General features: G+C 43.3%; 126 protein-coding genes, 1 other RNA gene and 1 other annotated feature (2 of these 128 only partly in view). Of the genes, 23 read left to right on the top strand and 104 right to left on the bottom strand.

Annotated elements, in window-relative coordinates:
- The 3 genes from J7E38_RS02220 to J7E38_RS02210 form a co-directional block, all read right to left on the bottom strand.
- On the bottom strand, positions 1–210 hold the beginning of the coding sequence (locus tag J7E38_RS02220; RefSeq protein ID WP_214708196.1) for a DNA topoisomerase III. The gene continues 1,968 nt to the left of window position 1, outside the view; the window shows 210 of its 2,178 coding nt (coding positions 1–210); its start codon is at positions 208–210; its stop codon lies off the left edge, out of view.
- A 138-nt stretch (positions 211–348) separates the two neighbouring features.
- Positions 349–645: a hypothetical protein gene (locus tag J7E38_RS02215; RefSeq protein WP_214708198.1), complete on the bottom strand. Its 297-nt coding sequence runs from the start codon at positions 643–645 to the stop codon at positions 349–351.
- Positions 646–704: 59 nt separating this feature from the next.
- On the bottom strand, positions 705–1,691 hold the full coding sequence (locus J7E38_RS02210) for an HD-GYP domain-containing protein (RefSeq protein WP_214708200.1): 987 nt from the start codon (positions 1,689–1,691) through the stop codon (positions 705–707).
- A gap of 340 nt (positions 1,692–2,031) precedes the next feature.
- Between J7E38_RS02210 and cspD the strand changes: the two genes are divergently transcribed.
- Positions 2,032–2,232 carry a cold-shock protein CspD gene (gene cspD / locus J7E38_RS02205; protein WP_023627628.1) on the top strand — a complete coding sequence of 67 codons (201 nt, stop codon included), beginning with the start codon at positions 2,032–2,034 and terminating at the stop codon, positions 2,230–2,232.
- 162 nt (positions 2,233–2,394) lie between these two features.
- On the opposite strand, the gene J7E38_RS02200 is transcribed toward cspD, so the two are convergent.
- Positions 2,395–2,568 (bottom strand): zinc-finger domain-containing protein, encoded by a 174-nt coding sequence (locus J7E38_RS02200; RefSeq protein ID WP_214708202.1) that lies wholly within the window; start codon positions 2,566–2,568, stop codon positions 2,395–2,397.
- Positions 2,569–2,583: 15 nt separating this feature from the next.
- Positions 2,584–3,240: a reverse transcriptase-like protein gene (locus tag J7E38_RS02195; RefSeq protein ID WP_215038150.1), complete on the bottom strand. Its 657-nt coding sequence runs from the start codon at positions 3,238–3,240 to the stop codon at positions 2,584–2,586.
- A 186-nt stretch (positions 3,241–3,426) separates the two neighbouring features.
- Between J7E38_RS02195 and J7E38_RS02190 the strand changes: the two genes are divergently transcribed.
- Complete coding sequence (locus tag J7E38_RS02190) at positions 3,427–3,834, top strand: reverse transcriptase-like protein (protein WP_214708206.1); 408 nt, start codon at positions 3,427–3,429, stop codon at positions 3,832–3,834.
- On the top strand, positions 3,835–4,773 hold the full coding sequence (locus J7E38_RS02185; protein ID WP_214708208.1) for a DMT family transporter: 939 nt from the start codon (positions 3,835–3,837) through the stop codon (positions 4,771–4,773). It abuts the gene before it with no gap.
- Positions 4,774–4,958: 185 nt separating this feature from the next.
- Here J7E38_RS02185 and J7E38_RS02180 read toward each other — a convergent pair whose 3' ends face one another.
- Complete coding sequence (locus J7E38_RS02180; protein WP_214708210.1) at positions 4,959–5,240, bottom strand: DUF6123 family protein; 282 nt, start codon at positions 5,238–5,240, stop codon at positions 4,959–4,961.
- Positions 5,241–5,295: 55 nt separating this feature from the next.
- Positions 5,296–5,757 carry a divergent PAP2 family protein gene (locus J7E38_RS02175; RefSeq protein ID WP_215038147.1) on the bottom strand — a complete coding sequence of 154 codons (462 nt, stop codon included), beginning with the start codon at positions 5,755–5,757 and terminating at the stop codon, positions 5,296–5,298.
- Between the two features lie 154 nt (positions 5,758–5,911).
- On the opposite strand from J7E38_RS02175, the gene sspL reads away from it, so the two are divergent.
- Entirely contained in the window at positions 5,912–6,043 is a 132-nt protein-coding gene (gene sspL, locus J7E38_RS02170) for a small, acid-soluble spore protein L (protein WP_023627620.1), read from the top strand.
- A gap of 42 nt (positions 6,044–6,085) precedes the next feature.
- Here sspL and J7E38_RS02165 read toward each other — a convergent pair whose 3' ends face one another.
- From J7E38_RS02165 to J7E38_RS24030, 8 genes are all read right to left on the bottom strand, one after another.
- Entirely contained in the window at positions 6,086–6,952 is an 867-nt protein-coding gene (locus J7E38_RS02165; RefSeq protein ID WP_215038145.1) for a 5'-3' exonuclease H3TH domain-containing protein, read from the bottom strand.
- Between the two features lie 302 nt (positions 6,953–7,254).
- On the bottom strand, positions 7,255–8,091 hold the full coding sequence (locus J7E38_RS02160; RefSeq protein WP_214708216.1) for a sulfurtransferase: 837 nt from the start codon (positions 8,089–8,091) through the stop codon (positions 7,255–7,257).
- 12 nt (positions 8,092–8,103) lie between these two features.
- Positions 8,104–8,283 (bottom strand): hypothetical protein, encoded by a 180-nt coding sequence (locus J7E38_RS02155; RefSeq protein WP_215038079.1) that lies wholly within the window; start codon positions 8,281–8,283, stop codon positions 8,104–8,106.
- An 8-nt stretch (positions 8,284–8,291) separates the two neighbouring features.
- The gene (locus tag J7E38_RS02150; RefSeq protein ID WP_214708218.1) at positions 8,292–11,954 is read right to left on the bottom strand and encodes a dynamin family protein; all 3,663 of its coding nucleotides are present in this window, start codon (positions 11,952–11,954) and stop codon (positions 8,292–8,294) included.
- Between the two features lie 327 nt (positions 11,955–12,281).
- Complete coding sequence (locus J7E38_RS02145; RefSeq protein WP_353049929.1) at positions 12,282–12,851, bottom strand: isoprenylcysteine carboxyl methyltransferase family protein; 570 nt, start codon at positions 12,849–12,851, stop codon at positions 12,282–12,284.
- A gap of 1 nt (position 12,852) precedes the next feature.
- Positions 12,853–13,938, bottom strand: coding sequence for a type III polyketide synthase (locus tag J7E38_RS02140; RefSeq protein WP_214708220.1), 1,086 nt, complete (start codon positions 13,936–13,938; stop codon positions 12,853–12,855).
- Positions 13,939–14,228: 290 nt separating this feature from the next.
- Entirely contained in the window at positions 14,229–15,002 is a 774-nt protein-coding gene (locus J7E38_RS02135; protein WP_214708222.1) for an SDR family NAD(P)-dependent oxidoreductase, read from the bottom strand.
- A 100-nt stretch (positions 15,003–15,102) separates the two neighbouring features.
- On the bottom strand, positions 15,103–15,231 hold the full coding sequence (locus tag J7E38_RS24030) for a hypothetical protein (RefSeq protein WP_285291700.1): 129 nt from the start codon (positions 15,229–15,231) through the stop codon (positions 15,103–15,105).
- A 365-nt stretch (positions 15,232–15,596) separates the two neighbouring features.
- On the opposite strand from J7E38_RS24030, the gene J7E38_RS02130 reads away from it, so the two are divergent.
- The 3 genes from J7E38_RS02130 to J7E38_RS02120 are packed head-to-tail and all read left to right on the top strand — an operon-like array spanning position 15,597 to position 17,905.
- Complete coding sequence (locus J7E38_RS02130; RefSeq protein WP_144479986.1) at positions 15,597–15,746, top strand: cytochrome c oxidase subunit 2A; 150 nt, start codon at positions 15,597–15,599, stop codon at positions 15,744–15,746.
- 27 nt (positions 15,747–15,773) lie between these two features.
- Complete coding sequence (locus J7E38_RS02125; RefSeq protein ID WP_214708224.1) at positions 15,774–16,250, top strand: cytochrome c oxidase subunit II; 477 nt, start codon at positions 15,774–15,776, stop codon at positions 16,248–16,250.
- A complete protein-coding gene (locus J7E38_RS02120) occupies positions 16,250–17,905 on the top strand; it encodes a b(o/a)3-type cytochrome-c oxidase subunit 1 (RefSeq protein WP_214708226.1) in 1,656 nt (551 codons plus the stop codon). The genes J7E38_RS02125 and J7E38_RS02120 overlap by 1 nt, the downstream gene beginning before the upstream one ends.
- 454 nt (positions 17,906–18,359) lie before the next feature.
- Here the strand turns inward: J7E38_RS02120 and asnS are convergent, their stop codons facing one another.
- From asnS to J7E38_RS02095, 5 genes are all read right to left on the bottom strand, one after another.
- Entirely contained in the window at positions 18,360–19,751 is a 1,392-nt protein-coding gene (gene asnS / locus J7E38_RS02115; protein ID WP_214707159.1) for an asparagine--tRNA ligase, read from the bottom strand.
- Between the two features lie 53 nt (positions 19,752–19,804).
- Positions 19,805–20,038, bottom strand: a binding site (T-box leader).
- Between the two features lie 438 nt (positions 20,039–20,476).
- Positions 20,477–21,382 (bottom strand): EamA family transporter, encoded by a 906-nt coding sequence (locus J7E38_RS02110; protein WP_214707160.1) that lies wholly within the window; start codon positions 21,380–21,382, stop codon positions 20,477–20,479.
- 83 nt (positions 21,383–21,465) lie between these two features.
- Complete coding sequence (locus tag J7E38_RS02105) at positions 21,466–22,974, bottom strand: carboxypeptidase M32 (protein WP_214707161.1); 1,509 nt, start codon at positions 22,972–22,974, stop codon at positions 21,466–21,468.
- 267 nt (positions 22,975–23,241) lie between these two features.
- A complete protein-coding gene (locus J7E38_RS02100) occupies positions 23,242–23,475 on the bottom strand; it encodes a DUF2249 domain-containing protein (protein ID WP_214707163.1) in 234 nt (77 codons plus the stop codon).
- A gap of 441 nt (positions 23,476–23,916) precedes the next feature.
- Positions 23,917–26,280: a nitric-oxide reductase large subunit gene (locus J7E38_RS02095; RefSeq protein ID WP_214707165.1), complete on the bottom strand. Its 2,364-nt coding sequence runs from the start codon at positions 26,278–26,280 to the stop codon at positions 23,917–23,919.
- Positions 26,281–26,500: 220 nt separating this feature from the next.
- Between J7E38_RS02095 and J7E38_RS02090 the strand changes: the two genes are divergently transcribed.
- The 5 genes from J7E38_RS02090 to J7E38_RS02070 all read left to right on the top strand — a co-directional run bounded on the left by J7E38_RS02090 (position 26,501) and on the right by J7E38_RS02070 (position 29,321).
- Positions 26,501–27,190 (top strand): Crp/Fnr family transcriptional regulator, encoded by a 690-nt coding sequence (locus tag J7E38_RS02090; RefSeq protein ID WP_214707167.1) that lies wholly within the window; start codon positions 26,501–26,503, stop codon positions 27,188–27,190.
- A 105-nt stretch (positions 27,191–27,295) separates the two neighbouring features.
- Positions 27,296–27,535 (top strand): DUF2249 domain-containing protein, encoded by a 240-nt coding sequence (locus J7E38_RS02085; RefSeq protein ID WP_214707168.1) that lies wholly within the window; start codon positions 27,296–27,298, stop codon positions 27,533–27,535.
- A 1-nt stretch (position 27,536) separates the two neighbouring features.
- Entirely contained in the window at positions 27,537–27,752 is a 216-nt protein-coding gene (locus J7E38_RS02080; RefSeq protein WP_214707169.1) for a DUF2249 domain-containing protein, read from the top strand.
- A 5-nt stretch (positions 27,753–27,757) separates the two neighbouring features.
- Positions 27,758–29,002 carry a hypothetical protein gene (locus J7E38_RS02075; protein ID WP_214707170.1) on the top strand — a complete coding sequence of 415 codons (1,245 nt, stop codon included), beginning with the start codon at positions 27,758–27,760 and terminating at the stop codon, positions 29,000–29,002.
- Positions 29,003–29,015: 13 nt separating this feature from the next.
- Positions 29,016–29,321: a metal-sulfur cluster assembly factor gene (locus J7E38_RS02070; RefSeq protein WP_214707171.1), complete on the top strand. Its 306-nt coding sequence runs from the start codon at positions 29,016–29,018 to the stop codon at positions 29,319–29,321.
- Positions 29,322–29,668: 347 nt separating this feature from the next.
- Here J7E38_RS02070 and J7E38_RS02065 read toward each other — a convergent pair whose 3' ends face one another.
- From J7E38_RS02065 to J7E38_RS02030, 8 genes are all read right to left on the bottom strand, one after another.
- Complete coding sequence (locus J7E38_RS02065; protein ID WP_214707172.1) at positions 29,669–29,836, bottom strand: hypothetical protein; 168 nt, start codon at positions 29,834–29,836, stop codon at positions 29,669–29,671.
- 127 nt (positions 29,837–29,963) lie between these two features.
- Positions 29,964–31,112, bottom strand: a complete 1,149-nt coding sequence (locus J7E38_RS02060; protein WP_214707173.1) for a THUMP domain-containing class I SAM-dependent RNA methyltransferase — start codon at positions 31,110–31,112, stop codon at positions 29,964–29,966.
- A 135-nt stretch (positions 31,113–31,247) separates the two neighbouring features.
- Positions 31,248–31,636, bottom strand: an RNA gene (gene rnpB, locus J7E38_RS02055) — RNase P RNA component class B.
- 83 nt (positions 31,637–31,719) lie between these two features.
- Positions 31,720–32,019 carry a cell division regulator GpsB gene (gene gpsB, locus J7E38_RS02050; RefSeq protein ID WP_144481460.1) on the bottom strand — a complete coding sequence of 100 codons (300 nt, stop codon included), beginning with the start codon at positions 32,017–32,019 and terminating at the stop codon, positions 31,720–31,722.
- A gap of 181 nt (positions 32,020–32,200) precedes the next feature.
- Positions 32,201–32,761 carry an SLOG family protein gene (locus J7E38_RS02045; RefSeq protein ID WP_214707175.1) on the bottom strand — a complete coding sequence of 187 codons (561 nt, stop codon included), beginning with the start codon at positions 32,759–32,761 and terminating at the stop codon, positions 32,201–32,203.
- A gap of 113 nt (positions 32,762–32,874) precedes the next feature.
- Positions 32,875–33,183 carry a CotD family spore coat protein gene (locus J7E38_RS02040; RefSeq protein WP_214707177.1) on the bottom strand — a complete coding sequence of 103 codons (309 nt, stop codon included), beginning with the start codon at positions 33,181–33,183 and terminating at the stop codon, positions 32,875–32,877.
- A gap of 386 nt (positions 33,184–33,569) precedes the next feature.
- On the bottom strand, positions 33,570–34,877 hold the full coding sequence (locus J7E38_RS02035) for a ribonuclease H-like domain-containing protein (protein WP_214707179.1): 1,308 nt from the start codon (positions 34,875–34,877) through the stop codon (positions 33,570–33,572).
- Between the two features lie 14 nt (positions 34,878–34,891).
- Complete coding sequence (locus J7E38_RS02030; RefSeq protein ID WP_214707181.1) at positions 34,892–37,168, bottom strand: DEAD/DEAH box helicase; 2,277 nt, start codon at positions 37,166–37,168, stop codon at positions 34,892–34,894.
- Between the two features lie 194 nt (positions 37,169–37,362).
- Here J7E38_RS02030 and J7E38_RS02025 point away from each other — a divergent pair, with 194 nt between their 5' ends.
- A complete protein-coding gene (locus J7E38_RS02025; RefSeq protein ID WP_214707182.1) occupies positions 37,363–38,055 on the top strand; it encodes a Crp/Fnr family transcriptional regulator in 693 nt (230 codons plus the stop codon).
- Between the two features lie 246 nt (positions 38,056–38,301).
- On the opposite strand, the gene hcp is transcribed toward J7E38_RS02025, so the two are convergent.
- Positions 38,302–39,603, bottom strand: coding sequence for a hydroxylamine reductase (gene hcp, locus J7E38_RS02020; RefSeq protein WP_214707184.1), 1,302 nt, complete (start codon positions 39,601–39,603; stop codon positions 38,302–38,304).
- A 415-nt stretch (positions 39,604–40,018) separates the two neighbouring features.
- Between hcp and J7E38_RS02015 the strand changes: the two genes are divergently transcribed.
- Positions 40,019–40,489 (top strand): Hsp20/alpha crystallin family protein, encoded by a 471-nt coding sequence (locus tag J7E38_RS02015; RefSeq protein ID WP_214707186.1) that lies wholly within the window; start codon positions 40,019–40,021, stop codon positions 40,487–40,489.
- 42 nt (positions 40,490–40,531) lie between these two features.
- Here the strand turns inward: J7E38_RS02015 and J7E38_RS02010 are convergent, their stop codons facing one another.
- A complete protein-coding gene (locus J7E38_RS02010) occupies positions 40,532–41,077 on the bottom strand; it encodes a YppG family protein (protein ID WP_214707188.1) in 546 nt (181 codons plus the stop codon).
- A gap of 191 nt (positions 41,078–41,268) precedes the next feature.
- Here J7E38_RS02010 and J7E38_RS02005 point away from each other — a divergent pair, with 191 nt between their 5' ends.
- The gene (locus tag J7E38_RS02005) at positions 41,269–41,466 is read left to right on the top strand and encodes a YppF family protein (protein WP_214707190.1); all 198 of its coding nucleotides are present in this window, start codon (positions 41,269–41,271) and stop codon (positions 41,464–41,466) included.
- 87 nt (positions 41,467–41,553) lie between these two features.
- On the opposite strand, the gene J7E38_RS02000 is transcribed toward J7E38_RS02005, so the two are convergent.
- The 3 genes from J7E38_RS02000 to J7E38_RS01990 form a co-directional block, all read right to left on the bottom strand.
- Entirely contained in the window at positions 41,554–41,931 is a 378-nt protein-coding gene (locus tag J7E38_RS02000) for a YppE family protein (protein ID WP_214707192.1), read from the bottom strand.
- 177 nt (positions 41,932–42,108) lie between these two features.
- Positions 42,109–42,363, bottom strand: a complete 255-nt coding sequence (locus J7E38_RS01995; RefSeq protein WP_214707194.1) for a hypothetical protein — start codon at positions 42,361–42,363, stop codon at positions 42,109–42,111.
- Between the two features lie 407 nt (positions 42,364–42,770).
- Entirely contained in the window at positions 42,771–43,757 is a 987-nt protein-coding gene (locus J7E38_RS01990; RefSeq protein WP_215038143.1) for a DUF2515 domain-containing protein, read from the bottom strand.
- A 126-nt stretch (positions 43,758–43,883) separates the two neighbouring features.
- On the opposite strand from J7E38_RS01990, the gene recU reads away from it, so the two are divergent.
- Positions 43,884–44,498, top strand: a complete 615-nt coding sequence (gene recU / locus J7E38_RS01985; protein WP_214707377.1) for a Holliday junction resolvase RecU — start codon at positions 43,884–43,886, stop codon at positions 44,496–44,498.
- A 32-nt stretch (positions 44,499–44,530) separates the two neighbouring features.
- Entirely contained in the window at positions 44,531–47,173 is a 2,643-nt protein-coding gene (locus tag J7E38_RS01980) for a penicillin-binding protein 1A (RefSeq protein WP_214707198.1), read from the top strand.
- A gap of 50 nt (positions 47,174–47,223) precedes the next feature.
- On the opposite strand, the gene J7E38_RS01975 is transcribed toward J7E38_RS01980, so the two are convergent.
- The 18 genes from J7E38_RS01975 to J7E38_RS01890 all read right to left on the bottom strand — a co-directional run bounded on the left by J7E38_RS01975 (position 47,224) and on the right by J7E38_RS01890 (position 63,375).
- The gene (locus J7E38_RS01975; RefSeq protein ID WP_214707200.1) at positions 47,224–47,559 is read right to left on the bottom strand and encodes a YpoC family protein; all 336 of its coding nucleotides are present in this window, start codon (positions 47,557–47,559) and stop codon (positions 47,224–47,226) included.
- 37 nt (positions 47,560–47,596) lie between these two features.
- A complete protein-coding gene (gene nth, locus J7E38_RS01970) occupies positions 47,597–48,247 on the bottom strand; it encodes an endonuclease III (protein WP_214707202.1) in 651 nt (216 codons plus the stop codon).
- A 102-nt stretch (positions 48,248–48,349) separates the two neighbouring features.
- A complete protein-coding gene (locus J7E38_RS01965; protein WP_214707204.1) occupies positions 48,350–49,057 on the bottom strand; it encodes a DnaD domain-containing protein in 708 nt (235 codons plus the stop codon).
- A gap of 221 nt (positions 49,058–49,278) precedes the next feature.
- Positions 49,279–50,460, bottom strand: a complete 1,182-nt coding sequence (locus J7E38_RS01960; protein WP_214707378.1) for a pyridoxal phosphate-dependent aminotransferase — start codon at positions 50,458–50,460, stop codon at positions 49,279–49,281.
- Between the two features lie 48 nt (positions 50,461–50,508).
- On the bottom strand, positions 50,509–51,021 hold the full coding sequence (locus tag J7E38_RS01955) for a cell wall elongation regulator TseB-like domain-containing protein (protein WP_214707206.1): 513 nt from the start codon (positions 51,019–51,021) through the stop codon (positions 50,509–50,511).
- Between the two features lie 48 nt (positions 51,022–51,069).
- Positions 51,070–51,240 (bottom strand): YpmA family protein, encoded by a 171-nt coding sequence (locus J7E38_RS01950; protein ID WP_214707208.1) that lies wholly within the window; start codon positions 51,238–51,240, stop codon positions 51,070–51,072.
- 176 nt (positions 51,241–51,416) lie between these two features.
- Positions 51,417–52,247, bottom strand: a complete 831-nt coding sequence (locus J7E38_RS01945) for a ComEC/Rec2 family competence protein (protein ID WP_214707210.1) — start codon at positions 52,245–52,247, stop codon at positions 51,417–51,419.
- Between the two features lie 151 nt (positions 52,248–52,398).
- Positions 52,399–55,191, bottom strand: a complete 2,793-nt coding sequence (dinG, locus tag J7E38_RS01940; RefSeq protein WP_214707212.1) for an ATP-dependent DNA helicase DinG — start codon at positions 55,189–55,191, stop codon at positions 52,399–52,401.
- Between the two features lie 272 nt (positions 55,192–55,463).
- Positions 55,464–55,850, bottom strand: coding sequence for an aspartate 1-decarboxylase (panD, locus tag J7E38_RS01935; protein ID WP_214707214.1), 387 nt, complete (start codon positions 55,848–55,850; stop codon positions 55,464–55,466).
- 22 nt (positions 55,851–55,872) lie between these two features.
- Positions 55,873–56,721: a pantoate--beta-alanine ligase gene (gene panC, locus J7E38_RS01930; protein ID WP_214707216.1), complete on the bottom strand. Its 849-nt coding sequence runs from the start codon at positions 56,719–56,721 to the stop codon at positions 55,873–55,875.
- Positions 56,718–57,554, bottom strand: a complete 837-nt coding sequence (panB, locus tag J7E38_RS01925; RefSeq protein WP_214707218.1) for a 3-methyl-2-oxobutanoate hydroxymethyltransferase — start codon at positions 57,552–57,554, stop codon at positions 56,718–56,720. The genes panC and panB overlap by 4 nt, the downstream gene beginning before the upstream one ends.
- A 239-nt stretch (positions 57,555–57,793) precedes the next feature.
- Positions 57,794–58,789, bottom strand: coding sequence for a biotin--[acetyl-CoA-carboxylase] ligase (locus tag J7E38_RS01920; RefSeq protein WP_214707220.1), 996 nt, complete (start codon positions 58,787–58,789; stop codon positions 57,794–57,796).
- Positions 58,750–59,958, bottom strand: coding sequence for a CCA tRNA nucleotidyltransferase (locus J7E38_RS01915; protein ID WP_353049928.1), 1,209 nt, complete (start codon positions 59,956–59,958; stop codon positions 58,750–58,752). The genes J7E38_RS01920 and J7E38_RS01915 overlap by 40 nt, the downstream gene beginning before the upstream one ends.
- The gene (bshA, locus tag J7E38_RS01910) at positions 59,939–61,093 is read right to left on the bottom strand and encodes an N-acetyl-alpha-D-glucosaminyl L-malate synthase BshA (RefSeq protein WP_214707225.1); all 1,155 of its coding nucleotides are present in this window, start codon (positions 61,091–61,093) and stop codon (positions 59,939–59,941) included. Before bshA ends, J7E38_RS01915 begins: the two co-directional genes overlap by 20 nt.
- Complete coding sequence (bshB1, locus tag J7E38_RS01905) at positions 61,090–61,806, bottom strand: bacillithiol biosynthesis deacetylase BshB1 (protein ID WP_215038137.1); 717 nt, start codon at positions 61,804–61,806, stop codon at positions 61,090–61,092. The genes bshA and bshB1 overlap by 4 nt, the downstream gene beginning before the upstream one ends.
- Positions 61,787–62,218 carry a methylglyoxal synthase gene (mgsA, locus tag J7E38_RS01900; RefSeq protein WP_214707228.1) on the bottom strand — a complete coding sequence of 144 codons (432 nt, stop codon included), beginning with the start codon at positions 62,216–62,218 and terminating at the stop codon, positions 61,787–61,789. Before mgsA ends, bshB1 begins: the two co-directional genes overlap by 20 nt.
- A gap of 10 nt (positions 62,219–62,228) precedes the next feature.
- Positions 62,229–63,029, bottom strand: coding sequence for a 4-hydroxy-tetrahydrodipicolinate reductase (gene dapB, locus J7E38_RS01895; RefSeq protein ID WP_214707230.1), 801 nt, complete (start codon positions 63,027–63,029; stop codon positions 62,229–62,231).
- 16 nt (positions 63,030–63,045) lie between these two features.
- Positions 63,046–63,375: a nucleotide pyrophosphohydrolase gene (locus J7E38_RS01890; protein WP_215038075.1), complete on the bottom strand. Its 330-nt coding sequence runs from the start codon at positions 63,373–63,375 to the stop codon at positions 63,046–63,048.
- A 323-nt stretch (positions 63,376–63,698) separates the two neighbouring features.
- Here J7E38_RS01890 and J7E38_RS01885 point away from each other — a divergent pair, with 323 nt between their 5' ends.
- A complete protein-coding gene (locus J7E38_RS01885) occupies positions 63,699–64,571 on the top strand; it encodes a YitT family protein (protein WP_214707232.1) in 873 nt (290 codons plus the stop codon).
- 186 nt (positions 64,572–64,757) lie between these two features.
- On the opposite strand, the gene J7E38_RS01880 is transcribed toward J7E38_RS01885, so the two are convergent.
- The 32 genes from J7E38_RS01880 to J7E38_RS01725 form a co-directional block, all read right to left on the bottom strand.
- Positions 64,758–65,432: a zinc metallopeptidase gene (locus tag J7E38_RS01880; protein WP_214707233.1), complete on the bottom strand. Its 675-nt coding sequence runs from the start codon at positions 65,430–65,432 to the stop codon at positions 64,758–64,760.
- 61 nt (positions 65,433–65,493) lie between these two features.
- Positions 65,494–66,288 carry a sporulation protein YpjB gene (gene ypjB / locus J7E38_RS01875; protein ID WP_214707234.1) on the bottom strand — a complete coding sequence of 265 codons (795 nt, stop codon included), beginning with the start codon at positions 66,286–66,288 and terminating at the stop codon, positions 65,494–65,496.
- A gap of 69 nt (positions 66,289–66,357) precedes the next feature.
- Positions 66,358–66,960: a lipoprotein heptaprenylglyceryl N-acetyltransferase LhaT gene (gene lhaT / locus J7E38_RS01870; RefSeq protein ID WP_215038135.1), complete on the bottom strand. Its 603-nt coding sequence runs from the start codon at positions 66,958–66,960 to the stop codon at positions 66,358–66,360.
- A gap of 129 nt (positions 66,961–67,089) precedes the next feature.
- Complete coding sequence (locus J7E38_RS01865; protein WP_214707236.1) at positions 67,090–67,848, bottom strand: menaquinol-cytochrome c reductase cytochrome b/c subunit; 759 nt, start codon at positions 67,846–67,848, stop codon at positions 67,090–67,092.
- A gap of 67 nt (positions 67,849–67,915) precedes the next feature.
- On the bottom strand, positions 67,916–68,590 hold the full coding sequence (gene qcrB / locus J7E38_RS01860; protein ID WP_214707237.1) for a menaquinol-cytochrome c reductase cytochrome b subunit: 675 nt from the start codon (positions 68,588–68,590) through the stop codon (positions 67,916–67,918).
- A 3-nt stretch (positions 68,591–68,593) separates the two neighbouring features.
- Positions 68,594–69,100 carry a QcrA and Rieske domain-containing protein gene (locus J7E38_RS01855; protein ID WP_215038073.1) on the bottom strand — a complete coding sequence of 169 codons (507 nt, stop codon included), beginning with the start codon at positions 69,098–69,100 and terminating at the stop codon, positions 68,594–68,596.
- 155 nt (positions 69,101–69,255) lie between these two features.
- A complete protein-coding gene (locus J7E38_RS01850) occupies positions 69,256–69,711 on the bottom strand; it encodes a YpiF family protein (RefSeq protein ID WP_214707238.1) in 456 nt (151 codons plus the stop codon).
- A 640-nt stretch (positions 69,712–70,351) separates the two neighbouring features.
- Positions 70,352–70,906 (bottom strand): ReoY family proteolytic degradation factor, encoded by a 555-nt coding sequence (locus tag J7E38_RS01845; RefSeq protein ID WP_144476816.1) that lies wholly within the window; start codon positions 70,904–70,906, stop codon positions 70,352–70,354.
- Between the two features lie 39 nt (positions 70,907–70,945).
- Positions 70,946–72,208 carry a tetratricopeptide repeat protein gene (locus J7E38_RS01840; RefSeq protein ID WP_214707239.1) on the bottom strand — a complete coding sequence of 421 codons (1,263 nt, stop codon included), beginning with the start codon at positions 72,206–72,208 and terminating at the stop codon, positions 70,946–70,948.
- Between the two features lie 70 nt (positions 72,209–72,278).
- The gene (locus tag J7E38_RS01835; RefSeq protein WP_214707241.1) at positions 72,279–73,184 is read right to left on the bottom strand and encodes a hypothetical protein; all 906 of its coding nucleotides are present in this window, start codon (positions 73,182–73,184) and stop codon (positions 72,279–72,281) included.
- Positions 73,185–73,319: 135 nt separating this feature from the next.
- Positions 73,320–74,612, bottom strand: a complete 1,293-nt coding sequence (gene aroA / locus J7E38_RS01830) for a 3-phosphoshikimate 1-carboxyvinyltransferase (protein WP_214707243.1) — start codon at positions 74,610–74,612, stop codon at positions 73,320–73,322.
- 17 nt (positions 74,613–74,629) lie between these two features.
- Entirely contained in the window at positions 74,630–75,736 is a 1,107-nt protein-coding gene (locus J7E38_RS01825; protein WP_214707245.1) for a prephenate dehydrogenase, read from the bottom strand.
- Positions 75,737–75,749: 13 nt separating this feature from the next.
- The gene (gene hisC / locus J7E38_RS01820; RefSeq protein WP_214707247.1) at positions 75,750–76,853 is read right to left on the bottom strand and encodes a histidinol-phosphate transaminase; all 1,104 of its coding nucleotides are present in this window, start codon (positions 76,851–76,853) and stop codon (positions 75,750–75,752) included.
- A 112-nt stretch (positions 76,854–76,965) separates the two neighbouring features.
- Positions 76,966–77,322, bottom strand: a complete 357-nt coding sequence (gene aroH / locus J7E38_RS01815) for a chorismate mutase (protein ID WP_214707249.1) — start codon at positions 77,320–77,322, stop codon at positions 76,966–76,968.
- Positions 77,315–78,409, bottom strand: coding sequence for a 3-dehydroquinate synthase (aroB, locus tag J7E38_RS01810; RefSeq protein ID WP_214707251.1), 1,095 nt, complete (start codon positions 78,407–78,409; stop codon positions 77,315–77,317). Before aroB ends, aroH begins: the two co-directional genes overlap by 8 nt.
- On the bottom strand, positions 78,410–79,582 hold the full coding sequence (aroC, locus tag J7E38_RS01805) for a chorismate synthase (protein WP_214707254.1): 1,173 nt from the start codon (positions 79,580–79,582) through the stop codon (positions 78,410–78,412). It lies immediately after the preceding gene.
- A 230-nt stretch (positions 79,583–79,812) separates the two neighbouring features.
- Positions 79,813–80,586, bottom strand: a complete 774-nt coding sequence (locus J7E38_RS01800) for a CheR family methyltransferase (RefSeq protein WP_214707256.1) — start codon at positions 80,584–80,586, stop codon at positions 79,813–79,815.
- An 844-nt stretch (positions 80,587–81,430) separates the two neighbouring features.
- On the bottom strand, positions 81,431–81,877 hold the full coding sequence (gene ndk, locus J7E38_RS01795) for a nucleoside-diphosphate kinase (RefSeq protein WP_144476785.1): 447 nt from the start codon (positions 81,875–81,877) through the stop codon (positions 81,431–81,433).
- 91 nt (positions 81,878–81,968) lie between these two features.
- Positions 81,969–82,931 (bottom strand): heptaprenyl diphosphate synthase component II, encoded by a 963-nt coding sequence (hepT, locus tag J7E38_RS01790; RefSeq protein ID WP_214707258.1) that lies wholly within the window; start codon positions 82,929–82,931, stop codon positions 81,969–81,971.
- Between the two features lie 249 nt (positions 82,932–83,180).
- On the bottom strand, positions 83,181–83,882 hold the full coding sequence (locus tag J7E38_RS01785; protein ID WP_214707260.1) for a demethylmenaquinone methyltransferase: 702 nt from the start codon (positions 83,880–83,882) through the stop codon (positions 83,181–83,183).
- Between the two features lie 4 nt (positions 83,883–83,886).
- The gene (locus J7E38_RS01780; RefSeq protein ID WP_214707262.1) at positions 83,887–84,723 is read right to left on the bottom strand and encodes a heptaprenyl diphosphate synthase component 1; all 837 of its coding nucleotides are present in this window, start codon (positions 84,721–84,723) and stop codon (positions 83,887–83,889) included.
- Positions 84,724–85,000: 277 nt separating this feature from the next.
- Positions 85,001–85,234: a trp RNA-binding attenuation protein MtrB gene (gene mtrB / locus J7E38_RS01775; protein ID WP_214707264.1), complete on the bottom strand. Its 234-nt coding sequence runs from the start codon at positions 85,232–85,234 to the stop codon at positions 85,001–85,003.
- 173 nt (positions 85,235–85,407) lie between these two features.
- A complete protein-coding gene (gene folE / locus J7E38_RS01770; protein WP_214707266.1) occupies positions 85,408–85,974 on the bottom strand; it encodes a GTP cyclohydrolase I FolE in 567 nt (188 codons plus the stop codon).
- Between the two features lie 190 nt (positions 85,975–86,164).
- The gene (locus J7E38_RS01765; RefSeq protein WP_023627533.1) at positions 86,165–86,437 is read right to left on the bottom strand and encodes an HU family DNA-binding protein; all 273 of its coding nucleotides are present in this window, start codon (positions 86,435–86,437) and stop codon (positions 86,165–86,167) included.
- A gap of 474 nt (positions 86,438–86,911) precedes the next feature.
- Positions 86,912–88,390, bottom strand: coding sequence for a stage IV sporulation protein A (gene spoIVA / locus J7E38_RS01760; RefSeq protein WP_214707268.1), 1,479 nt, complete (start codon positions 88,388–88,390; stop codon positions 86,912–86,914).
- A gap of 294 nt (positions 88,391–88,684) precedes the next feature.
- Complete coding sequence (locus J7E38_RS01755; protein WP_214707270.1) at positions 88,685–89,395, bottom strand: hypothetical protein; 711 nt, start codon at positions 89,393–89,395, stop codon at positions 88,685–88,687.
- Positions 89,396–89,422: 27 nt separating this feature from the next.
- Positions 89,423–89,623: a DUF2768 domain-containing protein gene (locus tag J7E38_RS01750; RefSeq protein ID WP_214707273.1), complete on the bottom strand. Its 201-nt coding sequence runs from the start codon at positions 89,621–89,623 to the stop codon at positions 89,423–89,425.
- 257 nt (positions 89,624–89,880) lie between these two features.
- Positions 89,881–90,927: an NAD(P)H-dependent glycerol-3-phosphate dehydrogenase gene (locus J7E38_RS01745; RefSeq protein WP_214707275.1), complete on the bottom strand. Its 1,047-nt coding sequence runs from the start codon at positions 90,925–90,927 to the stop codon at positions 89,881–89,883.
- 19 nt (positions 90,928–90,946) lie between these two features.
- Positions 90,947–92,257, bottom strand: a complete 1,311-nt coding sequence (der, locus tag J7E38_RS01740; protein WP_214707277.1) for a ribosome biogenesis GTPase Der — start codon at positions 92,255–92,257, stop codon at positions 90,947–90,949.
- A gap of 216 nt (positions 92,258–92,473) precedes the next feature.
- Positions 92,474–92,659 (bottom strand): capping complex subunit for YIEGIA, encoded by a 186-nt coding sequence (locus J7E38_RS01735; protein WP_144476751.1) that lies wholly within the window; start codon positions 92,657–92,659, stop codon positions 92,474–92,476.
- Positions 92,656–93,549, bottom strand: a complete 894-nt coding sequence (locus J7E38_RS01730) for a YIEGIA family protein (protein WP_214707279.1) — start codon at positions 93,547–93,549, stop codon at positions 92,656–92,658. The genes J7E38_RS01735 and J7E38_RS01730 overlap by 4 nt, the downstream gene beginning before the upstream one ends.
- Entirely contained in the window at positions 93,546–94,157 is a 612-nt protein-coding gene (locus J7E38_RS01725; RefSeq protein ID WP_214707281.1) for a YphA family membrane protein, read from the bottom strand. The genes J7E38_RS01730 and J7E38_RS01725 overlap by 4 nt, the downstream gene beginning before the upstream one ends.
- A gap of 212 nt (positions 94,158–94,369) precedes the next feature.
- On the opposite strand from J7E38_RS01725, the gene J7E38_RS01720 reads away from it, so the two are divergent.
- Positions 94,370–94,513 carry a YpzI family protein gene (locus J7E38_RS01720; RefSeq protein WP_144476742.1) on the top strand — a complete coding sequence of 48 codons (144 nt, stop codon included), beginning with the start codon at positions 94,370–94,372 and terminating at the stop codon, positions 94,511–94,513.
- Between the two features lie 79 nt (positions 94,514–94,592).
- Here the strand turns inward: J7E38_RS01720 and fni are convergent, their stop codons facing one another.
- The 9 genes from fni to prsW form a co-directional block, all read right to left on the bottom strand.
- Positions 94,593–95,651 carry a type 2 isopentenyl-diphosphate Delta-isomerase gene (gene fni / locus J7E38_RS01715; protein WP_214707283.1) on the bottom strand — a complete coding sequence of 353 codons (1,059 nt, stop codon included), beginning with the start codon at positions 95,649–95,651 and terminating at the stop codon, positions 94,593–94,595.
- Between the two features lie 11 nt (positions 95,652–95,662).
- Positions 95,663–96,802: a 30S ribosomal protein S1 gene (gene rpsA / locus J7E38_RS01710; RefSeq protein WP_214707286.1), complete on the bottom strand. Its 1,140-nt coding sequence runs from the start codon at positions 96,800–96,802 to the stop codon at positions 95,663–95,665.
- Between the two features lie 155 nt (positions 96,803–96,957).
- Entirely contained in the window at positions 96,958–97,539 is a 582-nt protein-coding gene (locus J7E38_RS01705) for a lysophospholipid acyltransferase family protein (protein WP_214707288.1), read from the bottom strand.
- Positions 97,540–97,541: 2 nt separating this feature from the next.
- A complete protein-coding gene (gene cmk / locus J7E38_RS01700; protein ID WP_214707290.1) occupies positions 97,542–98,216 on the bottom strand; it encodes a (d)CMP kinase in 675 nt (224 codons plus the stop codon).
- Positions 98,217–98,369: 153 nt separating this feature from the next.
- Positions 98,370–98,552 (bottom strand): YpfB family protein, encoded by a 183-nt coding sequence (locus tag J7E38_RS01695; protein ID WP_214707292.1) that lies wholly within the window; start codon positions 98,550–98,552, stop codon positions 98,370–98,372.
- Between the two features lie 66 nt (positions 98,553–98,618).
- Positions 98,619–99,278: a flagellar brake protein gene (locus J7E38_RS01690; protein WP_214707294.1), complete on the bottom strand. Its 660-nt coding sequence runs from the start codon at positions 99,276–99,278 to the stop codon at positions 98,619–98,621.
- A 148-nt stretch (positions 99,279–99,426) separates the two neighbouring features.
- Positions 99,427–100,776 carry a germination protein YpeB gene (gene ypeB / locus J7E38_RS01685; protein WP_214707296.1) on the bottom strand — a complete coding sequence of 450 codons (1,350 nt, stop codon included), beginning with the start codon at positions 100,774–100,776 and terminating at the stop codon, positions 99,427–99,429.
- A 12-nt stretch (positions 100,777–100,788) separates the two neighbouring features.
- Entirely contained in the window at positions 100,789–101,574 is a 786-nt protein-coding gene (sleB, locus tag J7E38_RS01680) for a spore cortex-lytic enzyme (RefSeq protein ID WP_214707298.1), read from the bottom strand.
- A 116-nt stretch (positions 101,575–101,690) separates the two neighbouring features.
- Positions 101,691–102,362: a glutamic-type intramembrane protease PrsW gene (gene prsW / locus J7E38_RS01675; RefSeq protein ID WP_214707300.1), complete on the bottom strand. Its 672-nt coding sequence runs from the start codon at positions 102,360–102,362 to the stop codon at positions 101,691–101,693.
- A 103-nt stretch (positions 102,363–102,465) separates the two neighbouring features.
- Between prsW and J7E38_RS01670 the strand changes: the two genes are divergently transcribed.
- Positions 102,466–103,437 carry an asparaginase gene (locus J7E38_RS01670; protein ID WP_483297153.1) on the top strand — a complete coding sequence of 324 codons (972 nt, stop codon included), beginning with the start codon at positions 102,466–102,468 and terminating at the stop codon, positions 103,435–103,437.
- A 299-nt stretch (positions 103,438–103,736) separates the two neighbouring features.
- Here the strand turns inward: J7E38_RS01670 and J7E38_RS01665 are convergent, their stop codons facing one another.
- The 7 genes from J7E38_RS01665 to J7E38_RS01635 form a co-directional block, all read right to left on the bottom strand.
- Positions 103,737–104,708, bottom strand: coding sequence for a YpdA family putative bacillithiol disulfide reductase (locus J7E38_RS01665; protein WP_214707304.1), 972 nt, complete (start codon positions 104,706–104,708; stop codon positions 103,737–103,739).
- A 117-nt stretch (positions 104,709–104,825) separates the two neighbouring features.
- Positions 104,826–106,103, bottom strand: a complete 1,278-nt coding sequence (locus J7E38_RS01660; protein WP_214707382.1) for a Glu/Leu/Phe/Val family dehydrogenase — start codon at positions 106,101–106,103, stop codon at positions 104,826–104,828.
- A gap of 232 nt (positions 106,104–106,335) precedes the next feature.
- On the bottom strand, positions 106,336–106,914 hold the full coding sequence (locus J7E38_RS01655; RefSeq protein WP_214707306.1) for a genetic competence negative regulator: 579 nt from the start codon (positions 106,912–106,914) through the stop codon (positions 106,336–106,338).
- A gap of 66 nt (positions 106,915–106,980) precedes the next feature.
- Positions 106,981–107,892 (bottom strand): MerR family transcriptional regulator, encoded by a 912-nt coding sequence (locus tag J7E38_RS01650; protein ID WP_215038071.1) that lies wholly within the window; start codon positions 107,890–107,892, stop codon positions 106,981–106,983.
- Positions 107,893–107,956: 64 nt separating this feature from the next.
- A complete protein-coding gene (locus tag J7E38_RS01645; RefSeq protein ID WP_214707310.1) occupies positions 107,957–108,745 on the bottom strand; it encodes a metallophosphoesterase in 789 nt (262 codons plus the stop codon).
- 18 nt (positions 108,746–108,763) lie between these two features.
- Complete coding sequence (locus J7E38_RS01640; RefSeq protein WP_214707312.1) at positions 108,764–109,156, bottom strand: hypothetical protein; 393 nt, start codon at positions 109,154–109,156, stop codon at positions 108,764–108,766.
- A 59-nt stretch (positions 109,157–109,215) separates the two neighbouring features.
- A complete protein-coding gene (locus tag J7E38_RS01635; RefSeq protein ID WP_214707314.1) occupies positions 109,216–109,848 on the bottom strand; it encodes a CBS domain-containing protein in 633 nt (210 codons plus the stop codon).
- Positions 109,849–109,992: 144 nt separating this feature from the next.
- Here J7E38_RS01635 and J7E38_RS01630 point away from each other — a divergent pair, with 144 nt between their 5' ends.
- The 3 genes from J7E38_RS01630 to J7E38_RS01620 are packed head-to-tail and all read left to right on the top strand — an operon-like array spanning position 109,993 to position 111,076.
- Positions 109,993–110,223 carry a spore coat associated protein CotJA gene (locus J7E38_RS01630; RefSeq protein ID WP_214707316.1) on the top strand — a complete coding sequence of 77 codons (231 nt, stop codon included), beginning with the start codon at positions 109,993–109,995 and terminating at the stop codon, positions 110,221–110,223.
- Entirely contained in the window at positions 110,220–110,480 is a 261-nt protein-coding gene (locus J7E38_RS01625; protein ID WP_214707318.1) for a spore coat protein CotJB, read from the top strand. Before J7E38_RS01630 ends, J7E38_RS01625 begins: the two co-directional genes overlap by 4 nt.
- 26 nt (positions 110,481–110,506) lie before the next feature.
- The gene (locus J7E38_RS01620; protein ID WP_214707320.1) at positions 110,507–111,076 is read left to right on the top strand and encodes a manganese catalase family protein; all 570 of its coding nucleotides are present in this window, start codon (positions 110,507–110,509) and stop codon (positions 111,074–111,076) included.
- A 31-nt stretch (positions 111,077–111,107) separates the two neighbouring features.
- On the opposite strand, the gene J7E38_RS01615 is transcribed toward J7E38_RS01620, so the two are convergent.
- The 5 genes from J7E38_RS01615 to J7E38_RS01595 form a co-directional block, all read right to left on the bottom strand.
- On the bottom strand, positions 111,108–111,566 hold the full coding sequence (locus tag J7E38_RS01615) for a YpbF family protein (protein WP_214707322.1): 459 nt from the start codon (positions 111,564–111,566) through the stop codon (positions 111,108–111,110).
- 129 nt (positions 111,567–111,695) lie between these two features.
- Positions 111,696–112,433 carry a LysM peptidoglycan-binding domain-containing protein gene (locus tag J7E38_RS01610; protein WP_214707324.1) on the bottom strand — a complete coding sequence of 246 codons (738 nt, stop codon included), beginning with the start codon at positions 112,431–112,433 and terminating at the stop codon, positions 111,696–111,698.
- Positions 112,426–113,028 (bottom strand): CPBP family intramembrane glutamic endopeptidase, encoded by a 603-nt coding sequence (locus J7E38_RS01605; protein ID WP_214707326.1) that lies wholly within the window; start codon positions 113,026–113,028, stop codon positions 112,426–112,428. Before J7E38_RS01605 ends, J7E38_RS01610 begins: the two co-directional genes overlap by 8 nt.
- The gene (locus J7E38_RS01600) at positions 113,025–114,527 is read right to left on the bottom strand and encodes a RecQ family ATP-dependent DNA helicase (protein WP_214707328.1); all 1,503 of its coding nucleotides are present in this window, start codon (positions 114,525–114,527) and stop codon (positions 113,025–113,027) included. The genes J7E38_RS01605 and J7E38_RS01600 overlap by 4 nt, the downstream gene beginning before the upstream one ends.
- A protein-coding gene (locus tag J7E38_RS01595) for a YpbB family protein (RefSeq protein WP_214707330.1) crosses the window boundary here: on the bottom strand, positions 114,518–115,343 show its 3' portion. Its footprint extends 278 nt past the window's final position; only the last 826 of its 1,104 coding nucleotides appear in the window; its start codon lies off the right edge, out of view; the stop codon is at positions 114,518–114,520. Before J7E38_RS01595 ends, J7E38_RS01600 begins: the two co-directional genes overlap by 10 nt.

Here is a 115,343-nt window from a genome sequence, read left to right as displayed (position 1 = left end):
CAATGTATTCAGCGACCACTTTTTCCAGGATGGGTTGTACTGTTCAGGCGAGGACAATTCCGTTAGATGGCCAATTGCCCAGGAGACATAAGCGCCATCCGGAAAAATTTCATTTGGAAGGATTTCAAGGTATCCATCTTTCTTCTTCATTTTAAAAACGGAGGCCAGCGTTCTGCCCTGGTCAGGCTTTTCCGCAACGATCAACTTCATAATTTCCTCCTGAAAAGCTTTAGTAAGAGCGTAGTGTAAACCTAAATTCTATTTTATCTTTATTTCGCCAAGACCGTAAAGGACTTTTATCTCAGTCTCTAAAACACATAAACAGGCAGCTGATTGCTCAGCTGCCTTTTAAAAACTATCAGTATCAAACGCCTCGACTTTATTATTCTCGTTGATGTACCATCGATCCCTATTAACGACTGCCGAAACAGTCAAAATCAATGAAGGAACTTTTTCAATCCTTACCACGATCGCTCCGACCAGTTCCTGAAATATCACGAATGATTCTCCGTGACTGAAAGCAGCCCATTGCGGACCCATGATGGCGATGGAACGAATGATTTCTTCCTTTTCTTTTTGTTCAAGGGAAAGATGCGAAGAAAAAATGATAATCCAATCCTCATCACCAATCGAAAAGCGATACATGCCCTCACCCTTTAATTCATCATATTTGACTATTAAAAGATATGAATGGCAGTTGCTTTTTATACCCCTACGATTGAATCATTTAAGACCCGTGAAATTCTCAAACCGCGGTTGAGACGCAAATCAATCAAAGTATCTTCAGTCTTGATCAGGGCCCTCAACGGTTCAAATTTATCGACCATAAGAATTGTCCCTTCTTCACCATTGCTTAAAAGAACGCGTTTCCCGACAAGGCTGTCCATGATCCTGTATAGAAAGACCACCATGATTTTCGGGTCAAATTTGCCGAAAACATCGTTTTGCATCTGGGAAATGACTATGTGGAATGGTTCCGCCTGATGGTAAACCCTCGAAGACGACATGGCATGATAGACATCAGCAATCGCGACGATTTTGGCAAACTCGTCAATCTTATCGCTCCGCAGACTGAACGGATAGCCGCCACCATCCTCCCGTTCATGGTGCTGGAGAGCTATGAGAGCAACTCTGTCATTCAACTCGGGTATATCCTTCAGCAATCTGTATCCATAAACGGTATGGCGTTTCATTTCGGCATATTCTTCCTGTGTCAGCCTGCCTGGCTTATTGAGAATTTCAGCTGGAATTCTAGCCTTTCCAATATCATGGAGGGTAGCTCCCAGCGAAAGGTCATTCAAATCGGACTGATTAAGATTCAACCATTTTCCAAGCAACGTTGAAATGATGCCGACACAGACTGTATGCCTGTAAGTATACTCGTCTTTTGACTTAAGTTCATAAAAAAGGTGATAGATATGAGGTATTTCTGCTGCCTGTCTGATTGCAGGCATGATTTCATTTTTGATTTCAGAGACAGGTACAACGCCTGTCTTCGCGACTACATCGAATATTTCTTCCATTTGTATGGAAGCTGCATCGAGTTTCCTGGAAATATCATCGATTTTAGTATTCACTGCTTTCTGTGATGTCGGGTCCTGAACGGGATTACCGTTCCTGATTGAATCCAATAATGTCTCAATTTGATAATCAGATAAGGACGTGAACGCTGATGGAGTGGTCTTCATCATAGTACCCTCCTCTAAGCTAATAATAGTCTGCTTTTTTAATTGATTGCTGTTTTTTAACTATTGAGCGGTTCAAAAGGAATGCTTCGATATGAAAATAATAACAAATTTTTCCGGAAATAGGAACCTGGACGATGATTTTTAATTTACGAAATTTTAAGATTATTAACATTATAATAGCGCTTACATTCTTGACTAGGACTATTCCAATATTGTATATTTAAGACATCATTTAATAGAATATATTTGCCATGTCAAAAGAATGCAGGTGTATCCAATTAGATGATAATATTCAACTTGACGCAGACTTTGTGTCGCGAAAGACATGGGAGGAAAGTTTAACATGCAAAACGGTAAAGTAAAATGGTTCAACAATGAAAAAGGTTTCGGTTTTATTGAAGTAGAAGGCGGAGATGATGTATTCGTACACTTCTCAGCGATCCAGGGTGATGGCTACAAATCATTAGAAGAAGGCCAGGAAGTATCTTTCGAAATCGTCGAAGGAAACCGCGGACCACAAGCAGCTAACGTAGTGAAACTATAATTCCAAAAGTTAAAGGCTGGCGCAGACGCCAGCCTTTTTGATTTGTATATTTGATTTTAGACATTTTGCATTCTTCATGGCGTTGAATGTCCTTTAAACCCACTTTCTTGGACATTTCACATTCTTCATAGCCCTGAAATGTCCATTAAAACCACATGCTAATTATAATTTCTGTCCGCATTTTTTTATTTTCTCGCCGACGGTGCATTCTGTTATGCAAAACCGGTGGGCGGATGTTTTTCCGTGTTCTTGCCGGTGATGCTTTTTCAGGAAGCATCCATTGCAATATGTATTGAGCAATGTTTCAACCTCAGCAAGGATTTCATTTCGAGTCAATCGTTTCCCTCCTGGCTATATTATTTGCATTTTGCTGTTGATCATCTTCCCCTGTAAAGCCTGGGTTGCCAGCTTGTCAGCCTCTTTGTTCTCTTTCCTTCCTACCGGATTGTATTTTGGATGCAATCCAAGCTCCTTGATCTTCTTTTCGATCCGATCCAGCCAGCGGTTGAGGGTTTCTTCATAGCACGGCCACTCACCCTCCAGCTGCTTCAAAACCACCTGGGAATCGCCTTTGATTTCACAAGACATGTTCCTGACGCCCATTTCCTCAAGGATGGTAAGCGCAAAATAAACAGCTGCATACTCTGCTTCATTATTCGTTTCCAACTCATCGAATACTTCATTTGCGCGCAGCCTGTATTTCTTTTTGCCCTGCTTGTAATAAATGATTGTGCCGAGTCCGGCCTTATAGTGGGCATTATCGAACCCTCCATCGAAATAAACAGTCAAATCATGAGGCTCTTCTTCCACCTCAGCAAGCAGTTTGCGCATTTCCTTGATTGACCAGGAGGTACCAATTTCATCAGTGAAGGAGATTTCCAACGCTTTGCCCGATTTTTCAAGTTCTTCACCAGCCTGGAGCGCATGTTCTCCATCCAGATAATCAGAGCTGAACAGGATAGGAGCCAGACCTTTTGATTTATATTCCCATTCCAATTTATATTTCAAGACTTCTCCCCACTTTCCAATCAGTTTTGTCTCCGCCATTTTTAGTTATCTTACCCATTTTCGATGGCCGTTACAATGAAAAAGAGTTGTTGGTACCGAAAATGCTTTTGTATATTTTTATAAATTATCGCTCCTATTATGATACACTATCTATTATCTGTACAAACCAACCGGGAGTGATCGTCTTTGTTCGAGGTATATATCGATGGAGCAAGTGCTGGCAACCCGGGACCAAGCGGTGCTGGCATTTTTATTAAAGGAGAAGGGGAAGTTTTCAGATATTCCATCCCTCTTGGCGTCATGTCAAACCATGAAGCTGAATATCATGCATTTATAAAAGCATTGGAAATTTGTATTGAGAATGGTTTTAAGGTTGTTTCCTTCAGGACTGATTCACAGCTGGTGAATGCTGCGGTCGAGAAGGAGTTCGTCAAAAACAAACTTTATGCCCCTCTTCTGGAAAAAGCGTTGATGCTTGCCGGCCAATTCGATCTGTTCTTCATGAAATGGATTCCATCGAGTGAAAATAAAACAGCTGATGAATTAGCGAGGAAAGCGGTCAGAGACAACAATAGGAAAGGAACCGACATCTAAATGAAAGCATCAACTTTTGCAGACTTAAGCCTATTATTCGTTGCTCTTATCTGGGGTGCAACTTTTGTCGTCGTACAAAATGCCATCTCATTCCTTGAGCCTCTCGCGTTTAACACCGTTCGATTTACCATTGCTGCACTCCTCCTGGGACTATGGCTTGTGATCTTTGAAAGGCATCAACTTCAGAAATTTGACAAGAAATTGCTTGGATCAGGGGTTATGCTGGGGTTTTGGCTGTTCATAGGCTATGCATTCCAGACGCTTGGCCTTTTGTACACCACATCTTCCAAGGCTGGTTTTATTACTGGCTTGAGCGTCGTTCTGGTCCCCTTGCTGATGATTGGGATTCTGAAACAGCGTCCAGGTATTAATTCGATCGCAGGCGTTTCGGCGGCTACCATCGGCCTTTATTTATTAACGATGTCCGATGTGTCGAGTCTTAACATCGGGGATGCTTTTGTGCTGATTTGTGCAGCAGGCTTCGCCCTGCATATCGTCTTTACCGGAAAATTCTCAAGCAGTTATCCTACACTGCTTTTGACAGCTGTGCAGATTTCTACGGTTGCCGCCCTTTCAGCTGTTTCTTCTGTCCTGTTCGAGGACTGGCAAAGAGCTTTCCAGCCAGAGGTCATTTTTTCTGCGGATGTGATGGTCGCCTTATTGGTTACATCGATTCTCGCGACTGCCCTGGCGTTCTTCATCCAGACGAATTTCCAGAAGCATACGACTGCTACCCGAGTTGCCCTGATCTTTGCGATGGAACCTGTTTTTGCAGCGATTACCGCTTATTTTTGGGCAGATGAGCGCCTGACCTATAGTGCACTGGCGGGTTGTGCGCTGATTTTCGCCGGGATGATTTTCGCTGAACTGCCATCAGGAAAATTTGAAAGCTTCGTCCGCAAACTATTTCCGAAAAAAGAGGCTGATTTCAAAGCATGATGCTTTGGAACCAGCCTTTTTTTATGATTTTTAGTTCAGAATAATTTCCACTTCAAGAATTGTCCAGCTTCAGCGCCTAGCCAGTTTTCTCCCCTGAATAAACTTCCTCGAGTATCTTGCGATAAGCGTTAGCTTTGAGCAGCTCGAGTCGCTTGTCGGGGCTGACCAGGCGCTTCCGCTTTTCGTTATACGGCCAAAAGCTCGATTTTTTTGACAAATTGCAATGCTGCTTTGCGGGAATCAATTTTATTAGAAGCGAACGTTTCAAGCAATGAAATATAAAAGCTTCCGTCAAAACCCTTTTGAGCCTTCAGGGTAATTTCGATGGCTGCATTTGCGATTTCATCGGTGGAATTCGTATATTGCTGTCCGAAAAATATGAAGCCGATGGCATCCTCGCGAAAATGGAAACCCTTGCTCTTCAAATGAAGCAGATAATCTTCAACTGTCCGCACTGACTGAATCAATCCTCTCTCTTCAAGCCGTTTCTAGTAAAATTTTACCGCATTATCCGAGCTTTTTCTACCGTTTTTTCGTTAAAAGATAACCAGCAAATCCCATAGCCATCCCGAGAAGGGCTCCGCCCAGCACTTCTTTTGGCTGATGTCCGAGCATTTCCTTCAAAGGATCCGGGGACTTTTCCTCGAACTCCACCGGGTCATCCTCATGGATTTTATCAATCAGTTCATCAAGGTCATTCACCTTTAAAGTAAGTTCTCCTGTCTGCCGTCTGATCCCCTGGGCATCATACATAACAATCATGCCATAAACCAGGGACAACGCAAAATCAATCGAACGCACTCCTCTTGTAAGGCCAACATAGGTGGTTAGGGAAGAAACGCCAGCTGAGTGTGAGCTGGGCATGCCTCCTGTTGCCAAAAATAAATCTGGTTTCCATTCCTGTGTTTTTGCATAATGAATCGGTATTTTTAAAGCCTGGGCCAGGCCGATACTTGATATCGCAATTACTGCACCTTTGTTCATCATCTGTCACCTCCATGTTATTTTGAAGAAAAATGATTGCTTTTATTCTTGACCGTTCATAATAAGGATTAAGCTGTCCAAGCAGACAACCTATTAAGGTTAATTCACTTTTCGATGGAGTTTTAAACAAAATTTTTTGGAGGGATCAAATGCGATGAGTAAAAAGGGAAACAGAGGAACAAAGGCGCCAGGAGTTAATCCACAGGGGTACGGGCAAGATGCTGAATTTGCTGAAGAGCCAAAGTCAAAGCTTGAGAATGCCGCCAAGAAAAAGAATACAAAATAATTGGCAATATAAAAACGGCTGGAGCAGAATCCAGCCGTTTTATTAGGCGTACATTGTATCGTTTTCAAAAAGACGGTGCAACCCTCTTAGTTCCACTTCATTGAACTTGGAAAGAAGCTTTTCCCTGTCAATTCGAAAAAGAGCATCGTCCATCCTGCATTCAACCGGTACATCGCACTTGATTTCTGCAAGCTGCCTGCTTAAATGAAGCATTTCTAGATCCGCTTCGATTTTGGCACGCTGTGATTTCGTCAATTGATGCAGATTGGCGATGACACCTTCCACATTTCCGTGTTCCTGAAGGAGTTTGATGGCGGTCTTCTCACCAATCCCTCGGACACCTGGGTAGTTATCGCTTGGATCTCCCATGAAGGCCTTCAAATCGATCATCTGTTCAGGCCAGATTCCCTTTTCAGCAAATAAAGTATCACGATTGTGAACCAGATAATTGCCATAACCTTTCTGCAGCAAAATGACAGAAACTCGGTCATCGATCAACTGGAGGATATCCTTGTCACCGGTCAAGATCGTGATCGAATCCACTTCTTTGGCGGTCTTGGCAATCGTGCCGATGCAGTCATCTGCTTCAAAGCCGGAAAGGCCGATATTCGGAACATCAAGTGCTTCCACTACTTCTTTGACAAGTTCGAATTGGGGCAATAGCTCTACCGGTGCATCAGGTCTGTTTGCTTTATAGTTATCAAACATTTCAGTGCGGAATGTTTTGCTTCCCATATCCCAGCATACAGCAGTATGGGTAGGCTTGAATTTTGCCACTGCAGTCGCGAAATGTTTGACGAAACCATGGATTGCATTGGTCGGGACCCCTTTGGAGTTGATCATGAACTGTCCGGAAACCGCTGTTGCAAAAAAGGCCCTGAACAACAAAGCCATTCCGTCAACAAGCATTAATGACGATTTATTAGTATCCAAAGCTGGTACCTCCTTATATATTGTTTTGATAAAACTATATGTTAAACGCTTGGCGATTTTTAATAAACAACTTTTATATTATAACATATTTTAAGGTCATATTTCGCACGGAAAATTACGCCTTTTGATCTTTGTAACAACAGAGGGACTCTATTAACTGCCATTCACGGGCCAAAGGACAAGGAAGAATCATTTGAAAAAACCTCCACGACCCGCACCGCCATTTTTTCTGCGGTCGCATACCGTGGAGGCCTTCTACATTACTTACTCCTCAAGTTTCACTCTTCCCCGGACACAGGATTTTCTTTATATGAAACCCAGTCGCTATAACTGCCGGCATACAGTTTGACATTTTTGAATCCAGCTTCTTTCAGGGCAATAAAGTTGGGAGTTGCCGTCACTCCTGATCCGCAATAAACGATGACAGGCTGGTTCCGGTCAAGTTCTGCAAACCGCTTTTCCTGCTGTTCCCTGGACTTAAAGGACCCATTATCCAGACCCTCCATCCACGGTTTATTGATGGCAGTCGGAATATGGCCCGCGACTCTGTCAATGGGCTCTTCAATTCCTTTATAGCGCCTGCTTTCCCGTGAATCGATCAGGACTGCGTTTCCTGATCCATTGAGCGCTAGATCCCTCACTTCTTCATAGGATGCCAGCATATCTTTCTTTTCTGTTAAGCTGTATGTTGTTTTATCATATTGCGGCATGGTTCGATCAGTTGGATAGCCTTTCTTTTCCCACCCAGCGAAGCCACCGTTCAGGATATACACCTTTTCATGCCCAATGTATTTCAGGACCCACCAGAATCTTGATGCAAAAGCACCTTCCTTGTTATCATAGGCGATAATGGTTGTTTCATTGCCAATTCCAACAGCCTCAAGTTTATCTTTAAACAGGTTCATATCAGGAAGCGGATGCCTGCCGCCGTGCTCACGTACATCACCTGACAAGTCCTTTTCAAGATCGAAATAGACTGCTCCAGGAATATGACATTGTTCATACTGATGTCTGCCCTCTTCTGGATCCCCAAGCTTGAACCGGCAATCCACCACTCTTAGATCCTTCTCGTCAAGATGCTCTCTGAGCCAATCATTGTCTACATAGTTTTGCAAGGAAACCACTCCTCAGCTTTTAGTTTTAGCCATCAATTTCTTCACATGTTCTTTAGGATCCCAACAGGCAAATTGATAGTGGCTCTTCGTCTCATAACCTAGCCTGCTGCAATGATAGCTCATTTTCCCATCCTGTTTTACTGCCTGGAAATTAACACATGTTGCACATGCATGGAATCTATTGCCGCTCATGCTCACAATCAACCCTTATAGTCGTTTTCAATCTTTATCAGTGCTTGTTTAACCACTTCGATTGAGAAATTCTCTTCAAGCGCAGAGGTGATTCCTTCATAATATTCATTGATTTGTTCTGAGAAGTCATTTTGTACTTTTTCGAACTCCATCTTCATTTCTTGCAGATAATGGTCTTTCAATCTTGAATTCTCTTCTTCTAGATATTTCCCGGCAGGCTCGTGTAAAAGCTGTTCCAGTTCCTCTGCCATATATCTTTTTTCATTTTTCTCAAAGAACGACTTCGGATTTTTGAACATCCCAAGCGCTTTCTTGAAAATGGCACGGTCGATGCTTTGGTAAGCTGTGTCAAACTCAATTCCAGACAGTGGTCCATTTTCAGTAACTGAAATGGATACCGAAGAATTAATTTTTGACAGTTCAGCTATCAGTGCTTGTTGGAACTCCTTGAGCAGCTGGGCAATATGGTTTTCAACCCTTAATGAAGTTGCACGCATCTCCTGTGCCAGGTCATATCCAATACTCTCAAGCAAATCATCCAAAGCTGACTCCAGAGCCTTCTTCAAATTTCGTCCATCATCCTTCAAAAGCGCAGGATTGAAGGCTTCCCTGAAGAAGTCACCAAAACGGATGAAGACACGCTGGCGAATATAATATGTCAGTTCGTCCGCCTCCTGTTTCAAACGCTCTTCAAGGATTGCTGAATTTCTTTTGGCCAGCACAGCCAGCATCACTTCTTTTTCGGATAGCAGGTTTTGACGTTTTTCAGCCTTTGCTGCCTTGTCTTCCTCTGCCGAGCGGATCATTTCTTCAATCATGCTGACAGCCTGGTGCCATTTCGCCTCGGCAGACTCGATAGCCATGTTCATCAGGTCATTGGCAATGAATCTGTAAAACGCTTTTTCAAAGGCGTTAAAGAGCTGGTCTCCGCCACTTTCCGGCTGCAGTTTTTCATTTAGTCCTTTCAAGCTGGATACCGGGAAGAGATGCGGGTTCCTTATGCCGTACTGAACAAGCTGACCTTCTACATATTCCAGAACAGCATCCTGTTCTTCCTCTGAGTTCGCCAAATCGACTGCATTGACGATGAAGAACATTTTATCCAGTTCAAAGCTGTCCTTTACCCTGCCAAGCTGAATCAGGAATTCCCGATCCGCTTTTGAAAAGGCATGATTATAATAGGTGACAAAAAGTATGGCATCAGAATTCTTGATATAGTCGAAGGCAACTCCGGTATGGCGCGCGTTGATTGAATCAGCACCTGGAGTATCGACAAGAGTGATTCCTTCTCTTGTCAGCTCGCAATCATAATAGACTTCGATCCATTCAACAAAACATGATTTCTCCTCTTGTGCTACATACTCCCTGAAAGAATCCAGGCCAACGGATAACTGCTCACCGAATTTATCCCTGAAATGATCAAAGCCCTTCGCAAACGCCTGAAGAAAAGAGTAATGGGTCTTTTCTACAGCACTATAACCGCTGTCTTCCCATTTAATGGTTTTGATTTGATCGATCGCTCGCTCGAAATCTGTAATATTTTCGCCGAATAACCCAAGCGAACGCTCAAGTTCTTTCGTGAGTTCTTTATCCGTCTTGATTTTAACAATGACTGAACCATGTGGATGTTCTTGCGTCACTGGTTTGATTTTATTGATTGCTGCCGTTGTCGGGTTTGGTGATACCGGTAAAAGTCTCTCCCCTACCAGCGCGTTGGCAAATGAGGATTTTCCAGCACTGAATGCACCAAAAAGGGCAACAGTGAATTCCCTTTCTTTGATCCGAGCAGCTTTATCCTTCAATTCACGAGCAATTTTTTTGAGTCCAGGAATCCCTTCTATCTGTTCAGATGTGAAGTTCAACTTCCCTACCAATTTCTTTTGCACTTCATGAAATTGTTCTATATCATTACCTTCCTGCTCACTTGAAGATACCTGTTCCTTTACAGTTTCAACTTTTTCGTTTACGAGTTCCGGAGTGCCGGGATTCAGATTTTTGATCACTTCCGGCTCATCCTCGTCCGCATGGAAAAGTCTTAAATCCTCGTCTTGAAACTGAATTGGCTCTCCATAAAGAATTTCAGAAACTTGCCTGCTGTTCTCGGCCATTTTTTCCCTGATTGCGGACAAACCTGCCCAGGCATCCAAAAGCTTAACGTATTTCTGTTCCTTTTCGACAAGTTCATTCACTTGCTCATCATCATTGACTTTTACATATTGAAGGAACATCTCTTTAATTGATTCGAGCTCTTTTCGCGCAAGGTTTTTCAGAGCCTCAGCAACATCATTTGTATAATTCAGGACATAATCACCTGACAGTCTGGCGCCAGGCTTAACTGCTCCAGACAGCAATTCTTCACCAAAATCCACCTTGAAACCATTGGCAGCTGCCTGAAGATCTGGTTGTGATAATTGGTGCTTTTTAAATAGCTTTGTCAAAAAGTCCTTGATATGCCAATTCAGCTGCGATTGGACCTTTTCCTCCAGATCCTGATAAAAACTGGCCAATCTAGCCGCTCTTTCCTGTTCGGTTTTTTGTTTTGAAAAAAACAAGCCTACTTTAAAATCTGGCTGCCTCGCCTGCAGGTAGGATTCTGCCAGCTCCCTTGTCTGGAATGGCATAAGATATGCATTCTTCAGGATGTCATTTTGGCCGGACCTGAACTCTTGTTCCGGATCTTGCTCCATTTTAATTTTAGCAATCTGGCTTCTTATTTCGTCAAGTTCTTTTGATAGCTGCTGCCTGTCGCTTTCAGAAAGATCAGCGAGAATAGATTCATACTGGTCAATCTGAGCCGAAACATCCTGTTTTAGGCGGCTTAAATGATCCTCTGAGAGCTTCTCCAGGGACCTGAAGATGGAAACAGGCAAAATTTCCGCCCTTTTGCTTTTCCGCTCAATGATGAATTCACGAAGCTCTTCAAATTGGTTAAAGGGTGATTCAGGAACTTTCAACGACGTATAAAAAATGCCAGAGTGCTTTACTCCCCAGTCTGAAAAAGAAGCTTCCACACTTTCCTTAAATTGTTCGAAAGAGAGCTCGGCATCCTGATGCTTGTCAACCTGATTGATAATTAAATAAAGCTCTTTTCCTGCATCAGTCAGTTCCTTCGTAAAAAGAAAGTTCAGCTCTGATTGCACATGGTTATAGTCCATGACATAAAAAACAATGTCTGAAAGATGTAGAGCCGATTCTGTCGCTATCCGGTGGGCATCATCCGTTGAATCAATCCCAGGTGTATCCATGATGACAGCCTGCTGCAGGAATTCCGCACCGTTATGGCTGATTTCGATCGCCTGGATCTGGTCACCATCCTTACAATAGCCTTTGACCGTTTCATAATCATATGGAGCAGGATAAAGCGTGGATCCGCCGTTTTTGAAAAAGACCTTTGCATATTCTGCTCCTGATTTAATTTTCACCAGATTTGCACTGGTAGGGATCGGACTTGATGGCAGGATATTCTCGCCGATCAATTTATTGATCATGCTCGACTTACCTGCAGAAAAGTGGCCGCAGAAGGCAATCGAAAATTCCTCCTCAACCGCTTTCCTCCCCAGTTCCCTGACTTTTTCCGCACTTTCCCCATCTTGATTCGCTTTTAATAAATTATATAGAGATAATATCTTCCCGAGAAGTTTATGTTCTTGATGTGCTACAGTCTGGCCCATTCCTCAAACTCCTTGTGACAAAATTGTGAATATCTTTATTTTATACGATTTTTCGGTCTTTTCCTATAATTACATTATTTCCGGAGCAAAAAGAAAAACCCGGACATCATGTCCGGGCCGCGATTGAAATGATATTTTTTAATTTCAATGAGGTTTTAATACATTGCTCAATACATATTTCATAACTAAGGAGTAAGCAGCTATCGTCGAAACTACTAGCATGGAAACCATTTATACGACACCGTCCTTGAAGTTCTTTTGATTGAGAACTATTTTCATCCTAAGGAAAGTGTAGCATTATTGATTATCATTTTCAATGAGAAGAGGTTAATTGTCACACTTCTTTAACAAATTCGGCAGAAAACGCCGCTGATCGGTAAAAGCGGATTCATATTTTGTCAACTCTTTCAAAGCCTTTTCCTCAGCAGGAATCCTGATTGAAAGGATCAGGATGTTCAAAAGTGTGAAAAGTGCCATCGTAATATAGGCATTGAACATCAGGGGTATGACCAGGATTTCAATCGCGACGATCAGATAGTTTGGATGCTTGATGATTTTATAGGGGCCTCTCTTAACGACTTGTGCTCCGGGAAGGATGATGATTTTTGTATTCCAGAACCTTCCCAATGAAGCAAGTGCCCAGATCCTCATACCCTGGGCGAATAAAAACAGCGCCAACAGAACAGGCCAATAGTCTGACAGCTGTTTATTCAATAGCATCACTTCGGCAATAAGAAAGAGAAAAAAAGCAGTATGGATCGCCACCATAGCCGGATAATGACCCTGCCCGAATTCCATTGCCCCCTGGCTTTTCATCCAGGCCTCGTTTCTTCTGGCAATCAAAAGTTCCATTATTCTCTGGAAAATAATCAATCCGACAAATAGATAGAATAGCACGTTACTCCCACCTCATTAACAGCAGCTCCGAACTAAACCCTGGCCCAAGGGCGGCTCCCAGGCCAAGATCGCCCTCCTTAGCAGATTCCATGAATCTTTTTAGCACATAAAATATTGTCACGGACGACATATTCCCGAATTCTTTCAGGACGTCAAGCGAGGTTTTAGTCATGTCTTCCGGCAGTTTCAATGCTGAAACATAGGCATCAATAACCTTCTTGCCGCCAGGATGGGCAATGAAGTGGTCAAGGTCCCGAACATCCAGTCCATTTGTGTTCAAAAACCTCAGTACATTGGGCTGAAGCCAGCTTTCAATTATAGTAGGTATATCCTTTGAAAATACAACATAAAGACCTTCATTTTTCACATCCCAGCCCATGACATCCTCCGAATCTGGCATTGTCGTAGATTGAGTTCCAACTATATTTGGAGCTGCATTCTTTTTGATGACTTTTTCATAGCCAGAATCATCACCGCAGACAAGAGCACATGCAACTCCGTCCGCAAACAGAGAAGTCCCGATCAGGTTGCTTTTTGACCGGTCATTTCGCTGGAAAGTCAGGCTGCATAGCTCGATAGACAGTACGAGGACTTTTGCCTTTGGGTATGCAAGGCAATATTCATAGGCACGCGACAATCCTGCCGCTCCGCCTGCACATCCGAGGCCCCATATCGGAATCCTTTTAGTATATTGTGAGGACGGCAGGACATTCATGATTCTCGCATCAATGCTCGGCGTTGAGAGCCCTGTACTGCTGATTGTAAAAATAGCGTCGATGTCTTCAAGATGGATTTCATTTTTCAGGAAATCACCATTCTTCAAACAGCTTGTGATTGCCTCCGCACCAAGCTTTACAGCCGATTCGATATACGCATCATTTTTTTCCTCAAATGTATGGTCTACTTCGAACCAGTCCAGATCCCTGGCAAAATGGCGCTTCTCAATCTGGCCATTCTGGAATACAGAAAGCAGACGGTGTATGTCCTTAAAGGACTCTTTAAATAACTTTTCGGCAAAGTCCATGACTTTCTCCTGCTCAATTGAATACGGCGGAACAGATTCTGCGATGGATATAATTCTGGGCATGACAATACTCTCCTCACATATATGTACGGTTACTTTTTCCATTTACCCGGAGAGTATGCAGTCAAACAAGCATTGATTGAAAACGAAAAAAAAGCTCCCCCCGTGATGGAGGAAGCCTAACGTTTTGAAGGAGTTGCTGTGCAAGTTCATTATACAATGCCGTTCAGTCCAGTACATTATAAAATCTTTACCAGTTGACATACCAGCAGAGGGACTAAAAGTTGTGATCACGTCTCCGCAAAAAACACGTTCCCATTCTCTGATAGGAGCACGTAATGAGGATGTCCTATTTAAAAACCATGAATGGTCATTCCCCCGTCAACAAATAAGGTTTGTCCTGTTACATAATTTCCGGCGTCTGAGCTTAGGAAGACGACTGGCCCCACTAGCTCCGGCAGCTCCCCGATCCTTTTCAATGGTGTAACGGCGAGGATGTCTTTCACATATGCTTCATCTTCTAAAAGCTTTTCAGTCAAGGGTGTCTTGAAATACCACGGGCCAATGGAATTTACATTGACGCCGTATTGGCCCCATTCCATTGCAAGGACTTTTGTCATCTGCATGAGAGCTGCCTTTGTTGCGGCATATACGACGCCTGTCCTGAGAGCCACCTGGCCGGCTACTGACGCAATATTGATGATTTTTCCGCCGGAGTGCTGGTTTTTCATGATGCGGCCAGCTTCCTGGGACATCATGAAGGCGGATTTCAAATTGGTGTCCATAATCTTTTGCCATTCCTCATCCGTCGCATCCAGAGCTTTAGAACGAATATTCATTCCTGCATTATTTACAAGAATGTCAATCTTTCCCCATTTTGATTCAATCTCAGCAATCGCAGTATGTATTTGTTCCCTTTCCGTTACATCCGTCGGAAGTACAAGAGCTTTCTTTCCTAATTCCTCAATCAATCCTGCAGTTTCGGTGAGGTCTTTTTCCGTTCTGGCAAGAATTGCAACATCAGCGCCGGCTTCAGCCAGCCCGACCGCCAGTGCTCTGCCAATTCCCCGGCCTGCACCCGTGACTATTGCCGTTTTTCCGCTTAAATCAAATGAAGGTAAGAACATTCCTATCAGCCTCCCTATTTAAAATTTCTTTCATTTTACCATAGCGCAGCTGCCTTTTGTTGTATGTACACCTAAACAAAAAAAAGCACCCTACCTGGTGCTAGTTGTTCTCATCTGGCTGCTTCTGCACTTCAATCCAGATCTGTTTTTCGGCTGCTTCCCCGCAATTCATGCATATCCTTTTTTCATCATAAATAAGTCGGCAATGATCACAATAATACTTCTGCAATGATTTCACTTCCCGAAAAAATGTTCTTTCTGCCAGTATATTAAGTTCAATCGGAATGGTGATACTTTTTAAGACTTGCCTTCTTCAAATGTCAAGCTTCCCTGTCACACAGCAGTTTCTGCATTTGGCTATATGCTCACAATTTCACAATTTTATTTTCACAGATTATTCACATTTACCCCTCGCAGCATGTGACTTAAATCACTGTATTGACGCGTTTTCACCATTAACATAGTAAATATGTCAGGTATGAACAATTTGTGAACTGTCCGAAACCATATTTACGTTTCCAAATTGTTTTGTATGATGAAAGTGTACTTATCAATTTATCAATGACTTAAATTATGCGAAGGGAGTGGACCGGGATGGCTCAGCCTGGAATCGGGAAGAAAACCCATACAAAGGTGGAAGATCGATCTTCCTTGAAAGGAACACTTGCATCCGTTTTCTTATTAGGATTCTTTTTGATTGTCACTTGGTTAGGCGTTTATTTCTTATTTGTAGATCGTTTTTAAGAGAGACCAAAAGGGGAGAAAGAAGTTATGCATATTCATAAATTTGAGAAAATCTGGCTTATCTTCGGGATAACGACATTGATCGTCTTCCTGACTGTCATCGGGGTCAGCGCTTTTTACCTGGGAAACCAGCCGCCGAGCTGCCTGGCAACGATTAATCCTGAAAAGGTTGATTCGCAGGCTCCATTCAATGAACCTGGCTTAAAAAAGGTTGAAGGAAAAGAGTGGGATTACGAACTCGTATACGTTGCATCCGCATTTTCATACAACCCTGGACAGGTGGAAGTTCCACTAGGAGCAAAAGTCAAAGTAATCGCTACAACTAAAGACGTCATCCATGGTTTCGAAGTTGCAGGAACCAATATCAATATGATGCTCGAGCCTGGCTTCATTAGTGAATATGTCACTACATTTGACAAGGCTGGCGAATATCTGATTGTTTGTAATGAATATTGTGGGGTTGGCCACCACACGATGACGTCTAAAATCGAGGTGGTAGAATAATGAATACAAATTCAATGAATCCAAAAGTTGACCGCCGTGACGGAAAACTGTCCATGGCCCACTTTTATGTCGCTTTCACAGCACTTGCCATCGGCGGGCTGGCAGGACTTCTGCAGACACTTGTCCGTTCAGGGAAATTCCAATTGCCTTCATGGACTGGGTATTACCAGATCCTGACGATACATGGTGTCGTACTTGGGCTTGTTTTAACAACATTTTTCATTATGGGATTCCAGCTCGCTCTTGTGAGTAAAACATCTGGAACCTTCACAGACAAACAGCGCCTGACCGGATGGATTGGTTTCTGGACCATGACCATTGGTACAGTAATGGCTGCGATCATGATCCTTACTAACCAGGCTTCTGTCCTGTATACTTTTTATGCTCCATTACAGGCGCATGCACTCTTTTACCTTGGTTTAACACTTGTGATTGTCGGAAGCTGGATTGACGGTGCCGCCATCATCATGGCTTACGCTGCCTGGAGAAAAGCAAACCCTGGAAAGCCTAGTCCGCTGCTGACTTTCATGTCACTTGTTAACACACTCATGTGGATTGTGGCAACAATCGGTGTCGCAGCAACTGTATTATTCCAACTGCTTCCTTGGTCATTGGGCCTTGTAGATCGCGTTGACGTTTTGGTCAGCCGTACATTGTTCTGGTACTTCGGTCACCCGCTTGTGTATTTCTGGCTATTGCCAGCCTACATGGCATGGTACGCAATCGTTCCTAAGATCATTGGCGGAAAAATTTTCTCAGACTCATTGGCAAGGATGTCCTTCATCCTGTTCCTGCTGTTCTCGATTCCGGTAGGATTCCACCATCAGCTGATGGAACCAGGTATTGATCCGGCATGGAAATTCCTTCAGGTAATTTTGACATTCCTGGTTATCATTCCGTCACTTATGACTGCGTTCTCACTTTTTGCAACTTTTGAAATGTTTGGGCGTTCGAAAGGCTCTACGGGTCTTTTTGGCTGGGTGAAAAAGCTTCCTTGGGGAGATGCTCGCTTTGCGGTACCATTCATCGGAATGCTTGCTTTTATTCCTGCAGGTGCTGGCGGTGTCATCAACGCTTCCCACCAGCTGAACCAGGTAGTGCATAATACAATCTGGGTTACTGGCCACTTCCATTTGACTCTGGCAACATCTGTCGTTTTGACGTTCTTCGGGATTTCCTATTGGCTGGTTCCTCACTTGACTGGCAGGGTCCTGACAAAAGCAATGAATAAATTAGCGATTATCCAGGGGGTGATTTGGGCGATCGGCATGACCTTCATGTCAGGTGCAATGCACGCAGCCGGCCTGCTTGGCGCTCCACGTCGTTCATCTTTCTCAACGTACGGCGGTTCAGAGCAAGCTGCTGAGTGGATTCCATACCAGATTGCCCAGGCGGTTGGCGGAACGATTCTATTCCTTGGAATTATCCTGATGCTATACATTTTCATCAACCTTGCTTTCTTCGCACCTAAAGGTGAAGAAGAATTCCCGGTCGGCGAGGTTGCTGATCAAGCTGAAAAAACTCCAATGGTATTCGAAAATTGGAAGTTATGGCTCGGTATCACTGTTCTTTTGATCCTGTTCGCCTACACAATCCCGTTCATCGATATGATTCAAAATGCACCAATTGGTTCGAAGGGATATAAATTCTTCTAAAAATGATCGAGCTCCCTTTTATGGGAAAATCAGAATCTAACAAAACAGGGTATGAAATCTGTCGCGATTTCATACCCTGTTTTTTAGTTGGTTCTGTTAAACAAGACTGTTGATTTTCGTTCCAGGCGCTTCGCTTTCCGCGGGGCTGGCGCTGAGCCTCCTCGCCGCTCTGCTCCTGCGGGGTCTCACCTGACCAGCTGCGCCCGCAGGACATTGATTAGCTTCTTCGAACCTGCCCACGCACGAAGGAAATGCGTTAGCATTTTCGAGGAGTCTACGCGCCTTCCACTACAATCAACAGGTGTAAAAACAACATCGAGCTTTAACAAAGCCTTACAATTACAACAGCAATTTGTACGATAAATATGATAAACAACGAGTGAAACCGTTCATGTTCAATAAGAGACAATAGGATGCCTCGGCATCCTATTGTTCATTATTCATATAGCTATCATTAAAAGTCTGCATTACCTGGTGTACGAGGGAATGGAATGACATCGCGGATGTTTTTCATTCCGGTTAAATACATGACAAGTCGTTCGAACCCAATTCCATAGCCGGAATGCTTTGTGCTGCCGTATTTTCTGAGTTCGAGATACCACCAGTAATCTTCTTCCGCCATACCGAGTTCTTTAATCCGTTCTGCAAGGACGTCTTCTCTTTCCTCACGCTGGCTTCCACCGATTAATTCGCCGATGCCAGGAACCAAAAGGTCGGTAGCAGCTACTGTCTTGCCATCCTCATTCGCTCTCATATAAAATGCCTTGATTTCTTTTGGATAGTCAGTCACGAAGACAGGACGCTTGTAAATTTCCTCGCTAAGGTAACGTTCATGTTCTGTTTGCAGGTCTGTACCCCATTCGACCGGGTATTCAAATTGCTTACCCGAGTTCTTTAATAATTCAACTGCTTCGCTATAGGTAACCCTTCCGAAATCGGAATTCAATGCATTCTGCAATCTTTCAATAAGTGTTTTATCAATAAAGCTGTTGAAGAAGGCCATCTCTTCTGGTGCATGTTCAAAAACATAATCAATGACATACTTAATCATTTCTTCACCAAGGTCCATGATATCCGGTAATTCCGCAAAAGCAACTTCCGGCTCAACCATCCAAAATTCTGCGGCATGTCGTGCCGTATTTGAATTTTCTGCCCTGAATGTCGGACCAAAGGTATACACATTACGGAAAGCAAGGGCAAAGCTTTCTGCATTCAATTGACCGCTCACGGTTAAGTTGGTTTCTTTGCCGAAGAAATCTGCATTTTCATCCACATTTCCGTCTTCGGTTTTTGGCAGCTTGTTCAAGTCCATTGATGTCACACGGAACATTTCCCCTGCCCCTTCAGTATCGCTTCCGGTAATGATTGGTGTATGTACATAGACAAACCCTTTGTCCTGGAAGAATTTGTGGAGAGCATATGATGCAACAGATCTAACTCTGAAAACCGCTGAGAAAGCATTGGCTCTCGGACGCAAGTGAGCAATTGTCCTTAAGTATTCAAGGGTATGCCTCTTCTTTTGGATTGGATAATCTGTATCCGATAATCCTTCGACGATAATTTTTGTCGCTTTGATTTCAAAAGGCTGCTTCATTTCAGGTGTTTGGATAAATTCCCCTTCTACTAAAACAGAAGAACTAATAGGCAACCTTGTGATTTCTTTGAAGTTTTCAAGCGTATCCTCAAAAACAACTTGTACACTCTTAAAGAATGTACCATCGTTTAACTCCATGAAGCCAATGGTTTTAGAGTCGCGAAGAGTGCGGATCCATCCTGTTAATTGTACAGTTTGGTCTTTAAAACTTTCTTGGTTTCTGTACAAATCTTTTACTACGGTCTTGATCATAATAAGCCTCCTTATGGTAATTTATTGCATTAAAAAAAGCCTTCTATCCCCAAAAAAGGGACGAAAGGCTGAACTTCCGCGGTACCACCCAAATTGTCATAAAATGACCATCTTCATAATTGCTTATCCCAGTCTATAACGTGCTGGCCACGTCTAAGCCTACTCATGATTTCCCTTTCGGTTAGAACTCAAAGGTGTTCTTCATTTATGCATCATCACCAGGCTTCCACCGTCCCCGGCTCGCTATCGAATATAGCAAAAACTACTTTCCTTTTCATCGATTTAATATATGCAGTTTTCAAATGGATTTTTACTGTAATAATTTATCACATAAAGTCACCCTTTGTCTAGTTGGCCCTTGATTTATATACATTTATCACTAAAAATCACTAAACTAAAGTTGTTTGAATAATAATCGGAAAAATTCCGCTTTGATTGAAAACTCCCCTCATTTCTTTAAAAATAAGGGGAGTTATTCCGGTTATCTAAACCAAATTGTTTTATATTGTCTTCTTTTTAACAATTAACCGGAATTTCTCCGCCTATTCTGCTTAAAAAGTTTCTTTGTAGATAATAGCCGGAAATTAACCGCTTATGGATTTACATATGAGAACGAAAATCCAATTTTTTGAATGATAACTTAGCCTTAGCTAAAAAGTGCTTTCATTAAAATAACTCTATCTCTGTTAATTGGTCCGATTATTGTTTAATATTCTTGACCTGAATCACACAGTGAATTGCTTTTTTTGCTTCCTGATCGGAATTGAGATATTGATAGCAATGACTGATATGATAATCAACGCGGATCCAAGCATCTGAAGACCGCCCAGCCTGTCGCCATACACCAGCAACCCCAGCATCGTTGCAATGACAGGTTCCAATGTAGCTACAACAGCAGCAGTACTGCTTTCTGTTCTTTCCAGTCCCCATGAGTATGCAAAATAAGCAACCACAGTCGGGAAAATCCCCAGCCCTATCGCATAAAGCCACGCATCCCCAGCGAAAAGGACAGCAGCCTTGCTGACTATACCGGTTGTCGGAACCAGTGCTGCTGAAGCCACAAGGAAGGTGTACAAAGTGACTGTAAACGGATGATACTGCCTTAATGCCACCTTGCCAAAAATGCTGTAAAGCGCATAACCGAAGCCTGCCCCAAGACCAATCAGGATACTGGAGACAGAAAAAGATGTTCCTCCCTGCCCGGTGATGCCTGCTGCAAGCGTGCAGCCAATGACTGTCATGACAATCGCCAACAATTTCTTCCTGTTGATGCTTTCTTTCAGGAAAAGAAATGACAAAACCGCTACAAAAGCAGGAGATGTGTACAATAAAGCCACTGCAATCGGAATATTCATCAGATTGATTGCCGTAAAATAAGACCAATTAAAAAACACAATGCTTAAAATTCCTGTCCCTACAAAAAGGTACAAGTCTTTTAACCTGATTTTCAAGTGGCTCCTGTAAAAGGCAATTCCGACCATCATTAAAACAATGGCTGCAGTCATGACTCGGATGGCCACGATCTCCATGGCACTAAACCCGGCATTATTCAAGCCTTTTACAAAAAAGCCAATCAAGCCCCACATAGCCGATGCAAATGCGATCATAAAATAAGGCAATTTCCCTTTCATACGTTCACCACACAGAAAAGATGACAGGTAGACTGCCATCTCATATTGAAAATGCTGTTCACACAAATTATTAATCTTAGATACTAGACCAGATGGTACACCTTGCTGTATTTTTCGTATAAATAATCAACTAAGTGCTGAGCATTGAGTCCCTCGCCAGTTACATCAGTCAATATTTCAAGTGGTTTTTTCATTTTTCCATGCTTATGGACTTTCTCAGTCATCCACTCTTTAATCGGCTGAAGATTTCCCTGTGCCAGAAGTTCCTCATAGTCAGGCAAGTCTTTGAGCATGGCATGCTTGAATTGCGCTGCATACATATATCCTAAAGCATAGGATGGGAAGTAACCAAAGCTACCTCCTGCCCAGTGAACGTCCTGAAGGACACCTACTGCATCATTTTCAGGTCTGATTCCAAGGTATTGCTCATATTTGTCATTCCAGATTTGCGGCAAGTCCTTGACTTCAATCTCATCGTTGAACAAACCTTTCTCAATTTCATAACGGACCATTACATGCAGCGGGTAAGTTAGCTCATCGGCTTCAATTCTGATCAAGCTCGGCTTTGACTCGTTGACTGCACGATAGAAGTCATCTACATCCACTCCTGAAAACTGCCCTTCTGAATATTCCTGCAGCAGGCTGTAATTATGCTTCCAGAAAGAATAATTGCGTCCGACAAAGTTTTCATAGAAAAGAGACTGTGATTCATGGATTCCCATTGAAGTACCAGAACTCATTGGCGTTCCGACCAGATCTTCAGAAATATTTTGTTCATATAGAGCATGGCCGCCTTCATGAATGGTCCCGAATACTGCTGTCCTGAAGTCTGATTCATCATATTTCGTCGTAACCCTTACATCTCCTGGATTTAAGCCCATCGCGAATGGGTGTACCGTTTCATCAAGACGGCCAGCATCAAAGTCGTATCCCATTTGTTTAAGGATTTCAAGACTGAATGCACGCTGCTTCTCTTTAGGGAAATGACTAAACAGGAACCCGGTTTCTGGTTTTTCTGTTGAGTTTGAAATCTGCTGTACAAGCGGAACAATTTTGTTGCGCAGTTCACCAAACACCTCGTCCAAAACCTCGACAGTGACGCCAGGTTCATACATATCAAGCAATGTATTGTACTTATTTCCTTCATAACCCCAATAGCCAATGAATCTCTTTGTCGTTTCTACCAGTTTTTCAAGATAGGGCCTGAACATTTCAAAATCAGATTTGTCCTTAGCCTCTTCCCAAACTGTTTCTGCTTTTGATTGCAGGATTACATATTCCCGGTATTCCTCTGCAGGGATTTTCTTGTTGCGGTCATAATCCTTTCTGCACTCTTCAAGCGTCTTGCGCGTAATTTCCGATAAACTTTGTTCATTTGAAAGTCTTGCTATGTATGAAGCCATTTCTTCTGATGTTGACATATTGAATACCTCAGATGAAAGAACACCAATCACTTCGGATCGCTGGGCTGCTCCCTTTTTGGGTGCGCCGGTCCTTAAATCCCAATAAATCAAAGAAAGCGCCTCGCCATAGGCTGCCATTTTCTTTACATAATCCAAAAAGTTCTTTTCTGTTTGTTTTACTTCATTCATCCATCTCACCCCATTTTATCTGTCCCCATCATCTTATCATACTTTTCTGATATTTTGGTTTACGAAATTTAGAAAGGCTGTTTTCGTGTTGTTTGTTATTCTTTATATATCGGCTCTGTTAGACAAGGCTGTTGATTTTCGTACCAGGCGCTTCGCCTTCCACTACGATCAACAAGTGTAAAAACAACATTGGTCTTATCACAGCCCATGCATAAAAAAACAACAGGCGAACCTGTTGTTTTAATGGAATCAGAGGTTATCTTTCTATTATTTTGTTTTCCCGATTGCTACACGCCATGTTTCAGGGCCTTCTTCGAGATATTCCCATGAGAAAGCTTCAGGACGTTCCATCATGAACTGGTACTGAAGCGGCCTTGGGTCATGATCATTGACGATTTGCATGAATTCTCCTTGCTTAAGTGAATCAAAGTTTTGAAATATAGTAGGGTGTTTTTCCCGTGGTGCATAATCAGGAACATTGATAATTACATTGAAAGTCATTTCCCTCTCTCCTTCAAATCTATTTTCATTACACTTTTATTATAGAACCGTCCAGTACCCCAAGTAGTGAGCGCCGTCACAGTTTCACTATGACATCCCTCATTCATGACTTACCTTAATTCAGACAGAAAAATCCACTTTTAAAAAAGGAACTCCGGGCAAGAACAAGAATTATTTTAATAGGGAGGGATCTATTTGAAAGAATTGGTTGGAAGCTGCGATGAATGCGGAAAAGAAATATATTGCATGGACGGCTTTTTGAATGGAGTACATGACCATGGTAAATTGCTTTGTTTTGAATGTGAAAAAAACACCGGAGAAGACTCGTAGTTAGAAAAGCTCAATCGCCTTTTGGGTCAGCTCAAATCGTTCCATGTCTTCATTGGACGGACCTATCAAGTAAAGAAACCGCAAAGCCTTTTCGCTTTGCGGTTTTTTTGTTTATTCTTCTTCGACTGCCAGGTCTTTAACCGGGAGCTTCTGTTCTTCCTTGTGGGTTACTTTTCTGAGATTGAAAAGTGCCTTAATGCTGAATACTGCCAGGGCAGCAACACCAATCAAGAAAATCGTATCAGGAATAGCCCTTAACGTCAGAAGCATTTGTACTGTATCCTGCTGCAGGAATGCAGCTGAACGGGAAGCTGCGTATCCATTAAAGAAAGCTTCTTTAATCTGAAGGTAACCAACCGGCAGCAAGGAAAGGAATACCATGCCTGCCAAACCGACGTTCAGCATGATGACGATGAATTTAACCCATTTATCGCTCCATTTTTCCGGTTTGACGATATTGCGTAGCGAGTAAATCAATACTGCTCCTGCAAACATGCCATATACACCCATCATTGAAGCATGGCCATGAGCCGGAGTAAGGAACTGTCCGTGTTCAAAGAAGCTTACAGCCGGCAGGTTGATCAGGAAGCCCAGCACGCCTGCACCGACCAGGTTCCAGATTGCTACGGAAATCAAGAACCAGAAAGTGCCTTTGTACGGGAAATCCACTCCGCCGTCACGCATCATTTTATACTGGTCATATGCCTCTAAAATCAACAGAGTCAAAGGAATGACTTCAAGTGCTGAAAAGACTGCGCCCAATGCGATCCATACTTCAGCTGATCCGTTGTAGTAGTAATGGTGGCCAATCCCGATGACACCTGCACCCATCAGCAGGATCAATTGGAAATACAAAGCCTTTACAGTTGATTTCTTTGTTACTAGCTTCATTTGGACCATCAGGAAACCGATGACTACGACTGCGAATACTTCGAAAATACCTTCCACCCATAAGTGGATGATCCACCAGCGCCAGTAATCGGCAAACGTATAATGTGTGCCCGGATTGATCATGAATGCAAAGAAGTAAAATGCAGGGACAGCGATTGCTGAGTAAAATAACAGGTGAATCAAACCACCTTTGTCAGACTCCCGCTTCAAGCCGCTCCTGATGCCGCGGAATACGATGAATAACCAGATCAGCATTCCGACAGCGAGGATGAATTGCCAGATACGGCCAAGCTCGAGATACTCCCAGCCCTGGTGGCCAAGCAGGAACCAATTGTTGCCCAGATAACCGTTGGCACCAAGCCATTGGCCAATCATGCTGCCAGCGACGAGGACGACCAAAGCCCAGAACAGAACATCTACCAGCAATCCCTGGCGTTTTGGCTCATGCCCTCCTACAAGCGGTGCCACGAAAATTCCCATTCCAAGCCAGGCTGTCGCAATCCAGAAAATCGCAAGCTGCAAGTGGAACCCTTTCGTGATGTTAAATGGCAGGATCTCATGGACCCATTTCATCCCGAAGAAACTGTCAGGTTCGATATAATAGTGTGCCAATAATGCACCAAACATTGACTGGACAAAGAACAAAACAGATACAATCGCAAAATATTTGGCTGTTTTCCTTTGCGAAGAAGTCAGCGGCAGCTTCTTCAAATCGATTTTAGGGAAATTCCCCTCCGTGTAAGCCTCCTGCATACCAAGATGATAACGATAGAATACAAACAGGATCAAGCCTACAAAGAAAATCAATAAGGTTACGCTGGCGCCGCTCCACCAGACAGCCGAGAATGACATTGTGTTTCCAGCGTCTTCATAATATGGCCAGTTATTTGTATAAGTGATGGTGTCATCTGGTCTTTGGGTACTTGATAACCATGCAGTCCAGAAGAAGAAATCTGAAATCTGTTCAATCTGGTCACCCTTAGCTACCCAGGCACGCTCTCCATCAGGCATATGCTTTTCCTGGATCAAGCCTGCCTTAAGGCCCCAATCGTCACCCTTTGTAAAAATAGTATGGTAAAACTCCTTTACCTTTTGATGACCGAACACTTGCGCATCAGTCAACACCAGATGATCTTTATCCGGATCATAACGATTCTCTCGCATTTCCTTCATGACCCGTTCTCGGATGATTGTCTGGTCATCCTTGTTCAAATCATTGAAATCTTTCTGATATTCTTCCTGGGACCTGAAATCCTGCATTCCTTCTGTGTAGATCTTAAGTGCTTCTGCCGTATAGTCCGGGCCCATATATGACCCATGCCCCAACACTGTTCCGTAATCCATCAGGCCATATTTCTGGAATACTGCCTGGCCTCCTACGATGCTATCTTTCGTTAAAATGACATCCCCTTTTTCGCTTGTGACTTCAAGCGGCCTTGGAGCCATTTCTTTAAAAATCCAGTAACCTCCTGTCAGGAGTACTGTAAAGCTTAATAATAATGTAATAATGAGTACAGATTTCAGCAGTGAGTTTCTATTTTTCTTGACCACTGCCTTTGTGGATGTCCCATGCTGGATTTCCATCTTCCCTGCATCCCCTTCCTAATTTGATTTACAAACCAAGCATAAAGCGAAATGAAGATGGAGTTTGTGAACTACCTCATGCAGCAGGTGTGATATTTCCCACATCAGTGAGAATTATTTTCAAAAAAACTTCAAAATATGATTCAGGTCACTTAGCGCTCCTTGTGCAGTTGATAAAATCTATAGTAGAAACTTAAACCGAAATAAGGAGCAGATTCATATGCATATATCCCAAATCAGGCAGCAATTAAAGGCAGTTCCTATTTTTAAAGAATTATCTCCAGAGGAACTTGATCCAATTGTTGAAATTGCCCAGCCACGATTCTTTAAAAATAAAATGTATGCGTTCATGCAGGGAGACCCGCTTGACCGCGTGTTCTTCATCCATTCAGGGAAGGTGAAAATCTATAAGACAGATTCATCTGGAAGGGAACAAATCGTTTCTGTTTTGGAGACTGGAGAAATGTTCCCTCATGCTGGCTTCTTTAGAAAAGGCCAGTATCCAGCACACGCAGAAATGATGGAAGACACGCAGATGATTGTCGTGCCAATTTCAAAATTCGAAGAAATTCTCGTATCCTATCCAGAGCTTTCCATCAAGTTATTCAGGGTTCTGGGAGAAAAAATCATTGATTTGCAAGCTCGTCTTGAAGAACAAATTCTTCATAATACGTACGAGCAAATCATTATGCTGCTGCTGAGACTTTGCAAAACAAATGGCGAAAAACTGGAACGTGGCTTTAAACTGACCACCCATTTCACCAATAAGGAATTCGCCAACATGATTGGAACCTCACGTGAAACGGTCAGCAGAACAATCAATTATTTAAAAAAGAAGGAATTTATAAGCGTTGATTTGGATGGCACCTACCTGATCGACCATGAAAAATTGCATCAGGAGTTGTTTTGACCACATACAAAAAATCTCTTGTTAAGTGATTCACATCACGGAACAAAATATTGAAAATGATTATCATTTAACTATACCGACTATCGTATCGAGGAGTTGAATTCAATGGAACAAAAAACGATCGAACTGGATGTCAGAGAAGATATCAATAACAAGCTGGAGCCTTTCCAGAAAATCATGGAGGCGATTGGAGAGCTGAACTTGAATGATGTGCTTGTGCTTCACGCCCCCTTCAAGCCTGTTCCCCTCTATGGAGTTTTAAAGGCAAAAGGGTTTGACCATGAGGTTGAAAAAATTGAAGCTAAGCATTACAAAATTGTTTTCACCAAAACGGGAGGGAAATAAGATGATACTTGATAATAGAGGGCTTGAGCCGCCACAGCCAATGATGCGGACGCTCGCTGCACTAGAAGAGATCGATCGGGGACAGACACTGATCATCATCAATGACCGGAGGCCAATGTTTCTGTTCGAGCAGCTGGATGAACGCGGCTATCTGTATTTGACAGAACAACAGGAAGACGGAAGTTACCGGGTGACGATTTCCCGAAAAGCGGGGTGATTTAAATGTTTCAGCAAAGCAGTGGCAGCGAGACAAATATTAAGCTACCTATTTCTTACATCTTTTTCAGCATGATTGCCTTGATAACTTCCCAGCTGCTGATCCTGCTGAACGGCGACATGCTGATAACAGGCACATTCCGTTTGCCGGCCATTTGGTCTGCTGCCCATTTATTTGTCCTTGGATGGGCCCTTATGGTTGCAATGGGTGCGATGTACCAGCTCGTCCCTGTTGCTTTCCTGACGCCTATCTGGAGCGAAAAGTTCGGATTTTGGCAATTTGCCGTTACAGCCCTGGGAATACTGACATTTGCTACGGCACTTTATCTTCGCCCACAGGATGCCCTTGTTCCTGGAATCATGACATTGACAGGCATCCTGATGTTCCTTGTTCAAATGTACATGACGCTGCGAAGCCAGGCAAAACCCAATATACTCACATTGTTTGTCGGCAGCGCCTTATTCTCACTCCTGCTGACCATCGCCCTGGGAATCACGCTGGTAATCAGCATGAAGACCGGCTTTGCATCAGAATATTACCAGGCCATGTTCAAGACGCACATACTCTTGGGCACTGTCGGATGGTTCTCGCTGCTGATTTTTGGCTTCTCTTATAAAATGGTACCGATGTTTTCACTGGCCCATGGATTTACCATGAAGCCGGCAGCTTATGTATTCACCGTTTACTTTGCTGGAATCATTCTGATGGTTGCGTATTTTTTCACAGGCAGTCACTTAATGGAAATCCTGGGAACTTTCATGTTGCTTGCTGGATTTTTGGTCTTCACCTGGCATGTGAAAAAAATCATCGATAAACGCGTGAAAAGGAAGCTCGATCGCCCATTCATGTTCGCGTTATTTGCGGTTGGCTGCGGGGCAGCCATCCACCTGGCCGCTTTTGTATCAAGTTCAGTAAATTTGCTGCCAAAAACCGCGGGTCCCATCCTTTTATTGTACTTGATGGCCTGGATTGCATTCAGCATCATCGGATATTTGTATAAAATCGTGCCATTTCTTTGGTGGACTCATAAATACAGCAAGGAAATCGGCAAGAAGCAAGTGCCTGCCTTAAAAGACATGATGGATGAAAAACTGGCACTTCCACTCTTCATTTTGTTCACAGGCGGAACAGTGCTGTTAATCATCTCATTCTTTGTCCAGCTGATGCCAATTTTCTATATTGCCCAGAGCCTGATTCTAATGGCAGGTATTTTGTTCAGCTATATCATAGCCAAAGTCTTAACTATTTAAGGAGGAATTCGAGATGACAGATTTACAAAATAAAATCAGGGAAAATTTAAAGACCGTATATGACCCTGAATTAAACATCAATGTAGTAGATTTGGGCCTGATTTATGACATTGACGTTCCTGAACCGCGCACAGCAAGAATTTTAATGACATTGACGACTCCAGGCTGTCCTCTGCATGACAGCATTGCCAGCGGAATTAAATATTGTGTTCAGGGAATGGAAGAAATTGACCATGCTGATGTCCAATTGACATGGGAGCCAGCCTGGACACCAGACCGGATGACGGAGGATGGAAAAAAACTGCTGCAGGGATTTTAAATGGGACCAAGAACAAAAAGCGTAAGCGCCTCGTTAAGCCCCGACAAGCGCTGGAGGGCCGACCGGTGAAGTCGTTCTTTGACTTCATAGGGCGGACCGAAATCGAAAAGTATAGCCGACTGCCCAGAAACGCAGAAACTGGAGACTCCGACAAAGAAGCGCTTTTTGCTTCTGCCGGCGGAGTTGAAGTTTCGGAGTTTCTAGGAGGCGACACTAGACAAACGACTCGAGGGGCTAGGCGCTGGAGCTAGATTAAGAAAACTACATGTAGTTATCCACACCTAAACAATTCTATAATTACCTAAACAATAAAAGAAACGCTTGTTTTTCAAGCGTTTCTTTGCTTTTTATTTAGAAGTTGAAAGGCCAAATGACAATGCTTGACGAAAGTTGTTTTCTGCTTCCTGCAATTCCGCCAATTGGGCATCGTCAGAAGGGAATTCATTTCGTAAAGCCTCGGTACTAGAAGAAAGTGCCTTTGAAATACGCTGGAAATCGATAAAAGAATAATTCATTGCCATCCCTCCATTCTTTGCAAATATGGATTTATTGTATTCATAAAAGCGTTAAATTATTCTTGTTAATCAAAGTAAAAAAATCCTCCTGTCTACAAACAGGAGGAAGTGTTTTTTTGTTGCAATTTTATTCTTCCTTACCAGCCCGCGGCGGGCGTTTACCCCAGTACTGGTAATAGTCTGTACGGATGAAGCCGTTGAATAGCTTGCGTTTCTTTGTTGCCGGCTTTCCGTACACTTGTTCAAAGTTCTCGTTTGAGGTGAGCATATAAATGGACCAAGTATCAAGCGGAGCAAAGGCTTGTCCCATTTGACTGTACATCTCTTCGACAGCTTTCTTGTCACCGAGGCGCTCGCCGTATGGAGGGTTCCCGACAATAACACCGTATTCCTTTTTTGTCGTGAAATCCTGGACTCGCATTTGCTTAAAGGAAATCAAATCACCAAGACCTGCTTCAAAAGCATTTTCCTCAGCAATCCTAACCATCCTGTGGTCTATATCCATCCCGCTGATATCCAATGGCTGGTCATAATTGGCAAGATCCTCCGCTTCCAGCCTTACTTCCTCCCAGACTGTATCGGGAATGATCCCCCAGCCTTCCGATATGAATTCCCGGTTGAAGCCCGGCGCGATATTCTGTCCGATTAATGCAGCTTCAATCGGAATCGTTCCAGATCCGCAGAAAGGATCGACGAATGGCTTGTCCGGATTCCAATTTGTCAGCATGATCAAGGCAGCGGCCAATGTTTCCTTCAGTGGAGCTTCCCCCTGGCCTGTTCTGTATCCGCGTTTATGCAGACCGCTCCCGCTGGTATCGATTGTCAATGTAACAACATCTTTAAGCAGAGCCACCTCAATCTTAAATAAAGGTCCATTTTCTTCGAACCAGCCAGTCTTTTTATAAGAGGTTCTCAGGCGTTCAACTACAGCTTTTTTCACAATAGCCTGGCAATCGGATACGCTGAATAGCTTTGATTTAACTGATTTACCCGAAACAGGGAACTCAGCATTTTCCGGTAAAATTTCTTCCCACGGAAGTGCTTTTGTTTTTTCAAAGAGTTCGTCGAATGTATAGGCTTTAAATTCGCCAATCTTTATTTTGACCCTGTCGGCAGTACGAAGCCACATATTGCTTCTTGCGATTGCGCGAGCATCTCCTTTATAGGCGATTTTCCCATTTTCGACCTGACAATCATATCCTAGGTCACGAACTTCCTTGGCGACAATTGCTTCAAGTCCCATTGCAGAGGTTGCGATTATATCAAAATTCTTCATCATTTCACCCTTTATGTATCAATATACTTATTAATCTCAATATTAAATTGCCCAATAACCTTAAATATACATAAAAAAAGCTCTCCTGGCAAAAGGAGAGCTTTAATAAACACTCATACAAACCCATTAATAACGTTCTGTAAGCCATGTTTTGTACCATCGTACTGCAAACGACCAAAAGTCTCGTACTCCGGCGGTAATCATCTATCTACAGATGAAGAATCACCTGTCCTTCCCTTTGTTCAGTTCCTCCGGGAAAGTTCCCCTACCATCGTTTGGGTTTCTCGCTCGTGGGGTTTACCTCGTTCCACCCTTCCAATTTCTTGGAAGGCTCCGTCACTGTGGCACTTTTATAGGTATTCATGCCATATCGTTGCCGACTTAGGCATTTTCCCGGCCGTCAGCCGAGCGTGAGCCCGACTGCCCTGGCTTATGAATTGGCCAGGCACGAACACTACAGGCATCTCAGCCTGTGCGAGCATGGACTTTCCTCTGCAGCAAAACTGCAGCGATTACCCGAACGTTATTAACAGCTACAAAAAATATTATATGTAAGTTCAGGCTGAAAAGCAATGGTAATACATTTCAAAAACTAGCAGGAATTGGATTAATCGTAAAGTTTATCTCCAAACACATGCTTCTCAAGATTCGATAACCTTTTCAGGATATCAAAATTTGTTGTGCCTGCTGCCTGTGTACTTGGGCGGCGTGATGCCTCATCAAGCTGTTTCTTCAGGCGAAGATTGTCCTGCTGCAGTTCTTCAATCTCCTGTTGCATCATTTCATAATCCTTGATGATCGTATCAAGAAACTTATCTACGTCTTCTGGCTTGTAGCCGCGCATTGCTGTTTTAAATTCTTTTTCTAAAATATCTTTAGCAGTTAATTGAATTTTATCGGATAGCATTCCATTCACCTCAATATACCCCTATCTTCACATTTATTTTTTCAAAAACAAGGGGATTTGTCAATTTTCTTGTGTTTTCTGTTAATTTAGGAAGTTTATTTTCGTTCCAGGCTCACTTCCCGCGGGAGCGGCCCCCTTCAACTGGATATCAACTTTACTTCAAGCATATCAGATTCTTTGATTAAAATCCCTGCTGTCTTAATTGTTCTTCTTCTACGACCATTTGCAGATCATATAAAGTGATCAGTTGTGTTTCATATGGATGGGATTCCTGATACTTTTTCGCGGTTTCATAGATGAATTTAGGACTGCCTTCTTTTTCCGGATCATATAGCAATACCAGCATGTCGCTTTTCTCAATGAAAAATTGATTTTTCAGCCTGAATTGCCACGGCTTCTCATAGGGTTTTCTGGTAATCGAATCCACATGGTCAGCCCCAGCCAATACAGATTCATACCATTCCTTATTGGCCTCTTTCCAGGTTTCCTCCTGATTGAGGAAGGGCGTGAATACTGACAGCTTAAGGTCGGGATATTCTTCCTGAAGATCGAATACGGCCTCGCCAGCCCATAATTCGACACCCAGCTGGCCGCTGATCATCACCCATTCCAGGCCGTCATCGATCAGGGGCAATAAAGTTTTCTTTATTGCTGTTTTTATGTATTCAGCTGCCGGATGGTCGTGCTGGAATATACCCAGTTCAAAAGGTTTATACCCGGATATCGCGGCTACTTTAACCATGGTTGACTCCTTTGAATAATCTTTGTCATATTGAAGTTATTCCCTTTAAACGATTTATATAACACCTTTTAATCTTAAAAAAACAAGGGCTGTTCAGCCCTTGTTGCATTTCTTTATCTGCCGAATCCCATTCCCGGGCCATATCCCATTGGACCGCCGAATCCTGGGCGCGGTCTAGGTCCAACTGGAGCTACTCCGCCTGGAACCGGACCAGGTCCGCCATAAAAGTTCTGGTTTGTAACCTGGTTCACTGTTGATTCTGTATGCGGGAAGTAATGGACATGGTCATAATTGATGTGATTTACATTTGTAGTATGTGATGGATGAACATGCGGAACCACATTGTTGACAAAATTATGATTCACACAGCATTTAGTAGGATGAACTACTGTTGGCAAAACATTGGTTGGCTTGCAGTACATAGTGCATAACTCCTTTCGTTTAGACTTATTCTTTACATTAACAGCCTATGAAGAAGTCATGCGTCTTGTACTAATGAAAACACCTATTTTTTCAAGATTCTCTTCAGGTGCAAGCGCCTATGAATCTATTAAAGGAATGTGTAAAAGTTGTCCTTAAGTCCGCTGAATATTACAGCTATAAGTGTGATGACAACAAAATAGAGAACTAAAACCGCTTTATACATCTTACCAGCCCCGTAAAATTATATTGATTTTTAACACCATACAATTTTACATTTTACAATGTCCGAACCGTACATACAACAGGATAATACAGGTTTTGCGCATTTAAATGTTAAAATTTTGTTACAATTGAAAATAACCTGGCGAAACTTGTTGAAACAGGGTCAATTTGACGAATTTTGCGCTTGCCCGGGAAATGCTTTCCGGGAAATTCTCTTAATTCTTTTTTCGAGCTCTTGCTTAAAAATCATGTCTTTTTTTGTTGCCTGCTTCCCTTCCCTGACAAGATCTTCGGCAAGTTGGCAATATTCCAAAGCCAATTCAAAATCCTGTTCCCGATGTTCATAATGCTTGGCAAGTTCGATGCAGGCTTCTTTCTTCTGCTTCACGCTGCCTTTCTCCGCACTTTCTTTCCATAACGGAACAGCATTCTGCCATTCTTTATGTTTTTTATGTTCAAAAGCAAGTGCGTGCTTCGCATAAATTTCCTGATCATTGCCCTCGACTATTAGTCCATTGAAAGCCTGCTTCGCTTTTTCAGTATTGCCAAGATAGGAAAACCAGCGTCCAACCTCGTAAGTTTCCTGTGCTGTCTGTGACTGATCACGGCCGAGTATCTGGAAAGTTAAATGTGTATAAAGCGTCAATAGTGACAGAATATCGGTTTCATTGTGCCTGATGACACCAAGCAATCCCTCAGGGTTCTTCCTCTCGAGGAAGTCAAAATAAATCATCGGCGCCAGGAAGCCTGGTATATCATCCTTCCGCTCAAGCCCCAATACTTCCTGTTCGACGATGCTAAGTTTCATTCGTTCGATTTTATGCTTCCACATTCTTCTGGCGGCATGATACAAGTCAAAATGCCCAAAGGATGGCAGCTTTGGGACATGGTCACGGACAAGAGTGTGCCTGGTTTTGACTTGCGGCCAGTCGAAGGCCTTTCCATTGTAGGTAACCAAGGTCGTATAGTCGGCATTTTCCAAAAAACTCTGATATAGCGCTACTTCTGCCCCCGGGCTTGGCAGGATATGCTGTTTAAGTTTTACACAATCCTCAGAAACACTCGCATGGCCTAGCAGGAATATCGTATTCCCTGCTCCCCCGCCCAGTCCCGTTGTTTCAGTATCAAAAAACACCAAATCGCCTGCGCTATGGCCCGAGGCAGAAAGCGGGTGATTGGTCTGTTCCTGATTCCACAGGGAGACCGCCTCAAGCAGATCGCTGAATCGATAGTGGCCATGCTTGTAGTCAAGCGGATAAACAACCTCCCTGACCAGACAGTATTCGCCATCAAAATAGAAGGGGGTAACATGTTCCTTCTCCCAGATATCGAGAAATGGGATGTCAGGTATCGATTCGGCATTTACCGTTTCAGGCTCCGGGATGGAGCTCCTGGCTGCTGGCGTTTCAGGCTTATCGATCCCACTCTTGATATGCGGCTTTAGCCTGTTCAATTTGTTTTTTAAACTCATTTTCCCCCTCCTTTCTAGACTGCGGCTTCAAGGAAAAGATTCAACAATTTCACAACATCTTTTTTTGAATGGATTGAGGTTGTATCCGTCCCGATACAGGATGGACATCCATCTGAACACTGGCAGTTAAGGACCATTTGCTTCGTCTGCTTCAAAATCTCTTCAATGCCAGAATAAATCTTTTCACTCAGGCCAATTCCACCTGGATACCGATCATAAAAGAAAATCGTCGGTTTTTCATTATGGGCCGCCTTCACCTGCGGGACCACATGGACATCAGAAGGGTCGCACATCACGAATAATGGTGCGATATGCTTCAGGGCCTGGGATGTTCCGATCAACCCTTCCTCGAGGCGGTCATCAGCGAACTCGGAAAGTTCTTTATTAAGGGAGATCCAGGCTGAGCTCGTGTGCAGTTCTTCTTCCGGTAGATAAATTGGGCCTGATCCTATATTTTCATGAGTCTCAAACCTTATTTTCTTGAAAATTGTAGCCATCGCCCTGACACTTACATCTCCATACCCGATTTCTGTATCTTCATTGCCCCGATGTTTGTCTTCCTCCAAAACACTTAGCTGGACGGCGAGATTGGCGTCGGTAAAGTAATCGACATCGACTTCACGTACAAATGCCTTCTTCTCTTCCCAATCCAGCTTTTCCACCTGAAATTGTATGCCCTGGTGGAGATAAATCGCTTCTTCATGTAACAATGTCATGGCGGAGAAGGTATCCATCTCGCCAATCACCCTGACATTTGCTACATCTGATTGGTCGATGATCACGACATTCTCCTGCGACGCTGAGCGGAGGCTGATATTATGGGCCGGGAAGGCGTCATTCATCCAGAACCATTTGTCGCCATTTTGATGAAGGATACGCTCCTCCGTTAAATATTCCAGGATTTCTTCAATTTCCGCTGCCCCGAAAGTGTCTCCCTTTTTAAAAGGCAATTCATAGGATGCACACTTGATGTGATCGATGAGGATAATCAAGTTGTCGGGATTGATTCTGGCTGTTTCCGGACTGCGGTTAAAAAAGTAATCCGGATTTTGGATGACATACTGATCCAGCGGGCTGGAGCTTGCCACCATGATGACCACAGACTCTCCATGCCGTCTGCCAGCACGGCCTGCCTGCTGCCATGCACTTGCGATCGTACCCGGGTATCCGTTCATGATACATACCTGAAGCTGTCCGATATCAACACCCAATTCAAGAGCATTCGTACTGACAACACCATAAATCTCGCCGGAGCGCAGACCTTTTTCAATAGCACGCCTTTCCGTCGGGAGGTAGCCACCCCTGTATCCTCTAATGGCCTTTGGGCCTAGCTTGTGCTTGACCAGCTCCTGAAGATAGGTAAGCAAGATTTCCACCCTTACCCTGCTTCTTGCAAAGACGATGGTCTGGATCCTATTTTTCAGGAATTCCCCCGCAAGCCTTCTCGTTTCAAGAGTCGCGCTTCTGCGGACATTCAACGGAATATTGACGACTGGCGGATTATAAAATAAGAAGTGCTTCCTTCCTGAAGGCGCTCCATTATTGTCAATCAGAACCATCTCTTTTTCGGTCAATCCCTCAGCCAACTCCAGCGGATTGGCAATGGTCGCAGATGTACAGATAAAAACAGGATCACTTCCGTAATATTCACAGATCCTTTTCAGCCTCCTGATGACATTTGCCACATGGCTGCCAAAAACTCCTCTGTAAATATGCAGTTCATCGATAACGACATACTTCAGGTTTTCAAAAAGAGAAACCCACTTCGTATGGTGCGGCAGGATTGCTGAATGGAGCATATCAGGATTGGTAATGACGATATGCCCTGCCCTCCTGACCTTTTGACGGATATTGGCTGGTGTGTCGCCATCATATGTATAGCTGTTTATCGAAAGTTCCGCCTCCTGGATCAATTCATTGATTTCACTCTTTTGGTCCTGTGCCAGCGCTTTTGTAGGGAACATATAAAGAGCTCTGGCGTTCGGATCATTGATGATCGATTGCAGGACGGGCAGATTATAGCATAGCGTCTTCCCCGAAGCTGTCGGTGTGACAGCAACGATGCTTTGTTTCTTCATGATCTGTTCGTAAGATGATTTCTGGTGGGTATACAATTGGGAAATCCCACGCCTTTGGAGTGCATCCTTCAAGATCCCGCTTAAATCTTCGGGCATCTCTTCTGTCCGGGCTTCTTTCTCCTCAATCGTATGCCAGTGGACAATATTCTTTTTTACCGATTCACTAACCTTCAATTCTTGCAAAATCTCTTGCATGCTTTTCCGGACTTTCATCGCGTTCACCTCGTTAACCTTATTTTAGCGAATAAATGTTCGTTGCAAAAGAAAAATTATTGATACCAGACTGCTAGTTTTTGGAATCTCTTTTTTTAATCGCAGATTGGCCTTAAAAATCCAGGATGTTATTTGCAGCCCCCATTTGCTAAAATAATAGAAGTGGACTACAGCTAATATTTGAGGTGTTTCTTTTGAATAAAAATGAAATTAAAAATATACTGGCCAAATTCTCTTTGTTCAGGGACCTTGAGGACCATGAATTAGATAAAATCGTCGACATCTCCATTTCGCGTCAGTGGAAGAAAAACAGCCATATCTTTATGCAGGGTGACCCTCTGGAAAATGTTTATTTCATCAATGAAGGCAAGGTGAAAGTCTATAAAAGTGATGCCAATGGCCGGGAGCAAATCGTCGCCATCCTTAAGAAAGGGGAAATGTTCCCTCATGTAGGATTCTTCAGGAAAGGCGGCTATCCAGGTTATTCAGAGGTATTGGAGGAAGCAAGCCTTGTCGTTGTCCCGATTTCACAATTCGAAAAGGTCCTTGTCGAAAACCCTCACTTAAGCATCAAAGTATTCAAAGTGCTGGGAGAGAAAATCGTCGACCTCCAGGAGAGACTGGAAGCCCAAATTCTCAACAATACGTATGAACAGATCATAAAGCTTTTAATCAGGCTTGGGGAACTTCACGGAGAAAAGCAGGAAGATGGTACGGTTCTATTGAAGACGGATTTCACGAACAAGGATCTGGCCAATATGATTGGTACCACCAGGGAAACGGTCAGCAGGACGTTGACCAAAATGAAAAAAGATGAACTGATTTCCACTGACGCAGATGGGAATATGATCATGGACCCTGATGTATTGCTGGATGAGCTTGTCTAGTATATATTCTCAGAACAAAACGCCCGAGGCTCTTTACCCCGGGCGTTCATTTTATTAGGCTCTTTTCTCAAACTTTGTTGCTATTGAATACAAAATTGGAGTGAATTACCTATACTCCTTTATAAAATTGACGCTTCTTATGAGAAAAGAGCGTGCAAACTTAATACCGACCTGCAAAATAGGCTTATATTACGTTAAAATCGGCTTTAGGATTTTAACAACAATCTTTACGAAAACAGCCTTTTATTATTCAGTTTTGCTTAAACCCATCATTGTTTCCAGGTCTTCCTGGGCAGATGTGATCAATTTCAGGTTGAATGTATCCTGCAGGACCTGCATCACGCCATCAGAAATGAATTCTGGCGGCTTAGGCCCGATGCGGATATCCTGGATTCCCAGGCTGAAAAGTCCAAGCAGGATTGCTACAGCTTTTTGCTCGAACCAGGAAAGGACGATACTAACCGGCAGCTCGTTTACGTCACATTCAAAGGCATCAGCAAGTGCCTTGGCAATTTTTACCGTTGATACAGAGTTATTGCACTGGCCAAGATCCAAATATCGAGGGATATTCGTTCCAGGAACCACTCCATAATCGACATCATTGAATCGGAACTTTCCGCAAGAAGTTGTCAGGATGACTGCTTCTGGAGGAAGTGATGTTGCAAGCTCGCGGTAGTACTCTCCTCCTTTTCCAGGTGCATCACAACCGGCAATGACGAAGAAACGCTTAATTTTTCCTGACTTGACTGCTTCTATGACTTCTGGTGCCAGACCTATCACTGTTTCATGATGGAAGCCTGTAACCAAAGTCTCATCCGATTCCATGTTAGCCTCTGGAAGCTCCAGCGCTTTTTCGATAAGCACGGAGAAGTCTTCATTTTCAATTTTCCTTACGTTTTCAAGTCCTGCTACTTCGTATGTAAACATACGGTCTGCATAAGAACCCTTGATCGGCATTACGCAGTTTGTAGTTGCCAGGATTGCCCCAGGGAATTTTTCAAACAGGCGGCGCTGGTCAAACCATGCCTTCCCGATATTTCCCTTGAGATGCGGATATTTTTTCAATGCTGGATAGCCGTGGGCCGGAAGCATCTCGGAATGCGTGTAAATATTGATTCCTTTGCCTTCGGTTTGCTTCAGCAATTCTTCAAGCGCGAATAGATTGTGCCCCGTTACAACGATTGCTTTGCCTTCAATCTTATTCTGGCTCACCTTGACAGGCTGCGGGATGCCAAGACGGCTAGTGTGCGCTTCATCAAGCATTTCCATCACGCGTACAGCTGATTGGCCAACCTTCATCGCCATATCAATATGTTCCTGGACATTAAAGTTTGAATTAGTCAATGTCATATATAATGCTTCGTGGGTCGTTGCATCAACGAACGGATCTGTGAATCCAAGCTGATTCGCATGGGTTCTATAGGCTGCTATGCCTTTCAGAGCAAAAATGATCGTATCATGAAGACTTGCGATTGTTTCATCTTTTCCGCATACACCAACAACTTTACATCCTCCTGTTGGCGTTTGTTCACATTGGTAACAAAACATATGTGTATTCCCCTTTTCTGCTTTATTTACTGTTTCAGCATACAGAGGTTGAAAAATTGGTTATGTGACCTAAATCACACTAAAGGCATTTTTCACAAAGTGTTCAAAAAAGTACGTCGGACTGTTGAAGTCTGATTTTGAAGAAAGGCTGTTTTCGTAAAGATTGTTGTTAAAATCCTAAATCCGATTTTAACGTAATATAAACCTATTTTGGAGGTCGGTATGAAGTTTCCATGCTCTTTTCTCAAAAGAAGCGTCTACTTTACGAAGGAATACTGCGAATTCAATCCAATTTTGTATTCAATAGCAACAAAGTTTGAGAAAAGAGCCTAAAGAAAAACACCTCATCTTGAACAGGGACATTCCATACAACATAGATTATTATAAGAATTTTAGCAGAGGAGGATGTGAACCGATGGCAACCAACCATCCTGATCGCCCAAAAAGAAACGAAACTCTCGAACAGTGGTTCAAATCGATGAACCAGCTGATGCAGGAGAAGCCTGTCAAAGGTATCCTGCAAAGCATTGATGATTTTTTCAGGCATCCCTTTCCCCAGTCATCCTTCGGTGTACAAGTAAATGAAACAGTGAACGAATATGTGGTGACAGCAGAATTGCCGGGGATCAAAAAGGAAGATATCTCAATTGACGTCATCAACAACTCGCTCACGATCCTTGTAAACAAAACCGAAATGACTTCAGAAATCAACGATATCGCAAAAACGGAAATGCATATGGCCTCATCCAGGCAATTCAGCCGGACAATTCCATTTGCTCATCCCATAAATGATAAAAAGACCCGGGCATCCTACCGCGATGGATTGCTTAAAATTAAAATCGCTAAAAAACAGGGAAAGAAAATAGACATTTTTATTGATGAATAGTTGTTTAACAGAAACAAGCAGGCACAATCGCCTGCTTGTTTTTTAAACTTTGAACATTCCGCCGAGTCCCTTGACAAGGGATGACACCTGGGTCACCGCATTCATCATCTGGCCCGCTGTATCGACCATCTTATTGATGTCCAGGTTCCCATCCTGGCTTTTAAACGAGTTCATGATCGACTGCATGCCTGATGGCTGCTTTGGCATAAAAGCATGTTGCGGATATGGGTTATAATTCTGATAGTCAGCCTGCGGGTTATAGTAACCATAAATAGGGTCATCCTCAGGTTCTAGCGGATTTTGAAAAAGCATTTTTGTATAGTTATTTTTGCTCTCGGCAATTGGGTAAGGCTGATTCCACTGAGGGTTTCCCTGCATATAAGGATTCACAGGGAAACCCTGCGGAGAGTATTGGTTTTGCCAGTTCCCCGGCATGGCATTCCAATATGGTGTGTTATATTGTTGAGGGAGCGGTTGCTGCCGGTTCAAATTTTGATCATTCCCATTATATAGATAAGGGTCCTGACTATATTGATTCACCCACCACTGTGGCTGGTAGGCATTCGTCTTATTTCTGCGGCCAAACATGGCGAACATCCTCCTCCGATCATTCATTACGATAGTATATGATCAAACCGCCCAATGGGTGAAAGGGTTGGAAAAGGCTTCCGGTTTTGTCTAAGTATGAAAAATGTTGTCGGAAGTTTCAATTTTTGAAAAATGAATGACTCTTCCTTTTTCATGATAGTATGGACTCAAATGATGGAGGAGGATGAAAAATGAACGTTCACGAACTTAAAAATCTATTTGCCCAGACAAAAGAATACACTCCGGAACATGTAAATGAATTGCTCGATTTTACCAAAAAGTCGTATATTCAGAATGAGATCACCATTCTGGAATACCGGAACCTTGTTCGTGAGCTGGAATTGCAAGGTGCTTTCATTCCCGAGGATCAGAAAGAAATGACCATCTAAAAAAGTTGAAGCACCAGAACGATCGGACTCCCCTTATTGCCGGCTTGGCTGACAATTGAGGTGCAGTTCAAACGCTCTGGTGCTTCTTTATTTTTGGCTGCCTGTTTGCTTAACCGCAATGATCAGACTTTTCAGGATGAATTCCACTGACTGTAATTGATCAAGGAACCGCTTTTTGCTTGTTTCTGGAAAAAACGCCTGTACAGAAATGACTTCAATGTAGTCCGCGGCCGTTTCAATCTGGTTTACATGAAGGTTTTTCGGCCTGTTCTGACCTACCCAATCGGACGCTGATTTCCTCCATGTGTCTGTTGTCCCCTTTACCTCATCAGCAAATGGCTTTACTTCTTCATGAAAATCGCCTCTTACTCGCTTTTCCTTCGAATATTGAAATCGTTGATGAGCAAATTCCAGGTTCTCAAGCAACCTTTCAGATAATGCAATAAGATTTTGGTCAGGTTCCAAGTTAATCACACTTTCCTTTGGTCTATTTTTTATGAGTCCGCAACTCATTTGTTTCTTTCTTTGTGACTTTTCTGGTGCAGATTAGCCAATTTCACAAATTTATTTAGTCCAATGACATACAAAAAAGCAGCTTTCATGGCAAAAAGCTGCTTCATGTTGAATCTATTCTATTATATTTTAAAAACTCATTTCAAGTTTTAAGGAGGCTTGCTCGTTGATCGTCTGTACCGAGGAATTAAGGGCTTGCGGAATTTCCCGTTCTACTTTATCTAGAAGTCTGCTAGTTTTTTCTAATTGCAATGAATGGACATTGTACATTTTTTCCCGGACTCCTTGCAAAGATTCAAGCAAATTCATGTCTGTTTCTTCAAGGCAATGGGCCATTTCAGTCAACATCCCTAAAAACTCTTCTCTTTCGATTCCTTGTTTCATGATTATCTCTCCTAACTTGGTATTTTAAGGTCTGGCAGAATGAACCCCAGTGCGCGACGACGAATCTTTCCTAATGGATTTCCAGTCTCTTGATTGTAAAATTCTACCCTGGGACGCAACCTCCTTCATGGTTGACAAAACTAGAAGGGATTCGGCAAACAAAGTGTTTTTCAGCAGTGAACTTTACAGTCTTCGACATGGCCAAATCGTATGAAAACCGAACAAATGAACAAACTAAGGTCGGGAGGTGTTCACATGAATAAAAAACAACGTAAAACCGCGCAGCAGCCGAATAAAATGGCAGAGAAAAAAGCTGGCTATGGCGACAAAAAGCTTGAAGGACCTAACCGCCCGGCTGAATGATGAAAAAAAAGCAAGGGGACCCCTTGCTTTTTTGTTTGTCCGCATTACTCTGGAGTGAACAATTCTTTTACCGTTATCATAGCATGCAGCTGTTTTTGCTTATTCTTATACCATTTTGTCAGATGGATAGGATGCCTGTGTTTCGGGTCGGGATTGAACCATTCCCGGCGAAACTTCCGCTGTTTAAACCAATCCCCTTGCCGGCGGTAATGGTGGTGGATGATTGGATAAGTACACCGAAGGTATGGCGTGTCCCTCTTTTTGTGATTCGGGAAGTATTTCTCGTAATCATATCTGGATGCCGTATGTTCTGTATTTAAGGCGAATTCAAGAAATGAAGGGTAATAACGAGGGTCGAATAGGATCGATGCCAGCCGCTTCCCCAAATTGATCCTTTTGCTGATAAATTTGAAACCATTTACGCTTGCTCCGTATAGCTCACCTTCACATGTAGGAAAGAGGACTGTACTGAAATGAAGGTGATCTTCAAAAGAAAACATGGACGTATTGAAGACTCTCCTCTTATATACCGGTTCCTTGATCACCGGTTCCTGTATCACATTTTGTTCATTGATAATCAGTGCTGTCATCAGCCGTCTTTTATCTCCATACTTCCAAAATTCCTTCCACTCTCTCTCCATAAAAGCCGAAACATCAAGAAATTGAAGCAAGTGAAACATTGGTGTGCTTTTTATCGTCGAATAAGAGTACAAAAGCAGCTGTGCATATGCATCTCGAAAAATCAGCCAATTCGCCCGTTCATATGTTAGGAATAATCGTTTGCGGATAGCAGGAGAAAGCATTCTCGGAAACCAGTCACCTTCCAGGTCACACATATTGTAGCCTCCATTCCTGGATACCATGCTTGCAAGGAAGGACCAAATCATTTCGGGATATCTGAGATAGAAATCCTGATAGGCTTGTGTTCTTGAGATATTGTCCAGGTTTTTGTTGGCCGTTTCGATTCTGATTTTTTTGATTATCTCTGCTTCTTCATCCGGCAGGTTTGAAAATTGAGGAATATGGGTCATTGACACACCGTTTCTCTTCCTTTTTTATAGGTTGTTCTTAGAGTGAAGTGAAATGGGGCTTTTTATTCAACCAAAAAACTTTTAAATTTGGTATGATATAGAGTAGTCTGCGAGGTGGTCAGCTTGATTTTCAATTATCCAAACGGAAAAAAATATATTCCAGCTGCAAATAAAGAGACAGCACCAAAAACAAAAAAACAAAAGAATGCAGCATATAGCAACAGAGGGATGACATTGGAGGAGGACCTCAATGAAACCAACTCCTTTTATCTTGACCGAAACATTGCGGTAATCCATAAGAAGCCTACACCTGTCCAAATCGTCAATGTGGATTATCCGCGAAGGAGTGCAGCGGTCATTAAAGAGGCATACTTTAAACAAGCTTCTACTACAGACTATAATGGTGTTTATAAAGGAAAATATATTGATTTTGAGGCAAAGGAGACGAAGTTTTCTACATCTTTTCCATTAAAAAACTTTCATGAACACCAAATTGTCCATATGAAAGCCGTCCTGGAGCAAGGAGGAATCTGTTTTGTCATCCTCCGGTTTTCGACTGAGGAGGAAATCTACCTCCTTGAAGCAAGCAATTTGCTTACTTTTTGGGAGAGAATGACCAAAGGCGGCAGGAAGTCGATCACAAAGGAAGAAGTGATTGATTGCGGTCATAAAATCCCGCTTGGGCTCCATCCAAGGATTGACTATATCAAAGTTATCGATTATCTTTATAAACTTAGTTAGTTTTTCGATTGCGAGAAAGGAATGAACTAAACATGGCACAAAAACCTCAGACAAGAGAGGAGCGACGCAGACAGCAGGCAGCCAGGAACAAGAAACCCAAAGGCAAGAAAGCGAAAAAAGGAATGTTCAAGAAAATTTTCCTGACGCTGATCGCCCTGGGCATCATAGGCATGCTGACTGGTATCGCTACATTTGCATTCATGATACAGGATACGCCAAAGCTTGATGAATCCTTGCTCAAAGACCCGATCTCATCAAAGATCTATGATAAAGACAAGAAACTCGTAACAGAAGTAGGCTCACAAAACAGGGATTATGTTGCTTATGAGGACATACCCAAACTAGTAGAAAACGCCTTTTTGGCTACTGAAGATGTCCGATTCTACAAACATAATGGAATCGATGTCATTCGTCTTGGCGGAGCAGTCATTGCCAATGTCACGAATGGATTTGGCTCTGAGGGTGCTTCCACCATTACACAGCAGGTCGTGAAAAACTACTTCCTGGGCTTTGAAAAGACAATCTCCAGGAAAGCACAGGAAGCATGGCTCGCTTATCAGCTTGAACAGAAATATACAAAACATCAAATCTTCGAGATGTATGTAAATAAAATTTATATGTCCGAAAACATGCATGGGGTCCTGACAGCTTCAAGGACGTATTTTGGCAAGGATTTGGATCAGCTTGAGCTTCATGAAGCGGCTCTGCTGGCAGGAATGCCTCAAAGTCCAAATAACTACAATCCCTTTACGAATCCAGAAAAAGCAGAGAAGCGCAGGAATATTGTCTTATCCCTGATGAACCAGCATGGATTCATCTCAAAGGAAGAGATGGAAAAGGCACAAAAGATTCCTGTAGAATCCAGTCTCGTCAAGGAAGAAAACAGGAAGAACAAGGACGAAGAGCCTTTCGATGCGTTTGTCGATATGGTCATTGAAGAAGTAACTGAAAAGACCGATTTCGATATTTTTTCCGATGGACTTGAGATTTATACAACCCTTGATCCTAACGCCCAGACGCATGTTGAGAATATCCTGAATACAGATGCTGCGGTTCAATACCCAAATGATGAATTTCAGGCAGGCATCACCCTTCTCGACACGAAAACCGGGGAAATACGTGCGATTGGCGGGGGCCGCAACCAGCAGGTCAAGCGTGGCCTGAATTATGCTATTGATGTAAAAAGGCAGCCAGGTTCAACAATCAAGCCTATCCTAGACTATGGTCCGGCAATAGAGTATTTGCACTGGGGTACCTACCACATGCTTGAAGATAAACCTATGACCTATTCAACGGGTGACCCGATCAGGAACTGGAACAACAAGTATAACGGCGTCATGACAATGAGAATGGCTCTGGCAAAGTCTATCAACATCCCTGCCCTACAGGCATTCCAGGCTGTAGGTCTGGAAAAGGCAAGGGAATTCGGTTCCAATCTCGGATTGACACTTGATGATCCTTTCTATGAATCAGCATCTATCGGTTCCAAAGAAATAGCTCCAATTGAAATGGCTGGGGCATATGCAGCATTCGGAAACAACGGATTCTATACGGAGCCATATTCAGTAAAGAAAATTGTACTCCGGGACAAGACAGAAATTGATCTCACACCTGAGACTGAAGTGGTCATGAAGGATTATACTGCCTTTATGATTTCTGATATGTTGAAAACGGCAATCACGCAAGGAACCGGGGCAACATACGCCAATATCTCAAACCTTCATGTTGCCGGTAAAACAGGAACAACGAATTACACGGAAGAGGATATCGATAAATTCGGAATCAAGGAAGGCGGCGTGCCAGATTCCTGGTTTGTTGGGTATACAACAAGGTATACTGCCTCAGTCTGGACGGGTTACAGTGACCGGAAAACCGGACTTTACGGTACAGAACAAAAAATATCACAGATGCTATTCAAAGATCTGATGACCTATGTCTCTAAAGATGTAGATACACCGGATTTCACTGTTCCGAAGAGTGTTGAAAGAGTAAAAATTGAAAAAGGCACAATGCCTGCCAAGCTTGCCAGTGAGTATACTCCAAAGGATCAGATCCTTTACGAGTGGGCAGTGAAAGGAAATGTACCGAAGGAAACATCCAAGAAATTTGAAAAGCTTGAAACTCCTTCAAAGCTTGAAGCCGCATATGATGAAGTGAAAAATGAAATCATCCTAACTTGGGAATTCAAACAGGATAACAAGGAAGATGTCCAATTCGAGGTAACTGCATCCCTTGATGAAGGTCCTGAGCAGGAATTAACGAAGACGACCGAAACCGGTTTGAAAATCGCCAATGCAGTTCCAGGCGGAATATATTCCTTCAAAGTAACGGCTGTTCGTGGTGATCAGCGTTCTGAACCAGCTACCCTGAAAATTGAAGTCCCAGATTTCTCTTTGCCTGGAGATGGTGAAGGTGATGAAGGCGAAGACGGCAATGGTAATGGGAATGATAACGGGAATGGCAATGGGAACGGGAACGGAAACGGAAATGGAAATGGAAATGGTAATGGTAATGGTAATGGTAACGGAAATGGCAACGACACCGGAAATGGCAACGACACCGGAAATGGTAATGACACCGGAACTGGAGACGTTACCGGTGAAGGCACTGGTGAGGCCGGCGGTACCGGAAGCAATAATGATAGTGGCGGCACTGGAAACGGAGACGGTGATTAACCTTATTCTCTTTCCATAAAAGAAAAAAACATAAAAAATAAACGTCCTGATTAGTCAGGGCGTTTATTTTTTGCATGATTTAAAGCTGTCTTTCTGGCATACTGCTTTTCCTGTTCAGCGAATAATTCCGCCAGTTGCTTATAGGATTGGAAAAGGCCAGGCCTTGATGAAACAAACTCCAGTCTTTCTCGGACGTTCACGGGCTTGAGTTTACAATCCTCAACCGAATGCACGTCTTGATTCAATCCATTCGTCGCGAAGAGGAATTGCTTGAATAATGCAATTGCCTTTTTCATTACTGGAAGTATCCGGTCACGATCCCTGTTTGAAAAGTGATGGCGCAGTTCTGTATTGTAATGATTCCATTCATTGAGGAATTTCTCCATAACAGCGTTCCTCTCCCCGTTGGAAATAGTCCTTTGCTTACAGTTTATCCCTCATCCTTTTCTTGCCCTCTCTGCAAACATCAAGCAAAGGACAAGTCTCACATCTTGGATTCTGTGCTTTACAATGGTACCGGCCAAAGAAGATCATCCTGTGATGGGTAATTGACCATTCTTCTTCAGGAATTTTCTTCATTAAAGTCTTCTCGACCTCCAGCACTGAATCCTTCCAACGGCAAAAAGCAAGCCGTTTGCTGACACGCTCGACATGTGTATCCACTGCAATGGCAGGAACTCCGAATGCAACGGAAACAACGACATTAGCTGTTTTCCGGCCTACTCCGGGAAGCTTTGTCAATTCATCCCTGTCTGCAGGCACTACTCCTCCATATTCATCGATGAGCATCCTGCATAGATTTTGGATATTCTTCGCTTTATTACGATAAAGACCAATTGATCGGATATCCTGCTGCAGCTCCTCCAGTGTCACGGCCAAAAAATCCTCAGGAGTTTTATATTTTTCAAATAAGTTCTTCGTCACTTTATTGACAAGTGCATCTGTACACTGAGCCGACAATGCAACTGCTATCACAAGTTCAAAAGGATTGGAGTGGACCAGCTCACAGTGTGCATTTGGGAACATCCTGCCCATTTCATCGAGACAGAACCTGATTTGCTGCTTATTTAGCATGATTTTTCACCACATTTCTGATTTTGCTATTTTTGGGATTGTTTTCTTCAATAAACATATTGAAATGAAAAAAGAGAGAATGAATGAATTCTCTCATAACAATTACTGTTCTAGCCAGTTATAAAACGGTACAGGGTTAGCGGAAACCTTAGGCTCTTCCTTCCCTGCCCTTTGAGTGCTCTGGTGCTGCCTGAATTTCCTTCCGTAACTCTTAGCCTGTTCGATTGTCTTGATTCCATTCTTTTTCCATTCAAAAAGAATCCGGTCTATGTACCGAAAATTCAATTTACCTGAAATCACAGCCTCTCTCAGGGCAGCTTTAATGATAATCGGATCATGGTGATCATCATCCATCCACATGGCGAGAGATTCACATTCAAATGGCGACAAAGGCCTGCCGAACTCTCTTTCGAACGCGGTATATAAATCTGTTTCTTCCTTCTGCTCCATAAGCTCTTTTTCCTGCTTACGTTTTAGCATGAACTGGTCAAACAGCTTATCCCACAGGGGCTCTAGTGAGTATTTTTCATATCTGATTCCATCAGTGGAATTTCCGTCAATGATTGATATAAACCCTCTCTGGATCAGTGCTCGGAGCAAATCAGTACATTCGAAAGCGGATATCGTCATGCGGGCTGCAAGTTCAGTGGGAGTAGGAAATTCATTTCCTTTTTCAGAAAAATAGAAAACATGGAGTAATAATGCCAATTCTTGTTCGTTCAATCTCATTTCTTTGTACTGAGTCAGCAATACTGAAGGAATCGTAACATTCCCTTCTTTCAGCCAATCTAACATATCTGCTTTTTTCATTCCGGACACCTCTTTTCATAGTATAGCATGAACAAGCCCGGCTGGTAATAAAATAGAAAAAGATTAAAAAGGGAAATTAGTCGAAAAATATCGAAAAGGTGATTCATATTTAAACCAAATGAGCTGGTTAACAAAGCTGAAGCTTTTTGTTCCTGGCACTGAGATTACGGAGCCTTTCAAAAAGAAACGGAGAACCGGTTTCCAGTTCTCCGTCTGCTGTTTTATGCACGACTGTTAACAAAGCCATGAATTCGGCTGATTGCTTCCTCCAATTGGCTGAGTGATGTGGCGTAAGAAAGGCGCATAAAGTCCGGAGCCCCAAAACCAGAGCCAGGAACAACAGCAACATTCGCTTCAGTCAGCAGTTTTTCCGCAAACTCATCTACATCCTTACAGCCTGTCATCAGGGCAGCTTCTTTTGCATTCGGGAACAGGTAAAATGCTCCCTGAGGCTTGATGCAGCTGATTCCCGGGATCTCATTCAACTTGAGGTGAATAATCTCGAGCCTTTCCTCAAAAGCGGTACGCATCGTCTCGACCTCTTTCTGCGATCCCGCGTATGCTGCGATTGTCGCATATTGTGCCGGAGTAGTCGGATTCGAGGTACTATGGCTTGCAAGGTCTGTCATTGCCTTGATGATGATGCTGTCGCCCGCTGCATAACCGATTCTCCACCCCGTCATGGAATGGGATTTTGAAACGCCATTGATGATGATGGTCTGCTTTTTCAACTTCTCTGAAAGTTGTGCGATCGAGATGTGTTCAGCTTCACCATAAATTAATTTTTCATAGATTTCATCCGAAATGATCAGTATGCCCTTTTCAAGACAAACATCTCCAAGTGCCTGCAATTCCTCTTTTGAATAAACCATTCCCGTAGGATTGCTCGGCGAATTGATGATGACTGCCTTGGTCTTATCCGTCACCTTCTCCTTCAGCTGAGCTGGAGTGATCTTGAAATTATTTTGTTCCAGCCCTTCAACATAGACTGGAGTTCCCCCTGCCAGCTTTACTTGCTCTGGATAACTGACCCAATAAGGGATTGGAATGATGACCTCGTCGCCCTCATTAAGCAGAACTTGGAATAATGTGTACAATGCATGCTTTGCACCACTGGTGACAATGATTTCGTTCAACTGATACTCAAGCTCCTGATCTGCTTTTAATTTCGCTGCGATTTCCTTTTTCAATTCAGGAAGCCCGCCTGAAGGAGTATATTTTGTGAATCCCTCATTCATCGATTTCACCGCCGCATCGATTATATGCTGCGGTGTATTGAAGTCAGGCTCACCTGCTCCAAGTCCGATTACGTCTTTTCCCTGTGCTTTCAATTCTTTTGCCTTTGCCGTGATGGCCAAAGTTGATGAAGGTGTGAGTGCTCCCACTCTGCCGGCTAACTGGATCTCCATCCCATTTCCTCCTATATTTTAATTGCGCTCCATAGAACACGTTTATAAATTATCAATTGCCCTCAATTTCTCGCCCGTCTCGAAATCGACATAATAATAATTGATGGTGTCGCTGTTTTTTCGGTAATAAATCTCCCAGGCTGGCCTGTCCGTCTTTTGGATTCTGGCCATGCCAAGCCTTACCGCGACGATTTCATCAGGATTTTTTTCCTGATATAGTTTATTTAACGCTTCTTTTTTCGTGATTCCATTTTTAGCATTTCTCGTGATCAATTCACCATTTTTTTCATTGATCCAGACATATACGTCTTCCTGCCTGGCATTTTTCCCTGTCATGACATAATAAGTTTCCTCACCACTGTACAGATTGAAGTCAGTGAAATCAGACAGGTTCGTTTCTTTTGCTGCAATCTTCACAGCCTTATTTTCTGCAGCACTTACTGGCTCAATCGCATTCAAGTAAACATTCACCAGGATTCCCATGATGATTGCCACTAAAAGAACACTCAGTAAAATCCACTTTTTCACATGTATCCCTTCTTTATGTAAGCTCACTTCACCGCTCACCTTATTGAACAAGCGGTAAAATAAAAGATATTTTCATTAGGTACGGTAAATGGTAAAGACGGCCTTATCTTCATCCTCCTGATCCAAAGCCAGACCAAACATGAGGTCATCATGTTTCAAGGACCTGTTAAGGGCATCAACTATTTTATATAGATCCGGACTATTCTGGACCTTAACCGTAGAGATTATTTCGATTTTGCTTTCCATCCTGCAACTCTCTCCTTGCACATTTTTTGACATTTATAGAACAGCATCCAGCTGCAAACAATACAATTAACACCACTCATTATATCAGGAGATGGTCTTTACTGTAAGGATAAAACCAAACTAAAAAAATTCTAGCCCACACATCAAAAATGACTGCGCAGTTTATGCGCAGTTTTTTATTCTTCGCCCATAATGGTAATCACATCATAAGTCGATTGTGTAAACTTTATTGTAACAGTACCATGCTGTTTTGTGAAATAAACATCAATCCAGGCTTCATGAAGCATCTCCACTAAATCCGGATCAGGTTTTATTGAATTGGATTTAAAAATGATGGCCAACTGCGGATCCATATGCTCGATCAATAGGTCGGAAAACGAGCCCTTAGCAGCATAAGCGGGCAGTTTAATGATATTGACATTCCTTAATGGCTCAGCAAGAAAAGCCTGTTCCGATTGATGGCTTGCAGAACTCATATAAAAAATTTGATGATGGAAAAATTGAAAGGAAATATCAGTCCCCTCAGATTCTTCACTTCCATCGAAAACAACTTCTGCAGTCAAGCCAGGCAAAAGCTTTTGCCGATCCCCCCGCTTCCAGTTTTCCACCTTCACTCCAGCAGGAATCATTTTTTCCATAAGTGCAGTTTCGCCAGCTTTCCCGCTCAGAACTTTGCCAACATTGTATTTCCGAATGATTTCCTCAAGGTTTTCCATTTCCGAATTTGATGTCAAAATCACTGTAGATATGTTTTTTACATGAAAGAGAGCGAGCAGCCTTTCAAGTTCCTTCATTGTGCCCTTGCCACCCGTATTCACCAAGATATTTTCGCCGGTGGCGTATTGGATCAGTGCAGCTTCCCCATCGCTCAAAGCAAGAAAAGTGATGGCCAATTCATCTCTTTTGAGATTGACATCCACTCCCTCCACCTCGACAGGAGCTGAAGGAGATTCATACGGGAAATAGTACCAATTCATGAAGGCAAGGATTGCCATTATCAGCTTCATATACACTCCTCCAATTACTTCTAGCTTTAGAGTGCGTCATTTAGCTGAAAATATAAAAAGACTTTTGAAAAGTTGTCTCTGTTCAATTAAGTTGTGGATGTTCGTTACTGGAACCGTTGCGATCCTCGAAGCTGCAAAACCAGGGAACGGCCTACAGCCAATGATGAATCAAATCAACAATCTCATTTATTGATTTTTTTTCGACCGGGACGTCAGCCACTGATCGTAAAAAGGCATTTCCGTATTTTGTCGTCACGAGCCTTCGGTCAAAGACAAAAATCAGTCCACGATCATCGGAAGTGCGGATCAGCCTTCCAAAACCTTGCTTAAAGCGGAGAATCGCTTCCGGCAGGGATAACTCAGAAAACGGGTTTCCGCCATTCTCCTTTATCAACCCGCATTTTGCAGCTGTAAGTGGTTCGTCAGGGGGCGAAAAAGGAAGCCGGACGATGATCAAGCATGATAGATCCTCACCTGGTATATCCACACCCTCCCAAAAACTGCTCGTCCCAAACAGGATCGCTTTATCGAACCGCTTGAAATTCCTCGTCAATCTTGTCCTGCTGCCTGCTGTAATCCCCTGGGCAATCAAGACAAAATCCTCCAGAAGGCCGCTTTCCTTGATCAGATTGTATGTCTTTTTCAGCATTTCATTCGAAGTGAACAGAATCAGCATCCTGCCCTTTGTCGCTTCTGCAATTGAGATGATATGTTCCGTAATGGCTGCTACATAGTCATCATCAGAAACAGATTTAATATCTGGCAAGTCATCAGGGACGACGAGTTTCACTTGTGACTTATAGGAGAAGGGAGATGGGATGTGCTTCTCGACCAGCACTTCCTGCAACCCTAATTCTCTTTTGATGAAGCTGAAGGAATGATTCACCGATAAAGTCGCTGACGTTACGACCACACTCTTCTTCCTGGAGAAAAATTGTTCCTCCAGATATTCGGAAACATTGACTGGACGTGAAAAGATGGCCGTTGAATTTTGCATTGACCTTGTATCCGCTTCAATCCACCGGACATATCTGTTCTCATCAGTAAATAGCCTTTTGGCCGTGGTGCGGAATTGCTCCAAATCTTCCTTAGCTTGAACAACCTCTTCTAGTACCGCCATTTGCAATGTTGAAAACCTGTCCGGGCTTCTCCACGCATCTTCCAGCCTTTTTTCAAGGGCTTCAATCAAATCTCTAAGATAAAAATAAACCCTTTCAGCAGTTGTCCGCAGTGCTGTCCATATCCGATTTCCCCTGTCTGGAACCATGCTTGCATGGATTTTGCTCCCAGAAACTTTATTCTTCATCGCCTTCCTTGCATAGGTACCTGCAAGCTTGAAGAGGTCCTCGGTTTCATAGAGTAAATCGGATATCAATTGATTGATTTCAAATGTATGATGATGCTCAGCACTGAGAATGCCAACCTCATTCAGCAGGGATTCAAGCTTGTAGAATAGCTGATTTTGTTCGTAAAGGCCGATTTGATTCAGCACCAGCCTGACTGACATATAATCGAGTGACTCTCCAAAATATTTGCCCGCTGCCTTTTCGAATTGATGCCCTTCATCAAGGACAACATGCTCATACTCCGGCAACGGCCCATTTTCTGACACCAGGTCGGCAAGAAGCATCGAGTGGTTGGTGATGAGGAGATCCGCATTTTGCGCTTTTTCAATGGCCTTTTTATAAAAGTCAAATGCCTCCCAGTGCTTTGTCTTGATGAAGATGGAACGCTCATTCTTCACTTTATTCCAGTAAAGCATTCCTCCGCTTGACAAATTGAGTTCATCATAGTCACCAGTTTCTGTTTGAGTCAGCCAGACAAGTATTTGCATCTTTGTAAGGGCAGTATCATAATTCTCTTCAATTTCCCTGAGTGACTGCTCAAAGCGAGCCATATTAATATAGTGGTTCCTCCCTTTGATCAGCGAAACCTTCACCTTTGTACCCAGTGCTTTGTTCAGTTTCGGGACATCATTCGTCAGCAGCTGCTCCTGCAGCTGGGTGGTATATGTACTGATTACTACACGATTATTTCTTTTTAGTGAAAACACAGCTGAAGGAATCAAGTAACCGAGTGACTTCCCTACGCCAGTTCCAGCTTCGATCAATGCATGGCCGCTTTTATGGAACGCATCATATACAAGGTCCATCATCTCAAATTGTCCTTGCCTTATTTCATATCCGGTAAAAGCTTTTTGTAGTAAGGCTTTTTTGTCTTCCATTGACTCTGGATAATCAATGGCCTGATGTTCATCATTTTCAATCACGGGTTTTTTCCTTAAAGCTATACCGCGGAAAACTTCTAAATGCTCAGGTAATTGTTCAATTCGGCTTTCTTTTACATTCAATATCTCATCAAATATCAAGTGAAGATCGCTCTTCAGTCCTTCTGAGAGTTTTGCGAGCTCTTTGATTGTGACAAGAGGAAGCGACTCAACAGCATCGAGCATGATCAACAGAAGCTCTGCTGTCACCCGGGCATCACTATCTGCTTGATGGGGACGGTCGTGTTGCAGATTCTCCTTTGCAGCAAGGTCAGTCAATTTAAAACTATCGGCAGTCGGATACAAGATCCTTGCCATTTCCACTGTATCTATAACCGGACCATAAAAACCTTCCTGGCCTGCATTTAATAATTCTTCCTGCAGAAAGGAAAGGTCGAATAAAACATTATGAGCCACAAAATAAGCGTCTTCTAGCAAATCAGAAACCTGTGGAGCGATTTCCTCAAATAATGGGGCATCCTTTACCATTGAATCAGAAATGCCTGTCAGTTCTTCAATGAATACGGGTACTTTCTGCAATGGATTAAGAAGAGAAGAGTATTGGCCGGTAATTCGGCCATCCTCAATCACAACTGCTCCAAACTGTATAATCCGGTCACCCTTTTTTGGTGAATTACCCGTAGTCTCTAAATCGACCACAACAAATTTTTGGCTCATTTTTCAATACACCTCTAACATTCAGTCAAACAAAACCGTATCACAAAAAATATGAAAGTGAAAGCAGGAGCTTACGGTATTTTTTCAGACCGTTTTTATACCAAGTTGCTTTTAACAATTTAAGTAAAAACAAGCTTCAATATTTTTATGAATTTTATTCCATCTATTAATTCTAGTATCACCAATATAATATCTTTATGTCATAATTTCGTTTATATAAGCCTTGAGAAATATGTATGAAAAAACTCCCGAGGGTCGGGAGTTTTCTGGCTTTATAAAAATACCGTTTTCTCAGGTTCAGCGTGTATCATTTCTACGATCCGGTTGTTTTCATCCATCAGTGCAACTTTCGGCTGATGGGTTGCTACCTTCTCTTCAGGAATGAGCGCATAGGAAATGATGATGACAACATCGCCTTCATGGACAAGACGGGCTGCTGCTCCATTCAGACATACTACCCCGCTTCCTCTTTCCCCAGGGATAATATATGTTTCGAAACGGGCGCCATTGTTATTATTGACGATTTGTACCTTTTCGTTTGGGACCATACCGACTGCGTCAAGTATATTGCTGTCGATTGTGATGCTGCCTACATAATTCAAATTTGCCTCAGTTACTCTGGCTCGATGTATTTTTCCGTTCATCATGGTGCGGAACATGGAATGTACTCCCCCTATAAAGTTATTCTACATCTAAAATGATATTGTCGATCAATCTGGCTTTCGAAAACTTGACTGCCATTGCGATGATGATCCTGCCTGTCAATTCCTTCAGAGACTGCAGCTCTGGATAAGAGTAGATTTCAATATAATCGACTATTCCAGATGTATTTTCGTTAACATGGTTCTTCATCATATCGGCAACCTTTGCTGGATTCCGCTCGCCGCTCTCAACGGCAGCTTTTGCCAAAAGAAGGCTTTTATTAAGCTCTGGTGCCTGTTCTCTTTCCTGTTCATTCAGATAGACATTTCGAGAACTTTTGGCAAGACCATCCTCTTCCCTGACTATATCTAGCGGAACCAATTCAATCGGGAAATTAAAATCATGGACCAAGCCTTCAACCACAGCGACCTGCTGGGCATCCTTCAGGCCAAAATAAGCCCTTGTAGGCTGAACGATATTGAAAAGCTTGATCAACACCGTTGCAACGCCGTCAAAATGCCCTGGTCTGGATTTGCCGCAAAGTACATTCGTCCTATCAACAACGGAAACTTTAACAGAAGCATTATTCGGATACATTTCTTCTGCTGAAGGATAGAAGATATAATCTACCCCCTCAGCCTCGGCAATCCTGTGATCACGTTCAAAATCACGCGGATAGGCATCCAAATCCTCATCAGGGCCGAATTGGAGAGGATTCACGAATATGCTCAGAACCACAACTTCATTTTCCTGACGTGCCCTTTTCATCAAGGACATATGCCCTTCATGCAGGAATCCCATGGTTGGCACGTAGCCAATGCTGTTGACTTCAGACTTTAATTTTTGCATTTGTTGCTGCATTTCTGTAATCGTACTGATGATTTTCATTCTCTTCCTCCGTACAATGCCTGCAATTCTTCTTCTTTCATCGTAAATGTATGCTTATCTTCCGGGAATGCTTTATGCCTCACTTCGGAAACATAGGCACTAAGCCCTGCGGTAATTTGTTCATTCACATTCGTATATTGTTTCACGAATTTCGGGACTCGGTCCACTCCATACGTGATGATGTCATGATAGACAAGTACCTGGCCGTCGACTTCAGCACCAGCTCCAATACCGATTGTCGGGATTGAAAGACCTTTGCTGATTTGTTCAGCCAGCTGCTTTGGAACACATTCGAGCACAACGGCAAATGCACCTGCTTCTTCACATTTTTTTGCATCCTCCATCAGCTTTTTGGCAGCGTCCGCATTTTTCCCCTGGACTTTGTATCCGCCAAGTACACCAACAGATTGCGGTGTCAAGCCAAGATGTGCAACAACAGGTATTCCCGCCTTCGTAAGTGCGCTGATATGATTTATAACCTCGTCAGCACCCTCTAGTTTCACGGCATTTGCCCCAGTCTCCTGCATGATTCTGGCACCATTTAATAAAGTGTCTTTGATTGACAGATGATAGCTCATAAATGGCAAATCGACAACAATGAATGTATTGCCTGCTCCGCGCCGGACGGCTTTTGAATGGTGGACCATATCCTCCATTGTCACCGGAATCGTGGAATCATACCCCAGCACGACCATGCCCAATGAATCTCCAACGAGAATCATGTCAGCTTCTGCCTGTTCAGCATGCTTTGCTGATGGGTAGTCATAGGCTGTCACCATGACAATCTTGCTGTCACTTTGCTTCATTTTCAAGAAATCCGTTGTTTGTTTCATTTCATTTCCTCCTTTTCTGAAGAGGAGATAAAACAATCCATCAATGCGAGACACTAAAAAAGGACCCATCTATGCCAGAAGGACCCTTTGAAGCCTGCATTTGTTTCATCCCTCTGTCCCAGTCCGCAATCGGATCCAGGCAGAACTATTTTTATTTTATCATCACTCCAGGTGCAGTTCTCTCGATACCGCCCAGATTGATTATAACAAAAGACTGCTTTTTTGGCTACATAATGGAATTATCCGTCAATTTTGATATCTGCAGAATAAATATGGTGGACAGCGCCAGCAGGATCTTCAATCAAGAGAACACCATCTTCTGTGATTCCAGTGGCTTTCCCCCTGATTTCCCCCGTAATCGTGCGGGCAATGATCTGTTTGCCAATGCTGACAGCATAACTTTCCCACATCAACTTTATCGGTAAAAAGCCTTTTTCCAGATAAAGAAAATAAAGCTTTTCCAATTTTTCAAGTATTGCCCTGATCAATTCTTCCCTGTTAATTGTCCTGCCTGTCTCGATCGCAAGGGAAGAAGCGATTGGCCGTATTTCTTCCGGGAAATCCTCTTCCAGAGAATTGACATTGATACCAATACCAATAATGACAGAATTGATGCGGTCTGACTCCGCCTGAAGTTCAGTAAGGATTCCAGTTATTTTTTTTCCGTTTATCATGATATCGTTTGGCCATTTTATTTCCGGCAATAAACCGGTTACTTCTTCTATGGCCTGTACAACACCAACTGCGGTGATCAGTGTGAGCTGCGGTGCTTTCTGGATTGGGATTTTTGGGCGGAGCAGGACGCTCATCCAGATTCCCGTGTATTTGGGTGAATGCCATTTACGGTCCATTCTTCCTCTGCCTGCTGTTTGCTCTTCTGCTATGACGACCGTTCCTTCTTCGGCATTTTCATAAGCCAGTTTATAGGCAATTTTCTGAGTCGACTCCACGCTGTCATGGTAGTGCAGATTCCTTCCCAGGATTTCTGTCTTCAAGCCGAGAGTAATTTTATCTGCTGTCATATCCACAGGGATTGAAACGATCTTGTAGCCTTTTTTCCTTACTGCCTCGAACTGGAATCCTTCCTTGCGAAGTTCTTCTATTTGTTTCCACACTGCTGTCCTGGAACATCCGGCGATGTCTGCCAGCTTTTGTCCCGATAAATACTCCGATTCATTATTGGTAAAAGCATCGATCAATTTTTTCCTGATTTCTGATTGGACGCGTTCAGCCATTCCTTTATTTGCTCCTTCTCGTTTGGCACTTTGCCATAGATTACAGACCGTTCGATTTCATCAAGAGTTTGCCGCAGCCACGGGCCTGGCTGTTTTTCCATCCATGTCATCACATCGTTCCCAGAAACAGCTAATTGCTGGCGATTCTGGATAGGGAGCATGTCATACAATAGAGTGATCCCTTCCGGATTACTTCCATGTTCACGCAGGGTCCCATACACTTTTTCCGCGCTGATGGCATCATCCAGTCCGGCCTTATAGACGGATTCCAGACTCCATTGGTTTTCAAGACGATATAAAAGCAATGAATGAATCTGCTTATACTTCTTGATTTTCTGGACAGGCAGCTTCCATCCCCTCAGGAAACCGTCAATTCCTTTTCCTGATAGCCCTAATTCAAACAAGAGAAGTACCCATAACTCTGCGAGTTCAAGCTCGGGTGTCAAATGTGATGAAAAACTCATCAGTTGCCCATTCTTCCCTTTCATACCAGGCAAATACTCAGACATTCCGCTTTTAGCCAGAAGCATGACTGCTTCTTGCCTTCCCGGTCCCTGCAGCAATTTCTCAAATTCCACTAATTTACGTTCTACAGCTATGTTCTGGAGCAGATGGCTATGAGCTGCCAGCGATTCAAAAGTCTGCTGCTCGATTGAAAAGGATAATTGGGCCTGGAACCTGACTGCCCTAAGCATCCTCAATGCATCTTCGCCAAACCGCTCATCCGGATTACCCACAGTGACAATAATCTTTTGGTCGATTGCATCCCTTCCGGCAAAAGGATCGATGATATGGCCATCTTTAGCCATGGCCATGGCATTCATTGTAAAATCGCGGCGCTGAAGATCCTCATTCAGGGAGCGGATAAAAGAAACGGTATCAGGTCTTCTAAAGTCAGAATAACCTGCTTCAGACCGAAAGGTGGTAACTTCATAATGGTTCCCGCCGTGATGGACCAGAATGGTACCATGCTCAATCCCAACATCAACGGTCTTGCTGAAAATCCGCTTCAATTCCTCCGGCAAAGCGGAAGTCGCAATGTCAACATCAGCTATTGAACGGCCAAGAAGGTGGTCCCTGACAGATCCACCTACAAAATAAGCCTCAAAACCAGCATTTTCAATCACTTCAAGTACGGGCGCTGCCTCTTTAAATGGATTTGGAATCATCTTCATCATTCTCCAGCAGGCTATAATAAATATTTTCGTATTCTGATACGATTTGTTCAGCGCTGAAATCCTTTTCTGCCCGTTGCAGGGAATTTGCTGCAAAACGGTTAAGAACTTCAGGGTTTGATAGGATTTCTATTGCCTTTTCCGAGATTTCGGCTATATTTCCCAGTTCACAAATATAGCCTGTCATACCATCGACAATTACTTCCGGAATGCCACCAACATTTGTGCCGATGCAGGGTACACCGCACGCCATTGCTTCAAGCGCTACTAGTCCAAAACTTTCTTTTTCAGATAAAAGAAGCATTAAGTCACTCAATGAATAAAGTTCCTCTACCCTTTCCTGTTTTCCAAGCAGCAATACCCGATCCCGAATCCCCAGCTCGCTGGCCAGGCTGCATACCTTCTTCATTTCAGGACCGTCCCCGACAAGCAATAGCTTTGCCGGCAGCTTCTCGGCAATCCCTGCAAACGCCTTGATCACATCTGGCACTCTTTTGACAGGACGGAAGTTGGAAACGTGGATGATTACTTTTTCATCTGGGAGAATCCCGTACTCATCCCTTAGGTCGGACGAGTCAACTCGTTTGTTAACGCGAGTATCGATAAAATTGTACACACAGTCAATTTCTTTCTTTGGTTTGATTAATTCGTAAGTTTGTTGAATCAATGATTCAGAAACGGCTGTCACATAGTCAGACTTTTCGATCCCGAATCGGATGGCGTCAGTCAGTGATGGGTCATATCCAAGCACGGTTATATCGGTTCCATGGAGGGTTGTGACGATTTTCAAATCCCTTCCGCTCATCTGGCGTGCCAGGATCGCACAGACAGCGTGCGGAATAGCGTAATGTACATGCAGAACATCCAAATTCTCCAAAACGGCTACCTCAGCTATTTTACTTGCCAGCGCGATATCATATGGAGGATATTGAAACACGGAGTATTGATTGACTTCCACCTCATGCGAGTAAATATTTCGATACATCTTTTTCAGCCGGAAAGGAAGACTCGAGGAGATGAAATGAATTTCATGACCTTTTTCTGCCAGCAGCTTTCCAAGCTCTGTCGCGACAACACCTGAACCTCCTACTGTCGGATAACAGGTGATGCCAATTTTAAGTTTCTTCATTTTCCTTCCCCTAACAAATCGTTATCAATCAGCAGTGGTTTTTTTGACATGAAGCCTTCAGCAAAACTCACGCCTGCTTCCTTGCCGAATAATCTTTCACGAGCCTCAACTGTTTCGATATAACCGTTCACAAGCGGTGTTTCAAAAGTAGAGTCACTTTTCTTGAACTGGCTTTCATAAGCATTGAGGGCATCAATTTTCTTATCCATAAAATCAGATATATCCACAACGAAATCAGGCTTATGAAAACCATTGATCATATAGAAATATAAGGCTTTCGGCCTGTGGGCATCCAGCCCTGACTGTTCATCATATTTTCTTACGGCTGCTGAAAAGACCGCCTCCTCGACAAGGCGCGCACAGCTGCCATGGTCAGGATGACGGTCATCAAAATAGGGTGCAAACACCAATTCCGGGCGATTCCGCCTAATCACTCTAACGATTTCCTTTATGTATTCATCCTTAAGGAACAGGCCTCTATCCGGAAGGTCAAGTGTTTCCCTGTCACGAACTCCAAGGATATCCGCCGCCCTTCTCGCTTCTTTCTTCCTTATTTCTACCGTCCCATTAGAAGACATTTCTGCTTTTGTTAAATCACAAATTCCAATTACTTTTCCTTTATCAGCAAATTTGGCGATCGTGCCGCCCATGCCAATTTCAACATCATCTGCGTGGGCGCCAAAAGCCAGTATATCAAGCTTGATTGCTTCCATTTTCATCACCAGATTTCTCTTTCACTAGGTTTCTCCAATCAAGATCGCCACGCTCGATCCCTTTTACGAGTATTTCGGCGGTTCCCATATTGGTTGCCAGGGGTACTGCGTATACATCACAAAGACGGACGAGGGCAGTGACATCAGGTTCATGGGGCTGGGCCGTCAGCGGATCCCTGAAAAAAAATACAGCGTCCATTAGATTGTTCGCGATTCGGGCGCCGATTTCCTGGTCTCCTCCTAGCGGACCTGATTGGAATCTCTGAACCTCTAACCCGGTTGCTTCAATAATCCTCAAACCAGTGGTACCCGTCGCAAATAATGTATGTTTTTCAAAGATTTCTTTGTATGCGACTGTAAACCCTACTAAATCATCCTTTTTCTTATCATGGGCGATTAAGGCAATATTCATAAGCTCTCCCCTATTCGATGATATTCTCTAATCCATAAACAAAAGCATCCATTTTCATGACAGTATCAACAGCGAGTTTTACTCCTGACATAAAAGAGCTGCGATTATAGGAATCATGGCGGATTGTGAGTGTTTGTCCATGAGCGCCGAACAGAACCTGCTGGTGGGCAATCAGGCCAGGCAGTCTCACAGAATGGATATGCATCCCTTCATAATCGGCACCGCGGGCTCCCTTTAGTGTTTCTTTTTCGTCCTGGTGCCCCTGTTTTTTTGCTTCCCTGACATCAGAAATCATCTGTGCTGTTTTCACTGCAGTCCCGGAAGGCGCATCAAGCTTCTGGTCGTGATGAAGCTCAATGATTTCTACATCATTGAAATACTTTGCGGCCATTTGTGAAAATTTCATCATCAAAACAGCCCCGACAGCAAAGTTTGGCGCAATGATACAGCCTGTTTCCTGTCCAGCACACAGCTTCTCAAGTTCAGCAAGATCTTCATCAGAAAAACCAGTTGTACCCACTACAGGACGGACTTTGTATTTCAGGGCTGTTCTTGTATGGAACATTCCCACTTCAGGAGTGGTCAGGTCAATCAGAACATCTGGTTCTGTCTCCTGGAGACATTTTTCGAAATCAGTGTAGATCATTGCGTCACTTTCCGGGAAACCATCGAGTTCACCCACTCTGAGTCCTTCATGTTTTCGGTCGACTGCTCCCACCAGTTCATACGCTTCCGTTCCAAGGACGAGATTGACGGCCTCTTTCCCCATCCTTCCCCGTGGTCCTGCAATGACAATTTTAACTTTTTCCAATAGAATCCCTCTCCTTTTAGCTGTCTTTCCTTGTCCAGCGATCTTTATCCCTTGTATTGAATTTTTCCATGACCCTGTTGTGTGCTTCTTCAAGGTCTATATTCAACGAGTTGGCAAAGCAAATCATGACGAACAGCATATCTCCCAACTCTTCTTCAATTGTTTTTTCATCTTCCTCTTTTTTCTTAGGCTTTTCTCCATAGTAATGGTTGACTTCCCGGGCCAGCTCACCTAGTTCCTCAGTCATGCGTGCCGTCAAAGCAAGTGGACTGAAATAGCCTTCTTTAAACTGGCTTATATATGCGTCGACTTCCTGCTGGAGTTCTTTCATCGTCTTATTACTCAAGAAACTCACCCAACCTTTTTATGTATGCTTTTCTATATCGATGTTAGCTTAACAGAGTAGCTTTGACAAATATTTTTATTTCGAGTTATTTTTTCTGCCCAGGCGGAAATTACTGGACAAGCTGCTTTTCTTTTCGCAGCTTTACTTTCTCTCCCAATCAAAGAATTCCCGCTTTGGATACTCCTTGAAAACACGGCAGGAAACATAGAAAATTCCGACTCTTATTGCCCCTCCTGTAAAAGATTGCCCTTGCTTGCTATATTTTATATAATATAAGCGCTTTAGTCAGGAGATTTTATTCCTGCCACTAGGAGGGAATTCATTTGCTTAACGGCCTGAAAATTAAAAACATCTTGTTCATTTTGTTTGGTGCCGCTATTTTTTCGTTCGGCCTCGTTCATTTCAATATGCAGAACAATCTTGCAGAAGGCGGTTTTACGGGGATTACACTCTTGCTGTATTTCGTATTTGGCTGGTCCCCTTCCATCACGAACCTGCTGCTGAATCTGCCTTTGTTCTTCCTCGGCTGGAAGCTTCTTGGACGGAGTGTTTTTATATACACCATTATTGGAACTGTAGGTGTTTCGGTATTTTTGGCGATCTTTCAAAAGTACCAAATCGACATGCCTTTGTATGAAGATTTGTTTTTAGCAGCTCTGTTTGCAGGGGTCTTTATTGGAATCGGACTCGGAATCATTTTCCGCTACGGCGGGACGACTGGCGGAGTTGACATCATCGCAAGGCTTGCCCAGAAATATTTCGGGTGGACAATGGGCCGGACGATGTTCATGTTCGACTTTGGTGTCATCACACTATCACTTATTACATACCTAAACTATCGGGAAGCCATGTATACGCTTGTCGTCGTATTTGTCGGAGCCAGGGTAATTGACTTCATGCAGGAAGGTGCTTACGCTGCAAGAGGCGCCATGATCATTTCCGATAAAAACGAAGAGATTGCTGCGAAAGTGATGAAGGAAATGGACCGGGGAGTCACCAGCTTAAAAGCCGTTGGTTCCTATACGAAGGCAGAAAGGGATGTCCTTTACTGTGTGGTTGCGAAAAACGAAATCGTCCGCCTAAAGAATGTGATTAACTCAGTGGATCCACACGCTTTCGTCTCTGTTACCGTCGTCCATGATGTCCTTGGCGAAGGATTCACACTTGATGAGAATAAACTTCCTTTAGAAAGATAAAAAGCGCAAGCGCCTTGGTCAGCCCCGACAAGCGTTGGAGGTCCGCCCAGTGAAGTCGTTCTTTTGACTTCATTGGGCGGACCGAAACTTCTCGAGGGGCTAAGCGCTGGAGCTGGACTATTCTCAAAGTCGATATTATACTTTCTTATCTCACAAAAAAAAATCCGGAGAAGTCCGGATTTTTTTTTAGTCTTCACTAGTCATCCCAGTATAGATCATTACTAGACGCACCAGCTCCAGAACCGCTACAGCTGCGGCTGCTACATAGGTCAAAGCTGCTGCATTCAAGACTTTTTTCGTTTCTCTTTCTTCATCATTGCGGATGATTCCAGCTGAAACTACTTGATCCATCGCACGGTTGGAAGCGTTGAATTCGACCGGTAATGTGATGACCTGGAATACAACGGCAGCTGCCATGAAAAGAATTCCGAGCAGGAGCATTCCGCTTAAGTTCGCAAAAATTCCGATCAGGATCAGGATCCATGAGAAGTTTGAACCAAGACTTGCCACTGGAACAAGTGCATGGCGGAATCGGAGGAATGCATAATCCTCGGCATCCTGGATGGCATGGCCAACTTCATGGGCAGCGATTGCGGCCGCTGCAACGGAATGGCCGAAAAAGTTTCCAGATGATAAGCGGACAACTTTGGCACGCGGGTCATAGTGGTCACTTAAATAACCTCTGGTTTCCTCAACACCCACATTATACAAACCGTTATCATCCAAAATCTTACGTGCAACTTCCGCCCCTGTCATCTGGGATGAAGAAGACACTTGTGAGTACTTTTTGTATGCCCCTTTTACCTTGAATTGAGCCCAAAGCGGGATCAAGATTATAATCGCGAAATAAATGAGATACATCTGTTACCTCCTCTTACAATTCTAGCTGTTATTACTATTTTATTAATACTTCAATAGGGTGTCAATTTTTTCGTTCTTTTTGGACTTCCTTTGTTTTCTCACTGTTCCCTTTATATTTTCTCCAGCCCACATAAGACAATGTAAGGATGATGATGCTGCCGGTCGAAATCATGACCCACCATAGTGACGGATCTGCTTCATCTTCAGTCATATCATCAAAGATATTTTGTAAATCCGATTCGAGCGCCTCCAGTTCTTCCCTGCTTGAAGCTTCCTGAAGGACTTGCGGCCGGTACTGGTCAATAAAGCTTACTTTTGCATCGACTTTTTGGATTCTTTCCGGATTGATATCTATTTTCATGCTTGGGTGAATGACATTATAAAGTGCAAGGAACGAATTAAGATTACTGTCGAATTGATCGTTGTCACCTTCATAGGCAGCAGTTTTCATATCATTAAAAACAGTCATGATCGGGTCTTCCATTTCAGCCCATAACGGTTGGTGGGTAGAAGCGATCGCATCAATCACCAGCCGGAATTTTGTCACCCTGTTCATTCTTTCAGCATGTCCAAGATCACCATTGGCTACTGCCTCCAATGCCTCATCATGTGCGACTGTAATAATGCGCAATTCATCCATGCTAAACGGACGGCCATTCCCTGTCACCAGCAAAAACTCTTCTGAAAAATGCTCCAGCAGCCTGTTTGCATCATCATAACGATGAAGCTTGACCATCTGCAATGCCTGGTCTGATATATTGTCCAATTCTTCTACAGGCGACTGTGGTTCGGCATATGCTGCGAACGGCGCGATCAACATCAGCACCGAAAATAATAAAATAAATTTTGCTTTCATTCCTGTCCCCCCTCTAAATACTATTAAAATGTATGAAGGGGTGGACAAGGTTAGACCAAAATTCAGGGGTTATCTTGATCTTTTTAGAGAAAGAGAGAAGCGGCCCGGCCTTAGTCCGAAGTAATATCCAACCGCAATCGAAAAAATACTCAGCCAGAAGGTAAAGTACCCTATCTGGTCCATATATAAATCTAGTGTATGGTACCTTGGCATCATACCAAAAACATAATCGATGATTTCATTATGCAGGACGACCACAGCTGCAACGATCAGATGCCACGGTTTCATCCGATAGAAAGGAGCATATAGGACTCCTTCCACTGCCATGGCAAAATGTGAAGCCATTAGCATTAGTCCAATCCAATCCAGCTGTCCAGAGACGAAGTACACCATCAAATTCATGACCACAGCCCACAGGCCATATTTGACAAGGCTGACGATTGCCAACGCTTCCATCAGCGGCCAGTTCCTCCCCATCAGAAAAGCACCCAGTACGAATACAAAAAACAAGCTGGCCGTTGGACTATCTGGGACAAAAAGCAAGAAGCGCGGCGGCGTATCGACCAGCTGCCATTTATACCAATAGTACCCGTAAGCGGTACCCAGGACATTTACCCAAAATAAATGCCAGAGTATGGACCTGCTGCCTAGCAAAGGATATATTTTTTTAATCATACGACTACTCCATTCCCTTTTTTTTCTATCACTATTATTACAGTTTATTGAAAATAAACCAAGTTCTTCAGGGTTCTTTTCCAATAAAAAAGAACCTGCAAGTTTCGTTACAGGTTCTTTTCAGTATTATTCGCTAAGACCGTCGATGAACTCAGATAGTGTCTTAAGTTCCTCATCCGTTCCTTTGAAAACTGCAGGCATGTTTCCTCTACCATTCTTGGCAACATCTGCGATTTCTTCAGCGTTCAATTTTGTTTCAAGCAGGCTCGGTGCTGCTGCACCGCCGGCAAGCTCCCCGCCATGGCAGGAAGTACATGTCTGTGCCTGGGCAATCTGATATCCATCAGAATTCTTATCGATTTCTACATCCACAATCTGCCCCTGTTTCTCTGCAGCTTCCCAGTCATGGGTAGCAACTGATTCCCAAGTAAGGTAGAAAATTGAAGCGATTGCCAATAGCATGAAGCCTGTAGCAAGTGGACGCTTTGATGGACGGCGCTCAGGGCCGCGGTCAATAAATGGCGCCAGAAGTAATGCACCGAATGCTAGTCCCGGGATTACCATAGCTCCAATTACAGTATATGGACCTGAAGCATAAGAATATTTCAGCAATTGATATAAGAATAAGAAATACCAGTCTGGCAATGGAATATACGCCGTATCTGTAGGATCGGCAATCCTTTCAAGCGGAGACGGGTGAGCAATGGTCAAGCTCAAGTATCCGATTAAGAAAACAGCACCAACCATCCATTCTTTCAATAGGAAGTTAGGCCAAAACGCTTCCGTTTTGCCAGGGTATTCCGAGTAATCTTTCGGAATATTAGGCTTGCGTTCTGCAGGGACACGTGAGTCTCCTACGAACTTCATACCTTTACCACGATGCATCGAGCGATCCCCTCCTTTTTCCGTATCGTTGAACGAATCTCAATTCGCGCAACGTTTCATTCAAATTTTACAATGGACCAGAAATACCTTGCTTACGAATCATCAGGAAGTGTGCTCCCATTAAGCCTAATAGTGCAGCAGGCAGGAAGAATACGTGAATCGCAAAGAAACGTGTCAAGGTTTGGGCACCAACGATTGTTGAATGTCCGGATAGCAGAATTTTAATGTATGGCCCAATCAATGGGACAGCTTCTGCAATCTGCAATGTAACCTTGGTTGCGAATAATGCTTTCATATCCCATGGAAGCAGGTATCCTGTCAAGCCAAGAGCCAACATTACGAAGAAAATCAATACTCCGACAATCCAGTTCAATTCACGAGGTTTCTTATAAGCGCCCTGGAAGAACACGCGAAGCGTATGTAAGAACATCATGACGATGACAAGACTCGCACCCCAGTGATGCATTCCGCGGACAATTTGTCCAAACGCTACTTGATTTTGAAGATAGTACACAGATTCCCAGGCATTCTTGATGTCCGGAACATAATACATTGTCAGGAACATACCGGAAAGAATCTGGATGACTGTGATGAAAAACGTCAGACCGCCAAAGCAGTACACGAACGCAGAAAAGTGATGCGCCGGGTTAACGTGCTCAGGTACCTCATGGTCTGCGATATCGCGCCACAAAGGCGTAATATCCAAACGCTCATCTACCCAATCGTAAATTTTGTTTAACAATGATTACGCCCCCTTTCGTGGTTGAGCTTTTCCTACATAAAGGAAACCATCTTTTTCTTTTGTCGGATACACATCCAATGGTGCCAACGGCGGTGTACCAGGAACATTGGTTCCATCTTTTTCATAACGGCCATAGTGGCAAGGACAGAAGAACTGTTCAGGATGCTCCTTGTCAGTACCCCAGTCTACAACACATCCAAGGTGTTTACACACTGGCGACAAGGCAACGATGTCCCCGGCTTCACTTTTGAAAACCCAGGCTGTTCCTGTTTCTTCAGATTCATACCATGCATCTTTTTGTTTGAATTTAAAGTTTACTTTTTGCGGTTCAGCATTAATATCTGCGATCTTCAATGGAGTCGCGATGAAATCTCCCGCGTCTTCACCCTTTAGCACAGGATCGACGGCAAAGCGAACCATTGGCATCAGCATCCCCGCAGCCATGAAACCGCCTACACCTGTTAGAGTATAGTTTAAGAATTGACGTCTTGAAACACGATGCTTACTCACGTTATTCCCCCCTCTATTACCAAGTTAAGTCCCCAACGGACATAATTTAAACACATTTTAAAACTAGGACATAACCATGATATATCAATCTCATTACAAAATCAATATAATACTATGGTGAAAACATTTTTCGCAGTGATAAAAATAACACAGGGCTATTTTTCATCCCATTTCTCAGTGAACAAAGATAATAATTGCTTAACTTGACCATCCACGATCGCTACCTTTTGCTCGTCCGGCATCTGGTCCAGAGACAAGGAAGGAATCCATAGGACACTTCCTTTCAGGTCTTTCTCTCGCTGCCTCCAGCGACTGTCAGACGTTACATAAAAAATGTGATTGAAATGCTTGTCCAATAGAGTATTTTCCCAATTCTTCAAAGCGTCCTGGCTACCCTCATCTTCCTTTATGTACACAAAATCAGGCAATAGGAAAATCCGCCCTCGAAACTGCTTTTCCAGCTGAGATGTAAGGATTCTTGTGAACTCAGCCATTGAAGCATTTTGTTTCATGTCCTCGCCAAATGATACTGGCAATAGCGGGACGATTGCCGTATCAACGTACTCAGCAGCTTTTTGATACATTTCAACATCTGCTGCCACCCATTTCATAACACCAACTCCATCTTTCAATTAGGCTTGAATCATAAACATGAGATCTCCATCTTTTTCAATCAAAAACCCATTGTTTACATCCATTCTATAATATCATGATTAAAAACAGTTTTCGAATCGTAGGCCGGTCTAATTATTTTCACGGTATAACCTTATATAAGTGACTGAAATAGGATGAGTGTCAGTCATTTCTGTAGAAGTCAATCCTACTTCAGACAATTTGACGGCGGCTTCCCGTTGTATTGTCCGAAGTTGCCTCAGGTTCGGACAATATCTCGACTTCCGATCGGTACTTTGTCCGAAGTCACCCTTACTTCAGACAAATTGACAGCTGCTTCCCTTAGTTTTTTCCGAAGTTACCCCAGGTTCGAACAATATCTCGACTTCCGATCGTTATTTTGTCCGAAGTCACCACTACTTCAGACAATTTGACGGCCGCTTCCCGTAATTTTGTACGAAGTTGCCCAGCTTCGGACAATATCTCGACTTCCAATCGTTACTTTGTCCGAAGTCACTCCCTCTTCAGCCAATCCCCCTGCTTTCCAACGATCTCTTGCCCAAGGGTTACCTCCTTAAAACTCAAAATGCCAATACCATTAAAAACAAGCAAAATAAAAAGCCTGCTAATTTAAGCAAGCTATAAAGAATTGACTGCACCTAATTTTTTTAATTGCTCTGTAAGATGTTCGAAGGCTTCCTGGTCCTGGCTGTCCAGCGCCTGGTCAATCAGGGATAACAATTTGTCTTTCTGGAAATTGTGGATGCTTTCCTCCAGAAATCTTTCTGCCACCATTTTGTCGCTTTCACTGATTTGGAGCTGCCCCGGCATATACGGGTTTTCTTCCAGTACGGCCGCAAACTGATGGGCTTTGTTTGAAGCATGGAAATTCAGTTGGATGTAGATTTCTTCTTCCCTGTTCAAACGAATATCATGAAAAGACTTCTCAGCGTCGGTCGTCATCACGTTTTCTTTGAAGAACCGGAATGGCACCTCATCCACGCAATGTGTCGACATCACTAATCCCCTAGGGCAATGCTGGGCATTATCCACAAAGTGTACCTTTTCCATCAGCTGATCATGGCTCATCAAGTAGTTAAGGATCCAAACACATTCCCGCCTTTTCAGCTGATAATGGTTCAAAAACCAGCGGATAAAATCCTTTTTCTCGTTGACAGATACAGGGGTTGTCATTTTTGAATCCCTCCTCTGCATAACTCAAATTTTTTTCGGTTACTGATTTCCCGTCAAACGCTCCAGCATTTCACGGAATTCTTCATTGCCAGGTTCCTTTTCAACTAACATACTTAGAATTTCGGCGGCGTCGTCCATTTTTCCTTCTTCAATCAAAAAATATCCGTAGTCTGACAAAAATTCTTTGTTGTCTTTAAAGAAAGTATATGCTAGTTGGTATTTGTTTAATGCCTGTGAATAATCTTCAATATGCTGATATGCTATAGCTGCGTCCCAAAGGATTTGCGGTTCCTCTTCTTCATTGTAATCCGCTGCACCAATCAGCTCCAGAACATCCTCATACCGCTCCTGCTTCAACAAAAGCTTGTTCAGCACTAGAACGCCTTCCATGAATCCCGGGTCAAGCGCAATGGCCTCACGGATCATTGTCTCGGCAGATTCTTCATCCGGAAGCTTAAGGGCAAGCTTCCCGCCATAAAAGTAAAGATCCTTATTATATTCATCCTGCTCGATACCCTGTTTGACAGCTTCAAACGCTTCCTCTGCCATTTCTTCGCGTTCATAGGCTTTGGCAAGATAGAGGTATAGTGAGTGATATTCAGGGTCGAGAGTCTTCAATTCCTCGAACTTTTCGATCGCTGTTTTATTATAGCCAGCCTGCAGTGCTGTAAAAGCATAACCGAATAAAGTATTGATTTCCAGCTTTTGTTCAAGGGCTATGTCGTAAAAATGAAGCGCTTCTTCAAATGATCCCCCGGCGCTTAACATTTCAGCCAGCCTCTGGTTGATGTTTACCCCGCCGATTTCTTCATGTACTTTTAGGACCGTTTCGTAATATTGGATCGCTTCCGCAAGCTTCCCCTGATGAGCATAAAGTTCGCCCAAAGCAAAATCAATCACCGTTTCATCCGGTAGGATTCTTTTAGCCTCGAGAAGTTTGTTTTCACTCACTTCAAAGAGACCTTCCATTTGATATAAATCAGCCAACAGAAGAAGTGCCTGGGGAAAAGCAGGATCATCTTTGCCTACCTTTTCAAGAGAAAGCATAGCCTCTTCCTCTTTGCCGAGTTCAATTCTTGTTTCTGCCAGCAGGACATGGAGTTCGCCCTCATCAGGATAGTTTTTCAATAAACTTTCAATCAAAGCCTCTGTTTCTTCCATAAATCCGAAACGAAAAAGCTCTTCGGAAAGAAGAAATTTCTCTTCATCATTGCCTTGCTCAAGAATCTCCTTATAGGCAGACATAGCCTTATCAAGCTGTCCATTTTCTATAAGACTGGTTATTTCGTTTACTGCGACCATTGCTATCATCCTATCCTTAAAATTAGGCACTGTCTGTTTTCCTTACATTGAACAGAACCCTAACGTTTTTTCAGTAGTTATCAGTAAAAAACCCTGGTGTCTTGATTATAACATTCTCTCCCTTTCCTGGCCGATAATAAACCTCTTTTCCTGCACGAATAACTTTTCCTTTGTCCACAGTCACCACTAAATGCTTGGACTGAAAAAATAACCCCTGTTCATCACGATGTTTTGTTTCTGCATCAATATTATAGAGGTTATAGCTGACTTCCCCGCCACTGTGCAGATTCGATTTTCCTGGAAAGATACCGGTCTTTTTTAAAACCGATCTTGAAACCGGGAAGCCATCTTTCAATCCTTCGTATAAAGCGGGAACCTTCTCCTTTTTCATCAAATTGCTCCAGGCATTAAGCTGTTGCTGCTTCTCTTTTTTGTGTTGGCTTTCTGAAAATAACGGGATGATCGGACAGTTGTATGGAAACAATGCTTCCTTGATCCAACCCCACGGGATTGTCTCCAGGCTGCCTATATCTTCGATTTCAAGAAAGATTGCCGGAATCTTCATTTTTTTGCACTTGCGGATGAATTGGGGTTTCAGCAGCCTTAACGGAATGGAGATGCCAAGGACAAAGTCTATCGGACTGTCCAGCAGCTCATTTTTTGCCTGTTTCAGCTTTTCTTCAAGCTGCCGTTCAAATTGGACCCTGACAGGGGTGAAGATGACGGTGCTTCCCTTCATGATAAAGTTCTCCAGATAATATTCTTTCCTGTCTTTAAAGGAACCTGCCAGAGGTAAATTGGAATCAAAGAGGACATGGGTAGGGGTCATGATATATTTGTCTGCATCCATCTTCATATGCTGGTGCCGATTGAGTCTCGAAGTTGATGTAATGATCCGTTCACCTTCCACCAGCATGCTTGTATTCGTTAGGGCCTGTCCCTTCATGAGGTGGACATTTTCTATAATGTATGCCATAAAACCACTCCTTTATCGGTCTTATGACAAACTATGCAAAAAATCCAGGAATATAACGGCTTGTATTCCTTTTACCTCTTAATAAATGAATGAGGGCCATCCATTTTACATGATTGGCCCTCGATCCTGCTATTTTTATTCTTGCATTAAGTTATACAAGTCATCGAAAAAACCAGGGTAAGAAACGGCGACAGCCTCACTTTGTTCCAGGACGACGTCATTTTCGCATAGAAGGGCAGCGATTGACAGCATCATCCCGATTCGGTGGTCCCCATGCGCAGAAACGGTTCCGCCGGCAAGGTTTTGCTGTCCGTAAATAATCATTCCATCCTCTGTTGCCTCTATATTCGCACCAAGCTTCTTTAGTTCATTTACTACAGTATCAATCCGGTTTGTTTCCTTGACTTTCAATTCCCCTGCATCCTTGATTACCGTCATGCCATCCGCCTGTGTGGCAAGTAAAGCAATGACCGGTATTTCATCGATCAGACGAGGAATCAAGTCTCCTTCGACCGTTGTAGCATTTAGGTTAGAATATTTGATCCTTATATCTCCTGCAGGCTCAGCTGCGTCTTGATCATAGGGTTCAATTGTGATATCTGCTCCCATTGCTTCCAGGACATCAAGGATTCCAGTCCGTGTCGGATTCAGCCCCACATTCTTAAGCATGATGTCACTCCCTGGTACAATAGCACCTGCCACCATGAAAAAGGCCGCAGATGAAATATCACCTGGAATATTAATCTGTGCTGCTTTGAGGGTTTGGCCTCCGACCACCTTTACCGAGTCTCCAGTACGCTCGACCTTGCCACCGAACTGCTTGATCATTCGTTCGGTGTGATCCCTTGTCTTTACTGGTTCGACGACTACTGTGTCCCCTTCAGCCTGCAGACCGGCGAGGAGAACAGCCGATTTCACCTGCGCACTTGCAACAGGCAATTGATATGTAATTCCCGATAACCTTCCGCCTTTTACAACCAGCGGAGTGAACTCACCATTATTCCTTCCATCGATCCTTGCGCCCATTTTTGACAATGGAACAGTTACTCTAGTCATCGGCCTCCTGGCGATTGATTCATCCCCTTCCAGACGGGATTCAAAAGGCAATCCAGATAGGATTCCCATCATCAGCCGGATTGTCGTTCCGGAATTGCCGACATAGAGCGTTTCTTCCGGCGGCTTTAAGCCATCGATTCCGTTGCCTAAAACAGTAACCTCATTTCCATTCCGGATAATCTCGACCCCGAGTTTTTGAAAGCAGGAAATCGTACTCAAACAATCTTCTCCGGGAAGGAAGTTCTCTATTTGGGTGGTCCCTTCGGCGATCGAGCCAAACATGACTGCCCTATGTGAAATGGATTTATCCCCCGGTACTTTAATTTCACCATCCAGGGAGGTTTTGTTTGTTTTAAGTGTTTTTGTAGACATATTTCTGCTCCTTCAATTTACTCTGCAACAGACATCTCGAATTCTGTGTGTTTCCCGATGCATTTCATTGCTTTTTCCCGATCTTCAGGTGTCTGAAAACTGATCACCAGCACACCATATATATCTTCACGGGTTTCAATGATCCTGATATTCGTTATGCTGATTCTCTCAATTGCCAGGTACCCGGTTACTTCGGAAATCACACCTGGATAATCAGGCACATCCACAAACAGGTCATAAAAGCTTGGAATCGCTCCCTTATCATTTACAGGAAGACCGTCACGATATTTTTTCGCAGATTCAAAGAAATCATAAATTTTGTCTTCATCCTTAGTTGACAATAACTCTTTTACCCGCTCCATCTCAGCCTGCCAGTCACTCAATAAAGAAACCAGGACATCCCGGTTTTGAAGCAATATATCTCTCCACATTCTTGGGTTACTGGAAGCTATTCGCGTGATATCCCTGAATCCACCCGCTGCAAGGCGGTTTACAAGCGGTTTTTCTTTGTCAGCCCGGGCTGCCTGATGCACTAGCGAAGCAGCAATTATATGTGGGAAATGGCTGACCACACCGGTAAGATAATCGTGCTCTTCAGGAGAAACATCCAGAAACCTGGCTCTCGTACCTGAAAGCCAGGCCTTTAAACGATCGACTGTCTCATTCACGACGTTGCTGGCAGGGGCCAGAAGATAAAAAGCATTTTCAAACAATATCTTCTTTGCAGCAGCTACCCCGCTTTTGTGGGAACCTGCCATCGGATGGCCTCCTATAAAGGCAATCCCTTTGTCTGAAAGGATGGATGCCTTTTGGGAGATATATCCCTTGGTGCTTCCTGTGTCTGTAACAATGACTTCCTTTTTCAGCGGCAAGGATGCCAAAGTTTCAATGATTTTTCCTGCAATCGTGACCGGAGTCGCTATGATGATCAAATCTGCCTCCGAAGCTTCTTCTTCAATGCCTTCTGCTGGCCTGTCAATCACGTCAAGCATCTTGGCAAGGTTCATCTGGTTCTGGTCCAGGTCGAAGCCCACCAGTTCTGAATCCGGATGTTTTTCTTTAATACACATTGCCAGAGAGCCGCCAATCAATCCAAGCCCAATGATCAATACGCGGCCTTCCATAAAACCCACTTCCTTATTTAGATATTGCAGTGTCAACATTCAAAAATTCTTTAATAACCCCAATTACACCTTCATTTTGTTCCTTTGAACCGATTGTTACCCTTATACATGTAGGAAATCCAAGCGCAGTGCCTGAACGGACGATATACCCTCTTTCAAGCAGGAACTGAAACACTTCCTGGCCATCCCTGTTAAAATCAATCAAAATGAAGTTTCCTTGTGACGGATAATATTTCAATCCGGCATGATCACAATATTCGTAAAACTGCTGCAGTCCTTCTCTGTTTTCTCTTCTGCATAAATCTATGAATTTCTGGTCTCCCAGTGCAGCGATCGCGGCTGCCTGGCCCAATGTGTTGACATTAAATGGTTCCCTGGCCGGCTCCAGTGCCCTGATGGTATCCTCATGGGCAATTCCGTATCCTACGCGAAAACTGGCTAAGCCATAAATTTTGGAAAATGTCCTTAAAATAATCAAGTTTTTGTATTGCTGCAATAGACGCATTGAATCATGGAAATCGTCAGCAACCACATATTCAAAATAAGCTTCATCGAGCACTACCAGCACATCGTCAGGAACCCGTGCCATAAATGCAGTCAGTTCTTCTTCTGTTATATGGATCCCTGTCGGATTGTTCGGAGAGCATAACCAAACAACCGAAGTCTGATTGTCGATTGCAGCGGCCATTCCGTCCAGGTCATGTGCACCGTTCACTAATGGGATCTCTGTGATTTCACAGCCTTCAATTATTCCATTGTGCTTATACTGAGGAAAAGTTGGAGCAGCCATCACTGATTTTGTTTGTGGTGAAAGCAGGGCTCTTGATATGATTTGGATTATTTCATCAGAACCATTGCCGAGTATAATCTGCCCCTCGTTAACATCTAAATGCTTTGCAAGTGCTGTACGGAGTTCTGAAGCATAACCGTCAGGATAAATTGAAAATTTGCCTGCATAACCTGCGATTTCACTCCTCACTTTTTCTGAAGAACCAAATGGGTTCTCGTTTGATGCCAGTTTCACGATTTCTGATAAACCATACTGTCTTTTAACTTCCCCGATTGATTTACCTGGCTGGTACGGTTTAAGCTTTAAAAGCTGCTCTTTCCATCTCATCTTATCCACCTCAACTGTCTCATTCTTTAGTTCTCTATCTAATTAAAGCAATAAAGAGTATGTTTTTATCATACACTGTTTTGCATTGCAGAAAAAGTAAAAAAGAACAATTTTATAAATCCGGTCTCAGACCAGCCGCGCCCTCAAGGTAAAGATGCCTTATTTCGTCCTGCCTTTTATCAGTATTGAAATGAATCATGACCCTGATGCACATTGGAAGCGAGCCGGTGACGGCCAACTCTTTCATGCACATGACCGGTACATAGGTCCAGCCGTCGAGATTCCTTAATGCTTTTGCCGGGAAGGCTGCATCGACATCATCAGTAGCAGAGATGAATATGGAGGCAACATCATCCGGAGCAATCTTGTTGGAAGCGATCATTTCTTTTAAAAGCCTTTCAGCACCCAGGATAACTTCCCTCTCCTCATTACTGCTTACCGTGATGGCTCCTCTTACTCCCCTAATCATCAAGTCCAACCTCCTCTTCGAATTTCTTCAGATATGTCATCAATGTTCTTTCATCTACTTCAATAAGCGCAGGATTGCCGACCTTTTCCAAAAGAACATAGCGAATGGTACCGCTCACCGATTTTTTATCCTGTTTCATTCTTTCAATCAACCGCTCTCTTTCCAGTCCCTTCGGAATGGACGTTTTATATCCAAGCCTTATAAGCCACCGCTTTAATTCATCTAAATTAAAATCAAGCCCAAGCAGCTCCTTGCTTAATCCGAGGGCAAATAGCATGCCGATCGCCACAGCCTCACCATGCGTGACCTTCCCATAACCGGCTTCGGCTTCAATTGCGTGGCCAAGTGTATGACCGAAATTCAAATATGCGCGAATCCCTTTCTCCTTTTCATCCTCCGCAACAAATGCACCTTTAATCGAAATACCCTTTGTCAGGAATTCAAGCATCTGGGATTCGTTTATGGCATCCAGTGATTGTATTTGTTCCTGCAGCCAACTATAAAAAATTTCATCGCTAATCAGAGAATGCTTGATGACCTCAGCAAAACCTGAACGCACTTCATGTGCAGGGAGCGTCTCCAAGTAATCGAGGTCATAAATCACAGCTTCTGGCTGATGGAATGCACCTATCATATTCTTCCCTAACGGGTGGTTAACCGCCACTTTCCCCCCTACCGCGCTGTCATGGGCAAGAATCGTGGTCGGGACTTGAATGAAACGAATCCCCCGCATATATGATGCAGCGACAAATCCCGCCAGATCTCCTACAGCACCTCCACCCAAGGAAATGATCAGCGACTTCCTGTCGAGTTTATTTTCAAGTGCGTAAGAAAGACAATCATAATAAACATCAAATGTTTTTGCTTTCTCACCCGAAGGTACGATTTTTACGATGAACCGACTTAGACCAGCCGACTCCCGAAAAGAATCCAGATGGTGCTTCGCTACTGTTTCATCCGTTATGACCATGATTGATGTATAGCTATCTGCTGCCTTCTGGATGAAATCGTTCAAGAGATGAATCGCACCGCTCCCAATATAGACGGGATATGAGTTTGTACTTGTAACGATATTCACCTGCTGCATTTAAAATTCCCTCGCAGTCCTTCTTTGTTCTTCGATGGTTGCTTTCAGCGTGTCAAAACGGTCTGCGTAAAATTGGTCAACCAGGGCAGAAGCAAGCTCCCACGCTACCACATTTTCAGCAACGACCGCAGCCGCCGGAACGGCGCAGGCATCAGATCGTTCAATACTAGCCGAAAAAGGTTCTTTAGAATCGATATCAACACTCATCAATGGCTTGTAAAGCGTGGGGATTGGTTTCATAACGCCACGGACAACGATCGGCATTCCCGTCGTCATTCCGCCTTCAAACCCTCCAAGCCGATTGGTTTTACGGTAATAGCCACGCTCTTCTTCCCAGGCAATTTCATCATGTACCTGGCTGCCAGGCTTCCTGGCTGCTTCAAAACCAATACCGATTTCGACCCCTTTAAAAGCATTGATGCTCATAATAGCCGCCGCAAGCTTACCATCCAGCTTGCGGTCGTAATGGACATAGCTGCCCACCCCGGCTGGCATCCCTTCAGCAATTACTTCGACGACACCGCCGATGGAATCGCCATTTTTCTTTCCTTCATCAATCGCTGCCATCATGTCCTTTCCAGCGTCGGTGTCAAAGCATCGAACAGGGGATTCTTCCGTTACTTCTCTTAGTTCATCCAGTGAGAAAAAGTCCTGCTTCTCGGCTTTCACCCCGCCGATTTCAACAACATGGGCAACCAGTTCGATTCCCAGGAGCGACAGCAGTTTTTTAGCCGCTGCACCCGCTGCGACCCTTACCGTTGTTTCTCTTGCAGATGAACGTTCAAGGACATTCCTCATGTCGCGATGCCCATACTTGATTGCTCCATTTAAATCAGCATGACCTGGACGCGGTCTGGAAATCTTCCTTTTCACTTCTTCGGATGATTGATCATCCAGCGGTTCCTGGCCCATGATGCCGGTCCAATGCTTCCAGTCATTATTTTCAACCACCAGCGCGATTGGTGAGCCAAGAGTTTGCCCATGCCTGATTCCCGCAGTGATCTGTACCTGGTCTTTTTCAATCTGCATCCTTCTGCCGCGGCCATAACCCTTTTGCCTCCGCGCAAGCTCGCTGTTTATATCTTCTGCAACCAGCGGCATTCCTGCTGGCATTCCTTCAATTATCGTTGTTAGCTGCGGTCCATGTGATTCACCCGCTGTTAAATATCTCATATACTTTCCCCCTTCAACTCGCTAAAGGATTTGTTTTACTATATCACACAGTTTCCAATAAATAAATTAAAAATTTCGAAATATGTATGATTCCTTTTAAAGAATGAAGCCATTTTATCACGAACCCCACAGTCTCGCAAAAAAACCATCATGTATTACTATTGTCTGCATACATCAGGTGATTTTATTTTGCAAATAGCAAAAGGAGCACGGTTACCCGGCTCCTCCTGTTATTTCTTCCTGTAAAAGAAAGTCTCCGCAGTCTCAAAATCATATGTACCCGGATTGAAGATTTGTTCTGTGCTGCCTACAAATAAAATGCCACCCTGCCTTAACGCCGAGCTGAAATTATGGTAGATGCTTTCCTTTGCCTCTTCGGTAAAATAAATGAGGACATTCCGGCAGACAATCAAATCGAACGGACCGCTATAGCGGTCGGCGAGCAGGTTTTGTTTTTTAAAGGTAACAGTCCTCTTAATCTCATCGGCAACTGTATAATATGGTCCTTCCTTCTTGAAAAACTTACTGACCATATCCTTTGGCGCTTCATTCAGCGCCCTTTCCGAATACACACCATGCCTGGCCTTCGCCAATACGTTATCATCGATATCCGTCGCAAGAATCTGGATCCTGGCTAGTGGAAGATGCTTTGAAAGCACCATCGCCAAGGTATATGGCTCTTCACCAGTCGAGCAGGCGGCACTCCAAATTTTTGGGTTGGGGTTTTTGCTCAACAACTCAGGAAGAATCGTCTGATCCAGGACCTCCCACCTTTTTACGTTCCTGTAAAACTCAGAAACATTGATCGTCATCCGATCGAGAAATTCATTCAATAGCTGCCGGTCTTTGTCGAGAGCTTGATAAAATTCCTGGAAAGAGGCAAAGCCTTTCTTTTGATAAAGAGAAGTCAGCCGTCTCTTCATCTGGGCTTCTTTATAGAGAGAAAGGTTGATACCTGTCTTCTGGTAGATTTTCGATATAAAGATTTCATAATCTTGCTGCATCTGTTTGCTCCCTTATCGATACTAGAAAAATCTGGACAATCCCATTATAGCGAAAATTTTTGAGATGCGTGCACTATTTTTTGCCCCCCTGTTCAGCTCGAACTGGTTTCCTAAGGTCATTAGGGGACAAGGCACTTTGTTTATGAAAAAACATGGCTCCAATGAAAACGATTCAATTGGTGCTATGAAAACACAGTTTTTAGAGCTTCAATCTGGGTTATTGGTGTCCTGATATCTTAGTTTCTGGAAAATCATTGTTCCATTGGGGGTTATTGGTGTTTCGATATCACAGTTTTTTGGAAAAACAGTGCTCCAATGAAGTCTATTGGTGTCACGATATCACAGTTTCTGGAAAATCAGTGATCCAATAAGGGCTATTGGTGTCACGATAACACAGTTTTTGGAAAATCATTGTTCCAATGGGGGTTATTGGTGTCACGATATTACAGTTTCCGGAAAATTAGTGCTCCAATGAGGTCTATTGGTGTCACGATATCACAGTTTCTGGAAAATCAGTGCTCCAATGAAGTCTATTGGTGTCACGATATTACAGTTTCTGGAAAATTAGTGCTCCAATGAGAGCTATTGGTGTCACGATATTACAGTTTCTGGAAAATCAGTGCTTTAATGAGAGCTATTGGTGACCTAGAATCTCAGTTTTCGGGAAAATAAGGATCCAATAAAGCTTATTGGTGACCTAAAATCTCAGTTTTTGAAAGAATAGGGTTCTAATGAAGCCGATTGATGACCCAATAGCACAGTATCTGAAAAAGCAGGGCACCAATGAGGAATATTGGCGCAAATAAAAAAGACACTTGCCATGAGCAAGTGTCCAGGGGTTATATTAGTAAACCCACTCGTTGATTAATTTGCTGTATTCAGCCAATTCTTCCTGTTTGAAGAATAATCCGATTTCACGCTCTGCGCTTTCTGGTGAGTCTGAACCGTGAATGACGTTCTTGCCTACAGTAACGCCGAAGTCACCGCGGATCGTTCCAGGAGCAGCATCTTTAGGGTTTGTAGCACCCATCATCTGGCGTGCAGTAGTAATTACATTCTCACCCTGCCAAACCATTGCGAATACTGGTCCAGAAGTAATGAAATCTACCAATTCGCCGAAGAATGGACGCTCTTTGTGTTCGCCATAATGCTCTTCAGCAAGTTCTCTTGGGATGTTCATAAGCTTTGCGCCAACTAGCTGGAAGCCTTTCTTTTCAAAACGTGCTACAACTTCACCGATCAGGTTGCGCTGCACGCCATCAGGCTTGACCATCAAATAAGTCTTTTCCATGAGTTCCACTCCTATTTCATCTATGTATGTGAACCGCTTACAAAAGCAATCCTTAGAAATAGTATCATTTTTTTGAAAAATCCGCAACTTGCTAATACTTGCGTTTCCCGATAAATTTGGCGATGTCGCGCAATGACTTCTTTGCCCTGTTTGGTGGAAGTTCCTCAAGGATGGCCAGTGCTTTATCTAAATAACGGTCACTGATTTCAAGAGATCTCTCAATTGCGCCAGATTCCTGGACCAGCTTCAGGACTTCCTCAAGGTCTGCTCTTCCCATTCCTTCGTGTACAGTCCTGACCCTGCTGTTGATGTACTCATCCTGCATGGCATACAGGACTGGCAGGGTAATATTACCCTGGAGCAGATCGCCTCCTGCAGGCTTTCCAAGCTCTTTTTCGGTACCTGTGAAATCAAGCACATCATCCGTAATCTGGAAGGACATCCCGACATAGTAGCCAAATTTATACAATCTGCGATGATCCTCTTCCGGGACTCCTGCCACAACCGCACCAAGCTGGCAGCTGGCAGCAATCAAAAGAGCTGTCTTGCGCTTGATCCTGAGCAGATAATTGCGCAGATTCTGGTCGAAGTTGTATTTATCTTTTATTTGTTCAATTTCGCCAACACTTAATTCGACAATGGTATCTGAGAGAATCTGGTGCGCTGCCGGGCTTTTGATTTCGGTCATAAGCTCCAGCGCCCTGGCAAATATGTAATCCCCTGTATACATTGCAATCCTGTTATCCCATTTTGCCTTGATTGTCGGCTGCCCTCTCCGCAATTCGGCATCATCAATCACATCATCGTGTACCAGTGATGCCATGTGGATGAGTTCGAGAGAGACCGCAACATCCTTGATGACATTGATATCATAATCACCAAATTTCGCCCCGAGAAGCACAAATACCGGCCTGATCCGTTTCCCTCCGGCTTTAAGCAAATGCAGGCTTGCCTGTCTGAGCAGATGGGAGTCTGCCTGTATTGATTCTTCCAGTTCTCTTTCTATTAATGTCAAATCAGAATTTAAATATGTATATAACAGCTTCATCTTCATTATTATCCACCCAGCTTTTGCATTCTCGATCTCCATCGTTGCGATTTTCGCACCCTCAGGCTTCATTTCACAATCAGGAGGTTTCTTTTATGCGGGCTTATTACTGCCCAGGCAAATAGTTGCGCCTTTTTATTCCGACAAAATTACATCGAGCCGTATTCTATTCCAGATCAATAGAGTGACCTTAAATGAAAACAGGCTGACCTTCCTTGCCGAGCGATGAGAAAAGGGCAGCCAGAATCTATTGGATTATTTACGGCCTATATGCACAGCAGCTACTCCGCCGCTGTATGGTTTATATTCTACGTTTACGAAACCAGCTTCCGTGAACATCTTGGCCAGCTCTTTCATTCCTGGGAAATCCTTAGCGGATTCCTGCAGCCAGGAATATTCATCGTAACTTTTTGCAAATAATTTTCCGAACATCGGCATGATAAACCTGAAGTATAATCGGTATGCTTGTTTAAATCCAGGCATGGTAGGCTGGGAGGTTTCCAGACACACCGCCATTCCGCCAGGCTTAAGAACTCTGTGCATTTCCCGCAGTACCTGATTGTAATCCGGTACATTCCTCAATCCGAAACCGATGGTGACATAGTCAAAACTATTGTCATCAAATGGGAGCTCCATCGCATTCCCATGGATCAAGTTTGCCTGGTCCAGATGGCGCGATTGTATTTTTTCTTCACCTATTTTCAGCATGTTTTGGCTGAAATCAAGACCTGTCACTTTGCCATCCTTGCCAACAGCCTCCGCGAGGGCAATCGTCCAGTCAGCCGTACCACAGCACACATCAAGGGCGGCAGCCCCTTTTTGGACATTCATCTTTTTCATTGTGTCATTACGCCATTTAATATGCTGCTGAAAGCTGATGACAGAATTCATTTGATCGTAATTTTCATAGATTTTTTCAAAGACTCCATGAACACGTTCTTCTTTCGATTGCTGCATTGCATTACCCTTCTTCCGCGAATTTTTTAGACATGGTCTGATACTGCCCGGCGATCAGGTCTAACCGTTCCACCAGCAGGCTGTTCATCCCGGAAAGCTTTTTCGAAGCTGTTTTTATCTTTGTCATTGAAAATTCAATATATCTAGTGCAAATTGACAAGAGGTATTTTTGCTGCTCAGCAGAAAGTTCTGCAGCCTTTTGATCCATTTTTGGCAGCGCAATCTTCTTCAATGCATTGAATAGCAGGGAATTTCCTGAATTCATAAAAACTGTTTCTTCGGCAAGCAGCCTTTTCACGAAAAGCCAATTTGAAGCGAATTCATACCATTCTGCCGCTTGATAATGGTCAGCGACCTTGCCTAAAAGAGAAGATTCGATCAGTTTTAAACTCTCCATCAATTGATCGATTGCTACAGGATCTTTCTGATACAGTGATATTTTATGTTCATTCACTTCTTTTACACCTGATGCTAATTGTTTGATCATTTCAGTATCTTCAAGGTCCGCAAGCAGCTTGTAATACAGACCGCTGTAATAAATCCCGGCAAGAACTGTCAATTGGCGCTGCTTATAGCTTTCTTCCCCTTCACCAGGCAGGGAGTTGCGTACATGCTCATGGGTATCAAGGGCGATTTGCAGGAGCATCGTGGTCAGGGTGTAGCTGGTTGCTCTTTCCTGGTTGCCTTCTTGCTGTTCAAGCAATGAGGTAAGCAGCAAGAGTCGGTCATCATCTATAAAAGGAGATTCTACATGCTTCTGCAAGTAAGGATGTGAAAGTTTTTCTATAAGAAGCTCCCTGGTGCCGTCTAATTTGTTTTGTAAATCTAGCAAATGAATCACCCTTGTTCCCCTTATTTATTGGATTGCCGGCAGCGGGCATAACTTGGTTTTAGTCAAGAATAGATACTTGTCATTTTGGCCTGGAGGGCCTATTTATAAAAACAGAAAATTTAAGACAGACATAAAAAAAAACGCCTGATCACTTTATACCGAACATTCCAAAGCAGTGACAATTATATCACAAAAGATAAAAACATGGGCGTGATAATATAAATTAAACACTATTTGCTACAAATTGAGCATGATTTTGTAACAAAATAGTTGGTTTTGAACCTCTTTACTTTTTCTCGCTCTCTATTTCGCCAAAAGGTGTGACAATCTTGGCATGACCTCTGATTTTAATAGCTGAAGTGTGTTCTGTGAACTGGGCAATCATTACTTCACCCTGATCGAGCTTTTCTGAATGATGGAAACGAGTGTCTGTCCCTCTCGTAAGCCCGATCACATTCACACCATCTTCAATCGCTTTGATTACGACATAATCCGTGTTTAAGGATTGTTTCTTGTCCATTATTATCCCCCTTCCCATGAAAGAATATGACCAAACTTGCAATCGACAATCCGGCATCAAATGTCTGTTTACTATAAAACAAAAGGCTAAAAGAGTTCCTTTCAGCCTTCGAATCTTTTCATGAGTTCTTGTCCTCATCCATGCAGAAATAGCATTTGATTAAGACTAATATATCAGTCTTTGATTAAAGAGAGAATTTCAGCACGGGCGTTTACGTCCTCAGCCAGTGTACCTCTCACAGCAGAGGTAACTGTTTTAGAGCCAGGTTTTTTGACTCCCCTCATCGTCATGCACATATGTTCAGCTTCAACCACAACCATGACACCATGCGGCTCTAACTTTTCCATAATTGCATTCGCAATCGTCGACGTAATTCTCTCCTGCAGCTGCGGCCGTTTGGCTACCGCTTCGACTGCCCTTGCCAGCTTGCTGAGTCCGGTAACCTTTCCGCCTCTTGGGATATACGCGACATGTGCCTTGCCGAAGAAAGGAACAAGATGGTGCTCACACATAGAATAGAATGGGATATCTTTGACCAGGACTAACTCCTCATGATCCTCGCCAAAAATGGTTTCGAAGTATTCCTTTGGATCCTGGTTCAGGCCTGAGAAAACTTCCTCATACATCCTCGCAACCCGCTTGGGAGTATCGAGCAGGCCTTCCCTGTTAGGGTCTTCACCGACTGCTTCTAATATTAAACGTACCGCTTCTTCAATTTGGGCACGATTGACGTTTGACATCTGCGTTTCCTCCTATGGTCCATCAATCTCATTATAATCCCGTATAGTCTTCCTACTATTTGATTATAATATTTTCATCTTAGCATAACCAAATCAAAGCAGGCAAAGCTTAATGTTTCACCCCATAGAAAAAGGCCGCGAACGGGTCGCGGCCTTGGGGTTTAGCATACGCTCAGTGCGTCGTATGTAATTATTTCACTGCATCCTTAAGCGCTTTGCCAGGTTTGAAAGCAGGCACCTTGCTTGCAGAGATTTCGATTTCATCACCAGTTTGTGGGTTGCGTCCTTTACGGGCTGCGCGCTCACGAACTTCGAAGTTACCAAAACCGATTAACTGTACTTTGTCCCCATCTTTTAATGCATTCAAGATTGAATCAAAAACAGCGTCAACTGCTTTTGTTGCGTCTTTCTTTGAAAGCTCACTAGCTTCTGCAACTGCATTGATAAGTTCTGTTTTGTTCATGCCATTCACCTCCTCCCAAAGAGATCCCATTGCTCAGAAATTAAGCATCTTACTACATTTCTAAACAAAACATATGAATTCTATACGTTGCTGGAAGATTTTATTTATCATTTGATGATAAATTCATCCAAAATCGCCTGAACCCCTATTACATAAGGGTTTTTAAGCAACAACGCTAATTCTGTTAAAAGATTATCATAATGTTTTCCTCTTATCAAGATAATTTCAAGAAATAATGGGAATCTTTTCTTCTTTGAAACATATTTGTAATAAGTTAACCCTTTTTCCTTACCCTTGCCAGAGGGATATAAACCTAAAATAATATATTTATCCCTTTCTTGCCAGTTTTTTTGCCCGTTCCAGGGAAATATATATTATATTAGAAGACTATTTTGCCTTACCATAGAAAAAAGAATGTCCGGAGCATCGCATCAATCCACAATAAAACAAAAAGACTCCCAAAAAGGAGTCAAATTAAAGTATGATTGCGATCAGTCCACCAGAACCTTCGTTGATGATTCTTTCCAGTGTCTCTTTTAATTTATATCGGGCATTTTCCGGCATCAGGCTTAATTTTGCCGATATGCCTTCTCTGACAATCGAGCTCAGGCTTCTGCCAAAGATGTCGGAGTTCCAGATTGACAGCGGATCATCTTCGAAATCCTGCATCAAGTAGCGGACAAGCTCTTCGCTTTGCTTCTCAGTGCCAATGATTGGCGAGAATTCGGACTCCACATCCACTTTGATCATATGGATGGAAGGAGCCACTGCCCTTAATCTAACACCGAAACGAGCACCCTGGCGGATAATTTCGGGCTCTTCCAGGCTCATGTCCGTCAATGAAGGAGATGCGATCCCGTATCCTGTCTGCTTCACCATTTTAAGTGCATCTGAAATCTGGTCGAACTCTGCCTTTGCATATGCGAATTCCTGCATCAGCTCCAACAAGTGGTCTTTGCCGCGAATCTCCACTCCAACGATTTCTTTGAGAATTTCATCATAAAGATCATCAGGAGCATAAAGATCGATCTCAGCTACACCCTGGCCCATTTCAATGCCTGCCAGGCCGGCTCGGTCGATGTATTCAAAATCACTGAATTGATGGACAACCCTGTCAACATCGCGGAGCCTTTTAATATCCTTCACTGTCTCTTTGACAGCTTCCTGGTAGCTCTCACGCAGCCAGTGATTCTCCCGGAGCACCATCACCCAGCTTGGCAGGTTGACGTTTACTTCCAGTACCGGGAATTCGTATAAAGCTTCCCTCATGACGCTTAAGACATCTGATTCACGCATGCTTTCCACGCTCATTGCCAGCACCGGGATATCGTATTTATCCGCCAATTGAGCACGCAATGTTTCTGTATTCGGGTGATACGGCTGGGCACTGTTCACCACCATGATGAATGGTTTGCCGACTTCCTTCAGTTCTTCGATGACTCTTTCTTCCGCTTCAATGTAATCCTGTCTGGGGATCTCCCCAATTGTCCCATCCGTCGTGATGACGACACCAAGTGTGGAATGCTCCTGAATAACCTTCCTGGTTCCAATTTCAGCTGCTTCATGGAAAGGAATCGGCTCTTCATACCAAGGTGTGTTGATCATCCTTGGACCATTCTCATCTTCATATCCCTTTGCTCCTGGAACTGTATACCCGACACAATCTACCAGCCTGATATTCACATCCAGCCCTTCATCCACGTGCACGGATGCCGCCTGGTTAGGCACGAATTTAGGTTCGGTCGTCATGATCGTTTTACCTGCTGCACTTTGCGGCAGCTCATCAAGCGCTCTGGCCCTGTCAGCCTCATTATTGATATTAGGTAAAACCACCAGCTCCATAAATTTTTTGATAAACGTGGATTTTCCAGTGCGGACCGCACCTACAACCCCCAGGTAAATATCGCCGCCAGTCCTCTCGGCGATATCCTTAAAAATATCTACCTTTTCCAAGTGATCCCCTCCCGATCATAGAGTTAGTGGGAATAAATTCATCCAAATTTGTAATCTGGGACAGTATATATCTATGATGTTGTCCTATATCGATATGACAATTTTTTATTTTTTTACCTCCTTAAATTTGATTTAACGAAGGAAGTTTTGGTCAAATTGCTGATTTTCTTCTCCAATATCCAAAACAACCCTACAAAAAGATTCCTCGTTTCACATTTATGAGGACAGTTGATATCTTTTTAAAGACAAAATAACCCTGCTTCTACAATATATTTTGCAGAAGCAGGGTTATGACTATTTTGCTAAAAAGACTGGTTCATTGGTCTCTTTATCAATGGTATACGGTAAAGAATAGGCCGGCACGAACATGGAATTCTCCACAAGGATCCTGCGGATATCCTCACCTTCCTTGAGTTCTTTATCAGAAGATTTCATAGCCTGGTAGAGGTCACTTCGGTAATCCACATAGATTTCGCCTTCTGTCGATATGACAAAATGCAAGTTTTGGTTTGTAAAGGGGCTTACCACAACAGGCTCCTCTTTATAACCAATCTTTTTGAAGTCGATGGTATATACATTTTCAGCGATTTGGTCCTTGAATGGAGGGTAGCCATTGGCTTTGATTCGCATTTTGATTTCCCGAATCGTATCTGCCATTCTCAAGTCAAGCAGTTTCACTGTCGGATTTGTTTCTGCATCGACCAGGACATACTGAAACAGGCCTCCGCTTTCAAATGCATTCCCCGGCGGCTCGGCAATAAATTTAGGGACGACCTTCTTAAACTCGATCGGATACTTTTGATATATTGGTGTTTTTGCATCTCTTGTCTTGATTGGCAGCAAACCGCCATTGGCTTCTTTATACTGATCAACGGCAGACTGGACACTGTCAAGCTGGTCCTTATAGGGCACCTGGTTTTGCATTAATTTTCCTTCCGGATACATACAGCCAGTCAAGGTAAGCAGCACAAGGATGACCGGCAGGATAAATCGGCTTTTTCTCATTGATCCCAATCCTTAATTCTATGTATTTTATTCACTCGTCGGGCCGCTGAAAACAACAAAAAAGATGATCAGGCCTGCCAGGATCATTAACATATACGCAATGACTGCCGTGGCAATCTTGAAAAATCCTTTTAACTTATAACGGCTAAGATAAATGGCAACAAGGGACAAAATCATACTGCCCATGCCTACAAAAGAAATATACATTTTCAATAATGCGGGTGACAACTGAACCCCTCCCTTTTCCGAACAGTATTATATCATAATCTGCAATCACTGTTGCAAATTTGTCTTCAGGCTTCTGATTAAGCAAAAAAAAGCTGAAGTAAAGAAGGGGCGGTCAACTTTACTCCAGCTACATGACTAAATACCCTATCACCCAGTTCAAACCACCAGTTTGCTTCGTTGCATCTTATGCAAACATCGTTAGAATCGCATCCTCGAATGCCTATATTGAACGCATTATTGCAAAGAAATTTTTTTGCTTAATTTCTTCCTCCGAGGATATCGGCCAAATCTTCCATCTCATGAGTTTTCTCACGGGACATCAGCCCATCAACAGCATCCTTTGGATTGACATTGTTAAATAAAACGTTATAAAGGGCATTGGTAATTGGCATATTGACTTCAAATTTCTGTGCAAGCTGATAAGCTGCTTTGGTCGTACGCACACCTTCAACGACCATCCCCATATTCTCGAGGACTTCATCGAGGTTCTGCCCCTTTCCGAGCATATTGCCAGCACGCCAGTTGCGAGAATGGACGCTTGTACAGGTAACAATCAAATCCCCAATCCCTGTCAATCCTGAAAAAGTCAAAGGACTGGCACCCATTTTCACACCAAGTCGAGCGATCTCGGCAAGTCCCCTCGTAATCAGGGCGGCCTTGGCATTATCCCCGTATCCAAGTCCATCGGATATACCGGCAGCCAGCGCGATGATATTTTTCAGCGCTCCGCCAATCTCAACCCCAATTAAATCAGGATTTGTATAGACCCTGAAATGATTATTGATGAACAAGTCCTGGACTTTTTCCGCCTCTTCCATATTTTTCGAAGAGACTGTAACAGTTGTAGGGTGACGCAAGCTTACCTCTTCCGCATGGCTTGGTCCGGAGAGGACGACAACGCTTTCCAGAAGGTCAGCAGGCACTTCTTCTTCAATCATTTCAGAAATACGAAGCAGGGAATCAGGCTCGATTCCCTTGCTGACATGGACAATGACCACAGATTCAGAAGTCAGCTCTGTCATTTTCCTGATTACTTCGCGGATGGCTTTTGTCGGCACTGCCATAATCACCGTTTTGATCCCATCCAAGGCCTCTTCAAGTGAAGAGTATCCCATGATGGTTTCAGGCAGCGTAATTTCAGGAAGATATTTTTTGTTGGTATGGTTTTGATTGATTTCATCAATCTGCGCTGGATTATGCCCCCATAAACGAACCTCATGCCCATTATCAGCAAGGACCATCGCTAAAGCTGTTCCCCAGCTGCCAGCACCCAGGACAGCAACTTTCTCTCTCTTCCTTTCCATTTAAACCACAACCTTTATCTTATTTTCTTTGTCTTGAAAAAATCTTGATCGGTGTACCTGTAAAATCAAAGGCATCACGAATCCTGTTTTCAAGGAAACGCTCATAAGAAAAATGCATTAATTCTGGCTCATTGACAAAGACAACAAAAGTAGGCGGTTTTACCGACACCTGTGTTGCGTAATAAATCTTGAGTCTCTTTCCTTTGTCTGTAGGAGTTGGATTCATTGCTACAGCATCCATGATGACCTCGTTGAGAATGTTTGTCTGCACTCTCATTGAATGATTCTCACTAGCCAAATCAATCATCGGCATCAATGTATGGATTCGCTTCTTCGTTTTTGCCGAAAGGAAGACGATTGGAGCATAGCTCAGGAATTGGAAGTGCGCACGGATTTTCTCCTCGAATTCCTTCATTGTTTTTTCATCTTTTTCAATGGCATCCCATTTGTTTACGACGATGATGACTGCACGACCCGCTTCTTCTGCATAGCCGGCGATGTGCTTATCCTGCTCAATGATGCCTTCTTCCGCATTAATGACGATAAGAACGACATCGGAGCGCTCAATCGCCCTTAAAGCCCTGAGGACACTATACTTTTCAGTCGTTTCATATACTTTTCCCTTTTTTCGCATACCAGCAGTATCGATGATGACATATTTTTGCCCATCATAGGTTACCTGCGAGTCAATAGCGTCTCTCGTCGTTCCAGCGATATCACTGACAATGACGCGGTCTTCCCCAAGAATTGCGTTCACTAGTGATGACTTCCCTACATTCGGTCTTCCGATTAAGGAAAACTTGATCGCATCTTTATCATACTCGTCTTCCTTGGCCTTTGGAAAATGTTTTGCTGCCTCATCGAGTAAATCACCGAGCCCAAGACCATGTGAGCCGGAAATTGGGAAAGGTTCGCCAAATCCCAGGGCATAAAAGTCGTAAATCATGTCCCTCATGTCCGGATTATCAATTTTATTTACTGCGAGGACGACTGGTTTATTCGAACGATAGAGAATTTTCGCCACTTCTTCGTCAGCGGCAGTCACTCCTTCTCTGCCATTGACAAGGAAGATGATGACATCTGCCTCATCAATCGCGATTTCTGCCTGCTGGCGGATCTGATCCAAAAATGGCTCGTCCCCCAAATCAATCCCGCCAGTATCAATAATGTTAAAATCATGTGTCAGCCATTCAGCTGAACTGTATATACGATCCCTCGTTACTCCAGGAATATCTTCAACGATCGAAATACGTTCACCAACGATTCGATTAAAAATCGTAGACTTGCCGACATTCGGACGCCCAACGATCGCTATCACTGGTTTCGTCATGAACATCACCCTTTCAATATTCTATTCATGCAGGTCAATGACCTGGCCATAACAATGTCAAACTTGCCAACTTTAGTTCTCATCATTAATTTAATGTCACCCTTGCTGCTATCAATATGGATAACACTTATAAAATAAACCCTTCTTATTACAGAAGGGTCTGGCTTAATCAGTTTATCAAAAGATGCCGTAAACAGGCAATGAAAACATTTCTTGTCAATGTTTCACGATTATATACAGATCCTCAGTCAAAGAATGGGCAATCCCATCAAGGATTGCTTCCAGATTTGCAGCAACCTGGTCCATTTCTTCCTTTGAATCACAATGGAATACCGCGGTACCAGAAGGCGCCTTTTTAGGATTGGTGGTAATCGCAGCAAGGACGAATTTTTCAAGCATCATTGAGAACCACTCCCTTCACGGTCCTTTTTCTCAGAAGGCATCCTGATTGCGTTCTCCAATGTCGGCACATCTCCGATCACTGTTATAGCATGCTCGATATCCCGTTCCTGCGGCAGTACGAACACCCCTACCCTGCCATCATCGAGGTCCCTCTTCGCCAGTGGTACAAGTGCAGGCGTCCCAGAATCGCGATACACCCCGAGTGCAGTGGATAAATCATGAAGTACAGCCTGCCGCTGGCCCAGGTTAGCGATTGTAGACCGCGCATTCATGTTTTTGGGTTTTAAAATAAAGCCCATCCCATATCTCAGCACCTCTTTTTGTCGTTCCGGGAGACCGATGTTCATGATATAAATATTATCCACATACAATCCTGCTCCATCAAACCTTGGTTCAACATATTCGATTTCGACGATATCTTTCAGTTTGCCACCCGCCATTAACTTCTTCGAAATCAGCACTGCCAAAATCGCGGCAATGAGGCCTGCCCAAATATTAAAGATCAGATAGGCAAGTGTGCTGACGAGAGAAGTGAAAATCACCAGATAATTACGGCTTTCAAATGCTATCGCTATTCCCTCGATATACGTTTTCCCGCGCGAGACAAGTTCATAGCTGTCAAGTTCGGTAAGCGTGTTTCTCTCCATATTCCTCACTTCCCTGAATTGCGATGCCGCAAGGGTCAAGAAGGTGATCGCCGTGAATTCCTCCTCCATGATCGCAGGCCCTGCAACCGTGCCAAGTCCTGCCGCAATGAAACCGAGAGCTATATGAATGATTTTCCCATGCAAATATGTAGGGTATTGGCGATAGTCAGTCCGGAGCATCAGGAGCCTCGACATTGTTCCAATAGCAATCCCAAATACAATTGGTATCGTGTATTCATTCATGAAGTCTTCTGTTCCTCCCCTTCTGCTTCATTTAATGTCGTTTTGGACATGATCGAGATGAATGATTCGACAGCAGACCAGGTGATCAGCATTCCACTGGAAATGAACAATATGTCCATAAAAGTCATCGAAGCGACTTCATAGGGGAAATTAAATCGCCATAAAACAGCGGAGTATAAAATGTCACCCTGCAAAAAACCTGTCACCAATGCAAGCATCCGATCCTGTCTACTTTTGTGCAGCAAAATCGCTAAATAAAAACCTGCCGCTCCTAGCATCAATTTCCGGTCAAACAATACCCAGACCGGGTCAAATAATTCGAACATCAGAAAACTTGTGTAGGCAAGCATAATGATGAAGGAAGTTATAAATAAGTACAGAAATGAACCAGTTTTCTTCCGTCTTGTTTCCATAAAAATGAAAATGGCGATTGGAAAAGCGGACATGTGGAACTCAAAAATCAGGAAATCGACTTTATAAGGTGCAGCTATAATGACAGCTAACAGACAAACCGCCCACTTCCGCCTGTCAGGATGATTCTTATCCATAATGAATGTAACCCAAACCCAGCCGATCCAGGCCAGCCAATAAAAGTAGAGACCTTCCATCCAACCCCTCCTATCATTTCCATTATGGTAATTTGTTATGTAGTTTAATCTTTTTTGAATAAGATTTTTTGCCTGTTCCATGTTAAGAAAAGCAGTATTTTTTATACGGTAGGCAAAAAGGGCAGAATCGATAAAATCAAATGGAAGAAAGCCCTTTAAACTGGCCACTCCCTGCTGCAGTTTGTAGGATTCCATTAGAAGGAGGTGCTTAGATGGGCCGAGATAGACAGGAAAAGAAACTAAAAAAAAGCGGACGAGTAGAATCTGACCGCGACCAGGCGCTGCACTATCCTGGTGCGACAAAATTGCAAAGTCCTGAAGAAGCTCGATCTATGAATGACGGAAAGTATAGCTAGGGCTTTTGCAGTAAATATCAAATTTTTGAAACAAAGCAACAAAAAAAGCCCTCTGCCAATCGGCAGAGGGCCTTCTTTATTACAGTGCTCTTTTTTGAGCATATGCTCTTGTATCGATTCCCCTTTGATCAAGCCAGTGATGTGTTTCTCCCGAGATGACAATAGGGACCTGTTTAAGCTCCTCGATTGTATGTACTCCAAGCGCTGTCATGATGAAGGCTATCTCACCTTTTATCATTGAAATTTCTTTGATCAATCCCTCTGTTCCATTCTCCATCAAAATTTTCAGCAGGGACCCTGCCATTGCAGCAGCGGCTGCACCAGAGGCAAGTCCTTTAACGATATCAAGGCTTGTCTGGATTCCTCCTGAAGCAATGACGGAAAGGTCAGGAACAGCGGATTTCGCTTCAATGATGGATGCTGCAGTCGGGATTCCCCAATCCTCAAAAAACGTGAGTAACCGGTCCCTTCGCTTGTTTTCGATTTCGGCAAAATTGGTACCGCCGAAACCGCCAACATCAATATAATGAATTCCATAAGCATAAAGTTTGGTTGCAGTCTCTGCGCTTATGCCAAACCCGACCTCTTTGACAATCACAGGGACGCCGATATTCTGTTCAATTTCGGCAATCCTCTCTAATGCACCGCTGAAGTTTCTGTCTCCCTCGGGCATCGTCAATTCTTGCACAACATTTAAATGTATTTGCAGACCATCCGCCTTGATCATCTCGACCGCGGCTCTGGCCTGATCGACCGTTGCTTCACTGCCCATATTAGCAAGCAGGATGCCGTCAGGATGCATTTCCCTGACAATCTCATATGTCCTTCGCTCTTCCGGATTCCTTAGGGCTGACATTTGCGACCCTACAGCAATAGCTGACCCTGTCTCTCTTGCGGCGATAGCCAATTCACGGTTGATTCTAAGGGTCCGTTCCCCGCCTCCACCTGTCATTGCATTTATAAAAATTGGCGAACTCAAAGAAAGTTCGCCAATTTCAGTCTGCAATTTTACTGAATCAAGATCAGTTCCAGGCAAGCTTTGGTTTACAAACTTTATATCATCAAAACCGGTTAGCCGCTTCTGGCCCGTTTCAAGGGCATATTGTATATGGTCCCATTTCCTTTTTGATCTTGACAAATCGATCACCATTACTGTTTAAGATTCTTTAGCTTGTCTCCAATCATATCACCAAGGCTGAAACCTTTAGTTTCTTCAGGTAGTTCGTAGTCAAAAGCTTCATTGCTTTCTCTCTCCTCGAACTCCTTCATGCTAAGTGATAATCTTTGGTCTGCCTTGTTGACATCCAGGACTTTTACCTTTACAGTCTGCCCTTCCTGGAGAACTTCATGCGGCGTTCCAATGTGTTTGTGCGAAATTTGTGAAATATGAACAAGGCCTTCTACTCCAGGGAATACCTCGACAAATGCGCCATAAGAGACCAAACGCTTGACCGTACCTTCCAGTGTGCTTCCCTTTGGTGCTTTTTCATCGATATCAGCCCATGGCCCAGGCAGTGTTTCTTTTATTGAAAGGGAAATACGCTCATTGTCACGGTCCACGCTCAAGACTTTAACCTGCACCTGCTGCCCTTCCTGGACAACATCGGATGGTTTCTCTACATGCTCGTGGGATAGTTGTGAAATATGGACAAGGCCGTCAACTCCGCCAATATCAACGAACGCACCGAAGTCAGTAATCCTTTGGACTGTACCTTCGATAACCTGTCCTGATTGGATGGAAGCGAGCAGGTCCTGCTTTTTCTTCCCTTGCTCTTCCTCAACGACAGCGCGATGGGAAAGGATCAGACGGTTTTTCTCTTTATCGAGCTCCACGATTTTAAAGCTTAGAGTTTTTCCTTTATAGTCAGAGAAATCTTCGACAAAATGTGATTCAACCAGTGATGCCGGTACAAATCCGCGGACACCCAGGTCTACAACCAATCCGCCTTTTACGACATCTTTGACTTCAGCATCGAAAACTTCTCCGCTTTCAAACTTGCCGTTAAGCTCTTCCCATGCTTTTTCGGCGTCAACCTTTCTTTTTGAAAGGATTAAAGCTTCTTCCTCAACCTTTTGTACTTCCAGTTCCAGTTCATCACCGACTGAAACCGCATCTTCAGCTTTTTCAACATGAAGGCTTGAAAGCTCACTGATCGGAATGATTCCATCAAGCTTGCTTCCTTCGATATCCACCAATACCTGCTTTTCTTCCACTTTTGTTACCTGGCCCTTTACACGGTCGCCAGCCTCAAAATTCTTTACTTCTACTTGATTCATATCTTCTGACATATGTACTCCTCCTTAATCCATGACTGCTGCAAATATATGCATTATGGCGAAAACGCCACTAAAAAACAACTTAAATTAGCTACTAAGTGAAAATTCTAAAAATATCTCTTCTTAATAACTTCTTACAAACAGACATTTTTGTCAAGCAAGAAACCTTACTTGTATTCGTTGATCAGTTTCTGGATTTCTCCCATAATCAAATCAGTCGTCTGTTCAGCATTTAATTTTTTTTCTTTGATGGATTCCATATCAATTGGCTTTCCATATACCACCTTCAATTTCTTGAATGCTTTGTATGGACCGATGATCGCGCACGGAACAACCCATGCATCGGATCGGAGAGCAAAGAAGCCTGCTCCTGCAAGACCTTTGCCCATTTCACCTGTCTTGCTTCTTGTTCCCTCTGGAAACAAACCTAAAACCTTTCCATCCTTTAAAATTCCAAGACCCTTTCTTAACGCCTCCCTGTCACTCATGCCCCTCTTGACCGGAAAAGCATTCAAGTGCGGAACAATTTTCCCAAGTACAGGAACTGAAAATAGCTCCTCTTTTGCCATGAAGTGGACCGGGCGTGGAGCGGTGATGCCTACAACAGGTGGGTCAAGGTTGTTGATGTGATTGGAACATAATAGTACCCCGCCATCGGCAGGTATATTTTCCCTGCCGATTATTTCAATTCGATAAACTGGTTTTAATACAGCATTCACTAAAGATCTTGCAAATGAATATACCGTCACTTTCATCCGATCCTTTCAAGCGCCAAACCCATTATTTTTTCGACTACATCAGCAATCGTAAGCGAAGTGGTATCTATTTCGACTGCATCGTTTGCCTTTTTCAAAGGAGCCACTTCCCGTTCCGAATCAATTTTGTCTCGAGCAGCTATTTCTTGTTTTAGCTTTTCAAGATCTGATGGGAAACCTTTCTGGATGTTTTCGGCATGTCGGCGCTGTGCCCTTTCCTCTACACTCGCAAGTAAAAAGACCTTTACTTCAGCATTTGGCAGTACATGTGTGCCGATATCCCTGCCGTCCATCACTACTCCGCCATCTCTGGCAAACTCCTGCTGGCGCTTGACCATTTCCTTCCTGACCAATTCGTGGACAGCTACATAAGACACCCGGTTGGTGACCTCTGAGCTTCTTATGTCATTCGTGACCTCGACTCCATCCAGCAACACTTTTTGGCCCATTTCTCCTGGCTGAAGTTCAATCAATGTATCATTTAAGATATCGATCAACTGGGCTTCATGATCAAGCCTGGCCCCTTTTTGCAGAGCTTTGTATGTAAGCGCCCTGTACATTGCACCTGTATCGATATATACATATGTCAGTTTTTCAGCTACTATTTTTGCTACCGTGCTTTTACCTGCTGCTGCAGGGCCATCAATGGCAATTGAAATTCGTTTATTCATATTTCCTCCTGGTACTCCTTGTTATTCAATTATCTACTCTTATATTTTAACACAAAAATCTTTTCATCCTCGTCCATCATGACTTTTTTTAAGTCACTTTAAAGAACTTCGCTAGGATTCTGTCCATTAAAAATAAGCAGGCTTTCCACCTGCTTATTCTTTGCTTGTGATTGAATTCAGGACTTCTGAATGATTATTGTCTGTAACTCCCTCGTATTGGGTGATCTGTTTCAGTTCTGGAAAAGCGTCGAGTTTATGGAAAAATATCTGGGCAATGATGAGAAAGATAAATTGAATGATCGCGATTTTGATTAAGATTCTTTCAAATGTTTTCATATTTCTTTGCTCCTGTATCAAAACTTTTATTCTATTATTGGAGCAAACTGAAACATTTATTCCTTTTTAAACCGGCAGGCCTTTTTTCTTCATTTCAAGCTGTCGTTCGAAACAGAACCTTAGCAAAACCTGCCTGTCGGTACCTGAAGTCTCAAAAAATTGGACTGAAGCCTTGTTCATATGGCCTTGTCCCTCAATGATCCTTACAATCTTTCCGCGGAACTTCCGGTATTCATATTCACCATTTTGCATGGGCAGGACAAACCAGCATGCAATCTCCATACCCTGTTTCAAGCTGCTATTTTTATCGATCAGCAGCGCTGATCCTCCCGCACTGATATCATCAGTGACGGTTGTAAAAGGAGCGAATTCCCCTTTGTCAGAATGGACAGCCACATCAACGGAAGTTTCCACCCGTACATATTGACGTCTCTGAACCTTGATTAGATGGTCCTTTCCAGGATAGGAGAGAATCACCATAGGAATATTCAGCTTGATTCTTCCTTTTACTTCTGTTTGAAAGGTGTAGCTCGAACCCGATTCAGTAACAAAATTCGCTTTCAATGGCGTTCCTTCAAGCAGGAAAACTGTTCTATTTGTTTTCATATTCACAGGATAATCAATATACAGGTCATTTCCTTTTCGTTCAACCAGTTTACACTTATATTGTTCAAAGCTATCGGAATACTTATGCTCAAGGATGATATTGTCACCGATTTTTATCATTGCTAATCCACTTCCCCACATTCTGTCTAGGCTGTTGTTCATTATGTATATATCATTTTTATTATGACATGCTGCATTGAGTTGGTGCAATAGTCCTTTATTGGATTATTTTTACAAAAAAACAAAAAAGGAAAGCACCTGGCTTTCCCTATACTACGTCTTCATAAACCGGTTCTGCATTATGAAGTTTTTCTACCTTTTCTTCGGTACCATCTTCTGCATTGATGTAAATCCTGAATGTATCATTTCCGAGGGTTCCTGTGAATTCGTAGCACAAAACCTCTTCGTTAAGATCGTTCATGATGATGGCTTTTTTCTCATCCATTACTTTCAGGTTTGGATTGACCTTCTTCTTCGCCTCTTCATTGGTAATGCCTGGTTGCGGAATTTCCCTGGCTTTATTGGACTTTAAATATTCCTCTGCAGAGAAGCCGATGATATCACCATTATCAAGTGCCACCTTCATATTTATTGCGTCAGGATAGATTCTGACATCATCCTGTACACCGACAAAGGTGAAGACACCGATATTATCATATTGGGCACTTTCGAACAGGTCGAGGTTTTCAAAATTCCGCTCTTTCAAGAAGGCGATTGCCTTATTGGATGCATCATTGAGACTCAGTTTTTGGTTCTTTACATCACGGTTAAGTAAAAACCAGATTGGATATCCGCCTTTCTTGGTGATATCCATATTTGCCTCAAGCTTTGTTTTTGGATCCTGGATCGATACGCTGTAAAAACCATAATCTGAACCTTTTCCATTTTGGGTGACCTTTACATCACCAGCTTTTCCTACAGGTGCATATTTCCGAGTGATCTGGACCGCTTCATCCTTTGAGATTTTTTTACCAGGCAGCTTCTTAAAGTTTTCATCTTTTTTCTGAAGATTGATCTTTGCCGGCCCAAAATCTGTTTCAGAATAACTTTCCACTGTCCTTTCAACTGTCTTGAATCCATCGATAATCGTATTATCTGATTGTCCTTTTTCGGTAGCAAGGGCAAGCTCTACATCCATCCAGCGAAGATTATTCTCAAGAACCATATGCTGAACTTCTCTTAAATCCTGCTGAATTTCTCCTGATTGCTCGTAAAGAGTTTTCAGGGTTTCATATTCTTTTTCGCTCAATGGCTCTTTATCAAGGTCCCGAACAGCCGCTTTATAGCTGAAGTTCCCAATATTCGCAAGGAACTCTTCTGTTTTATTGAAAGGCAAAAGAGTCAGCGGCAGCTGCCCGACATCACTATGAGCCTGTGATGTGATTTTCCAGACTTCTGCTAACTGAGGTGACAAGGAGCTTCTGGAATTCATCGCAAGTGTTGTGCCAATTTTATCGTTCAGTAAGTCCATTTGATAGGTCAGATCATGAAAAGCTCTTTGGTAATTATTCTCAGCATTAATCAGTACGGCTGTTTTTTCCCTATGCTCCTGATAACCCCAAAACGCAGTTCCGGCAATTCCAATGACGAGGACTGCAATGGCTATTCCTCTTAGCATTTCAACTCACCCCTATTTGCAAAAAATATGTTTCCCAATCTTCTTGATTTGCGGCCGTCCCCAAATCCAGGCACTGGTCGCGGTATCGGGATTGAAATAGTACAAAGCATTTCCAGTTGGATCCCAACCATTAATTGCATCAAGGACAGCCTTTTTCGCCGTCTCATTTGGCGTCAGCCAGATCTGGCCATCCGCTACCGCAGTAAAAGCCCGAGGTTCAAAGATGACCCCCGAAACTGTATTTGGAAAAGTTGCGCTGTCCAGTCTGTTCAAGATCACTGCAGCAACCGCAACCTGCCCTGTATACGGTTCACCTCTTGATTCTCCATATACTGCATTGGCCATAAGCTGAATATCATTCTGTGAAAACCCGTTCGGTGTATTAGTCGCGGCTGGTTTAGGCGCGGCCTGATTTTGGCCACCCCCACCACCGGCAGCAGCTTTTCCACCGCCTGCTGTTTCGCCTCCCCAGGCAATCTTGGCATTTGGTGTCGCATTTGCCAGCTTAATTTTGGTCTGCCATCCGGCAATTCCGTCGACCTTCATGCCAAACTCATATTGAAAATTCCTGAGAGCCCAATAGGTACCCCAACCAAAAACTCCGTCGATTTTGCCACTATAAAAGCCAATATGCTTAAGGCGTGACTGAAGTTCGATTACATCCTCTCCTACTGCTCCCTGCTGCAGCACCTGACTCGTAAACGCTTCGGCTCGTTGATCGACCTCGTTAAATGGCACTAAAGTCAAAATCAAAGCCAACGCGGCCATCACCTTCAAGATAGACCGATAATTCTTCATTGATTTGCCAACCTCCAAAGATGTGAACTTAAAAGATTACTCCTATTTTTTGTTAAGAGATGACTTTTATTCCACAAAACAAAAAAACCCTCCATTTTTTATAAATGAAGAGTTTTTTAGATAGGAAATTGTTTATCTACGTGCTGAAGCGTTAACACTCTTGCCTTTTTCACTTTTCTCAGGCCCAGCCACCAGAGGAAAATCATGAACGGGATCATCAGTACCATCCAGTCTTCCCTGGTCATCAGGATAAAATCATAGGTCCCATGGAGCAGAACTGGAACTGATAATGAAAGCAGCACCCATTTTTTTTGAGAGACTGGGGCAAATTTGGCTTTCCCTATATAATACCCCATGATGACCCCAAAGAGTGCATGGCTTGAAACCGGCAGCAACGCTCTCCCTATTGCATCCTGGAGGCCATTGGCAAGCAGGTAAAAGATATTTTCCGCAGATGCGAATCCAAGCGAAACAGATACACTGTAAATGATTCCATCATAATGCTCATCAAATGAAATATGCTGAAAAATGGTGTAGTAAAGGATAAACCACTTGAAAAATTCTTCTAAAAGGCCAACTGTACCAAACGCTTTGGAAAAGTCCCCCTGGAACAGTCCTTCAGCAGCCAGTACATATTGGATGAACATAAGGGGAAACACAAGCAATGCACCAAATATAAACATTTTTAACACCAGGGACAGCGGTTCTGAGTCATATTGGTCCTTCAAATAAAAATAGCTTAACAGCGCCAGCCCCGGAGCTACCCCGGCAGTAACTATTCCCAGCATATGCTGTCCTCTTTTCAATTCGTTTTTTTAATCGTATCATGTAATTAGAAGAAAGAAAATGGATTATTATTCTTTCTCATTGGTCTTTTCGGAGGTAATAGTTTTGAAGAAAAATATTTTATTGATCCACACAGGCGGAACCATTTCCATGAGCGAGGATACAAGCGGCGCAGTAAATCCTGGCATAAATAATCCTTTGACACAAGGCACTGAACTCCTGTCAAGTATTGCTAATCTTATCATCGAAGAACCCTTTAATTTGCCCTCACCGCATATTACACCAAAAGAGATGATGAGGTTAAAATTCATCCTTGAGGAATATGCCAGAAAAGGCAATATCGACGGAGCGGTGATTACCCACGGCACAGATACACTCGAAGAAACAGCATATTTTTTGGATCTGACTTGCCAGGCAGGCTTCCCGATTGTTGTAACCGGCGCGATGCGTTCCAGCAATGAAATAGGTTCGGATGGTCTTTATAACCTGATATCATCAATCAGGGTCGCTTCGAGCCCGGAGGCAATCGGACAAGGTGTCCTTGTAGTTCTTAATGATGAAATCCACACGGCAGTCAACGTTACCAAAACGCATACAAGCAATATCTCAACTTTTCAAAGTCCGCAATATGGACCGCTTGGCATTGTGACCAAGAGAGGGGTCCTTTTCCATCATACTCCTACGAAGCATGAAAATTATCCTGTGCAGGACATCAGCAAGAATGTGTTCCTGATCAAGGCGCATGCTGGGATGGATTCCTCTCTATTGAATGCCATTCTCAATCTGGAAGTGGATGGTGTCGTTATCGAAGCACTTGGACAAGGAAATCTTCCACCGGCAGCACTTGATGGTGTGAAGAATTTCATCGAGAACAATATCCCGGTCGTGATTGTATCCAGAAGCTTTGCCGGGATCGTCCAGGATGTATATGGCTATAAAGGCGGAGGAAAACACCTGAAAGAAATGGGTGTCATTTTCTCCAATGGCCTTAACGGACAGAAAGCGCGGATCAAACTGCTCGTCGCCCTTGCCAAAACAGACAGAATGGATGAAATTGCTGAGATGTTCATGTTTTAACAAGGCTCTTTTCTTAAACTTAGTTGCTATTGACTACTAAATGGGGTTGAATGGCCTAGTTTTCATCATAAAATTAAATCTATTATGAGAAAAGAGCTTGCACACTTAAAAACGAACAGCAAAATGGCTTTATAGCACGTTAAAATCGGCTTTAAGATTTTAACAATATTCTTTACGAAAACAGCCTTCAACAGCAACATAAATATATGAAAAAGCGGTGCCTTGCATGCAAGCAGGCACCGCTTTCTTTCTGTCTTTCCGCTTTATTATCAAGAGGAGTCCATTCTCCCGACTGGAAGTCAAATATTTCTCTTACTCGATATCGCTTCTGCAATCTGACCGCCGTGGAATCGCCCATTTTCGATGAAAATTTCATTTGCATTGTTCCCGGCCGCTATCACGCCGGCAATAAATATACCTGGTACATTTGTTTCCATCGTTTCTGGGTCAAAGTGCGGCCGACCTGTTTCAGTATCGATTCCCACTCCCATTTTCTTAAGGAAAACATGATCAGGCCGGTATCCAGTCATCGCAAAAACATGATCATTCTTTAAATTCACCGTTTTTCCCTCATGTTCATAAACCACTGTACTGTCAGTGATTTTTTTAACTTCTGCGTTAAACACCATTTCGACTGAGCCTGCTCTTACAAGCGCTTCAAATTCCGGCAGGACCCACGGTTTGATGCTCGGGGAATATTCTGCTCCCCTGTAAAGGACGGTCACTCGCGCTCCGGCCTTCTCCAGCTCGATGGCCGCATCCACACTCGAATTTTTGCCTCCAATAACGGCGACATCCATATCAAAGAAAGGATGTGCTTCTTTGAAATAATGGGAAACCTTGGACAGCTCTTCGCCAGGTATTCCCATGAGATTTGGGTGGTCATAATACCCAGTCGCGATGACGATATTTTCCGCGGTGTATTGCTGTTTATTTGTTGTCACATTAAAAAGGGAATCGCTTTGTTTTACAACTTCCGTCACCTTTTCGTATTTATGGATTCTGAGCTTTTCGCGCTTGACCACTTCACGGTAATATACCAGCGCCTGGTTCCGTTTCGGTTTCAGGTTCTCGGTAATGAACGGCACATCTCCAATTGCCAGCTTTTCACTGCTGCTGAAGAATGTTTGATGAGTAGGATAATTATAAATTGCGTTCACGATATTTCCCTTTTCGATGATGAGCGGATTCATTCCCTTTTTCTTCAGGGCAATGGCTGCAGCAAGTCCGCACGGGCCTCCGCCAATTATGATGACATCTTCGTTATTCATATATGGAAACACTCCTTATCACTCTAACTGATCAATCGGAAAATAAAAATCTCCCATCATTAAATGATAGGAGATTTTATCTTCAGATTCAATGAAGAACCCTTTCTTTCAATTATATTAGATCCAGCCCCTGAATCTGCTTGCTTCTGCCATCTTTCTGACTCCGACCATGTAAGCAGCCAGGCGCATGTCTACTCTGCGTGTTTGGGCCGTCTCATAGATGCTGTCAAAGGATTTCACCATAACCTTTTCGAGCTTCTCTTCGACTTCATCTTCTGTCCAGTAATATCCCTGGTTGTTCTGTACCCACTCAAAGTAAGACACAGTTACCCCGCCAGCAGATGCAAGAACATCGGGTACAAGCAGGATGCCGCGCTCTGTAAGGATCTGGGTTGCTTCCAATGTTGTCGGTCCGTTAGCAGCCTCAACGACGATGCTTGCCCTGATATTATGGGCGTTTTCTTCTGTAATTTGGTTTTCTATCGCAGCTGGAACGAGAATATCACAATCAAGTTCCAACAATTCTTTATTTGTAATGGTATTATTGAATAATTTGGTTACTGTTCCGAAGCTGTCGCGACGGTCAAGCAAGTAATCGATATCCAGTCCATCCGGATCATGGAGTGCGCCATAAGCGTCTGAAATGCCAATGATTTTTGCACCGGCATCATGCATGAATTTGGCTAAGTAGCTTCCGGCATTACCAAATCCCTGTACGACTACTCTTGCACCTTCCAGTTCGATGTCTCTTTTCTTTGCAGCTTCACGGATACAAATCGTGACCCCTTTTGCAGTTGCCGATTCACGACCATGTGATCCACCGAGTACCAGCGGCTTGCCTGTAATGAATCCTGGAGAGTTAAATTCATCTATACGGCTGTATTCATCCATCATCCAAGCCATAATCTGAGAGTTCGTGAAAACATCAGGCGCGGGGATATCCTTAGTTGGTCCTACGATCTGGCTGATTGCTCGAACATAACCCCGGCTCAATCTTTCCAGTTCCCTGAATGACATGTCGCGAGGATCACAAACGATCCCGCCTTTACCTCCGCCATAAGGCAGATCGACGATGCCGCATTTCAAACTCATCCAGATTGATAAGGCTTTGACTTCTTTCTCCGTTACGTTTGGATGGAAACGTATTCCTCCCTTTGTTGGACCCACTGCATCATTGTGCTGCGCCCGGTAGCCAGTAAAGACTTTAACAGATCCGTCATCCATTCTGACAGGGATTTTCACTGTCATCATCCTGAGCGGCTCCTTTAAAAGCTCATAAACCTCATCAGGGTATCCGAGTTTTTCCAAAGCCTTGTGAATAACAGTTTGTGTAGATCGTAAGACGTCATGTTTGTCTTCTTTATTTGGATTTTCATTACCGTTTGCGGCTACCATTGATAAACCTCCTAAATCACTTTTGCGGATGTTGTCTGCTTTCATGGATTAGTATACACCTTTGGTTATTTTATGCAAGAAGAAAAAATCCGTTTTCAGCATTTTTTGACCATTAAATGAAAACGCTACCATTCAAGCCCTTATCACGATTGACCCCAACAGAATTGACTGAATTATAAGACATTCCATAACGGCGAAGGCAAGAAAAAAGCCGAAGCTCTTTCCATCATTATTAAAAATAATGGACTAGAGTTTCGACTGCACGTTCCTCCATAATTTCCTTCCCATATTCGAGCAGTCTGTGGATGCTCAAAATGGATGGAACTCCATACTCAGCCAATAAAGATACCGTCTTCTCTGCATCTTCAGGCAAGATTCCATTCATAAGCAGATAGTACTGATCATTCATATAGTACAGGCTGCCTCCGGTAATTCCAGCCTGCATCAATCTCTTGGCCAGCTGGATAACGTCCTCGATGTTCTCGAATTGAAACAGAATCTCTTCGCTTCCATCGACCGTTACCTGCATTTCAATGATCCCATCTTCAAACTGTTCTTCGTCTTCATCCTGTTCAATCATCGTGATAATCATGACCATTCCTTGTGCATGCAATGAGAAAATTTCCACTGCAACTGATCCGATGATGTCCAAATCGAATTCCTCGCTGGCCTCCTCGAGCATATCGTGAAAAAGCTGGTGCCATTTCAAAGAATCCTTCCAAATATCCTCTTTGGTCAACCCTCGGTCGGATAAGTCATCTATCGTAAGGAATATCTTTATTTTATTGGTGGTTAATCGTTCCAAGCGCATAAATCATGCCCCCTGCCATCGACAAAGCTCTTATTTTAGTTTATGAAAATAATGCAGGTTGGTGAGTTATTTCAATGAATCGATGCGCTTTTTCAACCATTTCTCCCACTCCGCCCTTGCGATCCCTACAATGCATTCCTGATGTTCTTTCCGCAGCTCTTTAGGCATAGAATCAATTGCTATGCCACCGAGACCGATGTGAAGGTCAGGATAATTCTTTTTTATGATCCCGGCAAGTTCCAGGGTTGCTTTCCTGTTTTCCTCCAGTGTGCAGGATAAGAATAAGAACCTGGGTTTCACCTTATCCAGCACTGTTTCAAGATCATTTTCGGCAACACTTGTGCCAAGGAAGATAACCTCGAACCCCTTTCTCCTGAGGTACATTGTATAGATCAGCAAACCCAGTTCATGTCTCTCCCCTGGTCCGCATACAGCAATTGCCTTGGGAAGAAACGAACTATGCGGAAATGAACTAGATAATCCTTCAATCCTTGAACGAAGAAACGAAGAAGCAAAATGCTCATGTGCAGTCGTTATACTCCCCTCTTCCCATAAATCGCCTACTTTAATCAAAATTGGTCCTAATAAATCAATGACCGTTTTATCAATCGTAAAAATACTGAAGGCCTGGTTAATCAATTCATGGGCTTTTGAACTATTGAACTCTATAAGTGCGGTTAATATCTGGTCCCGGATTTCATCCAGCTTGTCCCTTTTCTGCGGTTCTGCAGACTCTATTAATGGCGAAGTGTTCTCAAGCAGGGAAACAGCCTGGCTGATCGTGAACCCTTGATTAACTTTGGAAATCAGCCATCGTAGAGTCTTTAAGTGTTCTTCCGTATACAAGCGATGGCCGGATTCATTTCTGGCAGGAGCAATCATCTGGTATCTTCTCTCCCAGGCCCTTAATGTCCCCGGCTGGATTCCAAGCATAGTGGCTGCTGCTTTAATATTGTATTTTCCTGTGCTGTTCCCCATCATATAACCTCCGTATATACCTGTCCTACCGATTATATCAGGGTCCATATTTCGCTGTGAAACTTCAATCTGCCGGATTAGGGTCTGGTGCCAATGTTATCAGATGGGTTTCAGCTTTTGCTCCGAGCCTGAATGGAACTCCTGTCGTGCCATACCCATTGCTGGTAAGTACGGTAACGCCATTTTTCTTTTTTATGCCGCCTAGCTCATAAGGGCCAAATCCAAAAATCCTTATTTGCCCTCCATGTGTATGGCCGCTCAATACAAGGCTGATCTCGTCATCTGGATTTAGGCTGTTGGCGATCGCGGGATTATGGCTTACAAGAATGCGAAATCCTTCGTCTTCAGCATCACGCACAGCCAGATCCAGCCTGCTTTTGCCAAGACCGAAATCATCTATGCCTAAAAGATACAGGACATCACCAGCAGCAGATTCGAATTTAACCGCAGTATTGTCCAGGACCTTTACGCCGGAATGATATAAAAGAGAGTCCAGTTCATGGGAATTGAATTCGTAATCATTGTTTCCCCAGACAAAAAATACGGGACCTACCGTTTTCAGTTTCTCGAGATTTACAGAAACCCTTTCCAGCGGAACACCTTTTTCCGCAAGGTCACCCCCGATGATGACGAGGTCTGGCTTTCCTTTTACTTCATTAATGATTGAATCTGAAATAATCCGCTTATGGATATCCGAAATAAAAAAGATTCTTACAGTACCAAAGCTTGCCGGAAAATTCTTCAGCCTGATTTCCTGCTTTAAAACTCTGTCCTCAAATGCCTGCTTATACATATATAGTAGAAGGAAGCTGCCAAAAAGCAGCATTCCCAGTAGAATATAAATGATCTCCATCTCTTCCTCCTGCAAATACTAAGTCTGGCCGTTTTCTTTGTTCTCAGTTGAGCTAAATGACATCATACCATAAAGCAAACAGAAAACGAAAAAAATAGCTGTCTGCCACCACCCCAGTGGAAACAGCATAAAAAAGCAGCCGAAACAGATAATTGCCAGGGTGATATCCGCAACCGAGCCTTCATCTCCCTTTACGATATTCTTGACTGCTAAAATGCCGTCCCCGATCAAGCCGCCCATTGAAAACATGCCGATTGCCAGCATCATCGAGCCAGCAAGGAACCCGAAAGGATTTAAAATGGACTCACTCACAAATTCTTCAGAGTGGAGAGGAATGACAGTTGTCATCCAATTGATCACAAGGTAACCAGAAAGCAGTCCGATTACCAGCCTGAACACTTTCCAATGCATACAAAAACCTCCCATACTCAATGTATGAAAGGCCCTTGTCTTTATTTCCGTATGGAAAATCAAACTTCGTGGATGTCGAGAATCCGGAATCCGGAATCCTCCAGCTTTTTGATAAACTTGTCAATATTGTCTTTCTTTTCGATTTTCATGACGATCCGACGGACAAGCTTGTCTGTCTCATCGAAAGTGACCAATGAAATGATATGTTCATGGAACTGGTGGGCAATATCAGCCAGTCTAGCGATTCTTCCCTCTGTTTCAACAGATGTGAATGCAATCCTGACACCCTCCCTATGTACTCCGAATGCACTCTGGAATTGGTCCAGAGCATCAGAGCGAGTTACAGCTCCCTGGAATTTCTCATTTTCATCGACAACTGCCAGAAGCGGGATATCCTTCAATTTGACGAGTGTGCTTTCAAAGATCTCGATGCCATGGAGGATTTGATCCTGAAGGCAAAGTATATCCCCGGCCACCTTCTTTTGAAGGAATTCGTCCCTCTCTCCACCTGTCTTGAAGTATTCCTGGTAAATGCCATATCTTGTGACGACACCAGCATATTTGTCACCATCCAGAACCGGAACACCATCAATTTCATTCCCATCGAGCTTTTCAAGCACATCTTCCAGTGTATCACCCAATTGCGCAGTAATACATTTGTACTTTGGTATCATAATACTTTTAACAAACATTCCATTCACCTCAAATTTAAAGTACTGCCATACCTTATATATTTCTGCATATCTATAAAAATCCCTTCTATAAGAGATAAATTTAACATGAAATGAAATTTTGCTCATAAAATGAAATGAAGTTTATATAGAGGAGGGCTTAGCTTGTCATCATTCAGAAGAGTTTGGTACCCGTACGCCAGTCCCTTCGATCCTTGTCCGCCTATCAAGGCGAAAACGTATTCCACACCACCGAATCTATTCCTGGGCTTTCAGCCGCCCAATCTTGAACAATTCACTCCAATGCAAGCATTGAGGACAGGAACACTGTGGAAGGTTTTCTATGATCCCTGGTATTCACCATATGAAGCTCCAAGGGAGGAGGACCACTCATGAAACAATTGCCGAAGGAATTTTATGCGGCCATGGAAGAACTTCAGGCGGTAGATTTTGTTCTCGTTGAACTTACCCTGTATCTTGATACCCATCCTGAGGATTATGAAGCCATCAACCAGTTCAACCAGTTCGCTAAAGAAAGGCGCAGATTGAAAAAGGTCGTTGAAAGCATGTATGGACCTCTCCAGCAATATGGCAACAGTTATTCTGGTTATCCATGGAACTGGTCAGACGGTCCGTGGCCCTGGCAAATTTAAACTCAACTTAGGAGGGGGTAAGGAAAATGTGGCTTTATGAAAAAAAATTGCAGTATCCTGTAAAAGTAAGCACCTGTAACCCCATGCTCGCAAAATTTCTGGTTGAGCAATATGGCGGAGCTGACGGTGAATTGGCTGCGGCACTCAGATACTTAAATCAGCGTTATACCATTCCTGATAAGGTAATAGGATTATTGACTGATATAGGTACAGAAGAATTCGCCCATTTGGAAATGATTGCGACAATGATTTACAAATTGACCAAAGACGCTACCCCTGAGCAGATGAAACAGGCAGGACTTGATGCCCACTATGCAAATCATGATAGTGCTCTTTTCTACCATAATGCTGCAGGAGTGCCTTGGACAGCATCCTATATCCAGGCAAAGGGCGATCCAATTGCCGATTTATATGAAGATATTGCCGCTGAAGAAAAAGCTAGAGCCACTTATCAGTGGATTATCAATCTGAGCGATGACCCTGACCTAAATGATGGTTTGCGGTACCTTCGGGAACGTGAAATCATCCATTCCCAGCGTTTCCGGGAGGCAGTGGAAATCATCAAAGAGGACCAGGGCAAAAAGAGAGTTTTCTAAACAGGACTGAAGCATCCGAACTGGATGCTTCTTATTTATTTTCATGGTAAAGATTGATATCAAATTTCTTTTTCATTATTTCGAATACAATATGCCTGTTCTTCCATTCCTCCTCTTTCTTCCATAAATCCTTGCTGCGATCAACGATTTCACATCGCAAAGCCTGGTATTCTTTCTCGGCTTTTTCACGCTTCTCCTTCAACAAGACCATCAGTCCATACGTTCCTACCGTCAGAATGAGGAAATATAGATTTGCAGAATTCTGTACATAAACAGAAAAAATCTCGGCGAATGAATAAGAATATGGCTTCATCACCGTTATATAAAGATAGTAGAAATAAATTGAGATCAATCCTATCGTTGCCCATACGGATAAAAGATGTCTTGATTTATATCGTTCGAACTTTTTCTTCCGGTCTATTACATTTTGCAGCATCCTTTTAGTCGCAGGATCCGTACGGTCATTCAGATTCATGATTTCCTGTTCCATGGCAAGCCCTCCCCTTATTAACATTTTTATGAACTTGTCCATAAAGATATGTTGTTCAGCCAAAAAAATCATCAGCCTCTTGATTCCTTCTAGCTGGAAAATAAAAAAAGCCAGAAGTTTTCACTCCGGCTAATTTTTAATCGGTATTTTAAGAACTTGTCCTGCCTCGATTTCATTTCCCTTCAGATTGTTCGCTTTCTGGATGATTGGGATCCCATCCTGTGACTTATAATAGGTCATCGCCACTCTGAATAAAGTTTCACTCGGTTTTACTGTATGATAGAGGATCGTTTCCCCGCTTGCTGCCTCTCCTTGATCAGAGCTGGATGAAGACGCAGGGGCTGCCTGTTCATCCTTTTGTTCGGGAGCGTCTGTCGATTGACCCACCACAGTTTCCTTCTCTCCATCCGCGCTGGTCGCATCCGTTGAGTCCTTGTCGCCTTTATTGGAAGTTGCAGGTGAAGGTGCAGCAGCGACTGCCTCGATTTCATCTGTAGATTCAGAAACTTCTTCGAACACGGGTGCGGCCTCTTCTTCTTCTTCCTGATTCGTGTCTTTCCCATCTTCTTTACTCTCTACATTGATCATTTCCACTCCGGCCCGCTCAAGCGTTTTATTCAATGGCCCCTCTTTACCATCCAGATAGGAAAGGATGCTGAAAAAAGAAATGGGCAGCAAGATGAAAAACAACGCCATCAGCCTGATCACCGGGTATTTAACTTTCACTTTTGTTTTCTTCTGTTTTTGTCTATGGATCTCACTTCTGGGTGGCAGTGCATCCTTTTTCTCAACTTTACTCTCAGACTTGCGTTCTACCCTTTTTCTCAGCCGCTCCGCCTGGTCCCTGATCGGTTTTTCCCTATTCACTTTCTGTACCCCCATTTGCTGCATAAGTCCTGAATTTTATGATCAAACCTAAGATGAAATCAATAACAAAATGCATGACGATGGTCACTGCCAGGTTGTTCGTGACCATATAAATATAGCCAATCAAGAAACTCAATAAGAAAATATTAGTAAACAAAAACCAATTGAACAAATAACGGTAGTGCACGACTGCAAAAATAATGCTCGAAATAATCAGACCTGTATTTGTCTGAATGACTCCCCGAAAGAGGATCTCCTCACTGGCAGCAACCAACGCTGCGATCAGCATGATCTGGAACACGCTTTTATTCCTGAATATTCTTTCGTTCAGCCCTCCATCGTCATAATACGATTTCGGCAGATATTTCATAAGGACGAGGTCCAGCGCCACGACTGCCGCGCCGGCCCCTAAACCGTACGTCAATATATTCCAATCGTCCCAAATGAATAATTCCGTGAATTCTTTTATACTATCAAACAATATCATACCCAAAATGGACGAAATCGTTAATAGTAAAATTTGCGTAGCTGCAAGATGGAAAAGTAGTTCCTTTTCAGTAAGACCCGCCACAGTTTCCTTATACCGATCTTTCATTCTATCCGCTCACTTATCAATAAAATTAAAGCCAAATCACGCTTCCAATCCATCACAGTTTCCTCATGTTCAATGGATGATTTGGTTTCTTTATAAAGCTCCATATTTATACCACAGGTGCTGCAGCAATTCTCGGGCTTTTCTGCCAGTTCTTCATTGAATGTTTCCAGGATAAATGCCCTTTTGCATTCCTTTGTCTGAATCCATTCAAGCATACTCCTGATCTTCTGCTTTTTCACGAGTAAACGGTTTTCAATTAATTGCATCATATTTTCCAAATCGGCCTTATAATTTACATTCTCAAGATTGACCAGGTACTCTTCGACAATCCTCCATTGTATCTCTGTGAATCCGCACAACATTGATAGCTCTTCTGCCCGCTGAGACAAACCATGGTAAGGTATTTGATGTTCGACTAGAAAGCCGAACAATCGCTCCACCTGGTACTGATCTGGCAGCTCGGCTTCGGCAAGCTGGTACGCCAGCTGCTCATCACCTGGAGAATAGAGCAAAATGGCGATTGAATCCAAGCCATCTCTTGCAGCTCTGCCGATTTCCTGAAGGTACGATTCAATTTGCATTGGCATGTGAAAATGGATGACATACCGTACATTGTCTTTATTGATGCCCATGCCAAAAGCGCTGGTGGCACAGACGACATCAAGCTGGCCATTGATGAACTGCTGCTGGATCAGGACTCGGCTTTCTGAATCAAGCCCTCCATGATAGGCCATGACATTTTTGCTGCCCTTCTCCCTCAAATGTGCGGCTGTTTGCTCAGCCACTTTTTTGCTTGAAAAATAGATGATCCCGGGTCCTTTTAAAAATTTCACCAGCTCAGTTGTCCTCTCCAGCTTTTCCTGGAATGACGATACATGGTCCAGAGTGAGCGAAATCGATGGACGGTCCACTGAATAGACTACCTCATTCCATTTCTGAAGACAGAGCTTTTCAGCGATATCTCTGCGAACTTCCTTTGTGGCAGTGGCTGTTAATGCAAGTGTCAACGGTTGTCCCAGCTTCTTGCGATATTCTCCAAGCTTGAGATAATCAGGCCGGAAATCATACCCCCACTGCGATATACAGTGGGCCTCATCCACAACGAAAATGGACACAGACAGCTTCATCAGGCGCTCCAATACCGAATCAATCCCCAGCATTTCAGGAGATATGAAGATGTACTTGAATTTTTCAAGTTGTTCAAGTGCCTGGGCCTTTTGCCGGGGTGACAGGAACGAATTCATGGCAATCACTCTTTTTTCACCCATGGCCATCATTTGCTCAACCTGGTCCTGCATCAGCGAAAGTAGTGGTGAAACAACCAAAACAGGCCCTTCCAGCAGGTAACCCGGCAATTGGTAGCATAGTGATTTTCCTGTACCTGTCGGCAGCATTGAAATTGTATGTTTTTTTCCCATAACAGATTCAATTGTTTCACGCTGTCCCGGGCGGAAATCAGCGAAATGAAAATATTTAGCCAGATAGTGTTTCAGTTCCATTCGGCATCACCATATTTAGCGAGAACAAGCCTGATTTCAAAATAAGAGGCATCAGCCACGCGTTCTTTGATTTGTTTCAATTTTTTTGCGGAATTCTGCTGTGCAGCCAGCAAAATTCTTTCCAGTTTTCCAGCTGGAACATAGCGTTCTATATCAAATTCCTTTATTGTAAGCACAATCTCTACAATATGATCTTCAATCGTGCTTTGTTTAAGATTCCTGACAACGGCAATTTCATCAAGGCTATAGCCCTTTTGCAGCAATTTATACGTTTTGTCAGTTGAAAGCGTCAATGGCACCTCGCGTTCTGCCTTGTTCAACAATCCGCTCAGCAGCGGATATACAGATGGGCTTTCGAGAAGCCTGTCGAACATGGCATGCAAACAATTCAGGAACTCATAATGATAATGAGCCGGTTCCATGCCAGTCCGTTCAGATGCCTGCATGATGGTCAAACCGATTTTCTTGAAGCCGGTCAACCTTAAAACGACTAATTCAGGTTTGGTCCCCTCATTCTCCAGTGCGGAAGTAAGTTCTTCATACAGCCTTTCAGCCAGTATATAGCGATCTTCATTTTGCTGTTTGATATATCGCTTTACCCAGCTAAGCGTTTCCGGCTTATTCCGGACGGGGATATAGGACCGTTCTTGATTGATTAGGTTCGAACTCACCTGGATGAGCAGCGTCAATCTTTCCCAGAAAGGCTCGGTTACCTGATGGTATTTCCAGCCATTTAAAAATTCAGGAAGCGGACATTGAGATAAATGCTGTTCAAGCTCCTCTTCCCCTCTGGATGTTAATTTGACTTTCGTTTCT

It is taken from the genome of Bacillus sp. ISL-35 (assembly GCF_018613355.1).
Classification (GTDB): Bacteria; Bacillota; Bacilli; order Bacillales; family Cytobacillaceae; genus Mesobacillus.
The sequence above is the reverse complement of the archived record's forward strand: the minus strand, read 5'-3'. Positions and strand labels throughout refer to the sequence as shown.

Coding starts and splice junctions, on each gene's coding strand:
- J7E38_RS02215 (WP_214708198.1), bottom strand. CDS start 645: ATGTATCGCTTTTCGATTGGTGATGAGGATTGGATTATCATTTTTTCT.
- J7E38_RS02210 (WP_214708200.1), bottom strand. CDS start 1,691: ATGATGAAGACCACTCCATCAGCGTTCACGTCCTTATCTGATTATCAA.
- cspD (WP_023627628.1), top strand. CDS start 2,032: ATGCAAAACGGTAAAGTAAAATGGTTCAACAATGAAAAAGGTTTCGGT.
- J7E38_RS02185 (WP_214708208.1), top strand. CDS start 3,835: ATGAAAGCATCAACTTTTGCAGACTTAAGCCTATTATTCGTTGCTCTT.
- J7E38_RS02175 (WP_215038147.1), bottom strand. CDS start 5,757: ATGAACAAAGGTGCAGTAATTGCGATATCAAGTATCGGCCTGGCCCAG.
- sspL (WP_023627620.1), top strand. CDS start 5,912: ATGAGTAAAAAGGGAAACAGAGGAACAAAGGCGCCAGGAGTTAATCCA.
- J7E38_RS02165 (WP_215038145.1), bottom strand. CDS start 6,952: ATGCTTGTTGACGGAATGGCTTTGTTGTTCAGGGCCTTTTTTGCAACA.
- J7E38_RS02155 (WP_215038079.1), bottom strand. CDS start 8,283: ATGAGCGGCAATAGATTCCATGCATGTGCAACATGTGTTAATTTCCAG.
- J7E38_RS02150 (WP_214708218.1), bottom strand. CDS start 11,954: ATGGGCCAGACTGTAGCACATCAAGAACATAAACTTCTCGGGAAGATA.
- J7E38_RS02140 (WP_214708220.1), bottom strand. CDS start 13,938: ATGCCCAGAATTATATCCATCGCAGAATCTGTTCCGCCGTATTCAATT.
- J7E38_RS02135 (WP_214708222.1), bottom strand. CDS start 15,002: ATGTTCTTACCTTCATTTGATTTAAGCGGAAAAACGGCAATAGTCACG.
- J7E38_RS02130 (WP_144479986.1), top strand. CDS start 15,597: ATGGCTCAGCCTGGAATCGGGAAGAAAACCCATACAAAGGTGGAAGAT.
- J7E38_RS02125 (WP_214708224.1), top strand. CDS start 15,774: ATGCATATTCATAAATTTGAGAAAATCTGGCTTATCTTCGGGATAACG.
- J7E38_RS02120 (WP_214708226.1), top strand. CDS start 16,250: ATGAATACAAATTCAATGAATCCAAAAGTTGACCGCCGTGACGGAAAA.
- asnS (WP_214707159.1), bottom strand. CDS start 19,751: ATGATCAAGACCGTAGTAAAAGATTTGTACAGAAACCAAGAAAGTTTT.
- J7E38_RS02110 (WP_214707160.1), bottom strand. CDS start 21,382: ATGAAAGGGAAATTGCCTTATTTTATGATCGCATTTGCATCGGCTATG.
- J7E38_RS02105 (WP_214707161.1), bottom strand. CDS start 22,974: ATGAATGAAGTAAAACAAACAGAAAAGAACTTTTTGGATTATGTAAAG.
- J7E38_RS02100 (WP_214707163.1), bottom strand. CDS start 23,475: ATGACTTTCAATGTAATTATCAATGTTCCTGATTATGCACCACGGGAA.
- J7E38_RS02095 (WP_214707165.1), bottom strand. CDS start 26,280: ATGGAAATCCAGCATGGGACATCCACAAAGGCAGTGGTCAAGAAAAAT.
- J7E38_RS02090 (WP_214707167.1), top strand. CDS start 26,501: ATGCATATATCCCAAATCAGGCAGCAATTAAAGGCAGTTCCTATTTTT.
- J7E38_RS02085 (WP_214707168.1), top strand. CDS start 27,296: ATGGAACAAAAAACGATCGAACTGGATGTCAGAGAAGATATCAATAAC.
- J7E38_RS02080 (WP_214707169.1), top strand. CDS start 27,537: ATGATACTTGATAATAGAGGGCTTGAGCCGCCACAGCCAATGATGCGG.
- J7E38_RS02075 (WP_214707170.1), top strand. CDS start 27,758: ATGTTTCAGCAAAGCAGTGGCAGCGAGACAAATATTAAGCTACCTATT.
- J7E38_RS02070 (WP_214707171.1), top strand. CDS start 29,016: ATGACAGATTTACAAAATAAAATCAGGGAAAATTTAAAGACCGTATAT.
- J7E38_RS02065 (WP_214707172.1), bottom strand. CDS start 29,836: ATGAATTATTCTTTTATCGATTTCCAGCGTATTTCAAAGGCACTTTCT.
- J7E38_RS02060 (WP_214707173.1), bottom strand. CDS start 31,112: ATGAAGAATTTTGATATAATCGCAACCTCTGCAATGGGACTTGAAGCA.
- gpsB (WP_144481460.1), bottom strand. CDS start 32,019: ATGCTATCCGATAAAATTCAATTAACTGCTAAAGATATTTTAGAAAAA.
- J7E38_RS02045 (WP_214707175.1), bottom strand. CDS start 32,761: ATGGTTAAAGTAGCCGCGATATCCGGGTATAAACCTTTTGAACTGGGT.
- J7E38_RS02040 (WP_214707177.1), bottom strand. CDS start 33,183: ATGTACTGCAAGCCAACCAATGTTTTGCCAACAGTAGTTCATCCTACT.
- J7E38_RS02035 (WP_214707179.1), bottom strand. CDS start 34,877: ATGAGTTTAAAAAACAAATTGAACAGGCTAAAGCCGCATATCAAGAGT.
- J7E38_RS02030 (WP_214707181.1), bottom strand. CDS start 37,168: ATGAAAGTCCGGAAAAGCATGCAAGAGATTTTGCAAGAATTGAAGGTT.
- hcp (WP_214707184.1), bottom strand. CDS start 39,603: ATGTTTTGTTACCAATGTGAACAAACGCCAACAGGAGGATGTAAAGTT.
- J7E38_RS02015 (WP_214707186.1), top strand. CDS start 40,019: ATGGCAACCAACCATCCTGATCGCCCAAAAAGAAACGAAACTCTCGAA.
- J7E38_RS02010 (WP_214707188.1), bottom strand. CDS start 41,077: ATGTTTGGCCGCAGAAATAAGACGAATGCCTACCAGCCACAGTGGTGG.
- J7E38_RS02005 (WP_214707190.1), top strand. CDS start 41,269: ATGAACGTTCACGAACTTAAAAATCTATTTGCCCAGACAAAAGAATAC.
- J7E38_RS01995 (WP_214707194.1), bottom strand. CDS start 42,363: ATGAAACAAGGAATCGAAAGAGAAGAGTTTTTAGGGATGTTGACTGAA.
- J7E38_RS01990 (WP_215038143.1), bottom strand. CDS start 43,757: ATGACCCATATTCCTCAATTTTCAAACCTGCCGGATGAAGAAGCAGAG.
- J7E38_RS01980 (WP_214707198.1), top strand. CDS start 44,531: ATGGCACAAAAACCTCAGACAAGAGAGGAGCGACGCAGACAGCAGGCA.
- J7E38_RS01975 (WP_214707200.1), bottom strand. CDS start 47,559: ATGGAGAAATTCCTCAATGAATGGAATCATTACAATACAGAACTGCGC.
- nth (WP_214707202.1), bottom strand. CDS start 48,247: ATGCTAAATAAGCAGCAAATCAGGTTCTGTCTCGATGAAATGGGCAGG.
- J7E38_RS01965 (WP_214707204.1), bottom strand. CDS start 49,057: ATGAAAAAAGCAGATATGTTAGATTGGCTGAAAGAAGGGAATGTTACG.
- J7E38_RS01950 (WP_214707208.1), bottom strand. CDS start 51,240: ATGGAAAGCAAAATCGAAATAATCTCTACGGTTAAGGTCCAGAATAGT.
- J7E38_RS01945 (WP_214707210.1), bottom strand. CDS start 52,247: ATGAAGCTGATAATGGCAATCCTTGCCTTCATGAATTGGTACTATTTC.
- dinG (WP_214707212.1), bottom strand. CDS start 55,191: ATGAGCCAAAAATTTGTTGTGGTCGATTTAGAGACTACGGGTAATTCA.
- panD (WP_214707214.1), bottom strand. CDS start 55,850: ATGTTCCGCACCATGATGAACGGAAAAATACATCGAGCCAGAGTAACT.
- panC (WP_214707216.1), bottom strand. CDS start 56,721: ATGAAAATCATCAGTACGATTACAGAAATGCAGCAACAAATGCAAAAA.
- panB (WP_214707218.1), bottom strand. CDS start 57,554: ATGAAACAAACAACGGATTTCTTGAAAATGAAGCAAAGTGACAGCAAG.
- J7E38_RS01920 (WP_214707220.1), bottom strand. CDS start 58,789: ATGGCTGAACGCGTCCAATCAGAAATCAGGAAAAAATTGATCGATGCT.
- J7E38_RS01915 (WP_353049928.1), bottom strand. CDS start 59,958: ATGATTCCAAATCCATTTAAAGAGGCAGCGCCCGTACTTGAAGTGATT.
- bshA (WP_214707225.1), bottom strand. CDS start 61,093: ATGAAGAAACTTAAAATTGGCATCACCTGTTATCCGACAGTAGGAGGT.
- bshB1 (WP_215038137.1), bottom strand. CDS start 61,806: ATGGAAGCAATCAAGCTTGATATACTGGCTTTTGGCGCCCACGCAGAT.
- mgsA (WP_214707228.1), bottom strand. CDS start 62,218: ATGAATATTGCCTTAATCGCCCATGATAAGAAAAAGGATGATTTAGTA.
- J7E38_RS01880 (WP_214707233.1), bottom strand. CDS start 65,432: ATGTATCTCATTTATTTCGCGATTATAATCTTGATCCCGCTTTGGGCT.
- ypjB (WP_214707234.1), bottom strand. CDS start 66,288: ATGAAAGCAAAATTTATTTTATTATTTTCGGTGCTGATGTTGATCGCG.
- J7E38_RS01865 (WP_214707236.1), bottom strand. CDS start 67,848: ATGCATCGTGGTAAAGGTATGAAGTTCGTAGGAGACTCACGTGTCCCT.
- J7E38_RS01850 (WP_214707238.1), bottom strand. CDS start 69,711: ATGAAATGGGTGGCAGCAGATGTTGAAATGTATCAAAAAGCTGCTGAG.
- J7E38_RS01845 (WP_144476816.1), bottom strand. CDS start 70,906: ATGACAACCCCTGTATCTGTCAACGAGAAAAAGGATTTTATCCGCTGG.
- J7E38_RS01840 (WP_214707239.1), bottom strand. CDS start 72,208: ATGGTCGCAGTAAACGAAATAACCAGTCTTATAGAAAATGGACAGCTT.
- J7E38_RS01835 (WP_214707241.1), bottom strand. CDS start 73,184: ATGGCATACATTATAGAAAATGTCCACCTCATGAAGGGACAGGCCCTA.
- aroA (WP_214707243.1), bottom strand. CDS start 74,612: ATGTCTACAAAAACACTTAAAACAAACAAAACCTCCCTGGATGGTGAA.
- J7E38_RS01825 (WP_214707245.1), bottom strand. CDS start 75,736: ATGGAAGGCCGCGTATTGATCATTGGGCTTGGATTGATTGGCGGCTCT.
- hisC (WP_214707247.1), bottom strand. CDS start 76,853: ATGAGATGGAAAGAGCAGCTTTTAAAGCTTAAACCGTACCAGCCAGGT.
- aroH (WP_214707249.1), bottom strand. CDS start 77,322: ATGATTAGGGGAGTAAGAGGAGCCATCACGGTAAGCAGTAATGAGGAG.
- aroB (WP_214707251.1), bottom strand. CDS start 78,409: ATGCAGCAGGTGAATATCGTTACAAGTACAAACTCATATCCCGTCTAT.
- aroC (WP_214707254.1), bottom strand. CDS start 79,582: ATGAGATATTTAACAGCGGGTGAATCACATGGACCGCAGCTAACAACG.
- J7E38_RS01800 (WP_214707256.1), bottom strand. CDS start 80,586: ATGCAGCAAGATTATGAAATCTTTATATCGAAAATCTACCAGAAGACA.
- ndk (WP_144476785.1), bottom strand. CDS start 81,877: ATGGAAAAGACTTATTTGATGGTCAAGCCTGATGGCGTGCAGCGCAAC.
- hepT (WP_214707258.1), bottom strand. CDS start 82,931: ATGAAGATGAAGCTGTTATATACATATTTAAATTCTGATTTGACATTA.
- J7E38_RS01785 (WP_214707260.1), bottom strand. CDS start 83,882: ATGCAGCAATCGAAAGAAGAACGTGTTCATGGAGTCTTTGAAAAAATC.
- mtrB (WP_214707264.1), bottom strand. CDS start 85,234: ATGGACAAGAAACAATCCTTAAACACGGATTATGTCGTAATCAAAGCG.
- folE (WP_214707266.1), bottom strand. CDS start 85,974: ATGTCAAACGTCAATCGTGCCCAAATTGAAGAAGCGGTACGTTTAATA.
- J7E38_RS01765 (WP_023627533.1), bottom strand. CDS start 86,437: ATGAACAAAACAGAACTTATCAATGCAGTTGCAGAAGCTAGTGAGCTT.
- J7E38_RS01755 (WP_214707270.1), bottom strand. CDS start 89,395: ATGAGAAAAAGCCGATTTATCCTGCCGGTCATCCTTGTGCTGCTTACC.
- J7E38_RS01745 (WP_214707275.1), bottom strand. CDS start 90,927: ATGGAAAGGAAGAGAGAGAAAGTTGCTGTCCTGGGTGCTGGCAGCTGG.
- der (WP_214707277.1), bottom strand. CDS start 92,257: ATGACGAAACCAGTGATAGCGATCGTTGGGCGTCCGAATGTCGGCAAG.
- J7E38_RS01735 (WP_144476751.1), bottom strand. CDS start 92,659: ATGATGCTTGAAAAATTCGTCCTTGCTGCGATTACCACCAATCCTAAA.
- J7E38_RS01730 (WP_214707279.1), bottom strand. CDS start 93,549: ATGAATGAATACACGATACCAATTGTATTTGGGATTGCTATTGGAACA.
- J7E38_RS01725 (WP_214707281.1), bottom strand. CDS start 94,157: ATGGAAGGTCTCTACTTTTATTGGCTGGCCTGGATCGGCTGGGTTTGG.
- J7E38_RS01720 (WP_144476742.1), top strand. CDS start 94,370: ATGGGCCGAGATAGACAGGAAAAGAAACTAAAAAAAAGCGGACGAGTA.
- rpsA (WP_214707286.1), bottom strand. CDS start 96,802: ATGTCAGAAGATATGAATCAAGTAGAAGTAAAGAATTTTGAGGCTGGC.
- cmk (WP_214707290.1), bottom strand. CDS start 98,216: ATGAATAAACGAATTTCAATTGCCATTGATGGCCCTGCAGCAGCAGGT.
- J7E38_RS01695 (WP_214707292.1), bottom strand. CDS start 98,552: ATGAAAACATTTGAAAGAATCTTAATCAAAATCGCGATCATTCAATTT.
- J7E38_RS01690 (WP_214707294.1), bottom strand. CDS start 99,278: ATGATAAAAATCGGTGACAATATCATCCTTGAGCATAAGTATTCCGAT.
- ypeB (WP_214707296.1), bottom strand. CDS start 100,776: ATGCTAAGAGGAATAGCCATTGCAGTCCTCGTCATTGGAATTGCCGGA.
- sleB (WP_214707298.1), bottom strand. CDS start 101,574: ATGAAGAATTATCGGTCTATCTTGAAGGTGATGGCCGCGTTGGCTTTG.
- prsW (WP_214707300.1), bottom strand. CDS start 102,362: ATGCTGGGAATAGTTACTGCCGGGGTAGCTCCGGGGCTGGCGCTGTTA.
- J7E38_RS01665 (WP_214707304.1), bottom strand. CDS start 104,708: ATGAATAACGAAGATGTCATCATAATTGGCGGAGGCCCGTGCGGACTT.
- J7E38_RS01660 (WP_214707382.1), bottom strand. CDS start 106,103: ATGGTAGCCGCAAACGGTAATGAAAATCCAAATAAAGAAGACAAACAT.
- J7E38_RS01655 (WP_214707306.1), bottom strand. CDS start 106,914: ATGCGCTTGGAACGATTAACCACCAATAAAATAAAGATATTCCTTACG.
- J7E38_RS01650 (WP_215038071.1), bottom strand. CDS start 107,892: ATGGGGAACAGCACAGGAAAATACAATATTAAAGCAGCAGCCACTATG.
- J7E38_RS01645 (WP_214707310.1), bottom strand. CDS start 108,745: ATGGAGATCATTTATATTCTACTGGGAATGCTGCTTTTTGGCAGCTTC.
- J7E38_RS01640 (WP_214707312.1), bottom strand. CDS start 109,156: ATGCATTGGAAAGTGTTCAGGCTGGTAATCGGACTGCTTTCTGGTTAC.
- J7E38_RS01635 (WP_214707314.1), bottom strand. CDS start 109,848: ATGTTTGTTAAAAGTATTATGATACCAAAGTACAAATGTATTACTGCG.
- J7E38_RS01625 (WP_214707318.1), top strand. CDS start 110,220: ATGAAACAATTGCCGAAGGAATTTTATGCGGCCATGGAAGAACTTCAG.
- J7E38_RS01620 (WP_214707320.1), top strand. CDS start 110,507: ATGTGGCTTTATGAAAAAAAATTGCAGTATCCTGTAAAAGTAAGCACC.
- J7E38_RS01615 (WP_214707322.1), bottom strand. CDS start 111,566: ATGGAACAGGAAATCATGAATCTGAATGACCGTACGGATCCTGCGACT.
- J7E38_RS01605 (WP_214707326.1), bottom strand. CDS start 113,028: ATGAAAGATCGGTATAAGGAAACTGTGGCGGGTCTTACTGAAAAGGAA.
- J7E38_RS01600 (WP_214707328.1), bottom strand. CDS start 114,527: ATGGAACTGAAACACTATCTGGCTAAATATTTTCATTTCGCTGATTTC.